General features: G+C 61.8%; 91 protein-coding genes, 1 tRNA gene, 1 rRNA gene and 3 pseudogenes (1 of these 96 running past the window's edge). 44 read left to right on the top strand and 52 right to left on the bottom strand.

The features are described from left to right. On the top strand, window positions 1-261 hold the 3' portion of the coding sequence (locus HHL24_RS20410; RefSeq protein ID WP_169487228.1) for a nuclear transport factor 2 family protein. The gene continues 189 nt to the left of window position 1, outside the view; the window shows 261 of its 450 coding nt (coding positions 190-450); its start codon lies off the left edge, out of view; it ends in the stop codon at window positions 259-261. An 82-nt stretch (window positions 262-343) separates the two neighbouring features. Here the strand turns inward: HHL24_RS20410 and treY are convergent, their stop codons facing one another. The 8 genes from treY to HHL24_RS20370 form a co-directional block, all read right to left on the bottom strand. Beyond that, a complete protein-coding gene (gene treY / locus HHL24_RS20405) occupies window positions 344-3,205 on the bottom strand; it encodes a malto-oligosyltrehalose synthase (RefSeq protein ID WP_169487227.1) in 2,862 nt (953 codons plus the stop codon). Beyond that, window positions 3,202-5,400, bottom strand: coding sequence for a 4-alpha-glucanotransferase (gene malQ, locus HHL24_RS20400; protein WP_169487226.1), 2,199 nt, complete (start codon window positions 5,398-5,400; stop codon window positions 3,202-3,204). Before malQ ends, treY begins: the two co-directional genes overlap by 4 nt. Beyond that, window positions 5,397-7,316, bottom strand: a complete 1,920-nt coding sequence (gene treZ / locus HHL24_RS20395; RefSeq protein WP_169487225.1) for a malto-oligosyltrehalose trehalohydrolase — start codon at window positions 7,314-7,316, stop codon at window positions 5,397-5,399. Before treZ ends, malQ begins: the two co-directional genes overlap by 4 nt. Window positions 7,317-7,346: 30 nt before the next feature. Beyond that, window positions 7,347-9,566, bottom strand: a complete 2,220-nt coding sequence (glgX, locus tag HHL24_RS20390) for a glycogen debranching protein GlgX (protein WP_169487224.1) — start codon at window positions 9,564-9,566, stop codon at window positions 7,347-7,349. Between the two features lie 98 nt (window positions 9,567-9,664). After that, window positions 9,665-11,875 (bottom strand): 1,4-alpha-glucan branching protein GlgB, encoded by a 2,211-nt coding sequence (gene glgB / locus HHL24_RS20385; protein WP_169487223.1) that lies wholly within the window; start codon window positions 11,873-11,875, stop codon window positions 9,665-9,667. Next, complete coding sequence (gene treS / locus HHL24_RS20380) at window positions 11,868-15,329, bottom strand: maltose alpha-D-glucosyltransferase (RefSeq protein ID WP_169487222.1); 3,462 nt, start codon at window positions 15,327-15,329, stop codon at window positions 11,868-11,870. The genes glgB and treS overlap by 8 nt, the downstream gene beginning before the upstream one ends. Beyond that, on the bottom strand, window positions 15,326-18,778 hold the full coding sequence (locus tag HHL24_RS20375) for a maltotransferase domain-containing protein (RefSeq protein ID WP_169487221.1): 3,453 nt from the start codon (window positions 18,776-18,778) through the stop codon (window positions 15,326-15,328). Before HHL24_RS20375 ends, treS begins: the two co-directional genes overlap by 4 nt. A gap of 476 nt (window positions 18,779-19,254) precedes the next feature. Continuing rightward, entirely contained in the window at window positions 19,255-19,917 is a 663-nt protein-coding gene (locus HHL24_RS20370) for a DUF1345 domain-containing protein (protein WP_169487220.1), read from the bottom strand. 366 nt (window positions 19,918-20,283) lie between these two features. Between HHL24_RS20370 and HHL24_RS20365 the strand changes: the two genes are divergently transcribed. From HHL24_RS20365 to HHL24_RS20350, 4 genes are all read left to right on the top strand, one after another. After that, window positions 20,284-20,943 (top strand): sugar dehydrogenase complex small subunit, encoded by a 660-nt coding sequence (locus HHL24_RS20365; RefSeq protein WP_169487219.1) that lies wholly within the window; start codon window positions 20,284-20,286, stop codon window positions 20,941-20,943. Window positions 20,944-21,063: 120 nt separating this feature from the next. Then, window positions 21,064-22,665 carry a GMC family oxidoreductase gene (locus HHL24_RS20360; RefSeq protein WP_169487218.1) on the top strand — a complete coding sequence of 534 codons (1,602 nt, stop codon included), beginning with the start codon at window positions 21,064-21,066 and terminating at the stop codon, window positions 22,663-22,665. A gap of 20 nt (window positions 22,666-22,685) precedes the next feature. Next, window positions 22,686-24,113, top strand: coding sequence for a cytochrome c (locus tag HHL24_RS20355; protein WP_169487217.1), 1,428 nt, complete (start codon window positions 22,686-22,688; stop codon window positions 24,111-24,113). Between the two features lie 149 nt (window positions 24,114-24,262). Next, a complete protein-coding gene (locus HHL24_RS20350; protein WP_206002948.1) occupies window positions 24,263-25,000 on the top strand; it encodes a metallophosphoesterase in 738 nt (245 codons plus the stop codon). Between the two features lie 14 nt (window positions 25,001-25,014). Here HHL24_RS20350 and HHL24_RS20345 read toward each other — a convergent pair whose 3' ends face one another. Continuing rightward, window positions 25,015-25,716, bottom strand: a complete 702-nt coding sequence (locus HHL24_RS20345) for an RES family NAD+ phosphorylase (protein ID WP_169487215.1) — start codon at window positions 25,714-25,716, stop codon at window positions 25,015-25,017. Further along, window positions 25,713-26,150, bottom strand: coding sequence for an MbcA/ParS/Xre antitoxin family protein (locus HHL24_RS20340; protein ID WP_169487214.1), 438 nt, complete (start codon window positions 26,148-26,150; stop codon window positions 25,713-25,715). Before HHL24_RS20340 ends, HHL24_RS20345 begins: the two co-directional genes overlap by 4 nt. A gap of 133 nt (window positions 26,151-26,283) precedes the next feature. Here HHL24_RS20340 and HHL24_RS20335 point away from each other — a divergent pair, with 133 nt between their 5' ends. After that, the gene (locus tag HHL24_RS20335; protein ID WP_230417517.1) at window positions 26,284-26,868 is read left to right on the top strand and encodes a hypothetical protein; all 585 of its coding nucleotides are present in this window, start codon (window positions 26,284-26,286) and stop codon (window positions 26,866-26,868) included. A gap of 73 nt (window positions 26,869-26,941) precedes the next feature. On the opposite strand, the gene HHL24_RS20330 is transcribed toward HHL24_RS20335, so the two are convergent. Next, complete coding sequence (locus HHL24_RS20330) at window positions 26,942-27,343, bottom strand: DUF2442 domain-containing protein (RefSeq protein WP_169487212.1); 402 nt, start codon at window positions 27,341-27,343, stop codon at window positions 26,942-26,944. Window positions 27,344-27,638: 295 nt separating this feature from the next. Next, window positions 27,639-28,490, bottom strand: coding sequence for a LysR substrate-binding domain-containing protein (locus tag HHL24_RS20320; protein WP_169487210.1), 852 nt, complete (start codon window positions 28,488-28,490; stop codon window positions 27,639-27,641). Window positions 28,491-28,590: 100 nt separating this feature from the next. Between HHL24_RS20320 and HHL24_RS20315 the strand changes: the two genes are divergently transcribed. Further along, window positions 28,591-28,974, top strand: a complete 384-nt coding sequence (locus HHL24_RS20315) for a tautomerase family protein (protein WP_169487209.1) — start codon at window positions 28,591-28,593, stop codon at window positions 28,972-28,974. A gap of 245 nt (window positions 28,975-29,219) precedes the next feature. After that, a complete protein-coding gene (locus HHL24_RS20310) occupies window positions 29,220-30,056 on the top strand; it encodes a TOBE domain-containing protein (RefSeq protein WP_169487208.1) in 837 nt (278 codons plus the stop codon). Window positions 30,057-30,078: 22 nt separating this feature from the next. On the opposite strand, the pseudogene HHL24_RS20305 reads toward HHL24_RS20310, so the two are convergent. Beyond that, window positions 30,079-30,312: pseudogene (locus HHL24_RS20305) on the bottom strand (substrate-binding domain-containing protein); the annotation flags it as partial. Window positions 30,313-30,340: 28 nt separating this feature from the next. Beyond that, window positions 30,341-31,042, bottom strand: a complete 702-nt coding sequence (locus HHL24_RS20300) for a phosphatase PAP2 family protein (RefSeq protein WP_169487207.1) — start codon at window positions 31,040-31,042, stop codon at window positions 30,341-30,343. Between the two features lie 359 nt (window positions 31,043-31,401). Between HHL24_RS20300 and HHL24_RS20295 the strand changes: the two genes are divergently transcribed. Both HHL24_RS20295 and HHL24_RS20290 read left to right on the top strand, forming a co-directional pair. Continuing rightward, window positions 31,402-32,598, top strand: coding sequence for an extracellular catalytic domain type 1 short-chain-length polyhydroxyalkanoate depolymerase (locus HHL24_RS20295; protein ID WP_169487206.1), 1,197 nt, complete (start codon window positions 31,402-31,404; stop codon window positions 32,596-32,598). Window positions 32,599-32,705: 107 nt separating this feature from the next. After that, complete coding sequence (locus tag HHL24_RS20290) at window positions 32,706-32,882, top strand: DUF3563 family protein (RefSeq protein WP_120306126.1); 177 nt, start codon at window positions 32,706-32,708, stop codon at window positions 32,880-32,882. Window positions 32,883-32,979: 97 nt separating this feature from the next. On the opposite strand, the pseudogene HHL24_RS20285 reads toward HHL24_RS20290, so the two are convergent. From HHL24_RS20285 to HHL24_RS20255, 7 genes and pseudogenes are all read right to left on the bottom strand, one after another. Next, window positions 32,980-33,129 (bottom strand): annotated as a pseudogene (locus tag HHL24_RS20285) (tryptophan-rich sensory protein); the annotation flags it as partial. Window positions 33,130-33,196: 67 nt separating this feature from the next. Next, window positions 33,197-34,696, bottom strand: a complete 1,500-nt coding sequence (locus HHL24_RS20280) for a cryptochrome/photolyase family protein (RefSeq protein ID WP_169487205.1) — start codon at window positions 34,694-34,696, stop codon at window positions 33,197-33,199. Between the two features lie 302 nt (window positions 34,697-34,998). Next, window positions 34,999-35,418 (bottom strand): organic hydroperoxide resistance protein, encoded by a 420-nt coding sequence (locus HHL24_RS20275; protein WP_169487204.1) that lies wholly within the window; start codon window positions 35,416-35,418, stop codon window positions 34,999-35,001. A gap of 173 nt (window positions 35,419-35,591) precedes the next feature. Beyond that, window positions 35,592-36,044 carry a MarR family winged helix-turn-helix transcriptional regulator gene (locus HHL24_RS20270; protein ID WP_169487203.1) on the bottom strand — a complete coding sequence of 151 codons (453 nt, stop codon included), beginning with the start codon at window positions 36,042-36,044 and terminating at the stop codon, window positions 35,592-35,594. Window positions 36,045-36,384: 340 nt separating this feature from the next. Next, window positions 36,385-37,191, bottom strand: a complete 807-nt coding sequence (locus tag HHL24_RS20265) for a BPSS1780 family membrane protein (RefSeq protein ID WP_169487202.1) — start codon at window positions 37,189-37,191, stop codon at window positions 36,385-36,387. Then, window positions 37,182-38,177 carry a homoserine kinase gene (locus tag HHL24_RS20260; protein WP_169487201.1) on the bottom strand — a complete coding sequence of 332 codons (996 nt, stop codon included), beginning with the start codon at window positions 38,175-38,177 and terminating at the stop codon, window positions 37,182-37,184. Before HHL24_RS20260 ends, HHL24_RS20265 begins: the two co-directional genes overlap by 10 nt. A gap of 284 nt (window positions 38,178-38,461) precedes the next feature. Beyond that, window positions 38,462-38,857, bottom strand: a complete 396-nt coding sequence (locus HHL24_RS20255) for a hypothetical protein (RefSeq protein ID WP_169487200.1) — start codon at window positions 38,855-38,857, stop codon at window positions 38,462-38,464. A 199-nt stretch (window positions 38,858-39,056) separates the two neighbouring features. On the opposite strand from HHL24_RS20255, the gene HHL24_RS20250 reads away from it, so the two are divergent. Beyond that, the gene (locus tag HHL24_RS20250; protein WP_169487199.1) at window positions 39,057-40,583 is read left to right on the top strand and encodes an AMP nucleosidase; all 1,527 of its coding nucleotides are present in this window, start codon (window positions 39,057-39,059) and stop codon (window positions 40,581-40,583) included. Between the two features lie 129 nt (window positions 40,584-40,712). Here HHL24_RS20250 and HHL24_RS20245 read toward each other — a convergent pair whose 3' ends face one another. Further along, entirely contained in the window at window positions 40,713-41,243 is a 531-nt protein-coding gene (locus tag HHL24_RS20245) for a chromate transporter (RefSeq protein WP_169487198.1), read from the bottom strand. Further along, complete coding sequence (locus HHL24_RS20240; RefSeq protein WP_169487197.1) at window positions 41,240-41,809, bottom strand: chromate transporter; 570 nt, start codon at window positions 41,807-41,809, stop codon at window positions 41,240-41,242. Before HHL24_RS20240 ends, HHL24_RS20245 begins: the two co-directional genes overlap by 4 nt. Before the next feature lie 97 nt (window positions 41,810-41,906). On the opposite strand from HHL24_RS20240, the gene HHL24_RS20235 reads away from it, so the two are divergent. Continuing rightward, the gene (locus tag HHL24_RS20235; RefSeq protein ID WP_169487196.1) at window positions 41,907-42,824 is read left to right on the top strand and encodes a transcriptional regulator GcvA; all 918 of its coding nucleotides are present in this window, start codon (window positions 41,907-41,909) and stop codon (window positions 42,822-42,824) included. 54 nt (window positions 42,825-42,878) lie between these two features. Here the strand turns inward: HHL24_RS20235 and HHL24_RS20230 are convergent, their stop codons facing one another. Next, window positions 42,879-43,622: an LOG family protein gene (locus HHL24_RS20230; protein WP_097394787.1), complete on the bottom strand. Its 744-nt coding sequence runs from the start codon at window positions 43,620-43,622 to the stop codon at window positions 42,879-42,881. Window position 43,623: 1 nt separating this feature from the next. Here HHL24_RS20230 and polA point away from each other — a divergent pair, with 1 nt between their 5' ends. The 3 genes from polA to HHL24_RS20215 all read left to right on the top strand — a co-directional run bounded on the left by polA (window position 43,624) and on the right by HHL24_RS20215 (window position 48,855). Then, window positions 43,624-46,365 (top strand): DNA polymerase I, encoded by a 2,742-nt coding sequence (polA, locus tag HHL24_RS20225; protein WP_169487195.1) that lies wholly within the window; start codon window positions 43,624-43,626, stop codon window positions 46,363-46,365. Window positions 46,366-46,542: 177 nt separating this feature from the next. Then, entirely contained in the window at window positions 46,543-47,892 is a 1,350-nt protein-coding gene (locus tag HHL24_RS20220; RefSeq protein ID WP_169487194.1) for an NAD(P)/FAD-dependent oxidoreductase, read from the top strand. Window positions 47,893-47,982: 90 nt separating this feature from the next. Then, window positions 47,983-48,855, top strand: a complete 873-nt coding sequence (locus HHL24_RS20215; RefSeq protein WP_169487193.1) for a dienelactone hydrolase family protein — start codon at window positions 47,983-47,985, stop codon at window positions 48,853-48,855. Between the two features lie 151 nt (window positions 48,856-49,006). Here HHL24_RS20215 and HHL24_RS20210 read toward each other — a convergent pair whose 3' ends face one another. Beyond that, on the bottom strand, window positions 49,007-49,876 hold the full coding sequence (locus HHL24_RS20210; protein WP_169487192.1) for a sulfurtransferase: 870 nt from the start codon (window positions 49,874-49,876) through the stop codon (window positions 49,007-49,009). Between the two features lie 179 nt (window positions 49,877-50,055). Further along, window positions 50,056-51,162 (bottom strand): aromatic ring-hydroxylating oxygenase subunit alpha, encoded by a 1,107-nt coding sequence (locus HHL24_RS20205; protein ID WP_169487191.1) that lies wholly within the window; start codon window positions 51,160-51,162, stop codon window positions 50,056-50,058. A gap of 286 nt (window positions 51,163-51,448) precedes the next feature. Here HHL24_RS20205 and HHL24_RS20200 point away from each other — a divergent pair, with 286 nt between their 5' ends. The 4 genes from HHL24_RS20200 to folE2 all read left to right on the top strand — a co-directional run bounded on the left by HHL24_RS20200 (window position 51,449) and on the right by folE2 (window position 55,752). Then, window positions 51,449-51,757 carry an exodeoxyribonuclease VII small subunit gene (locus tag HHL24_RS20200; protein ID WP_169487190.1) on the top strand — a complete coding sequence of 103 codons (309 nt, stop codon included), beginning with the start codon at window positions 51,449-51,451 and terminating at the stop codon, window positions 51,755-51,757. Further along, window positions 51,754-52,635 carry a polyprenyl synthetase family protein gene (locus HHL24_RS20195; RefSeq protein WP_169487189.1) on the top strand — a complete coding sequence of 294 codons (882 nt, stop codon included), beginning with the start codon at window positions 51,754-51,756 and terminating at the stop codon, window positions 52,633-52,635. Before HHL24_RS20200 ends, HHL24_RS20195 begins: the two co-directional genes overlap by 4 nt. Before the next feature lie 84 nt (window positions 52,636-52,719). Next, entirely contained in the window at window positions 52,720-54,627 is a 1,908-nt protein-coding gene (gene dxs, locus HHL24_RS20190; protein ID WP_169487188.1) for a 1-deoxy-D-xylulose-5-phosphate synthase, read from the top strand. 318 nt (window positions 54,628-54,945) lie between these two features. Then, on the top strand, window positions 54,946-55,752 hold the full coding sequence (folE2, locus tag HHL24_RS20185; RefSeq protein ID WP_169487187.1) for a GTP cyclohydrolase FolE2: 807 nt from the start codon (window positions 54,946-54,948) through the stop codon (window positions 55,750-55,752). A gap of 77 nt (window positions 55,753-55,829) precedes the next feature. On the opposite strand, the gene tsaD is transcribed toward folE2, so the two are convergent. Beyond that, complete coding sequence (gene tsaD / locus HHL24_RS20180) at window positions 55,830-56,858, bottom strand: tRNA (adenosine(37)-N6)-threonylcarbamoyltransferase complex transferase subunit TsaD (RefSeq protein ID WP_097394777.1); 1,029 nt, start codon at window positions 56,856-56,858, stop codon at window positions 55,830-55,832. A gap of 132 nt (window positions 56,859-56,990) precedes the next feature. Between tsaD and HHL24_RS20175 the strand changes: the two genes are divergently transcribed. From HHL24_RS20175 to HHL24_RS20150, 6 genes are all read left to right on the top strand, one after another. Then, window positions 56,991-58,208 carry a BaiN/RdsA family NAD(P)/FAD-dependent oxidoreductase gene (locus HHL24_RS20175; protein ID WP_169487186.1) on the top strand — a complete coding sequence of 406 codons (1,218 nt, stop codon included), beginning with the start codon at window positions 56,991-56,993 and terminating at the stop codon, window positions 58,206-58,208. Between the two features lie 68 nt (window positions 58,209-58,276). Next, window positions 58,277-58,489 carry a 30S ribosomal protein S21 gene (rpsU, locus tag HHL24_RS20170; protein ID WP_169487185.1) on the top strand — a complete coding sequence of 71 codons (213 nt, stop codon included), beginning with the start codon at window positions 58,277-58,279 and terminating at the stop codon, window positions 58,487-58,489. A gap of 250 nt (window positions 58,490-58,739) precedes the next feature. Next, a complete protein-coding gene (locus HHL24_RS20165; RefSeq protein ID WP_028196181.1) occupies window positions 58,740-59,186 on the top strand; it encodes a GatB/YqeY domain-containing protein in 447 nt (148 codons plus the stop codon). Window positions 59,187-59,264: 78 nt separating this feature from the next. After that, on the top strand, window positions 59,265-61,133 hold the full coding sequence (gene dnaG, locus HHL24_RS20160) for a DNA primase (RefSeq protein WP_169487184.1): 1,869 nt from the start codon (window positions 59,265-59,267) through the stop codon (window positions 61,131-61,133). An 85-nt stretch (window positions 61,134-61,218) separates the two neighbouring features. Then, the gene (rpoD, locus tag HHL24_RS20155) at window positions 61,219-63,609 is read left to right on the top strand and encodes an RNA polymerase sigma factor RpoD (RefSeq protein ID WP_169487183.1); all 2,391 of its coding nucleotides are present in this window, start codon (window positions 61,219-61,221) and stop codon (window positions 63,607-63,609) included. A gap of 168 nt (window positions 63,610-63,777) precedes the next feature. Further along, window positions 63,778-63,865: transfer RNA gene (locus HHL24_RS20150), tRNA-Ile, on the top strand. 14 nt (window positions 63,866-63,879) lie between these two features. On the opposite strand, the gene HHL24_RS20145 is transcribed toward HHL24_RS20150, so the two are convergent. From HHL24_RS20145 to HHL24_RS20130, 4 genes are all read right to left on the bottom strand, one after another. Next, window positions 63,880-65,565, bottom strand: coding sequence for a cation acetate symporter (locus tag HHL24_RS20145; RefSeq protein ID WP_169487182.1), 1,686 nt, complete (start codon window positions 65,563-65,565; stop codon window positions 63,880-63,882). Window positions 65,566-65,568: 3 nt separating this feature from the next. Then, the gene (locus HHL24_RS20140) at window positions 65,569-65,886 is read right to left on the bottom strand and encodes a DUF485 domain-containing protein (protein WP_120306113.1); all 318 of its coding nucleotides are present in this window, start codon (window positions 65,884-65,886) and stop codon (window positions 65,569-65,571) included. A 310-nt stretch (window positions 65,887-66,196) separates the two neighbouring features. After that, on the bottom strand, window positions 66,197-67,405 hold the full coding sequence (locus HHL24_RS20135; RefSeq protein WP_169487181.1) for a CaiB/BaiF CoA transferase family protein: 1,209 nt from the start codon (window positions 67,403-67,405) through the stop codon (window positions 66,197-66,199). A gap of 279 nt (window positions 67,406-67,684) precedes the next feature. Next, window positions 67,685-68,596, bottom strand: a complete 912-nt coding sequence (locus tag HHL24_RS20130; protein WP_169487180.1) for a LysR family transcriptional regulator — start codon at window positions 68,594-68,596, stop codon at window positions 67,685-67,687. 1,122 nt (window positions 68,597-69,718) lie between these two features. Between HHL24_RS20130 and HHL24_RS20125 the strand changes: the two genes are divergently transcribed. Then, the gene (locus HHL24_RS20125) at window positions 69,719-70,882 is read left to right on the top strand and encodes a porin (RefSeq protein WP_169487179.1); all 1,164 of its coding nucleotides are present in this window, start codon (window positions 69,719-69,721) and stop codon (window positions 70,880-70,882) included. Window positions 70,883-71,022: 140 nt separating this feature from the next. Here HHL24_RS20125 and HHL24_RS20120 read toward each other — a convergent pair whose 3' ends face one another. Further along, window positions 71,023-72,126, bottom strand: a complete 1,104-nt coding sequence (locus HHL24_RS20120) for a porin (protein WP_169487266.1) — start codon at window positions 72,124-72,126, stop codon at window positions 71,023-71,025. Window positions 72,127-72,440: 314 nt separating this feature from the next. On the opposite strand from HHL24_RS20120, the gene HHL24_RS20115 reads away from it, so the two are divergent. After that, window positions 72,441-72,794, top strand: coding sequence for a transposase (locus tag HHL24_RS20115; RefSeq protein ID WP_169487178.1), 354 nt, complete (start codon window positions 72,441-72,443; stop codon window positions 72,792-72,794). A 121-nt stretch (window positions 72,795-72,915) separates the two neighbouring features. On the opposite strand, the gene HHL24_RS20110 is transcribed toward HHL24_RS20115, so the two are convergent. Together HHL24_RS20110 and HHL24_RS20105 are read right to left on the bottom strand one after the other, a co-directional pair. Further along, complete coding sequence (locus HHL24_RS20110) at window positions 72,916-74,475, bottom strand: methyl-accepting chemotaxis protein (protein WP_169487177.1); 1,560 nt, start codon at window positions 74,473-74,475, stop codon at window positions 72,916-72,918. A gap of 257 nt (window positions 74,476-74,732) precedes the next feature. After that, entirely contained in the window at window positions 74,733-75,479 is a 747-nt protein-coding gene (locus tag HHL24_RS20105; protein WP_169487176.1) for a Crp/Fnr family transcriptional regulator, read from the bottom strand. A 158-nt stretch (window positions 75,480-75,637) separates the two neighbouring features. Between HHL24_RS20105 and HHL24_RS20100 the strand changes: the two genes are divergently transcribed. Then, window positions 75,638-77,269, top strand: a complete 1,632-nt coding sequence (locus HHL24_RS20100) for an acyl-CoA synthetase (protein ID WP_169487175.1) — start codon at window positions 75,638-75,640, stop codon at window positions 77,267-77,269. Window positions 77,270-77,363: 94 nt separating this feature from the next. On the opposite strand, the gene HHL24_RS20095 is transcribed toward HHL24_RS20100, so the two are convergent. The 3 genes from HHL24_RS20095 to HHL24_RS20085 form a co-directional block, all read right to left on the bottom strand. Then, entirely contained in the window at window positions 77,364-77,588 is a 225-nt protein-coding gene (locus HHL24_RS20095) for a hypothetical protein (protein ID WP_169487174.1), read from the bottom strand. A gap of 288 nt (window positions 77,589-77,876) precedes the next feature. Further along, window positions 77,877-78,080: a cold-shock protein gene (locus tag HHL24_RS20090; protein WP_007178877.1), complete on the bottom strand. Its 204-nt coding sequence runs from the start codon at window positions 78,078-78,080 to the stop codon at window positions 77,877-77,879. 293 nt (window positions 78,081-78,373) lie between these two features. After that, a complete protein-coding gene (locus tag HHL24_RS20085; protein WP_169487265.1) occupies window positions 78,374-79,009 on the bottom strand; it encodes a LysE family translocator in 636 nt (211 codons plus the stop codon). 464 nt (window positions 79,010-79,473) lie between these two features. Here HHL24_RS20085 and HHL24_RS20080 point away from each other — a divergent pair, with 464 nt between their 5' ends. Beyond that, window positions 79,474-79,737, top strand: a complete 264-nt coding sequence (locus HHL24_RS20080) for an H-NS family nucleoid-associated regulatory protein (RefSeq protein ID WP_169487173.1) — start codon at window positions 79,474-79,476, stop codon at window positions 79,735-79,737. Window positions 79,738-80,061: 324 nt separating this feature from the next. Here HHL24_RS20080 and pcaG read toward each other — a convergent pair whose 3' ends face one another. Together pcaG and pcaH are read right to left on the bottom strand one after the other, a co-directional pair. Then, window positions 80,062-80,649, bottom strand: a complete 588-nt coding sequence (gene pcaG / locus HHL24_RS20075; RefSeq protein WP_169487172.1) for a protocatechuate 3,4-dioxygenase subunit alpha — start codon at window positions 80,647-80,649, stop codon at window positions 80,062-80,064. 3 nt (window positions 80,650-80,652) lie between these two features. Next, on the bottom strand, window positions 80,653-81,357 hold the full coding sequence (gene pcaH / locus HHL24_RS20070; protein ID WP_169487171.1) for a protocatechuate 3,4-dioxygenase subunit beta: 705 nt from the start codon (window positions 81,355-81,357) through the stop codon (window positions 80,653-80,655). A 107-nt stretch (window positions 81,358-81,464) separates the two neighbouring features. Here pcaH and pcaQ point away from each other — a divergent pair, with 107 nt between their 5' ends. Next, window positions 81,465-82,463: a pca operon transcription factor PcaQ gene (pcaQ, locus tag HHL24_RS20065; RefSeq protein WP_169487170.1), complete on the top strand. Its 999-nt coding sequence runs from the start codon at window positions 81,465-81,467 to the stop codon at window positions 82,461-82,463. A 429-nt stretch (window positions 82,464-82,892) separates the two neighbouring features. Further along, window positions 82,893-84,026: a 4-hydroxyphenylpyruvate dioxygenase family protein gene (locus tag HHL24_RS20060; protein ID WP_169487169.1), complete on the top strand. Its 1,134-nt coding sequence runs from the start codon at window positions 82,893-82,895 to the stop codon at window positions 84,024-84,026. Between the two features lie 28 nt (window positions 84,027-84,054). Here the strand turns inward: HHL24_RS20060 and HHL24_RS20055 are convergent, their stop codons facing one another. Next, entirely contained in the window at window positions 84,055-84,987 is a 933-nt protein-coding gene (locus HHL24_RS20055) for a LysR substrate-binding domain-containing protein (protein WP_329606714.1), read from the bottom strand. A gap of 168 nt (window positions 84,988-85,155) precedes the next feature. Between HHL24_RS20055 and HHL24_RS20050 the strand changes: the two genes are divergently transcribed. Then, window positions 85,156-86,193, top strand: coding sequence for a DUF1338 domain-containing protein (locus tag HHL24_RS20050; protein ID WP_169487168.1), 1,038 nt, complete (start codon window positions 85,156-85,158; stop codon window positions 86,191-86,193). Window positions 86,194-86,245: 52 nt separating this feature from the next. Next, window positions 86,246-89,269, top strand: a complete 3,024-nt coding sequence (locus tag HHL24_RS20045) for an FAD-binding and (Fe-S)-binding domain-containing protein (RefSeq protein ID WP_169487167.1) — start codon at window positions 86,246-86,248, stop codon at window positions 89,267-89,269. Between the two features lie 149 nt (window positions 89,270-89,418). On the opposite strand, the gene HHL24_RS20040 is transcribed toward HHL24_RS20045, so the two are convergent. Then, on the bottom strand, window positions 89,419-90,051 hold the full coding sequence (locus tag HHL24_RS20040) for a helix-turn-helix domain-containing protein (RefSeq protein ID WP_169487263.1): 633 nt from the start codon (window positions 90,049-90,051) through the stop codon (window positions 89,419-89,421). Between the two features lie 1,147 nt (window positions 90,052-91,198). Between HHL24_RS20040 and HHL24_RS20035 the strand changes: the two genes are divergently transcribed. Beyond that, on the top strand, window positions 91,199-92,416 hold the full coding sequence (locus HHL24_RS20035) for a hypothetical protein (protein ID WP_169487166.1): 1,218 nt from the start codon (window positions 91,199-91,201) through the stop codon (window positions 92,414-92,416). A 635-nt stretch (window positions 92,417-93,051) separates the two neighbouring features. On the opposite strand, the gene acnB is transcribed toward HHL24_RS20035, so the two are convergent. Further along, window positions 93,052-95,637 (bottom strand): bifunctional aconitate hydratase 2/2-methylisocitrate dehydratase, encoded by a 2,586-nt coding sequence (gene acnB / locus HHL24_RS20030; RefSeq protein ID WP_169487165.1) that lies wholly within the window; start codon window positions 95,635-95,637, stop codon window positions 93,052-93,054. Between the two features lie 257 nt (window positions 95,638-95,894). Between acnB and HHL24_RS20025 the strand changes: the two genes are divergently transcribed. The 3 genes from HHL24_RS20025 (at window position 95,895) to HHL24_RS20020 (ending at window position 98,514) form a co-directional block, all read left to right on the top strand. Next, window positions 95,895-96,344 carry a ribonuclease gene (locus HHL24_RS20025; protein WP_169487164.1) on the top strand — a complete coding sequence of 150 codons (450 nt, stop codon included), beginning with the start codon at window positions 95,895-95,897 and terminating at the stop codon, window positions 96,342-96,344. A gap of 262 nt (window positions 96,345-96,606) precedes the next feature. After that, on the top strand, window positions 96,607-96,789 hold the full coding sequence (locus HHL24_RS43640; protein WP_206002946.1) for a hypothetical protein: 183 nt from the start codon (window positions 96,607-96,609) through the stop codon (window positions 96,787-96,789). Window positions 96,790-96,933: 144 nt separating this feature from the next. Continuing rightward, window positions 96,934-98,514, top strand: coding sequence for an isocitrate lyase (locus HHL24_RS20020; RefSeq protein WP_169487163.1), 1,581 nt, complete (start codon window positions 96,934-96,936; stop codon window positions 98,512-98,514). 488 nt (window positions 98,515-99,002) lie between these two features. Here the strand turns inward: HHL24_RS20020 and HHL24_RS20015 are convergent. Continuing rightward, window positions 99,003-99,408 (bottom strand): annotated as a pseudogene (locus HHL24_RS20015) (SET domain-containing protein). A gap of 262 nt (window positions 99,409-99,670) precedes the next feature. On the opposite strand from HHL24_RS20015, the gene HHL24_RS20010 reads away from it, so the two are divergent. Together HHL24_RS20010 and HHL24_RS20005 are read left to right on the top strand one after the other, a co-directional pair. Then, a complete protein-coding gene (locus HHL24_RS20010) occupies window positions 99,671-100,012 on the top strand; it encodes a hypothetical protein (protein ID WP_169487162.1) in 342 nt (113 codons plus the stop codon). 1,080 nt (window positions 100,013-101,092) lie between these two features. After that, the gene (locus HHL24_RS20005; protein WP_169487161.1) at window positions 101,093-102,037 is read left to right on the top strand and encodes a cupin domain-containing protein; all 945 of its coding nucleotides are present in this window, start codon (window positions 101,093-101,095) and stop codon (window positions 102,035-102,037) included. Here HHL24_RS20005 and HHL24_RS20000 read toward each other — a convergent pair. Next, window positions 102,034-102,987, bottom strand: a complete 954-nt coding sequence (locus tag HHL24_RS20000) for a LysR family transcriptional regulator (RefSeq protein WP_169487160.1) — start codon at window positions 102,985-102,987, stop codon at window positions 102,034-102,036. The two genes, HHL24_RS20005 and HHL24_RS20000, sit on opposite strands and share 4 nt — an antisense overlap. Before the next feature lie 596 nt (window positions 102,988-103,583). On the opposite strand from HHL24_RS20000, the gene HHL24_RS19995 reads away from it, so the two are divergent. Continuing rightward, entirely contained in the window at window positions 103,584-104,081 is a 498-nt protein-coding gene (locus tag HHL24_RS19995) for a RidA family protein (RefSeq protein ID WP_169487159.1), read from the top strand. Window positions 104,082-104,409: 328 nt separating this feature from the next. Here the strand turns inward: HHL24_RS19995 and HHL24_RS19990 are convergent, their stop codons facing one another. After that, window positions 104,410-105,537 carry an aminotransferase class V-fold PLP-dependent enzyme gene (locus tag HHL24_RS19990; RefSeq protein ID WP_169487158.1) on the bottom strand — a complete coding sequence of 376 codons (1,128 nt, stop codon included), beginning with the start codon at window positions 105,535-105,537 and terminating at the stop codon, window positions 104,410-104,412. Between the two features lie 278 nt (window positions 105,538-105,815). On the opposite strand from HHL24_RS19990, the gene HHL24_RS19985 reads away from it, so the two are divergent. Further along, the gene (locus HHL24_RS19985; protein WP_169487149.1) at window positions 105,816-106,085 is read left to right on the top strand and encodes a hypothetical protein; all 270 of its coding nucleotides are present in this window, start codon (window positions 105,816-105,818) and stop codon (window positions 106,083-106,085) included. Window positions 106,086-106,213: 128 nt separating this feature from the next. Here HHL24_RS19985 and HHL24_RS19980 read toward each other — a convergent pair whose 3' ends face one another. From HHL24_RS19980 to HHL24_RS19950, 7 genes are all read right to left on the bottom strand, one after another. Next, a complete protein-coding gene (locus tag HHL24_RS19980) occupies window positions 106,214-106,984 on the bottom strand; it encodes an ATP-binding cassette domain-containing protein (RefSeq protein WP_169487157.1) in 771 nt (256 codons plus the stop codon). After that, window positions 106,984-107,985, bottom strand: coding sequence for an ABC transporter permease (locus HHL24_RS19975; RefSeq protein WP_169487156.1), 1,002 nt, complete (start codon window positions 107,983-107,985; stop codon window positions 106,984-106,986). The genes HHL24_RS19980 and HHL24_RS19975 overlap by 1 nt, the downstream gene beginning before the upstream one ends. Then, a complete protein-coding gene (locus tag HHL24_RS19970; RefSeq protein ID WP_169487155.1) occupies window positions 107,982-109,061 on the bottom strand; it encodes a sugar ABC transporter substrate-binding protein in 1,080 nt (359 codons plus the stop codon). The genes HHL24_RS19975 and HHL24_RS19970 overlap by 4 nt, the downstream gene beginning before the upstream one ends. A 428-nt stretch (window positions 109,062-109,489) precedes the next feature. Next, the gene (locus HHL24_RS19965) at window positions 109,490-110,224 is read right to left on the bottom strand and encodes a FadR/GntR family transcriptional regulator (protein WP_169487154.1); all 735 of its coding nucleotides are present in this window, start codon (window positions 110,222-110,224) and stop codon (window positions 109,490-109,492) included. Window positions 110,225-110,472: 248 nt separating this feature from the next. Further along, window positions 110,473-111,177 carry a hypothetical protein gene (locus HHL24_RS19960; protein ID WP_169487153.1) on the bottom strand — a complete coding sequence of 235 codons (705 nt, stop codon included), beginning with the start codon at window positions 111,175-111,177 and terminating at the stop codon, window positions 110,473-110,475. A 26-nt stretch (window positions 111,178-111,203) separates the two neighbouring features. After that, complete coding sequence (ppnP, locus tag HHL24_RS19955) at window positions 111,204-111,524, bottom strand: pyrimidine/purine nucleoside phosphorylase (protein WP_169487152.1); 321 nt, start codon at window positions 111,522-111,524, stop codon at window positions 111,204-111,206. Window positions 111,525-111,893: 369 nt separating this feature from the next. Further along, entirely contained in the window at window positions 111,894-112,676 is a 783-nt protein-coding gene (locus HHL24_RS19950; protein WP_169487151.1) for an IclR family transcriptional regulator, read from the bottom strand. Window positions 112,677-112,905: 229 nt separating this feature from the next. Here HHL24_RS19950 and HHL24_RS19945 point away from each other — a divergent pair, with 229 nt between their 5' ends. The 3 genes from HHL24_RS19945 to HHL24_RS19935 all read left to right on the top strand — a co-directional run. Then, window positions 112,906-114,273, top strand: coding sequence for an MFS transporter (locus tag HHL24_RS19945; RefSeq protein WP_169487150.1), 1,368 nt, complete (start codon window positions 112,906-112,908; stop codon window positions 114,271-114,273). A 16-nt stretch (window positions 114,274-114,289) separates the two neighbouring features. Further along, entirely contained in the window at window positions 114,290-114,739 is a 450-nt protein-coding gene (locus HHL24_RS19940) for a type II 3-dehydroquinate dehydratase (protein WP_169487262.1), read from the top strand. Between the two features lie 521 nt (window positions 114,740-115,260). Beyond that, window positions 115,261-115,343, top strand: a 16S ribosomal RNA gene (locus HHL24_RS19935); the annotation flags it as partial.

Raw genomic sequence — 115,343 nt, 5'->3', positions numbered from 1 at the left:
CACTTCCGTCAGGTCCTAACGCAACTCCCGGACTTGAAAGTAGACGTCCTTCAATGGGCGCCCACCGGTGACGCCGTCATGATCGAGTGGCAGGCCTCAGCCACCGTGGCCGGGCAGGCGCTCAACTGGCAGGGCGTGGACCGCTTCAACCTGCGCGGTGACCGGATGTACAAAGGGCAGGTGTATTGGGACACGCGGCGGGTGGCGGAACAGGTGGCCGAAGCAGTCAAACGCGCACAGCAAGGCGGCGCAGCGGGATGATGCATCGCCTTGAATGAGTGAATAAAAAAGGCGGTGAAAGCCCATGTGCTTTCACCGCCAACAAGCGTCTAAAAATCGCGGATCAACTGCGTGGTACGCCGTCCTCCACCAACACTGCGATCGGCATCGCGCCCAACGCATCGCGCAGATACAGCAAGCCGTTTTCATCGACCTTAGGCGCCGCTGGACTCAACCAGTCGAACAGCGCTCGCGCGGCCAGATCCGTAGGCATTTCGATTGCCGTATCGCCCCATTTATCCGGATCGACCATCGGCAAATCGCCGTCTGCACCGAGCAACCCGGCAGCAAGCCGGCTCGCCACCACCACAGCCCACGCATTGCCATGCCGCCGTGCAAACGCGATCACATTCGACGCATACGCACCGCGCACCGCGAGCGGCAGATACGTGCTCTGACTCAGCAACTCCGGCAAATGCGCGCGCAACGCCAGCACGCGTTGCACCACCGCGAGTTTCACCCGGCTATCGTGCCAACTCGCCAGGAACTCCGAAGGCGGTGTCTGTGCCAGCCACGCCTCACGTTTGGCGAAATCGACGGGCCGGCGATTGTCCGGATCGACCAGACTGAAGTCCCACAACTCAGTGCCCTGATAAAGATCGGGAATCCCAGGCGACGCCAGCCGCAACACCGTCTGCTGCAAACTATTGAGCGCACCGGCGCGCCCAATCCGCGCCACGAACGCGGACAACTCGCGCAGGAAACCATCGCGCCGCTGCGGCGCCAGGATATCGAACAGGAAATCGCGGCAGCCGGCCTCGTAGGCTTCGTCAGGTGCGAGCCAGTTGGTCTGCAGCTTCGCTTCCCGCAGCGCCTTCAATTGCCATTGCGCGACCCGCTCGGCCAATTCCTTGACGCCCGCTTCATCGTCTGGCTTTAAATCCGGTGGCCAGCAGCCCACCAGCGTCTGATACAGCATCGCTTCGGCGGCGGGGCCGGGCGCCCAGTCGTAGCTTGTGTCTTCACCGACGCTGCTGATCGGCTTACCGTCGACGCCGCGGCGAAGCGGCGCGTTCAGTGTCGACCATGCGCGCAACCTGGCGCTCCATTCATCCGGGATTTCGCTCAACACGGCAAGCCGCGCGCGCACGTCTTCGCCACGCTTGTGGTCATGCGTCGCCGTGGCCAGCATCGCATGAGGAAAGCGCTGCGAACGCCCGAGATTCGCCGCATGGAATTGCTCGACCGACAAAGCGAACTCGCCGGGGTCCGAGCCGACCTCGTTGCGCGACAGCAAACGGCCATAGCGATAGCACGCTGTATCTTCAACCGCCTTCGCGGCGACCGGCGCGGTCAGTTGCGAAAAGAGCGTCTGCGCGGTGCGCCGCGCCGAACCTGCATGACTCGGCGGCGCACCATTCGGACCCTGCTGCTGCGATTGCGCGTTACCGCGTACATTCGGCACCTCTTCGGCGCTGCCGCCAAGCCACGCGTTCACGCGGTCGAGCACCACATAGTCCGCGCGCGAAAGCGTTTGTCTCGCGCCGGCCAGCGCCTGCTCGAAATACACGTTGTCGGCGGCGCTGCGCAGCCCGTTCTGTGGATAGATCCGATACACCGGAAAATGCACGACCAGTTCGGTCAGCACACGGTGAAGCGCGGTGAAAGTGAAATCGCGCGTCGTCAGCGAATCGCGGGCGATGCGATGCAATGCACGCGCCGCGCGGTCCAGTTCCGCCGAAAGGTTCTCCGCGAGAATCTTGCGCCGCGCGGCCAAGGCTTCATCGGCGAAGCGCGGGCTGCGGCCGGTGAGTTCGGTCCACGTCTGCGCGAGCGGTTCGGCGCCGGCCGGATCGTGCAGCAGCGCGCCCACGTCGTTCATGAAATCGTAGCCGGTCGTGCCGTCCACGGGCCAGTCGTCGCGCAGCGGCTCGCCGCGGCCGAGAATTTTTTCGACGACCACATACGGCGCGGTGTCACGCAATTCGGTGAGGCGCTGCCGCAGACGCTGACAGTACTCTCGCGGTTCAGCGAGACCGTCCACGTGGTCGATCCGCAAACCATCCACCACGCCTTCCTGATACAGACGGAAAATCAGCGCATGCACGGCCTCGAATACTTCGGGCCGCTCCACACGCACACCGGCCAGCGTCGAGATGTCGAAGAAACGCCGCCAGTTCACTTCGTCCGAAGCGGTGCGCCACCATGCAAGACGGAAGTGCTGCCGTTCGATCAGCCGATGCAGGCGGTCACGTGTCACTGGATCCGCGGGCGCATACGCTTCCAGCACCAATTCGATCGCCGAGGCGCCGTTTTGCGCGACGAACTCGCGCAGCATGTCGCGTCCCTCGGCGGCGCGCGGTTGATCGGCCGGCTGTGTCGTCAGGCCCTGGAAACGCTCGCCCAGTGCGGTGAGATCGGCGCGATCGGCGCTTTGCAGAATCGACGCGTAATCGGTTGGGCACACCGGAAACACATGCGGCCCGTAACCGATATAAAAGCGCCCACTGTCGGCCGCAAAATGCAGCGCAATCCGGCCTGCTGCGAGTTCCTCGCCGTACGGCGCGCCGAGTGCGGGCACCAGCACCTTGCCGCGCAGAGCCGGATCGGGCGAATGCCAGTCGACATCGAAATGGCGTGCGTACGCGCTGTGCCGGCCCCATTCGAGGATATCGAGCCACCACGCGTTGCTCGAGCCGCCGACGCCCATATGGTTCGGCACGAGGTCGACGATCAGCCCCATGTTGTGCGCGCGCAGCTTATCGACGAGGCGTTTCAAGCCCGCCTCGCCGCCGCATTCGGCGCTGACCTGGGTGTAGTCGACGGTATCGTAGCCGTGCATCGAGCCCGGCTCGGCGGTGGTGATGGGCGACGCGTACACGTGGCTGATGCCGAGCGCGGCGAAGTAGTCGACATGCCTGGCGGCATCGTCGAAGGTAAAGCCTCGATGGAATTGGAGGCGAAGCGTGGAGCGCGGGACGGTCATGGCGTATCAGGCTCCGAAGAAGCGGGGGAAGAGGCAGGAACGGTTGCGCCGCGGCGCGCGCGGTCGACGGCCAGCAGGCGATCGCTGAAGGTGTCGTCCTCGAACAATTCGTCGATGGGCAAGGTCACACGGCGGCGCCAGTTCGGATGCTCGTCGATCGAGCCGGGCAGATTCGGCTGCTCGACGAGCGCGAGCAAATCATCGAGCGGGAAAGTGACGAGCGGCCCGGGCGTCGCGGCGACGAAGGCGAGCGCTTCATCCACGGGCGCCTCGTCGGGCGGCGGCGCTTCCACGTCCGGCACGGCGACGCCGGCTTGCTGGAACGCGCGCCATAACAGCGCGCGATCGGCGGCGCGTTCTTCCTGCGCCACTTCCTCCGCGTCGCGGCCATCGGCGCGCGCCATCGTCTGACCGATCCGGTTGCGCCACGTGATGTCGCTGCCGCGCCACCAGCCGGCCACGGTCGGCAGATCATGGGTCGTGGTGGTGCCGACCGCGTTGCGGTCCCACGCGTGCGGCGGCTTGAAGCCGTTGCCACCTTCCGCGCCTTCGAACCACAGCACGCGAATGCCGGCGAGACCGTGCTCGTCGAGCCGCTCGCGAAAGCCGGGCGGCACGGTGCCGAGATCTTCACCGATCACGATCGCGCGATGCCGCCACGATTCGAGCGCGATCAGCCGCAACAGGTCTTCGAGCGGATAGCGCAGATAGGCGCCGTTACGCGCGCTCTCGCCTTCGGGCACGAGCCATAGGCGCCGCAAGCCGAGAATGTGGTCGATGCGGATGCCGCCCGCATGCGCGAACGCCGCGCGCAGCATGTCGATGAACGCGGAGAAGCCCTGCGTACGCATGGCGCGCGGCGAGAATGTAGTGAGCCCCCATGCCTGGCCGGCCTGGTTGAACAGATCGGGCGGCGCGCCCACTGAAACGCCTTGCAGCATGTCGTCGCGGTACGACCATGCATGGCTGCCGGCACTATCGCACCCAACGGCTAAGTCAGCGATCAGGCCGACGGCCATCCCGGCATCGGTCGCTGCATGCTGCGCGTGCGACAGACCCTTGGCGGCGAGCCATTGCAGAAACAGATGAAAATCGACTTCATGCCGATGCGCTTCGGCAAAGGCTTCAACCTCCGGGCTGCGCGGATCGCGCAACGCCTCAGGCCAGTTGCGCCAGTGGCCATTGCCGCCCTCCTGAGCCAACTGCACTGCCTGCAGCGCTTCGAAACGCGCGTGATCTTCGAGCGCACGGCCGGCACGTTCGCAGAAGCCATGAAATTCGAGCGCGTGCGGCGTGTCGTGTGCGCGTTCCTGCTTGCAGAAGTTTTCATACAGCACGCGTAAAACCTTCAGCTTCAGCACGACCGCGTTCGGCCAGTCGATCAGCGGCAAGTCTTCGAGTGTCGACCAGGCGTCGGTGGCTTGCGCGGCCTCGAGCGCGGCGCGTGCGGCGTCCGTGCCGAACACCGCGGCGGGGTCAATATGCGTGACGTTCAGCCACAAACGTGACGACGGTGAATACGGACTGAAACGATTCGGCTCGGCGCTGAACATCGCGTGCGTCGGACTGACGGCTAGCGCATGCGCGCCACGCTTCGCGCTTTCAATCGCCAACTGCGCGAGGGCCGTATAGTCGCCGATGCCGCCATCCCCCTTGCGGCGCAAGCCGTATAACTGCGCGGCAATGCCCCACAGCGGCGGCGTGTGCGCCGTGGCGCCGTCGTGCAGCGTGCGCCATGCATCCGCGACGGTATAGCAGCGTGACGGCGCCACGGCCAATGTCACGCGTTGCTCGTTGATCACCAGCGTGTGATAGCCGGGCTCGTCGATCGGTGCGAGCAACGCTTCCTCGCCCTTAGGCGCCGTGAAGCGGCCGTCGATGATCGAGCCGCTTTCGAGTTCGATCCGGTAGTGACTGCCGGATTTGATCGCCGCGGCAGGCAGCGCGATACCGCGCTCGACCTCCGCGGTCATCAGCGGCGGCAGTTTGCGGCCGGACAGTTCGGCTTCGAGCGCGGCTGCGCTGTGCCGGATTTGCGTGGCGTTACCGCAGGGCAAGCCCATCCGTTCGAGCAGCACGGCGAGCGTGCTCTCCGGTACGTGCTGCGTAGTATGGTGCGCATCCCGCCACTCGACCTCAAAGCCGGCGCGAGTGGCAAGGGTAACGATCGTATCGGTCGGGCGTCGGGTGCTCACGCGTGGCGCTCCTGTTGGCTCGCGATGCGAGCATCGTGGCCGATGGCATAGTGGCTGACGTCGCCGGTCACCCATGCGACAAACGCGTATGACGGCAACACCTTGGCGTCGACCTGCTCGCGCACGCGCGGCGGCGTTTCGAAAATCACTTTGCCGGCGGGCAGATCGGGGAACGCCACGTTCTCCTTCGAGAGATTCAACGCGATCGACAAGGTTTCGCCGTCGCAAAGTTTCCAGCGGCCGATCAGCGCATTGGCATCGCCGCCGTTTGCGGCGGTCAGCACAGTCGAGCCGAGCGCTCTGGAATGTTTGAGGCGCGGCGTGATCAGCTTCGCCCGCACGGCGAGCGCGGATTTGTAGAAGTGCATCCAGTCGAGGCGGTCTTTCGCGGTGTCATCCGCGGCGGAGCCTTGAACGGGCTCAGGCGGTGACGAGGCCGTAAAGGTCCTCACGTCGTTCGGATCGGGAATCTGCGCGCGACGCTTTTCGTCGCTGAACGACGAAAAGCGCGCGAATTCGCGGCGCCGTCCTTCGCGCACGGCGTCGGCGAGCTCGCCGGTGTAGTCGGTGAAAAACAGGAACGGCTGGGTCGACCCGTATTCCTCGTCCATGAACAGCAGGGGAATTTGCGGCGAGAGCAGCAGCAAGCCGGTGGCGGCGCGCAAGGCGTCGTCCGACGTCAGTTTGCGCAGGCGCTCGCCGAATGCGCGATTGCCGATCTGATCGTGATTCTGCAAGAACATCACGAATGAAGTGGTCGGCAGATGCCCGCTCGATTCGCCACGCGGCGCGCCGTCGTGAATCGGCGACGGCTCACCCTGATACGCGAAGCCCTCCGACAACACGCGCGCGAGGCGGCGGATCGGCTGATCTTCATAGGCGTGGTAATAGCCTTCGGTTTCGCCCGTCAGCAGAACATGCAGTGTGTTGTGCGCGTCGTCGTTCCATTGCGCGTCGAAATGCGTTTCCAGCAGGCTCGCACTGTTGTGCTCGTTTTCCAGCACCAGATGCACATGCCGCCCGTGCTGTACTTTCGCGCGGATATGGTCGGACAATTCGCGCAGCCACGCATGATTGCCGATGGCATGCACCGCATCGAACCGCAGGCCGTCGAGGCGATATTCGTTGATCCAGTAGACGGCGTTGTCGGTGAAAAAGTCGCTCACTTCACAGCGGTCGAAATCGATCGCGGGGCCCCAGGGCGTATGCGTACCTTCGCGGAAAAACGAGCGCGCGTATTCGTGCAGATAATTGCCGTCCGGGCCGAAGTGGTTGTAGACCACGTCGAGAAACACCATCAGGCCGAGGCCGTGGGCGGCGTCGATCAGCGCTTTTAGTTCTTCGGGGCGGCCGTACGCGGAATCGGGCGCATATGGCAGCACACCGTCGTAGCCCCAATTGTGCTTGCCGGGAAAGTCGTTCAACGGCATCAATTCGATCGCCGTCACGCCGAGTGCGGCGAGCGCGGGCAACCGTTTCTGCACGCCCGCATAGCCGCCCATCGCGCCGACGTGCAACTCGTACAACACCGTTTCTTCCCACGGGCGGCCATGCCAGTTGGTGTGTTCCCAGTGGTACGCCCGCGGGTCGATCACTTCGCTCGGGCCGTGCACGTCTTGCGGCTGGAAGCGCGACGCAGGATCGGGAACCGCATGCTCGCCATCGAGCCGGAAGCGATACAGCGTGCCCGCGCCGCTGTCCACGGTCGTTTCGAACCAGCCGTTGCCGGTGGACGTCATGTCATGCGTGCCTTGGGCTGGTCCATTTTCAATTGCCACCTGCACCGTCTTGCACGACGGCGCCCAGAAACGGAACCGGGTGCGCGGCTTCGCGCCCGTAGCGCCCAGCAACTGTGCGCCGAACGGCAGGCAATGCGCGTGATGATGCGCGTGAGGATCAATCGGACTTTCGGACATGATTCATCACCATTCGTTTTTGCTGCTCGCCTACGTGGTCGGCGACGCATCGCTGCTCGGCGGATGCTCACCCGGATCGGGCGGCAGGGCGGTCAGCAGCCGCGGCCCGTGCTGCGCGCCGGCCTTCCAGCCCGCCTGCCAATCCGCTTCGCCCACCGGTTGCGCCGCCAGCATCACAAGGCTATGCCCGGCCACTTCGACCTCTGCCACCGCCAACCGATGCGGCGCGCTTTCCGGCTCAGCAGTGTCTAACAGCACATGCCATTCCAGATGTGGTGCAGGAGGCGTAAAGCGCTGCGTTTCGTCCGCTGCGTTGAGCATCATCAACAATACTTCCGTTTCGCCATTCAAGCCTGGACCCGCGCGACGCAGCGTGAACGCGCGGCCTTCAGGGTCCTGCCAGGCTTCGATGGTAAGTGGATCGCCGTGTTCATCGAACCAGCCGACATCGAACAGACCCGGCAACACTTCGCGGTCGCCGAACAAAAAACGCGTTTCGCGTAGCAACGGATGCTGTTTGCGCAGCGCGATCACGCGCGCGATGAACGCAGTCATCTGGCGGCCGTCGAGCGACTCCGCGCGCTCCCAGTCGAGCCATGATAGTTCGTTATCCTGGCAGTACGCATTGTTGTTACCGTTCTGCGTACGCAGCGTTTCGTCGCCTGCCAGCATCATGGGCGTGCCGAGCGCCATCAGCAGCGTCGCGATCAGCGAGCGGGCCACGCGCTTGCGGGTTTCGAGGATGACCGGAGCGTCGGTCGCGCCTTCTACGCCCCAATTGCGACTGCAGTTTTCATTGTGGCCGTCGTTGTTGTCTTCGCGATTCGCCTCGTTGTGCTTGTGCTCGTACGCGGTGACATCGGCGAGCGTAAAGCCGTCATGTGACGTGACAAAGTTGACGGATGCCCACGGCTTCCTGAAGCGCCGGTTGAACAGATCGGCTGAACCGGTTAGACGCGCGGCAAGATCGGGCCGCAGTCCCGCATCGCCGCGCCAGAAACGGCGCACCGTGTCGCGGAAACGGTCGTTCCATTCGGCGAACCCCGGCGGATGATTGCCGAGTTGGTAACCGCCAGGCCCAATGTCCCATGGCTCGGAAATCAGCTTGCGTTGCGACAGGATCGGGTCCTGGCGCAATGCGTCGAAGAAACCGGAGCCGGGATCGAAGCCGTGTTGTTCGCGGCCGAGCGTCACGCCGAGATCGAAACGGAAGCCGTCGATATTGAACTTCGTCGACCAGTAGCGCAGCGAATCCATCACCATCTGCAGTACACGCGGATGCGGCAGGTTCACGGTATTGCCGCAGCCGGTGTCGTTGATATGGTGGCGTTCGTCGCCGGGAATCAGGCGGTAGTAGCTCGCATTGTCGAGGCCGCGCCACGAGACGGTCGGCCCCATCTCGTTGCCTTCGCAGGTGTGGTTGTAGACCACGTCGAGAATCACTTCGATGCCGGCCGCGTGCAACTGACGCACGGCGATGCGCATTTCATCGAGCCGGTGCGTGCTCAGATACGACGGCTCCGGTGCAAAAAATGCCGCGGTGTTGTAACCCCAGTAATTGCGCAGCCCGCGCTCCACCAGAAAGCGGTCGTTCAGAAACGCATGCACGGGCAGCAATTCGACGGCGGTCACGCCGAGCTTCAGCAAATGCTCAATGAACTCCGGCGAAGCCAGCGCGGCGAATGTGCCGCGTTCGTGCTGCCGCAAATCGGGGCGCAACATCGACACGCCGCGCACATGCGCCTCGTAGAGGATGGTTTCGCCCCACGGCACATTCGGACGCTTGTCGTGCGACCAGTCGAAGGCTTCGTCGATCACGACGCACTTCGGCATGGCCGGCGCCGAATCGCGGCGGTCGATTGAAAGATCGGCGCGATTCGAATGCACGCGATAGCCGAACAGCGCGTCAGACCAGCGAAACTGCCCGACCAGTTTGCGTGCATACGGATCGAGCAATAGCTTGTGCGGATTGAAGCGATGCCCATGCTGCGGCTGATACGCCCCATGTGCGCGAAAACCGTATGCAGTGCCGGGATGTGCGTTGGGCAAATAGCCGTGCCAGACTTCGTCAGTGCACTCGGGCAGCGTGAAACGCCTGAGTTCCTTGCGACCGGTGGGATCGAACAGGCAAAGCTCGATTTTCTGCGCATTCGCCGAGAACACCGCAAAGTTGACGCCGAGGCCATCCCAGCTGGCGCCGAGCGGATAGGGCGAGCCGGGCAGAAGCCGGTCGGGCATTGCATGCGACATGATTCCCCTTCCTTGTTCTGTTTTATGAACGCTATCGTGGGACTTCATGCAACGAGCGCGCGGCCTGGCCGCCGCGCGCTCGCCTTACAACCCTTCCATCAATCCGCCCGCAAAACGATCGTCGCCAAAGGCGGTAACGTCAGTGCAGCGGAATGCGGCCAGCCGTGGCTCGAGATTTCGTCGGTGTGAATCAGGCCGCCGTTGCCCATGTTCGAGCCGCCGTACACGCCGGCATCCGTATTCAGCACTTCTGCCCAGCGGCCGCCGCGCGGCATCCCCATCCGGTAACCGACCCGCGGCACCGGCGTCATATTGCAGATCACCACGAGTTCGCGGCCCGCGCCGTCGGTACGGCGATAGGCGTACACGCTGTTGGCGCTGTCGTCGCCGATCAGCCATTCGAAGCCGCCCGGCTCGCTGTCGAGCAAATGCAGCGCGGGCTCCTGGAGGTACAGATGGTTCAGGTCGCGCACCAATTTCTGCACGCCGTGATGGTTCGGATCGTCGAGCAGATGCCAGTGCGGCGACGTGTCGTGATCGAATTCCGCCATCTGGCCGAATTCGCCGCCCATGAACAACAGCTTCTTGCCCGGATGCGTCCACATGAAGCCAAAGTACGCGCGCAGGTTGGCGAACTTCTGCCACCGGTCGCCGGGCATCTTGCCGAGCAGGGAGCCTTTGCCGTGCACCACTTCGTCGTGCGAGAGCGGCAGCACGAAGCGCTCGGAATATGCGTACACCATCCCGAACGTCATCATGTGGTGATGGTATTGGCGGTAGACCGGGTCCTCCTCCATGAAGTGCAGCGTGTCGTGCATCCAGCCCATGTTCCACTTGAACTGGAAGCCGAGGCCGCCGTCTTCGACGCGCGCCGTCACGCCTGGCCACGCAGTCGATTCTTCGGCGATCGTGATTGCGCCCGGTACGCCGGGCACATAGCCGACTTCATGATTCAGCCGCTTCAGGAACGCGATCGATTCGAGATTTTCACGCCCGCCGTAGATATTCGGCACCCACTCATCGGCGGCGCGCGAATAGTCGCGATACAGCATCGAGGCGACCGCATCCACGCGCAGGCCGTCGACGTGATAGCGCTTCAACCAAGCGAGACCCGACGCCACCAGGAACGCGCTCACCTCGTTGCGGCCGAGGTTGTAGATCATCGTGTTCCAGTCCTGGTGATAGCCTTCGCGCGGATCGGCGTGCTCGTAGAGCGGCGTGCCGTCGAAGTCGATCAAACCATGCGCGTCGTTCGGAAAGTGCGCCGGCACCCAGTCGAGAAACACGCCGAGTCCAGCCGCGTGCGCTTTGTCAACGAACAGGGCGAACTGCTCAGGCTTGCCGAAGCGAGCGGATGGCGCGAACTGTCCGAGTGGCTGATAGCCCCACGAACCGCCGAACGGATGCTCGGCAATCGGCATGAACTCGACGTGCGTGAAGCCCATGCTTTTCACGTAAGGAATCAGCCGCTCGGCGAGTTCTTCCCAGGTGAGGCCGCGTTGACCTTCTTCGGCGACGCGCAGCCACGATTCGGCATGCACTTCGTAGATCGAGATCGGTGCGCGCGGGGTCTGTTTGGCGGCGCGCGACTGAATCCAGTCCTGGTCGGTCCACGCAAACTGCTCGATCTCGTCGACATGCGCGACCACCGAGGCGGTGCCCGGCGGCCTTTCCGTTTGCATGGCGCACGGATCGGCTTTTAGGGGCAGCGGATGGCCATCACGAGCGAGCAATTCGTACTTGTAGCGCGTGCCCGCGCCGACGCGCGGCACAAACAATTCCCATACACCGGCCTGATGACGCAGCCGCATCGGATGACGGCGCCCATCCCACGAATTGAAGTCGCCGACCACCGATACGCGTCGCGCATTCGGCGCCCATACGGCAAAGCGCACGCCCGGCACGCCGTCCACTTCCATCGGGCGTGAGCCGAGGCATTCGAGCACGGCGTACGGGTCGCCGCCGGCGAGACGGCCCAACGGCTCGTCGCCGAGAACGGGGCCGAACGAATACGTGTCCTCGATTTCCTGCACGGTGCCGTGCCAGTCGATGCGCAGCCGATAGGGCGCCGCCGACGTGACGCGACCGGCAAACAGCCCCGGCCTGAGTTGCTCGAGCGCGCCGAGCGTTGTGCCGTCGGCGCGTGAAATCACGGTAACGTGCGTGGCGTTCGGCAACAGCGCGCGCACCACCGGACCTGCGTCCGTCTGATGCATGCCGAGCTGCGAGAAAGGATCGGGGTGACGCGCTTCAACGAGCGCGTCGATATCCAGCGGTTGGAGGCCTGCGGCCGGGTCATGCTCACTCATAGTCGCCCTCAGCCGGATTAGGCGGTGCGGCGGCGCCTGGCGCCTGGGTTGATGGGTCGTGCTGCGGGCTGCCGGTGTCGCCGAGCAACCGGCTGGTGAGCGCGGCGAGGCCGCGTACCGGCAAACTGAGCCACGTCGGACGGTTGGCCGCTTCGTAACGGATTTCGTACGCGGCTTTCTCGATCAGGAACAGATCGAGCAGGGCCTGTTCGGCTTCGGGCGCCACCAGCGGCGTCGGCGAATCGGCGATGGCGGCGCGGTATTCCTTCAGGAACGTTTCGGTCGCGTGGGCGCGGAAACGCTCGAAGAGCGTGCGCTTGCGATCGGCGGTCTGCTGCGGCGCGCTTTCCATCGTGGACTGCGCCGCGGCGCTCGCATAGGACAGTGAGCGCATCAAGCCGGCCACGTCGCGCAACGGGCTCGACTTCTGGCGCCGCTCCTCTAACGTACGGGCGGGCTCGCCTTCGAAATCGATCAGATACGCGTCGCCCTGCGCGACCAGCACCTGGCCCAGATGGAAGTCGCCGTGAATGCGCAAGCGCAACGCCCCCGCATTGCCCGAGACCAGCTTGTTGACGGCCTGAACGAGCGCAGCGCGGCGGTCGATCAGGCTTTGCGCCAATGCTTTGGTGTCCGGATCGCTCATCTGCGCGATGCGCGGTGCGAGCAGATCGAGTGCGCTGGCGAGCATGGCTTGCGTGCCGTCGACCCACGCCTTCACCTGTTCGGCGCTGGCGGGTTCCGGCGCGAACGCCGGGTCGTCGGAAGGCGAAGCAAGGACCACGTGCAATTCGCCCAGCCGCTTGCCGATGATGCCCGCCAGCGCACTGTAGCCTTCCATGAGAATCGCTTCGTTATCGCGATCCTGCGGTTGCGCATCCGTGTCGACGGTGATGGCGAGTTCGTCCACCGAGCGGCGCAGGTAGTCGAGCGACCAGTTCCACGCGTCGCCCTGATTGTCGATATAGCCTTGCAAAATCGCGAGTGTATGCGGCACGCCCTCGGGATCGACGCGTACCACCTCACCATACAGCGGCGCGGTGTTCGCGTAGCCGAGCTGGGTCAGATAACGGCTGATTTCCGCTTCCGGATGAATGCCGCTTACCAGACGCCGCACGAGTTTGAGCACCGCGGCATCGGCGATGATCAGCGAGCTGTTGCTTTGCTCAGCCGCCAGCCAACGGATTTCCGGACGCTCGCCGAGTTCGCTGAGTTCGTCGAAGCGCTCGGTCGGGATGAACTTGATCTCGCTCTTCTGCACGGTCGGCACGACTGCGCGTTCGCGTAGTTTGCGCAGCACACCATGGGCGAAGATCGGCAGCGCGAACGCGTCCGTCAGATGGCCGACGTTGCGGCCGCGGCGCACGCGCGCGAGCGCCAGTTGCATGAACAGTGGCGTCGTGGTTTCGCCGCCCCACGTGATGGCGATCGGCACGACGTAGCGTTCGGTATGGTCGCCCACGTCCGCTTCGATTTCGGTGAAGGCGAAGCCGCCGTTGGGGATCGTCGTCAACGCGGCGAGGCGTACCGCATGCATCTTCTGATCCTTCGAGGCAAACCAGCGGCGCCGGCTCAGCCACGACGGCAGCACTTCGGATTCGAGCAGGCGCACGTTCTCCGGTGTCGGGCCGACCTGGCCCTCGCGGATCACGATCGTGACGAATTCGGGCAGTGGTTCGGAATGCGCTTGCGCCCATGTCGGACGCTGGCCGCCCGAGCACAGCATGAACCACAGGAAGCCGTACGGCGGGAAGGTCAGCAGATAGGTGAGTTGGCCGATCGCGGGGAACACGGAGTCGGCGGTCATTTCGACCGGCACCGAGCCGTTGAACTCGGATAGATCGAGTTCCACCGCCTGCGGAGCGCGCGACAGATTCGCCACGCACAGGATCGGCGGCTCGCCCGGCAGTTCGCGCAGATACGCGAGAATCTTGCGGTTTTCCGGCTTCAGGAAACGGATCGTGCCGCGCCCGAAGGTTTGTTTCGCGCGACGCGTCGCGAGCATGCGCCGGGTCCAGTTCAGCAGCGAATGCGGGTCGCGGCTTTGCGCCTCGACGTTGACGGCGTCGAAGCCGTACAACGAACCCATCACCGGCGGCAGCACCAGTTGTTCAGGATCGGCGCGCGAGAACCCGCCGTTGCGATCCGACGACCATTGCATCGGCGTGCGCACGCCGTCGCGGTCGCCGAGGTGGATGTTGTCGCCCATGCCGAGTTCGTCGCCGTAATAGATCACGGGCGTGCCGGGCATCGACAGGAGCAGCGAATTGATCAGTTCAATGCGCCGGCGGTCGCGTTCCATTAGCGGCGCGAGGCGGCGGCGAATGCCGAGGTTCAGGCGCGCGCGGCGATCGCTCGCATACGTGTTCCAGAGGTAGTCGCGCTCGGAATCCGTCACCATTTCGAGCGTCAGTTCGTCGTGATTGCGCAGGAAAATCGCCCACTGGTTCGTTTCCGCGAGATCCGGCGTCTGCCGCATGATGTCGGTGATCGGGAAGCGGTCTTCGCTCGCAATCGACATATAGATGCGCGGCATCAGCGGGAAGTGGAACGCCATATGGCATTCGTCTTCGTCGCCGAAATATTCCTTCACGTCTTCCGGCCACTGGTTCGCTTCAGCGAGCAGCATCCGGTTTGGATACTCGGCGTCGATGGTCGCGCGGATCTTCTTCAGCACCGCGTGCGTTTCGGGCAGGTTCTCGTTGTTGGTGCCTTCGCGTTCGACCAGATACGGCACCGCGTCGAGCCGTAGCCCGTCGATGCCCATGTCGAGCCAGAATCGCATCACTTGCAGCACTTCCTTCAGCACGGCCGGATTGTCGAAGTTCAGATCGGGCTGGTGCGAATAGAAGCGGTGCCAATAGTAAGCACCCGCGACCGGATCATGCGTCCAGTTTGACGGCTCCGAATCGATGAAGATGATCCGTGTTTCCTGGTACTTCTGATCGGTATCGGACCACACATAGTAGTTGCGATGATTGGACCCCGGCTTCGCGCGGCGGGCGCGCTGAAACCACGGGTGCTGATCCGAGGTGTGGTTGATCACCAGCTCCGTAATCACGCGGATGCCGCGTGCGTGCGCTTCCTGAATGAAGCGCTTCACGTCGGAAAGCTGGCCGTAGTCCGGATGCACATTGCGGTAGTCGGCGATGTCGTAGCCGTCGTCGCGGCGCGGCGACGGATAGAACGGCAGCAGCCAGATCGCATTCACACCGAGCTCGGCGATGTAATCGAGCTTCGCGATCAAGCCGGGAAAATCGCCCACGCCGTCGTTGTTCGCGTCGAAGAACGACTTGATATGCACCTGATAAATGATCGCGTCTTTGTACCAGAGCGGATCGTCGCTCAAGGCCGCGGGCTTGCCGCGCCGCTGCGAGCGTGCTTTGGCAGCGCTGCCGGTGGCGGCGCTCGCATGGGTCTGCGACGTAGGTTGGGCTGGATCGTCACGCTTCATGTCGCACCTTCCGTAGGGGTTGGGTTGCCAGCGTCGTCTGCGTGATAGTCGCTGTCGGCATCATCTGGGCGTTCAGCGGGCAAGCCGCCGAGCGGCGCGATGCGCCAGATCGAAAACGGCTGGCCCGAACCGAGCCGGATGTGCTGCCAGCGGCCGTGCCATTCGAAACGCGCACCGGTCATCTGATCGGTCACTTCCAGCGCGCCATGGTCGTGCAGATTCCAGTGCTTGAAAGTGTCCCACGACAATTCGATATCCGCGCCCTGTTCGTTGAACGGGTCAAGATTGATTGCCACCAGGATGACGTTGTCGCGCGCTTCGGTGGCTTTTTCGAAGAATAGGATGTTGTCGTTGTGCGCGGTGAGGAACGTGAGACCGAGATGCGTTTGCAGCGCCGGGTTCGCGCGGCGAATCCGGTTCAACGCACTGATCTCGCCGACGATATTGCCGGGCCGGTTCCAGTCCCACGCGCGCAACTGATACTTCTCGGAGTCGAGATATTCCTCGCTGTTCGGCAGCGCGGCGGCCTCGCACAATTCGAAACCGCTATACACGCCCCATAAACCGGCCAGCGTGGAGGCCAACGCGGCCCGAATCAGAAAGCCCGAACGCCCCGACGACTGCAAATGCCGCGGGTTGATATCCGGCGTATTGACAAAGAAATTCGGCCGGTAGAAATCACGCGCGCTGCTTTGCGTGAGTTCGGTCATGTACTCGATGAAGTCGCGCTTCGACTCGCGCCACGTGAAATACGTGTACGACTGCGAGAAGCCGATCTTGCCGAGGCGGTTCATCATGCGTGGCCGCGTGAAGGCTTCGGCGAGGAAGATCGTGTCGGGATAGCGCGAGCGCACATCGTCGATCACCCATTCCCAGAACGGCAGCGGTTTGGTATGCGGATTGTCCACGCGGAAAATGTGCACGCCGGCTTCGATCCAGAACAGGAAGACGTCGCGCAGCGCGAGCCACAAATCAGGCTTGGCGTCGTGCGCATAGAAGTCGGGATTGACGATGTCCTGATACTTCTTCGGCGGATTTTCCGCATAACGCAGCGTGCCGTCCGGGCGCCAGGCGAACCACGTCGGATGTTCTTTCAGCCACGGGTGGTCCGGCGAGCACTGGATCGCGAAGTCGAGCGCGATTTCGAGGCCGTGCGCGTGGGCGGCGGCCAGCATCTGCTTGAAGTCGTCGAGCGTGCCGAGTTCGGGATGCACGGCGGTGTGGCCGCCTTCGACCCCGCCGATCGCGTACGGGCTGCCAACATCTCCCGGTTGCGCATTCAGCGTGTTGTTGCGGCCTTTGCGGTTCGCGATGCCGATCGGGTGGATCGGCGGGAAGTACAGCACGTCGAAGCCCATGTCGCGGATGCGCGGCAGTTTCGTGACGACGTCAGCGAAGGTGCCGTGACGCGATTCGTCGTCGCTCATCGAACGCGGGAAGATTTCGTACCAGCTGGCGAAATGCGCGGCGGTCCGATCGGCGTCGATCTTGTAGACGATTGGATCGCGGCTCAGGAACGGGCGGTGGCGCGCGGCGGTCATCGCCTTCGCGGTGGTCGGCGCGAGGATCAATGCGAGCTTCGTTTCGGCGTCGGCCTTGGTGAAGACCTTGACGATATGGTCGAGCGGCTTGCTTGTCGTACCGTCCGCGCCTTCTGCGGTTTCCACTTCGGCGAGCACCAGGGCGAACAGATGCGCGGCTTCGTCGAGTTCGAGCTCGACGGTTTGGCCCGCTTTCAGCTTCTTCTGGATATGCTCGACCAGCGACGCGAAGTCGTCGCGCCATGCGATTACTGTGAATTCGTGGCGGCCGAGGCGTTCCAGCGGAATGCGCGCTTTCCAGATATCGAGGCCGGCCGGCTGTGCCGGGCTCATGGGTACTTCGTGCCAGGCGGTTTCGTCGGCGGCGCGCCAGACCACGGCGGCGGCGATCTTGTCGTGACCCTCCGCGAAGATCGCGGCGGTGATTTCAACTTGCTCGCCCACCGTGCGCTTGGCGGGAAAGCGCCCGTGGTCGACCGAGGGCGTCACGCTCTCGATCGCCACGCGCGGCGCGTTGATCGCTTCGAGCACGATCTTGCGACCGCTGCGCTTGCTGTTCGCCTTGTCGATCGGCGGCGCGAGACGGATCGGTTTATCGGCGACCCCGCGGAACAAACGGACTGCGCCGGGTGCGAGCGTGAACGGCGTCAGCCCGGCGGGCGTGGCATGCCCGGGCGCGTCGAGCGGGACGAAGCGCGTGAAGTTGCCCGGTACGCCCGTGAGGAAGCGGGCGGGATCGACGCGCACAGGCGCGCCGAGTTCGGGATTGATAGCGATCAGGACGGCTTCGCCGGCGTTGCGCAGATCGGGCGTGTCGGCCCGCAGCAACACCGCTGCGGGCGCGCCGGGCCCGCTTAGCGGGCGCAATTCGCCGTTGGCATGCAGCGTCTTCGTATTGCGCACCACCTCGTTCGCATGGCTGATCCGTTCCGAGAGATCGAAGGGCTTCGACTGGCAGGCGAGGGCGAACTGCGCCGCATCGCCGCGTGTCTGCGACATCGGCTCGGCGATGCCGTATTCGAAGCCCATCGGCATCATCCAGCCGGTGCCGGTCGAGGCCGAAGCGAACAGCGCGCGCCGGTAGGCCCGCTCCACGATGGCGGCGTCGTGCGCATCGCTGAGATCGGCGGCGAGGCGGGTGCCGTAAGGCGCCTCGGGAAAGGCGATGGGTGAGGCGATGCGGGCGAGGGCGGCATGCTCTTCCACCATCCAGCTGGCGCGGAAGTCCCACCAGCGCACCGACGAGAACACGCTGTCGAAGCCCGCGCCTTCGAGGCTAAGTAGATCGCCGCGGGCGAGACCCGGCGTCGCGGCGAGGAAACGCACCTCAGGATGCTTCGCGCGAACCGCACCGCCGAGTTGCCGCCAAACGGCGGCCGGCACGCGATGCGGCGAATCGAACCGGAAGCCGCTGACCCCGGCATCGGCCAGCGCCAGCAGTGGCTGCGTCCACCAGTCGACTATCGCCGCGCGGCTGGCGGCGTCGTCGAAGTTGGCATACGCGACGTTGTCCTCGCGATGCACGTGGCGCGGATCGAGCCGTGCCTCTTCAGACTCGAATGGGTGGAACCAGCCGGCATGTTCGGCGTACAGCGCACCATCGGCGGCCATCCGGTCGATCACCAGATCCACCAGCAAGGCCAGACCAGTTTGGCGGGCGGTGTGCGCGAGCGTGCGGATCGCGTCCGTGGCAGGTTGCTGGGTCTCGAACACGGGATGCAGCCGGCCATGGTTGCCGACCACCTGCCCGTGACCCGCCCGGCCCGGCTCGAAGACGCCGCCGATCAGCGCGTGATCGAAGCCCAGTCCGGCTGCATGAGCGAACTGCGCGGGCCATGCATCGAGCGGTCCAACGAGAAGTGAATGAAAAAAGTAAATCCGCGGCGCGTACCCGTTTTGGGATTCCATCGGTCGTTTCCAGATTCGTCCTGCTGCGGTGTGGATGCAATTGACATGCGATCACAGCGCTCATTGGGCTTCCAGAGCCGGATACCGCGCGATGCCTGAAGCGAGGGCGCGTACTGGTCAATGTAGTGCAAAGATCGTCACGCCGCTGGCCAGTAGGCGGTACTTTGACGCCAGGCGTCGATGGCACGGGTCCGGCCAGAACTATTCGCAAGACGCAGCAAACGTTGTGCCAGTGCGTTTTTGGACTGAAGCGAAGGGGTGGGGAAGCCTGTGCCCTGCGCGCCCTACTGGGAGGCGCGAACGGCGGCCAGAAGAGGCGAGGGCGCGTTGGCGGACAGCCTGCGTGTAAAACGGACGGGCATCGTCCGGGTTTTACACGGGGCGGAGTGCGCCGCCTGCCGGGGCCGCAAAAGGCGAAGCGGCGGCCGGCGGGGCAAGCGTTGCGAGGGAAAAGACTTTCAGTGAAGAAGGGCGGGTCAAGAGCCGACCAGGCCCGCTGCGATGTTCACGCACAAGCCCAGCACGGCGACGTTGAAGTAGAACGACAGAATCGATTGCGCGAGCGCCGCGCGGCGAATCGTGCGGGAGCGCAGTACGACATCCGAGGTTTGCGAGGCCACGGCGATGGTGAACGAGAAGTACAGGAAGTCCCAGTAGTCCGGCTGGAGCGCGTGGTCGGGAAACAGCAGGGCGGTCTCCGTTGCATCCGCGTCGTAGTAAATCCTCGCATAGTGCGACGTGAAAATGGTCGGGATCATGAACCATGCGCCGATCATCGTGAGGCCGGTCAACACGTAGTGCCATGCAGTCGAGGCGCCGGCCGTGCCTTTCGCCGAAGCGAGTTCGAGCACGATTGCGGCAATACTGGCGATCGTTGCGATGCAGATCACGACCAGCACCACGCCTGCGTTTTCATCGTCGCGCCGTGCGAATTCGCGGACACGGCCTTCGTCGGCGAAGGCCATGTGCACCCAGATCAGCACGAGATAGATCCACACCGCAGCATCCCAGGCGGCCAGAACACGCACCATGGGGCGTGTGTGTTCGGGGAGCACCAGCGCGGCCACGAGACCGACGGCGAGGCCGATCAGCATGCGTGGTCGATTGCGAAGAACCTGCGGATAATATTTTGTGAGCATGAGGTCGAGAGTGGAAGAACGTCCGTGTCGCGGATTCTACTCGCGCTTCGGGCACCATTTGTCGAATGGGTGAGTCACACGCTATAGTCTTTCGCAACGGCCTTGCGCGCCGCTTTCAGTTGAAAGCCGATTGGCAGGCAATACGCTTTTCGCCTTGCACGCCGCGCAGTGAAGCTGTTTCACAAGGCTGTCATCAGCACAACGTAATGCGGCTCGCATCGGCATCATGCAGCCGCACAAGACCGCTTAAGCGGCGCCAGACCAGGTTTGGGGTAGAGAAATCAACGTAACGCGCGAGCGGTATCACGCCACGGCCGCGTTGCCCGTTGAGAATGACTCACGATCGACTCACCATCTGGAGCCCCCATGACAGATGTTTCTAAGAACAAAGATGCGCACCACGCAGTGACGCATTCAGCCGGGTTTTCGGCGCCAACTTCGTCTTCGTTGCCTTCTTCGCTGAGGCCTTCGCAGTCGCCTTCGCTTCAAGCCTCGCGTTCGTTTTCGTTCTCGGCCTCGCGCAGAGTATGGGTGCTGGGCGCATGCGCCACTGCCGCCGCGCTCGCGTTCGCCGGTGCGGGCCGCTCGCTCTCGTGGATCGCCCCTGCGTTCGCCGATGCGCCCGCCGGCGGCGGACTCGATGCCTTCCTTGCGCTCTCAGAGCGTCTTACCGGTCGCACGGGCTTCGACGCCGTGCTCGGCAAACGTGTCTACGACGCCCTCGGCAAATCCGACAGCCAGTTTTCCCAGAACGTCGCCGCCCTCAACACGTGGCTGCAAGGTCATGGCGGTGTGCCGTCCGATACCGTCACGCAGGCATTGCAGGCCGATCAGCCGGCGCTCGCCAAGTCCGTAAGCGCGATCATGCGCGCGTGGTATCTCGGTCTCGTGGGCGACATGCCGCATGTGGACGTGGTCGCTTATGAAAAAGCGCTGATGTTCGAGCCGGTCAAGGACGTGCTGACGATTCCGTCCTATTGCCGCGACGTGCCGTTCTACTGGACGCAGAAGCCGTTGAGCGCCTGAACGACGTTCCTCTCGCGCGTGCCATATCGTCGTGGCGCCGTATCGTTTGATCAAGTCGTTCGACGAAACGCCGGCACGCGGGACCAGCAAGCAACGATAAGCCAGAAGAAGAGGGCAACAATGGCAAACTCAAATTCCGCCGACATCGTCGTAGTCGGGTCGGGCGTGGCAGGCGGGCTGGTTGCACATCAGATGGCGTTGGCCGGTGCGTCGGTGATTTTGCTCGAAGCCGGGCCGCGCGTTCCGCGCTGGCAGATCGTCGAGAACTTCCGCAACTCACCTGCCAAGTCCGACTTCGCGACGCCATATCCATCCACGCCGTACGCGCCGCATCCCGAGTACGCGCCCGCCAACAATTACCTGATCCAGAAGGGCGACTATCCGTACAACTCACAGTATGTGCGGCTGGTCGGCGGCACGACGTGGCACTGGGCGGCCGCTGCGTGGCGGCTGTTGCCGTCGGACTTCCAGTTGCACAAGCTGTATGGCGTAGGGCGTGATTGGCCTTATCCGTATGAAACACTGGAGCCGTGGTATTCGGCGGCTGAAATGCAATTGGGCGTTTCCGGGCCGGACAACACGGTCGATCTCGGTTCGCCGCGCTCGAAGCCTTATCCGATGAGCCAACTGCCGCTCTCGTACATGGATCAGCGCTTTAGCGACGTGCTCAACGCGCGGGGCTTCAAGGTGGTGCCCGAACCGGTGGCGCGCAACAGCCGTCCGTACGATGCGCGGCCCACTTGCTGCGGCAACAACAACTGCATGCCGATCTGCCCGATCGCGGCGATGTACAACGGCGTGGTGCATGCGGAGAAGGCCGAGCAGGCCGGCGCGAAGCTGATCCCCGAGGCGGTCGTGTACCGCGTCGAAGCGGACAACAAAGGGCTCATCACGGCCGTCCACTACAAGGACCCGAACGGCAACAGCACACGCGTGACGGGCAAGCTGTTCGTGCTCGCCGCAAACGGCATCGAAACGCCGAAGCTGATGCTGATGTCGACCACCGACAAATTCCCGCACGGTATTGGCAACAGCTCCGACCAGGTGGGCCGTAACCTGATGGACCATCCGGGCACAGGCGTCACCTTCCTCGCCAACGAACCGCTGTGGCCCGGACGCGGGCCGATGGAGATGACCTCGATTGTCAACTTCCGCGACGGCGCCTTCCGCTCCGATTACGCTGCGAAAAAGCTGCATCTGTCGAACGGTGTGCCAACTATGGGCGTGACCGCCGACCTGCTGAAAAAAGGCCTCACCGGCGCCGAGCTCGACCGGCAGATCCGCGACCGCGCAGCACGCACGCTGAACATCAACAGCTTTCACGAGCATCTGCCGGAGCCGCAGAACCGCGTGGTGCCTTCGGCGGATCACAAGGACGCACTCGGTATTTCGCAGCCCGAGATCTACTACTCGATCAACGACTACGTGAAGAAGAGCGCGGCGAACACGCATGAACTGTATGCGCAGATCGCCTCGCTGTTCGGCGGCGCCGAGGTCTCGTTCGACGATACGTTCGCGCCGAACAATCACATCATGGGTACCACCATCATGGGCAGCGATCCCGGGGATTCGGTCGTCGACGCGGATTGCCGCACGCACGATCACTCCAATCTGTTCATCGCCAGCAGCGGCGTGATGCCGACTGCTGCCTCCGTCAATTGCACGCTGACGATCGCGGCCTTGTCGCTGAAACTGGCCGACAAGCTCAAGCGTGAAATCTGAGCCCTGAACGGAGAGCCACAATGACGAAGAACACCGCTCGCGTCCAGCCGGCCAATGCGCTTGTTCAGAACACGCGTCGTCGCCGCTTTCGGGTGGCGACGCTAGCGGCCATCTTTTCGCTGTTTGCGCTGTATGTCGCCTGGCACGAAGCGTACGGGCCATCTGCGCGACATAACGACGAACTGCCGATCACGCAGGCTCGCGCGGACGATGCCTCGCAACCGGCCAATGCGGCGGCCACACCGACGGTGGCGGTCAGCGGGGATCTCGTGAAACGCGGTGAATACCTTGCGCGCGCCGGCGACTGCGTCGCCTGCCACACGGCTGACAAAACCCGCCCGTTCGCGGGTGGCCTGCCGATCAACACGCCGTTCGGCACGATCGTGACGCCGAACATCACGCCCGACCCGGACACCGGCATCGGCCAATGGAGTGACGCCGATTTTCTGCGCGCGATGCATGAAGGTATCGGCAAGAGTGGCGAGCGGTTGTATCCGGCCTTCCCGTACGCGGAATACACCAAAGTCACCGATCAGGACGTGCTGGCGATTCGCGCGTATCTGAACACGCTGACGCCGATCCACTACGCACCGCCGAGCAATAGCCTGAAATTTCCGTTCAACCAGCGCTGGATGATGGTGTTCTGGAATCTGTTCAATTTCGACGAAGGCCGTTTCGTCCCCGATCCGAAGCAAAGCGCCGAGTGGAACCGCGGCGCGTATCTGGTCCAAGGTCTCGCGCATTGCGAGGAATGCCATACGCCGCGCAATTTCACACAGGGTTTGAAGACGAGTTCGCGCTTCTCCGGTGCGGTCCAGGCCGGCTGGCATGCGCACAACATCACATCGGACAAGAACAGCGGCGTGGGCAATTGGAGCGATGACGAACTGGCGGCGTATCTGTCGACCGGCACAGCGCCGGGCCGCGCCAATGCGGCGGGCCCAATGGCCGAGGTGGTGACAGACAGCACGCAGTATCTGACGCACGAGGACATCGGCTCGATCGTCACGTATTTGCGCTCGGTGCCGCCGATCAACGGCGGAGAATCGCGTCCGCGCGACCAGTGGGGCAATCCCGCCGTCGACGACGTCACCTCGTTGCGCGGCACCACGATTCATGCGGTGAACGGTGCGCAGCTGTTCATCGCCAATTGCGCGACGTGCCATAACTGGACCGGTCAGGGCGTCGGTGCAAGCGCGCCGGGTGCGTATCCGTCGCTAATCCACAACTCGGCGGTCGGCGCAAGCGACGCCAACAATCTGGCGATGGTGATCCTGCACGGCGTCAGTCGTACGACGAAACAGGCTGACGTGCTGATGCCCGCGTTCGGCACCCAGCTCACCGACGATCAAGTGGCGGCTATCACGAACTATGTGACCAAACAGTTCGGTAATCCGCAGTCTACGGTGACGGTGGATCAGGTGGCCAAGCTGCGCGGACAGCAATAACAGCGTCGCGGGCGGCGCATTTTTCGGTAATTCATGCCGGGAATGTGTCGTTTTTGCGTCATTTCTACGCCATTTGAGCGAAGCGGGGACGCCGGGAAAAGATGGGCAACGCGCATACGCACTTGCGGATGCCGCATTATCATGAGCGAATGGCTTCCGTACTCGTCAACTCCGTCCAGCATCATCCGGCCAATCAGAGCGGCCGCGACTTTGTCGTCGGCGATTTGCATGGCTGTGTCGATGCGCTGCGCTATTTGCTGCGCGACATCGCGTTCGACCCGGCGCGCGACCGGCTCTTTTCGGTCGGCGATCTGGTGGACCGCGGCGAACATTCCGAGCAGGCGTTGGCACTGCTCGACAAGCCGTGGTTTCACGCGGTGCTCGGCAATCACGAAGACACCTTGTGCGCCGTCGCCGATGGGCGTGTGCGGCGTCAGTGGTGGTATGGAATCGGTGGCATATGGGCGGCGAATTTGTCCGACGAACGTTTGCAGCAATACGCCGAACCTCTGCGGGCGCTACCGCTCGTGCGTGTGGTCGGCAGCGGTAAGGAGCGCTTCAATATTCTGCATGCCGAATTCTTCGGCACGGACGCCGAACTCGACGCCGGGAATTTTTCCGACGAAACCCGCCAGCAATTACTGTGGGGTCGCGATCTGGCCTTGGGCAATGGCGATCCGCAGCGGCAGCGCGGCCTTTCGCTGACCTATTGCGGCCATACGCCGATGCGCGACATCCAGCAGATCGGCTCACAGGTTTTCATCGACACCGGCGCATTCGGGCCCGGCGGCAAGCTGACAATCGTGGAGCCTCAGGCGTTGCGGCGCTGGTCGATCTCGGTTGAGGCAGCGCGAGAGAGCGGGGCGGCAGCGTTGGCGTTGCCGTGATTGTTGCGAGTCGCTTAGCCCACCTGATTGAGCTCGAACACGATATCGATGCTCGTGCCGTTCCAGTTGTATTCCAGATACGCCGCGTGATGGCAGTCGCGCAGCAGCGTGGTTCTGAACGCGGCGAGGCACTCGCCTTCGTCATCCCGCACCGACGGATACACAATGCCCGGCGCGCCGGCCTCGCGCACGGCACGGCCGAGCGATTGTCCGGCGACATAGTCGTCGGGCGAGAGCACCGCCACATCGAGCGATTCGTCGGCGCGGATATCGACCACGTTGCCTCGCGCCGCCACCGTGTAGAGCCGCATCTGCTGCCGCATGGGCGGCTCGGCGGTCGCCTGCAGAAATTTTCCGGTGTGATAGCGCGTCTCGGCGATCGCCGTGGCACGCGAACGGGCGCAATAGAACACGCCATACGTGCCGTCCGAGAAGCGGCTGCCGAGCGGATTCAGGTGCGTTAACGCCGCCATGATCGGTCCGTATCCCGGGCCGAAACGGCGCTCTTCGCGTGGCACCAGATCGAGTTCGCCGACTTCGGTGCGCAAGCGGTCGTTGGTCATCGCTTCGAGCGCGTAGAGGGCGTCGAAATCTTCGGGCGATGCGACCCGGTCGAAAAGATTGACGGCCGGAAAGCGCGTCGGAATCACGCGATACGCGGGCGACCAGTCGAGCGGCGCGCTGCGCCAGCGGTGCTGCCAATGCGGTTCTGTCACGCCCAGCCGCCTCGCATCGCGTCGAGATACTGGCGCACGGCCACGAGATCGCTGATGTTGCCGGCCAGCATGCGGTCCAGCGCGCGGCGGCCGCCGAACGGCGGCGCGCTGTTGGGGCGCTTGATCCAGGTGTCGGCGGCGCTGGGCTGCGGCAGCAGGATTTGCAGCGCCTTATAGATGCCAAGCAGCAGCGACAGGCGTTCCAGCGTGTCGCGTCCCAGACGTGCTGTCGCCGGTGCGGATTTCCATTTGAAGTAGGTGGAGCGGCCCGGCGAGCCCAGCAACACGATCTGCTCTTCGGCGCTCAAGTCCCAGTCTCGTGCGATGTTGAAGAACGCGCGCAGGCCTGCCGCCGACATTTCGGTGAGCGTGGGTTCCGAAACCGGCCGGCGGATCGGCGGTTCGGGCTGGGTGGCGCGGGCAGCGTGAGCCATGAGTGGGTGAGTCCTTATATGTACTTAAAATTTATATTAGTCTAAAAGTGGATTTTTGCAAGAGAATATAATCCCGGCTCGTTATGAAGCCGAAGATCAGGAGAAGCAGGAGATGTGGGTTCGAGCAGTAGCAATGGCAATTGCAGTGTGGTGTGTGTCCGGCGCGGCAATCGCTGCGGGTTATGCGGAAGTGTGGAATCCGCCCGAGTCGACCGGGCATCTGGCGAAGCACGCAAAGAAAACGACGGGTGCCGCAAAGATTAAATCTACCGCTGCCGCGAAGGCGGGTTCGAAGCACGCGGCGAGCGCTCAACATAGCACTCAGCGGGTTGCGTCGGCGTCGAAGAACGGCGCCAAGGCGGCGGCTCATGGCGGCGTGAAGAAGGTCACGGCCAAGAATGTTACCCACGGCGGCGTGGTCAAGGGCGCGGGCAAGCAAAAGTCGAAGGCAGTCGTGGTGGCACAGGGTAAAAAGCCGCACGCGCACATTGCTCAGGCTAAACCGGGTCAAGGCAGGATCATGCGCGCCAACCTGGTTCAAGGCCATACAGCGCATGCTCACATGGTCGAGGTTGCGGCGAAAACCGGCGCGGCCAAACCGGCTGGCGTCCCCACGAACGCGCCTGCCAAGGCCGCGAACGTAACGGCGAGCCCCGCGGCCGCAACCGCTAATCCTGCTACGGCAAGCAGCGGCTCGTTGCCGCCGATTCTCCACTGAGCTCTGGTTCAGGCGCCGCGTTTGCGTTTGGCCTTAGTCCCCGGCGAACCTAGGGCACCGCCGCCTCGCCGCTTCATGCCGCTTTACGCGGACGGCCACCTTTCTTGCCATTCTCGCGGGCTGCAGCCGATTTCGCCTCGGATTTCACGCTGCCGCCGCTGCGGCCGATATCGCGCATCCATGCTTTCGAGCCGAATACACCGTCGATAAGGCCATGCACCGACACGACGACGTCGAGCGCCGGAAAAACGAGCGCCGAACCGAGACCGAAAATCTCAATCGAGCGCAAATCCGCTGCCGACGCGTTGTGCAAACCCTCGATATAGGCGACTGGCACCAACAGCGAAATGTCATTGGTCAGCGTGATTTCGAGCCGTTTGGTGCGCGGCTTATAGCATGCGCTGCGCGCGGCAGGACGCTTGGCAGTTTCGGCGCCGCGTTCCCGCGCAAGCCGCCATTCTTCACTGCTGTTCATGCGTGGATTCCTTTCCATGCGGAGCACAGGAACGGCACCATTTCGTTAATGCGTTTTGCCAGCCGGCGCGCTTCGCGTTCTGAATACCCTCGAGCCATCGCGGATGGAAACCGGGCCGTCGGGACAATTCAAGATAAAGATAATCTCACCATCCGGACCGAGAACATGAACATGAGGCGGAGCGTGATCATGAGGGTAGATAACCACGATCAGCCCCTCGATCCGGGCGATGATGGGCATAGCTGCCATTATATACCCTAGCCGCTTGGGTTTTCATGATAAAGCGCCGAATGCTTCAAGCGCTTGCCAACCCATTCGTCACCAACCGCAACGTCTCCATCGACCGCTTATCCCTCACTCGCGAATGCAAGGTCACGCGCGATTCGGGCAGCTGAGGCAAACCCAGCCGGGCACCGACATCGACCAACCCTCGCGGCGCTACTCTGCGCGCCAGCGGCGACACGGCTAGACCGGCCGCGACAGCGGCGCCGACCGCCGCCACGCCGCCGCCGACGAACACTTCCTGCCATGCAAGCCCCGCCTCATTCAGCGTGTGCAACGCGACGTCGCGCACGTTGCACGGCGGACTCAGCAGCGCCAATGCCAACGGTTCGCCGACGCGCGGCAGCCATTCCGGCATAGCGAGCCAGCCAAGCGGCTCGCTGAACAGTACCTGTGCGTCGTCACGCGGCGGCTCGTCGGCACCATAGCGAATGATCACCGCGTCGAGGCGCCGTTCGTCGAATTGCGCGAGCAGCGCTGCCGACCTGCCCAGATGCAATTCGACCACCAGACCCGGATCGTGCGCGTTGAGCCGCGCAAGCAACTGCGGCAGATTGGTTCCCGCGACATGCTCACTCAGCCCCAGCGTGAGCCGCCGACGCTCCACCGACAGCGAACCCAGCGCCCGCTCATGCGCGTTCAGCAGATCGCGGGCTGCGCCAAGGAACGCGTTGCCGTCTGCGGAAAGACGCACGACGCGCGGCGTGCGCTCCACTAACTGCTTGCCGAGATGCGCCTCCAGCCGCTTGAGTTTCAAGCTGACGGCCGATTGCGTGGTGTCGAGCGCGTCGGCAGCCCGCGTGAAGCTGTGCAGATCGGCGACCAGCACGAAGGCGCGCACTGCATCGAGATCGAGAACTTTCATTTCGGTTGAATATGGATGAAATAGCCAATGATGGCTGTTCATTATGACTGAGCGCGCCTAAGCTGTGTTTACCCAATCACTGCAACCAAGGAGTTTCACCATGCCGCTCACACGAATCGCATTGCGCGCCGGCAAGCCGGCGGAATACCGGAAGGCGCTGACGGACAGCATTCAGCGTTCGCTGGTGGACACGTTCAATGTGCCGAAAGACGACATCTTCATGCTCATCACCGAGCACGAGGCGAGCAATTTTGTGTACGACAAGCAGTATCTGAACATCGAACGCAGCGACGATCTCGTGGTGATTCAGATCACGTTGAACAACACGCGCACCCTCGAACAAAAGAAGGCGCTGTACAAGCGCATGGCGGATGAACTGGCGGAGTCGCCGGGACTGCGACGAGAGGATGTGTTCATCAATCTCGTCGAGGTGCTGAAGGAGAACTGGTCGTTCGGGAACGGGATCGCGCAGTACGCGGTTTGAGTGGCTGACGAATGCAATGGGCGGCGGGTATTTGAGGCAGGCGGCCATGCGCCGCACGTCACGCAAAACGGGCGGCGAAGCCAGTCGGCCCGGCCGCCCGCTCGTGGTTTAGATACACGGCGTTCATCACGCAATCGTATCGATCACCCCAACGGCCACGCGCAGCGCCGCGCTATGCGGGTGGCCGTTAAAGGGGCGCTGCGTCGCTATAATGATTCGCTGTCCTTTCCTGACCCACCGCCGCCATGACATCCGACCGCGTCGATCCGTCCCACGAAGCCCTTGAACTTGGCGGCTCCGTCTGGTTTAAGGCGGGCGCGCAAACGCTCGGCGGCGCGTCGCGGATCGCGCTGCTCACGGCGATCGGCGAGACCGGTTCGATCACCAGTGCGGCGAAAGCCGTCGGCATGAGCTACAAAGGCGCGTGGGACGCCGTCGACACGATGAATAACCTCGCCGGCGAGCCGCTCGTCGTACGCTCGACCGGCGGCAAAGGCGGTGGCGGCACGACGCTCACACCTCGCGCGGTGAAGCTGATCGATACGTTTCGGGCGGTCGAGCGCGAGCATCGGCGTTTTCTCGAACGCGCGGGCGCGGCGATCGATGGCTTTGCGACGGATTGGGATCTGATCGGCCGCATCGGCGTGAAAACGAGCGCGCGCAATCAGCTTTATGGAACGGTGTCGGCGATCACGCGCGGCACCGTCAATGACGAAGTGTCGCTGGCATTGACCGGCGGCCACGCGATTGTCGCGGTAGTCACGCATGAAAGTACCGAGACGCTGGGGCTCGCGGTGGGCTCGGCGGCGTTCGCGTTGATCAAGGCGTCGTGGGTGGTGCTGCTCGTGGAGAACGAAAGCGGCGCGCCGCTGCAACTGTCCGCGCGCAATCAGTTGCGCGGCACTGTGCAGAGCGTAAAGCGCGGGGCGGTCAACGCGGAGGTGTCGTTAGTGCTGGACGGCGGCGCGGTGATTACCGCGGTCGTCACGAATGAAAGCGTCGATACGCTCGGCCTTGTGGAAGGCGGGACCGCGGTCGCGGTATTCAAGGCATCGAGCGTGATTCTTGGGGTGAAGGATTGAGGGGCTGCGGTTCTCAAAGTTCTTGCAGCGCGCCTTGCGCATAGCGGCCAATCGGCACCGAGGCCGGATCACCATAAGCCACACGCTTCACATTCGCCGACGCCAGATCGTTCAGCGAGACCGGCGCGAAACGGATGTCGGCCGGCACGATCAGCACCAGCGAATTGGCGGCGAAGTCCTTGCGCGTGGCCGGAACGATCACTATTTCCGCGGCCGCCTTGTCCATCGCTTTCTGGTTCGCGGAGGCGAACACGTCGCCGGACGAGCAATCGCTCGAGCGTGCTTCAGACGTCCGACGAATTCGGCGGCGTAAGCGTGTTGAGCGTTTGCGAAAGCGGCGCCGTGGCGGGGCGTACGTCACGCACGGCCCTCCACTTGGCGCGGATGAACGGCCTGTCGTGACCGGACACCTTCAGCGCGATATGCGTGACCCAGCGTTGCGTCGGCACGTGCACGCCATGCATCAGCACCGCGAGGATCATCAGACTGGCGGTGACGGGCAACGCCGACAACCGGCCCGGCTCAAGATTCCATGCCATGCGCACGAAGACTAGCGCCGCCAGTGCACCGACGAGGCAACCGGTGACGGCTTCAGACGGCGAGTGAGCGCTCAGCACGACGCGCGACAAGCCGACTGCGATGCCCGCTGCCAAGCCAAGTATGACGCCCAGCAGACGAATTGCCGGACGCGCCGGCAGCAGCATCAGGAACAGCGCGACCGGGTAGACGGCGGTAGACAGCATGGCGTGACCGCTGACGCCGGTGAAATCCAGTTCGCGCACGCCGACGCCCCAGCCGAGGAAGGCCAGCTTGGTCACGGTCACAATGCCGATGGCCGCGCCAAGCAGCAGCAACCATCCGGCAGCCATGCGCCACGTATAGCCGACCGCCAGCCAAAGCGCGATGGCGAACGCAAGCGGCAGCGTCATGCCGGCGCCGCCAAGGCTGGTGATCGAGTACCACAGATGGGCAGGTAAATCGGGCATGGCAAAAGCGCGACCAAGGCCGCGTAGAATCGGGTTGGTAATAGGTTTAACGCGCGAACGGCGTGAATCGCCGACGCCGCATAGGCGTGTTCCGAACTTATTTATCCGCCAGTATAGACGGGTGCTTCGGGCCAGACTTGCCACACGCCAGGCTTTTTTGTGACGGGACGTCGGTTGGCGAACAAGCTTTGCAAAGATTTGACGTTGTAGCTGCTGCAGGGTTCGCCGGGCGGAAAATTCGGTGCTCGACAGAGGTTTAGGCCTCCAGCATCGCATGAGGATTGGTGTTATTGTGCATTGCACAACAAAGCGTCGTTCTATCGGGCGACACCTGTCCCTTTTTGCGAGGTTATCCGCCGATGGCAAAAAGTCTATCGAAAATCTGGCTGCGAGGTCTCAAGCGGCTGCTCGCCATTCAAACTGAGCACGCTCACGCAACCACCAAGCGCACCACCACGCGGCCGGCACGCGCTGCCGCCAGCAAGCCTTCGGCCAAGGTTCGTCCGGTCAAGCCGGCGGCCGCGCTGCGCGCATCCGCGAAACGCGAAGCGCCGCGCGCTGCCCCACGGGAGTCTCGGGTTCGTCCGCGTGCTTCGGCATGGGCGAGCGGTTCGTGGACGCGCTCGTTCCATTCGGCGCCTACCGCGCCTGGGCGGCTCGTCAACCACCTTCAATACGGTTTGTATATCCCATCCGGCCATGCGCATGAGGCGATGCCGCTGGTGGTGATGCTGCACGGCTGCACCCAGTCGATTGACGAATTCGCCGAAGGCACGCGGATGAACGTGCTCGCGGACCGGTTCGGCTTCGCCGTGGTCTATCCGGAACAGTCGAAGCACGTCCATTCGCATCGCTGCTGGCATTGGTACGACGCCAGCGACAGCGCGGGCGGCGCTGAGGCGCGTGCGGTCGTCTCGCTGGTCGATTCGCTGGTTGCCCAGCATGGCTTCGACAGCGAGCGTGTGTATGTCGCCGGAATCTCCGCCGGCGCCGGCCTGACAGCGCTTCTGGCCGCCAACTATCCGGAGCATTTCGCGGCGGTCGCGCTGCATTCCGGCCCCGCTTTCGGGGAGGCTCGCTCCGGCATCGCGGCGATGGACGTGATGCGCCGCGGCGCGCGTCGCGAGCCGGCCGAACTGGTCGACGAACTCGTTAATGTGGCTAACTACCCCGGCATGCCGGCCATCATTCTCCACGGCGATATCGACCATGTGGTCGCGCCGGTCAATGCGGACCAGTTGGCGGTGCAGTTTCTCCGCCTGAACCGGATCGTCGACGAGAAAGGCGCGCGCAAATCCGGTGAAATCAAGGAAGAGCGTAAGGGTGGCGTGGTGATGCGCGATTATCTGCGCGGCGGCCGCCGCGTGGTGCGGCTGTGCCGTGTGCAAGGGCTCGCGCACGCCTGGAGCGGTGGCGACGACGCCGTACCATTCCATTCCGCCAAAGGTCCGGACGCGAGCGCCATGGTGTGGGAATTCTTCAGGCATCAGCGCCGCACGGGCGCCGGCCGTATCTCTGAAAGCGCCGCCACAGAAGCCTCGGCGGGCGCACGGTGACGTTGGAACAACACTTCGAAATGAGTATTGGCGTAACCCTAGGGTTTTCCCTATAATACGGGTTATCCCTTAGGCGCTACCGCCTAAATTCATTGTCGAGGTTGACCATGTATCTGCTTAGCCGCCTGTTTCTGTTCCTGACCAAATCGCCCGATCAACTCGCGAAAGAACGCGCTGACGCCTTCCTCGCAGAAGCAACCGATCTGTACGACCTGGAATTTCGTATGCGCAAGCTGGACCGCGAGGCGACCACCCGCCAGCCGTCGTGGATGAGCCAGCACTAAGCTGCACGAGTTTGGAGCATCGGCGCGTATTGAAGAACGCCGATGTTTGGGTGAGGCGCCCAAGCTGTTTTGCGTTGTTGGAAGCGTCTAGACACGCTTAAACAGCCGGATTCAATTGCCACAACGCGTGATTCAACACCGCGGCGAACGCCACCAAGGCAACATAGGGCACTAGTAGTCCTCTTGCCCAGCGGTCCCGTTGCCAGAATGCAAGCGTGAGTGCGACGATCAGCACTAAAACACGTGTAGCTACTGCAAACGGCGCATCTTTCCGTCTCCTTCAGATATTTCGATCACACGATGTGAGCGAGCGCTTACTTGCCGAAACGGGCCAGCGTACGCTGCCGCGCTTCGGTATGGTCGACGATCGGGGCGGGATAATCCTTGCCCAATATCAGGCCAAATTCGGCTAGCCTTTCCGCACCCGCCAGCCACGGCGCGTGAATCCATTTGGCCGGCAGTTTCGCAAGCTGGGGCAGGTAGCGTTTGATAAAGCGCCCTTCGGCGTCGAATTTTTCGGATTGAGTGATCGGGTTGAAAATCCGGAAATACGGTTGCGCGTCGCATCCCGTCGATGCCGCCCATTGCCAGCCGCCGTTGTTCGCCGAGAAATCGAAGTCGTTCAATTGTTCGGCGAAGTAGCGCTCGCCGAGCCGCCAGTCGACCCCCAGATCCTTCACCAGAAAACTCGCCGTCACCATCCGCAGGCGGTTGTGCATGTAGCCGGTGCGGTTCAGTTGCAGCATCGCGGCGTCGACCAGCGGATAACCGGTGCGGCCATCGCACCATGCGGCATACGCCTCGTCCGCTTCCGGGCCTTGCTCCCAGCGCAGCCGGTCGTACTCTTCCTTGAATGACGCGCCGGCCGCCAGTCTCGGATGATGCGAGAGGATCATGAAGTAGAAATCCCGCCAGATCAGCTCCGAAAGCCACGTGCCCGAGCCTTGCCCGTCGGGCTGTAGTGACCTCTCGTGGGCGAACCGCGCGAGCGTGCGGATCGAGATAGTACCGAAGCGCAGATGCATCGATAGATAGCTCGGGCCTTTGACGGCGGGAAAGTCGCGCCGGTCCTTATAGCTGTCAATGCGGCTCATGAAGTCGTCGAGCAGGCGTCGCGCGCCGCTCATGCCGGTGGGCAAGTTGAGCTCCGCGAGATTGCTCGCTGCGAAGCCGAGCTGATCGAGCGTCGGCAACTGGCGGTCCAGCTTGGGTGGCAGTACTGCCAGATGCTTCGCGTAGCTCTCAACCGGATACGGCTTCAGATCGAAGGCCGTCAGCTGCTTGAGCCATGCGTTCCTATATGGCGTGAACACCGTGAACGGTTTGTTCTGGCCTGTCAGCACCTCATCACGTTCAAAAATCACCTGATCTTTAAACGTCAGCCATTGGCGGCCGGCAACGGCCAGCCGCTCCCGCACCGTCTCGTCACGCTCGATCGCGACCGGTTCGTAATCGTGATTCGTGAATATCGCATCGACGCCGAGTTCGTCGGCGAGCCTTGGCACGAGATCGGCGGGATCGCCGTGCAGCACGACGAGGCCGCCGCCCTTGGCGCGCAATGCCTCGTCCAACTCGCCCAATGCAGCAAGAATGAACTCGATGCGGCGGTCTTGCGGTTGCGTATCCGGATGGCGGGTTTGCCAGCCGTCGATCAGTGGTTGCAGGATCGTCGTGTCGAATACGAAAACGCACCAGACGCGCTCGCAATGCTTGAGCGCGTAGTAGAGCGCGGCGTTGTCCGTGCTGCGCAGGTCGCGGCGAAACCAGACCAGACCGGTATCGAAGGTGTCGTTCAGGCGTCGGACGCGTGTCATCGGAATCGCGGGTCAGGGTGAATGGCTGCGCGGCGCAGCATCGACCGTCGCAATGATGAACTGCCAGGCGACGATATTACTGAACTGCGCGTTTATTCACAAAGCGACGGGCGGAGTCGCGTGACGGCAGGTGATGGTCGGACTGATGGTGCACATTGCGTGCCGCGTCCGCGAATGCCTATCGCGCCGCAAAACGGCACAACGCCCGCGCCTGGTTTGCAGGGTACGGGCGGTGTTCCTGGTGGCGCGGTTGTGCCCTGCGCGTCAACGATCCATTGGCAATTCGTTGAAGCCGCTGCAGCTTACGCGATTTGCAGACGCACCGCGACGTTGTTGCGCGTGGCGTTCGAGTACGGGCAGCCCTGATGCGCTGCGTCGACCAGTTCCTTGGCTGCGTCAGCAGCGACGCCCGGCAAGGAGACGCGCAGATCGATGTCGAGCGCGAAGCCGCCGTTGTCGTTCGGGCCGATACCCACTTCTGCCGTAACGTGCGTGTCAGACGGCAAAGCCTGCTTGCGCTGGCCGGCGACGAATTTCATCGCGCTCAGGAAACACGCCGAGTAGCCGGCTGCAAAGAGTTGTTCCGGATTGGTGCCCGCTGCGCCCGTGCCGCCTAGTTCACGCGGTGCCGCCAGCTTCACGTCCAACGCATTGTCCGACGATACAGCACGGCCGTCACGGCCACCGGTGCTGGTTGCGCTTGCCTTGTAGAGGATGTTCATTGTGCTGCTCCTTTGTCTGGGTTATCAGGATCTGCATGCTTGCCGCTGTTTGCTTGCCCGCCGTTCTGGCGGAGCCTTATCGAAGCGGCATGTGATAAAGATAGTGCACAAATCATTTGTGTGCAAATGAATTTTTGCATCGTGCCGATAGCGTGCTTTTTGAAGCAGGCCGGCTAGTGGTCCATGTAATCGTTGAGTGTGCTGCGCAGGCGCGTCAGATCGTCGCGCAGACGGAGCAGGAATTCGGGCGTCTGCTGGGTCGCGCAGAAGATTTCTGCCGGCACTTCGCGTGCCTGGCGTTTCAGCGCGGTGCCGGCTTTCGTGAGCCGGATATAGACGAGCCGCTCATCTTCAACGCCGCGCACCCTTTCCAGGTAGCCCTGCGCTTCGAGACGCTTGAGAAGCGGCGTGACCGTCGCCGAGTCGAGATTCAGCCGTGCGGCGAGGTCTTTGACCGTGACGTCGTCGGCTTCCCAGAGCACCAGCATCGCCAGATATTGCGGATAGGTGAGGCCGAGCTTGTCGAGCAGCGGCTTGTATGCTTTCGTCATCGCAAGCGAGGTCGAATAGAGCGCGAAGCAGAGTTGCTCGTCGAGCGTGAAGGGCAAGGCGGGGCGCTGGGTCATGTTGCATCTCGTGTAAAAAGAGCGTGCAAATCGATTGCGCGCAAACCATTGTGCCGCAAGTCGGGGCAAGTTGACGAGTGCGGCGGGGATTCGGCGCAGCTGTGGAGGCGGGCGGCGCCCTGTGGCGCGAGTGCCGGGCGCGCTATGGCTTGGAGTGCATGGCCACTAAGGCGGGCGTGCGAGCCGGCTGTGGCGGGACTGCGGAGGGTACTAAGGCAGGCGTGCAAGCGGCTGTGACGAGACTGCGGAGAATACTAAGTTGGAACCGGACAATGTCCCGAACCAGGACCGCGCGGGCGTCGAAAAAGCGCCCGCGCCTGAACCACAGTCTCGCGGGTGCTCAAGCCGCCGGTGTGGTCGGCAAATCCGGCGCTTCAGGTGTTTGCACGCCGAAGCAGCCGCGATAGGTCGCGTAGAACGAGCAATACAGCATGGTCGTGACGATCATCGTGGCGGGCATCAGGATCGCGAACGCGAAGTCGCCCGCGCCCAGCGCTTGCATCAGCGCGGACAAGCCGAACGAGACGGTCGTCGCCACTGCGAACCACAATGCGCCGAACACAATGAACGCGCCACGATTGCGCCAGCAACTGACGATGCTGAAGAACATCGCCTTGACGGGCGGCACGTCGTGCCACGCGGTAAGAATCGGCGAGAACCAGAAAATCATCGCGACCGGGATGTAGAACGCGAATGCGGTGATCACCGCCAGCGGGATATTGCTGTTGGCGATCGCATCCTGATCCATCGTAGCGACGCCGAGCATGACCTTCAGCAACATGCCGCCGTCGGCGAGTGCCGAGCCGGCCAGCACCAGCGCCATCGCGACGACGTACAGCACGCCCAGCAGCAGCAGACGTTTGGCAACCGCAGGACCGTATGAGTGAAAGCCGTCCACCAGAATGGTCGGGAACACCGGCTTGCCCGCGATGGTATTGCGGCATGCCGCCATGAAGCCGACCGCAACGCCCGGAATAAAGACCAGCGGCAGCACGCCGCCGATAACCGGAATCTGCGACGCCAGCGTCATGACCAGCAGATAGGTGAAGAACAGCGTCAGAAACGCGAGCGGGTTCTTGCGGAACAGCCAGATACCCTGCCGGAACCAGACATAGCCGGTTTTCGCGGGGACTTCGATCAGTTGCATGAGGTATGAATGCCTGGAAGTGCAACGCCGGTCAGGCGTTCGCGCAGGATGCGCTCGAAATGGCCGGGGTCGTGCGGTTTGAGCAGTTCGGCCGCGCGCGGCAAATGAAAATCATACAGGCGCGAGACCCAGAAGCGGTACGCGCCCGCACGCAGCATGTCGCCCCAGTGGCGGTTTTCTTCGACGGTGAAAGGGCGTACGGTCTGGTACGCGCGCAGCATGGCTTCGGTGCGGGCTTCGTCCAGTATTCCGGTGGCGAGGTCGACGCACCAGTCGTTGACCGTTACCGCGACGTCGAACAGCCACTTGTCGCAGCCGGCGAAATAGAAGTCGAAGAAGCCGCCCAGGCGCACCTCGTGGCCGGTTTCCGGCGCAGCATGCGCGAACAGTGCGTTGTCGCGGAACAGGTCAGCGTGGCACGGGCCTTCGGGCAGCGCGGCGTAATCCGCCGAGGCGAAGAACGCCTCCTGATGCGCCAGTTCGGACGACAGCAAGTCGCGCTGCGCGCCTTCCAGGAACGGCAGGACGGTCGGCACGGTTTCTTTCCACCACGGCAGGCTGCGCAGATTCGGCTGATAGCGCGGGTAATCGCGCCCCGCCAGATGCATGCGCGCGAGCATTTGCCCGACCTCGATGCAGTGCTCGACTTGCGGCGCCAACTCCGGCGCGCCTTCGAGCTTGGTCACGATGGCGGCGGGCTTGCCATGCAGCGTGCCGAACAGCGCGCCGTCTTCGCGTGGCATGGGATCCGGCACCGGCACGCGGTGCGCGGCCAGATGTTGCATCAGATCGAGATAGAACGGCAGTTGCTCGGCCGTCAGCTTTTCGAAAATCGTGAGGACGTACTCGCCGCGCGTCGTCGTCAGAAAGAAGTTGCTGTTCTCAATACCGGACGGGATGCCGCGAAACTCGACGACGTCGCCGAGATCGTAATGACGCATCCATTCTGCTAGTTGGGGTTCGGTGACAGCGGTGAAGACAGCCATGCGGGAAACGTCGGATCAGGTTAGTCGGGCTGGCGCGATGCGACCAGTGCGAGGTGTGGCAAATGCGTTGCAGAAAGCGCGATCAAGGTCCATCAGGCAGCGAATGTTGCCTGCCATCCTGATCACCCGACAGGGCCGTAAAGCGCTGCGGCAATTCAACGCGGTATCGCCGTGCTGCAGGCGGTGCTGTAAACGGCCACGCAGGCTGAAAACCCGAGGCGACACCCGCGGGCCGCGTTAGATCCAGGGGAGCGGCTTACGCCGCGCCGCCGCCCCGGCATGCATCAATAAGTCAGATTCACCGACGGCAAACGCGTGCTCGCGCGGCCGTTGTCGCGCACGGTGGGCGAGGTGTCGAGCGGCGCGCTCATCTGATAGCGCGTGCCGAGATTCGAATGCACGTTGATTTCAACGGGCTTGCCTTTGTCGCGGTATTCGGTGATTTCGGTGCCGTTAGCGCTGCGTTCGTAGAAGCTCGGCGTGCGCGGGACGTTGATTTCGACCTTCGAGCTGACCTCGGCGGCCGGACGATTGATCTTCTCCAGGTCAGGCAGACCGGCCCGTTCATTGGCGGACTGGGGTACGCCGGGGGGCGGAGTGTCATCGACAGGCTGGGCAGCCATCGCGGCGTTGCCAAAGGCGAGGGCCAGTGCAACGGCGACGGGAAGGAGCGGCTTCATGGTGATTCTCCAATATGGTGCCCCGATTCTAGCAAATCCAGCCTTGCCTACGGGCGCGACCGCCTTATTTTGCGCCGCTTTCGCGCGCCGTGCGCGCAATCTTGCGGCCGCTGTTGCGGCAGTTGCGTACGCGCCGCGAGGTCATTTGGCGATCACGGGTTCCGTGGTAATGTCATCTCATCAATAGGGGCGAATGAAGATGAACAACGATACTAATCAACGCGCGGTGCAGACTCCCGCCAACAGCTTCCCAACCGAATCCTTCGACGACGCGACCGAGGCTGTCACGCGTCTGTCGGCGATCTACGAAGCGAACACCTCGTTCCTGCGCGACGCCTTCGCGCGCTATCGCCGCAACGAACTGTTCGAACGCCGGGTGCGCGCCTGCTACCCGTTCGTCAGAGTGCGCACCGAAGTCAACACGCATATCGATTCGCGCCGCTCGTACGGTTTCGTTGCGGGCCCGGGCGTGTTCGAGACGACCGTCACGCGACCCGATCTGTTCGGCAACTACTATCGTGAACAATTGCGCCTGCTGGCGAAGAACCATCACGTGAAGATCGAAGTCGGTGTGTCCGATCAGCCGATTCCGATTCACTTTGCCTTCGCCGAAGGCATCCATCTCGAAGGCGATCTGGATCGCGAGCGCCTGTTCCTGATGCGCGACGTGTTTGATACGCCGGACCTGGCGCTGCTCGACGACCGCATCGTCAACGGCACGTATGAGCCGCTGCCGGGCGAGCCGCATCCGCTCGCGCTGTTCACGGCGGCACGGGTGGATTTCTCGTTGCATCGGCTGAAGCACTACACGGCGACCTCGCCCACGCATTGCCAGAACTACGTGCTGTACACGAACTATCAGTTCTATATCGACGAGTTCGTCAAACTCGGCCGCGCGATGATGGCGCATACCGACGACGAAGCACTGCGCGCGTATCGCAGCGAATACACATCGTTTGTCGAACCGGGCGACGTGATCACGTACAACGAGAATCTTGGCGAGCAGGCGCAGGAAGGCACGGCGCCGCCGCGTCTGCCGCAGATGCCTGCGTATCACCTGAAGCGTGCCGATGGCAGCGGCATCACGATGATCAACATCGGTGTCGGGCCGTCGAACGCGAAGACGATTACCGATCACGTCGCCGTGCTGCGTCCGCATGCGTGGATCATGCTCGGCCACTGCGCGGGCCTGCGTAACACGCAGCGCTTGGGCGATTACGTGCTGGCGCACGGCTATGTGCGCGAAGACCACGTGCTCGACGACGATTTGCCGCTGTGGGTGCCGATTCCTGCACTTGCCGAAGTGCAGGTGGCGTTGGAACGCGCGGTCGCGCAGGTCACGCAACTGGATGGCGTCGAGTTGAAGCGCGTGATGCGCACGGGCACGGTGGCGAGTGTGGATAACCGCAACTGGGAATTGCGGGATCACCGTGAGCCGGTGCAGCGCTTGTCGCAAAGCCGTGCGGTCGCGCTCGATATGGAAAGCGCGACGATCGCCGCGAACGGGTTCCGCTTCCGTGTGCCTTACGGCACCTTGCTATGCGTGTCGGACAAGCCCTTGCATGGCGAATTGAAACTGCCCGGCATGGCGGATCAGTTCTATCGCGCGCAAGTCGATCAGCATCTGCAGATCGGTGTGAAGGCGATGGAGTTGTTGCGGATGAATGGGCTGCATCGTTTGCATAGCCGCAAGCTGCGCAGCTTCGCGGAAGTGGCGTTTCAGTAAAACGATTCTTCGGGCAACGCGTGCGCTGGTTCCGCTCGCCTTGCCCGCGGTTCGATAAACTGAAGCCTGATGGGAATTGACAGCCCTCAGCACCTGAGACCCCCGCAAGGCTCATGTAATGGGCGACGGCTAGAACTGCCCGAAGCCCGTCAGCCCGATCAAACTCCCAGCCGCCAGTAGCCACAACGGATGAATGCGTGTCTTCAACGCGAGCACAGCGGTAGAAGCGGCGATCGCCCATGCAATCGCCGTCGGGTTCGACGCTTCGGCGATCAGGGCCGCGCTCGCCGCGACGATGCCGGCAGTCACGGGCACCAGCCCCATTTGTGCGTAACGCCGCCACGGACGGTCCTTGAACCGATCCCACGCATGCAGCGCCAGAATCGTCACGAGCGAAGACGGTCCGAACTTCGCCACTGAAGTCACCAGCATGCCCGCCCAACCCGCCACGTGCCAGCCGACCAGCGTGACGATCATCAGATTCGGCCCTGGCGCCGCTTGCGCGAGCGCGAACAGCGCGCTGAATTCGCTGGCCGGCATCCAGTGATGCACGTCCACCACCTGGCGTTGCATCTCCGGAAGAATGGTGTTGCCGCCGCCGAATGCCAGTAGCGAAAGCTGACTGAAAATGATGGCAAGAGAAATGAGCGTGTCGTTCATCGTGCGGCCCTCGACGCGATGTAGATGCTGAGCGGCGTGAGTACCAGCATCGTAGGCAGAAGCGGCAGGCGCATGATGGCGATCGCGATGAAGCCGAGCGCCGCGATGAGCGCGGCCATCGGCTTATTTCGCAATGGGAGCAGGATCTTCACGGCCATCGAGATCAGCAGACCGGACGCCGCCGCAGCGAGACCGGCAAAGAGATGGCGGACGTGCGGGTCGTTTTGCGTGTGTTCATACAGCACGCCAAGGCCGATCACGATTAGTGATGGCCCCGCGATCAATCCGAGCAAACCCGCCAGCGCACCCGGCACGCCGCGAAAGCGCATCCCGATCGCCACAGAAAGATTGATCACATTGCCGCCCGGCAAGAATTGGCACAGGCCGAGCAAGTCGGTGAATTCCGCGCCGGTCAGCCAGCGCCGTTGCTCAACCAGGGCACGCCGTGCCAGCGGCAGTGCGCCGCCGAACGAAATCAGCCCGAGGCCGAGAAAACCGCCAAAAATTTCCCGCAAGGTGGGCGTGGGCGCCAGGGCGGCCTCGGTTGAGGTGAGATCGTGATCCATATCGCTAAGCTTCCAGTTCAAGCTCAGGAGGTTAGCGCCGAACCGGCTTTGGGCAAAACGATTTTTGAGCGCGCCTTTGTGATCTAGAATCACAAGCATGGCTCGTAATCTTCCCCCTTTTCCTGCGCTGCGTGCCTTCGAGGCTGCCGCACGGCATGAGAGCTTCACTGCCGCGGCGAACGAATTGCATGTGACTCACGGTGCAATCAGTCGGCAAGTCGCGGCTTTTGAAGCATGGCTCGGCGTGCAGGTATTCCATCGCCGCGGGAAACGCGTGCGCCTGACTGACGACGGCCGCCGTTATCTGGGCACCGTGCAGGCCGCGTTCGACAGCATTGCGCTCGCCACGGACCAACTGCGCGATACGGGCGTCGTTCACGTTTTAAGGGTGAATGCTCTGCCCACCTTCGCGATGAAGTGGCTGCTGCCGCGGCTCCATCAGTTCCAGCGCAAGGTGCCGAATGCGGAGCTGCGCTTATCGACTTCAAACGCCCCGGTCGAAACACTTGACAGCTTCGACGTCGCGGTGCGGCGCGGTCCAGCGCATTGGCCGAACTGCGTGAGCGGCCATTTCCTTGGTGAGAGCGAGATTCCAGTGTGCAGTCCCACGCTCCTGCAACGCTCGCCGATCAACGCGGCCGACGATCTCGCGAAGCATGTGCTGCTGCATTCGGACACGCGGCCCGATGCGTGGGGTAACTGGTTATCGGCAGCAGGAGTAACGGCGAAATGCCGGAAGAAGCAGTCGTTCGATCACTTCTATCTGGCCTTGCAGGCTGCGGTGGATGGTCTCGGTGTGGCGCTGGGTCCGTTGCCTTTGCTGGCGGATGAGCTGGCATCGGGGCGGCTCGTGGTGCCGCTGGCCGGTCCGCGGATAGATGCGCGCGGCTATTGGTGGGTGGCGCGGCGGGAGGTCGCGCAGGCGCCGCTAGTGGCGCAGTTCTGCGAATGGTTGCAAGCGCAGGGTGATCAGACCGATGAAACGGAAGCGGGCAGCCTGAAGGCTGCCCGCTAGATCCCGCGTGCTCATTCTATCGTCACTTCGCGCACGGGGCGCGAACATCCAGCATCATAGATAGAACATCCGGTCCTCATCCGACTTGGCCGGATGCGGTTCGGCTTCTTCGCGGTCTTCGTAGAACTTCAGCACCGCTTCGAGCACCTGGTCCGGATCGTCGATCACCTGCATCAGGTCCATATCCGCCGGATTGATCAGGCCCATCGGCGTGAGCGAGTTCTTGAACCACGCAAGCAGGCCTTCCCAGAACTCGGCGCCCACCAGAATGATCGGCACGTGGCGTGACTTCTTGGTTTGAATCAGCGTGAGGACTTCGGCGAGTTCGTCCAGCGTGCCGAAGCCGCCCGGCATCACGATCACCGCGTCCGAGTTCTTCACGAACGTGACCTTGCGCGTGAAGAAATGGCGGAAACGCAGCGAGATGTCCTGCCACTGATTGCCCGATTGCTCGTGGGGCAGCTCGATGTTCAGGCCGACCGAAGGGGCTTTGCCCGCATGGGCGCCCTTGTTGGCCGCCTCCATGATGCCGGGGCCGCCGCCCGAGATGACCGCGAAGCCTGCGTCCGACAGCTTACGTGCGATCTGCGTGGCGAGTTTGTAGTAAGGCGAGTTCGGTTTCAGGCGCGCTGAACCATAGATGCTGACAGCCGGGCGAATCTCCGAGAGGTACTCGGTCGCCTCGATAAACTCTGCCATAATCGTGAACATCTGCCACGATGCGCGGGCCTTCTTAGCCGTTGCGCGCTCTTGATCTGCGAGTGATCGCAGACTCGGAATCACTTTTCTCTTAGTCATAATGCCTGAAGAACGAAGCCTTGAAGGTAAGACCCTGCTATTGGTCGACGGTTCGAGTTATCTGTACCGGGCCTACCATGCGATGCCTGATCTGCGCGGACCCGAAGGTGGCCCGACGGGTGCGCTCTACGGAATGATCAACATGCTGCGCCGCATGCGCAAGGAAGTCACTGCAGAGTATAGCGCTTGCGTGTTCGACGCCAAGGGCAAAACGTTTCGCGACGACTGGTATGCCGACTATAAGGCGAACCGCCCGTCGATGCCGGACGATCTCTCGCGTCAGATCGAGCCGATTCACGTCGCCGTGCGCGCGCTCGGCTGGCCCCTCCTGATGATCGAAGGCGTCGAAGCTGACGACGTGATCGGCACGCTCAGCACCGAGGCGGAAAAACGCGGCATGAATGTGATCGTGTCGACTGGGGACAAGGATCTGGCGCAGCTCGTGTCGGATCATGTCACCCTCATCAATACGATGACTAATGAGAAGCTCGACCGCGCCGGCGTGATCGCCAAATTCGGCGTGCCGCCGGAGCGCATCATCGACTACCTGTCGTTGATCGGCGATACCGTCGACAACGTGCCAGGCGTCGAGAAATGCGGGCCGAAAACGGCAATCAAATGGCTGACGCAGTACGAGACACTCGATGGCATCGTCGCACATGCGGACGAAATCAAAGGTGCGGTAGGAGACAATCTGCGACGTGCGCTCGATTTTCTGCCGATGGCGAAGAAACTCGTCACCGTCGAGCGCCAATGCGATCTGACCGGCCATATCGTGTCGATCGAGGAAAGCCTGCAAAGCCGGCCGGAATCGCGCGAGGAACTGCGCGACGTGTTCACGCGCAACGGTTTCAAGACCTGGCTGCGCGAAGTGGAAATCGCGGACGCCGTGGAAGGTCCCGAGACCGATGTGCCGCCGGCGCTCACCGTGGATCACGAACGTCACTACGACACGGTGCAGACTTGGGAACAGTTCGACGCGTGGCTTGAGAAAATCAACGCCGCCGAGTTGACTGCGTTCGATACCGAAACCACCTCGCTCGATCCGATGACCGCGCAAATCGTTGGGTTGTCTTTCTCGGTCGAGCCTGGCTATGCCGCTTATGTGCCGGTCGCGCATCGCGGCCCGGACGCACCCGTGCAACTGCCGCGCGACGAAGTGCTGGCAAAGCTCAAGCCGTGGCTGGAAAGCGCCGAACGCAAGAAGGTCGGCCAGCACATGAAGTACGACGAACAGGTGCTGGCGAACTACGGCATCGAAATGCGCGGCGTCGAACACGACACGCTGCTGGAATCGTACGTGCTCGAATCGCACCGTACGCACGACATGGACAGCCTCGCGCTGCGCCATCTCGGCATCAAGACGATCAAGTACGAAGAGGTCGCGGGCAAGGGCGCGTCGCAAATCGGTTTCGACGAAGTCGCGTTGGAAACGGCCGCCGAATACGCGGCAGAAGACGCCGACATCACCTTGCGCTTGCATCAGGCCTTGTACCCGCAAGTCGCCGCGGAGAAGACGCTCGAGCACATTTACCGCGACATCGAAGTACCCACCTCGCGCGTATTGCGCAAGATGGAGCGCACGGGTGTACTGATCGACGCGGAAAAGCTGCGCGCGCAAAGCAGCGAAATCGCCACGCGTCTGATTCAACTGGAGAGCGAAGCGTACGTGCTGGCCGGCGGCGAATTCAATCTCGGTTCGCCGAAGCAGATTGGTCAGATATTCTTTGAGAAGCTCGAATTGCCGGTGGTCAAGAAGACCCCGAGCGGCGCGCCGTCCACCGACGAAGAAGTGCTGCAAAAGCTCGCCGAAGACTATCCGCTGCCGAAAATCCTGCTCGAACACCGTGGCTTGTCGAAGCTGAAATCGACCTATACGGACAAGCTGCCGCGCATGGTCAACGCCACCACCGGCCGTGTGCATACGAACTATGCGCAGGCAGTGGCGGTGACGGGCCGGCTGGCGTCGAACGATCCGAACCTGCAGAACATTCCCGTGCGCACCGGCGAAGGCCGCCGCATTCGCGAGGCGTTTATCGCCCCGCCGGGCCACAAGCTCGTCTCCGCCGACTACTCGCAGATCGAACTGCGCATCATGGCGCACATCTCCGGCGACGAATCGTTGCTGCGTGCGTTCTCGCAAGGCGAAGACATTCACCGCGCCACTGCCGCGGAAATTTTCAGCGTGACGCCGCTCGAAGTGTCGAACGATCAACGGCGTGTGGCGAAGGTCATCAACTTCGGGCTGATCTACGGCATGAGCGCGTTCGGTCTTGCCGCGAACCTCGGCATTACGCGCGACGCGGCCAAGCTGTATATCGACCGCTACTTCACGCGTTATCCCGGCGTCGCGCGTTATATGGACGAAACGCGTCTGAGCGCGAAGGCCAAGGGCTACGTGGAAACGGCGTTCGGCCGCCGCCTGTGGCTGCCGGAGATCAACGGCGGTAACGGTCCGCGCCGTCAGGCAGCAGAGCGCGCGGCCATTAACGCGCCGATGCAGGGCACGGCCGCCGACCTCATCAAGCTGTCGATGATCGCGGTGCAGAAGTGGATCGAAGAGTCGAAGGTCGGTACGCGCATGATCATGCAGGTGCACGACGAACTGATTCTCGAAGTGCCGGACGCGGAATTGTCCGACGTACGCAAGCGCTTGCCGGAGCTGATGTGCGGTGTCGCCGCGCTGAAAGTGCCGCTGGTCGCTGAAGTGGGCGCTGGCCTGAACTGGGAAGAAGCACATTGACGTGCATGTGACGGGGCGCTTGACAGGCGATAACGTCGTGCGCATGTCACATATGCGTATTGATAGCTTGTGACAACCCGTGCCGCTCGCGGACAATCGCTAGGACAGACGGCGCGCGCTTCATGTTTCATGCGCGCCGGCGCGACGCATAACCCATCGGCAAATACGGAGAGTTCAATGCATCGTTTTATCGTCGTTGGCGGGGGCGCGGGGGGACTGGAACTGGCGACGCGCTTAGGCGACCGCTATGCACCCCACAAGAACAAAGGCGGTGTGCGCGCGCAAGTGACGCTCGTCGACCGTAATCCAACCCATATCTGGAAGCCGCTGTTGCATGAAGTGGCAGCCGGCAGCATGGACCCGTTCACCCAGGAACTCGAATATGCGGCGCAAGCGCGCTGGCACGGCTTTGAGTTTCAGCAGGGCGACCTGACCGGTCTGGACCGCGCGAACAAACGTCTGACGCTCGGCACCGTGCTCGACGACGATGGCGCAGAACTGTTGCCCGAACGCCAACTCGAATACGACACGCTGATCATCGCGATTGGCAGCACCACGGCATTCTTCGGCGTGAAGGGCGCGCCCGAGTTTTCCCTGGCGCTCGACACGGTCAGCCAGGCGGAGCGTTTCCGCAAGCGCCTGATCGCGGCCTGTATGCGCGCGGAGCATCAGGTGCATGAACCTGTCGAATCGGGCCTGGGCACATCGCCTTCCTCTGAGCCGCGCATCCAGGTGGCGATCGTCGGCGGCGGTGCGACGGGCGTCGAACTCTCGGCTGAGTTGCGCAATACGGCTCAGGTGTTGTCCGCGTACGGCTTGCATAAGCTCGATCCGCGGCACGACGTCGGCATCGTGCTGATCGAGGCGGGGCCGCGCATTTTGCCCGCCTTGCAGGAACGTGTGTCGACGGCCACCGCCGAATTGCTCACCAAGCTCGGTGTGAAGCTGATGATCGGCGAGACCGTGGCCGAGGTCGCGCCCGGCATGATCCGCACGGCGAGCGGTAAAACCGTGCGCGCCGATCTGACAGTGTGGGCAGCGGGCATCAAGGCGCCCGCCATCCTGAGTGAGCTCGACGGCCTGCCGGTCAACCGTCTGGGGCAACTCATCGTGCGCCGCACGCTGCAAACCGAAATTGATGACAACGTCTTTGCGCTCGGCGATTGCGCGGCTTGCCCATGGCCGGGCAATGAGCGCAACGTGCCGCCGCGCGCGCAAGCGGCTCACCAGCAGGCGAGCTTCCTGATGAAAGCGCTAGCGGCCCGGCTCGAGAACAAGCCGCTGCCCGAATTTACCTATCGCGACTTCGGCTCGCTGGTGTCGCTCGGGCACTTCAGCGCGGTCGGCAATCTGATGGGCGGTGTGATCGGCGGCAATATGCTGATCGAAGGGCTGTTCGCGCGCTTCATGTACATGTCGCTGTACCGGCTGCATATCGCGGCGCTGCACGGCTACGCGCGGATGGTGCTCGATACCTTTGCGCACTGGTTGCGGCGCACCACGCTGCCGCGGGTCAAGCTGCACTGAGGGCTGACCGCGCTTGAGAAGGTTGCATGTGCAACAGGACGCGGGTGAAGCGTATCCTGTTGCATCCAACCTTCACCCGAGGAGCGCCGCATGCTGAAACCCGACATCGACAGCCTGGTCCCGCACGTTCCCTTCAATCGCCGTACCTTCATCAAAGCCGCGCTCGGCACCGGTTTCGCCGCGGCCGTGCTGCCGGTGTCGGCGCAAACCATCCATACCGATAGCGACGGTCTTGAAGCCGGCGAGATTGGCGTGCGTTCTGGCGATACGCTCGTGCCTGCCTATCGAGCGCAGCCGAAGGGCAAGACGCATCTGCCGGTGATCATCGTGATCCACGAGGCGTTCGGCGTGCACGAGCATATTGCCGACGTGTGCCGGCGCTTTGCCAAGCTCGGTTATCTGGCGATCGCGCCGGATCTGTTCGTCCGCGAGGGCGACCCGTCGGTGCTGCCGACCATCCAGCAGATCAGCGATCAGATTCTCAGCAAGGTGCCGGACGAGCAGGCGCTGGGCGACCTCGACGCTACCGTCGCATGGGCGGGCGAACACGGCGGCGATCTGAACCGGCTCGGCGTGAACGGATTTTGCTGGGGAGGACGGATTGCGTGGTTGTATGCGGAGCACAATCCGCGGCTCAAGGCTGCGGTAGCGTGGTACGGGCGCGTGAGCGGAGATCACAGCGCGACCACGCCCGCGAACCCGCTCGATCGCGTTGGCGATCTGCAGGCACCGGTACTGGGCCTATACGGGCTGCAGGATCAAAGCATTCCGCAAGCCACGCTCGCGCAGATGAAGCAGGCCATCGCTCAGGGTCCGCAGGCGGCCCGCGGTTCGCAATTCGTCGTGTATGACGACGCGGGCCACGCGTTTTTTGCGGATTATCGGCCGAGCTACAAAAAAGCCGATGCTGAAGATGGCTGGCGACGTGCGCTGGTGTGGTTCAAGCAGCACGGAGTCGCATAAAGGTGCGCGCTGGCTTGGCATGGCGCGTTCGATACCTTCGTTGACTCGCCGAAACGACGTGCCGATGCGCCCGGCTTAAAGAATGAAGAAGGCCGTGGCCGCTGGAAAGCGGCCACGGCCTTTTCGCTATTCGTCCCGCTTGATGGGACGCTTAGGGATTCGGACCCGTAGCAACCGGACGCTTCGGATCAGAACTCCATTCGCTCCACGATCCCGCATACAGCGCCGCGCCATGCATGCCCGCGATCTCCATCGCGAGTGCGTTCACGCATGCCGTCACACCTGAGCCACATTGCAGCACGACGTGTTCCGGCGGCGTGTCGGCCAGCAACGCATGGAATTCCTCACGCAGCGTGTGTGCCGGCTTGTAGCGGCCGTCGGCGGTGAGGTTGTCCTTGAAGAACCGGTTGAGCGCGCCGGGAATATGGCCGCCGACGCGATCCAGCGTCTCGTTCTCGCCGCGATAGCGATCGTTCGCGCGCGCGTCGACCACGACGCGTTCTTTCGTGCCGAGATTGCGCTCGACGGTCTGCGCGTCGACGGTAACCGAAAGCGGCGCGCCCGCTTTGAAGTCACCGGTATTCTGCGCCGGCGCGTCTTGCGTCAGCGGCTGGCCGGCGGCCTCCCAGGCTTGCAGTCCACCGTCGAGCAGTGCAACCGCATCGTGTCCCAGCCAGCGCAGCAGCCACCATGCGCGCGCGGCGTACATGCCACCTTGCGCGTCATACGCGACGACCTGCTGACCCTGCTTCAGGCCGCGCGACTCCAGTGTCTCCACGAGCCGCGCGCGATCTGGCAGCGGATGGCGGCCATTGTGGCCGTTCTTCGGCCCCGACAGATCGCGATCAAGATTCAGATAGTGCGCGCCCGGCAAATGCCCGGCCAAATAGGCTTTCTCGCCCGCCTCGGTGTCGGCCAGATCGAAGCGGCAATCGATGACGAACACACTGCCCGGCGCGGCGGCAAGCCGTTCCGCGAGATTCGACGCGGAGATCAGAGTGGTGTAGTGAGTGTGGGGCATGACGTCTCCTCAAACGGGCGATTGCGGCGCTTGGCCGGCGGCTTGGCGCCGTTAGCGAATGGCCGAACGATAGTGATAGTCTAAACAAAAAAAGACGGGCCGAAGCCCGTCTTTCCATGCTTTGATGCGACTCGCGCAAGGATCGGCTCAAACTCCCTTGCATGCGGAGCACGCGCGGATCAGATCGCGCCGAGCTCGCGCCGCAAGAACTCATGGAAGTGCTGCATGCCGTCTTCCATCGGGCTCTGATACGGGCCGACCTGCGATTCGCCGCGTTCCATCAGCGCGCGGCGGCCTGCGTCCATGCGCTCGGCGATCTCGTCGTCTTCGCGGGCCGTTTCCATGTAGGCGGCGCGCTCGGCTTCGACGAACTCGCGTTCGAACAGCGCGATTTCCTCAGGGTAATAGAACTCCACCACATTGGTGGTTTTCTGCGGACCGCGCGGAATCAACCACGACACGACCAGCACGTGCGGATACCACTCGATCATGATGCCGGGGTAGTACACCATCCAGATCGCGCCGAAATCGGGCGGATTGCCGCCGCGGAAGCGCAGCACTTCGTCGTGCCATTTACGGTACGTCGGGCTGCCCGGCTGCTCCAGATCCTTGTGGACGCCGACCGTCTGCACGCTGTACCACTCGCCGAACTCCCACGTCAGGTCGTCGCAATTGACGAAGCTGCCGAGGCCCGGATGGAACGGCGCGACGTGGTAGTCCTCCAGATAGACCTCGATAAAAGTCTTCCAGTTGTAATTGCACTCGTGCACTTCGACGTGATCGAACATGAAGCCCGAGAAATCGAAGTGTTGCTTGGTGCCGAGGCGCGCCAGGTCCCGCGCGACGTCGCGCCCCTGCGCTTCGAACAGCAGGCCTTGCCAGTTCTGCAGCGGCGTGGCGCCGAGATTCAGGCAGGGGTTGTCCGCAAAATGAGGGGCACCGAGGAGCTGGCCGTTCAGATCGTACGTCCAGCGATGCAGGGGGCAGACGATGTTCTCCGTCTGGCCGCGGCCATTGAGCATGATGGCTTGCCGGTGGCGGCACACGTTCGACAGCAGTTCGACTTGCGACTGCTGGTTACGGACGAGCACACGCCCTTCGCCCTCGCTGGGCAAAGCAAAATAATTCCCCGCTTCGGGCACCATGAGATCGTGGCCGATGTAGCGAGGACCTTTCTTGAAAAGGGTGTCGATTTCGCGCGTTAGAAGCGCTTCGTCAAAGTAAGCCGTGACTGGCAGCTGGCTGTGGACAGACCGCAACTGCAATGCATTGCTCAGATTGGACATTCCCACTCCCGTGAAGACGTGAAAGCAGTGAACAACCCAACCATCGAAGATTCGATTTAGGGAGCCCGAGATTATACCTGTTTCCCCCACCGTGGGGCGCTTAAGTGACTGATTTGGGTCAAAAATGTCAAGTAAGTTCGCGTTTTTCGCCACGGACCAATCGATTTTTTTCTGCGAGACTGAGGGTCGGACACGGAGGGCGAAGGCGGGGCGCGGGCTGGCGAGCGGATCGGAAATGTCGCTTTTGCCGTAGAATGTCCGACTTGTTTTAATTTTGCGACTATTCATGGCGAAGACCGCGTCGAAAGATACTGCTGCCGCGCCTGCTGAAGGCGTCGATACCACGCCGTTGCCCGAGAACTACGAGGCGGCCCAGGCCGAGCTGGAAGGGCTGGTCGCGCGCATGGAAAGCGGCAATCTCAGCCTCGAGGAGTCGCTCACCGCCTACCGGCGCGGTGCGGCCCTCGTAGCGTTTTGCCAGCAGCAGCTCGAGAAGGTCGAGCAGCAGGTGCGCGTGCTCGATGGCGAGACGCTCAAGCCGCTGCCCGTGAATACCGCAGGCACAGCCGCTACTGAAAGCGGGGACGACCTATGACATTCGAACAATGGACACGCTCGGTACTCGAACGCGTCGAATCGGCACTAGAACACTATCTGCCCACGGAAGCGACCGAGCCGGCCAAACTGCATGAAGCCATGCGCTACGCGGTGCTGGGCGGCGGCAAGCGGGTGCGCCCGCTGCTGTGCCACGCGGCCGGCGAGCTGACCGGCGCGCGCGCCGAGTGTCTGGACGCGGCAGCGGCGGCGCTGGAAATGATCCACGTGTACTCGCTGGTGCACGACGACATGCCCTGCATGGACGACGACGCGCTGCGTCGCGGCAAACCCACGGTACACGTCAAATATGACGAGGCCACGGCGCTGCTGGTCGGCGACGCGCTGCAAGCGCAGGCATTCGTCGCACTGACGTCGGACGTGCTGGCGCCGGCGCAGCAGGCATCGCTCGTGCGCGAACTGGCCTTGGCGAGCGGCTCGATCGGTATGTGCGGCGGCCAGGCCATCGACCTGGCGAGCGTTGGCCATACGCTGACGCGCGCGCAATTGGAAACCATGCACCGGATGAAAACCGGCGCCTTGCTGCGTGCTGCGGTGCGCATGGGCGCGCTGGCGGGCGAAACGCCGAATGCGGACGCAATGCGTTCGCTCGACGCGTATGCGGCCGCTGTCGGCCTCGCGTTTCAGGTCGTCGACGATATTCTCGACGTCACGACCGATTCCGCGACGCTTGGCAAGACGGCAGGTAAAGACGCAAAGGACGGCAAGCCGACCTACGTGTCGATTATTGGGCTAGATGCGTCGCGTGCGCTCGCAGCGCAACTGCGCAGCGACGCTCACGCTGCGATTGCGCCATTTGGCGCGCGCGCGCAGCGTCTTGCCGAATTGGCCGACCTGGTGGTGAACCGGGTTAGCTGAACGCGAAAGCCCGCCGCCGAGCACCTTTGCTACGGGTGCATGTATGAAGTGCGGGCGCGTAAGTTTTCCTACAATGGAACGACGATGTACGACTTGCTGAAAACCATTGACGACCCGGCAGCCCTGCGCCGCCTTGATCGCCGCCAATTGCAACCGCTTGCCGACGAGTTGCGTGCTTTTGTGCTCGACAGCGTATCGCAGACGGGCGGCCATCTTTCGTCCAACCTCGGCACGGTCGAGTTGACCATTGCTCTGCACTATGTGTTCGACACGCCGCGTGACCGGATCGTGTGGGACGTCGGCCATCAAACCTATCCGCACAAGATCCTGACGGGCCGCCGCGACCAGATGCACACGCTGCGTCAGCTCGGCGGCATCTCGGGCTTTCCGAAGCGCGACGAGTCGGAATACGACACCTTCGGCACTGCGCACTCCAGCACCTCGATCTCGGCCGCGCTCGGCATGGCGGTCGCCAGCAAGCTGCAGGGCGAGAACCGCACGGGCATCGCCGTCATCGGCGACGGCGCGATGACGGCCGGCATGGCCTTTGAGGCGATGAACAACGCCGGCGTCGAAGACGACGTGCCGCTGCTGGTCATCCTGAACGATAACGACATGTCGATTTCGCCGCCGGTCGGCGCGTTGAATCGCCATCTGGCGCGCCTGATGTCGGGCCGTTTCTACGCCGCCGCGCGTGCGGGCGTCGAACGTGTGCTGCGCGTCGCGCCGCCTATGCTCGATCTGGCGCGCAAGCTCGAAGAACACGCGAAGGGCATGATCGTGCCGGCCACGCTCTTCGAAGAGTTCGGCTTCAACTACATTGGGCCGATCGACGGTCACGACCTCGATTCGCTGATCCCGACGCTGCAGAACATCAAGGAACTGCGCGGTCCGCAATTCCTGCACGTGGTGACAAAGAAGGGCCAGGGCTACAAACTGGCCGAAGCCGATCCGGTGCTGTACCACGGCCCGGGCAAGTTCAACCCCGCCGAGGGCATCAAGCCGGCCACCACACCGTCGAAGAAAACCTACACGCAGGTGTTCGGCGAATGGTTGTGCGACGCGGCCGAGCTGGACGCGCGCGTGGTCGGCATTACGCCGGCCATGCGTGAAGGCTCGGGCATGGTCGAGTTCGAGAAGCGCTTCCCGGATCGCTACTTCGACGTCGGCATCGCCGAGCAGCACGCGGTGACGTTCGCCGGCGGTCTGGCTGCCGAGGGCATGAAGCCGGTGGTCGCGATCTACTCGACCTTCCTGCAACGTGCTTACGACCAGTTGATCCACGACGTCGCGCTGCAAAACCTGCCGGTGGTGTTCGCCATCGACCGCGCGGGTCTGGTCGGTGCGGACGGCGCCACCCACGCGGGTGCTTATGATCTGGCGTTCCTGCGCTGCATCCCGAACATGACGGTGATGGCGGCATCGGACGAAAACGAATGCCGTCAGATGCTGTACACGGCGTTGCAGCAGCCGAACCCGACGGCGGTGCGCTATCCGCGCGGCGCTGGCACGGGCGTGGCAACCGTCAAGCAGATGACGGCGCTGCCGCTTGGCAAGGGCGAGGTCCGTCGCGAAACGTCGCAACCGGCCGGCAAGCGGATTGCGATTCTGGCATTCGGCACGATGGTTGCGCCGTCGCTGGCGGCGGCCGAGCAACTGGACGCCACGGTGGCGAACATGCGCTTCGTGAAGCCGTTGGACGCCGAGCTGGTCCGCCATCTGGCCGAAACGCACGACGCCATCGTCACGGTCGAAGAAGGCTGCGTGATGGGCGGCGCGGGTTCGGCTTGCGTTGAAGCCCTGCTTGAGAGTGGGGTTATGCGGCCCGTACTACAATTGGGCCTTCCGGATCGCTTCATCGATCATGGGGATCCGGCCAAGCTGCTCGCCGCGTGCGGTCTCGACGCTGCGGGCATCGCCAAGTCGATTCGCGAACGCTTTCTTTCCAGCGGCGCGGTCGGCGGTCAATCCTCGGTGAAGCGCGTCGCTTAATTGCGTCGCTTATTTGCGTCGATTGGCTGAGTCGTTCAGCTGCTTTGCCGTGCGCTGTGCCGCGGCTATGGTGGCCATAGCAATCTCCTACTTGAGTCGATGGACCTTCGGGTCCATCATCCAACGCCGGCAGGGGCCGGCGTTCGCCGTTGCGTGCCCTGATCCGTACGGCCGCTGAGTGCCCTCAAACCTGTCGCTTCGCGACGGCCCCGACGAGGCAATCCCCCAATTCCCCAACGGGACTTCCTTCGGGGCGGGGGACTTCCCGCGGAGCGAAAAATTTGGGGCGGCCCGGCGGTTTCTTGAAAGGACAAGAATATGAACCAGATGAATCCCGCCTTTGTGATGCCCGACGTGCAGAGCACGCCCGATACGCGTCAGATTCCGATTCAACGCGTCGGCGTCAAGGCAGTGCGCCATCCATTGACGGTGCGCACGCAAGGCGGTGAAGTGCAGCCCACGGTCGGCACGTGGAATCTCGACGTGCATCTGCCAGCCGATCAGAAGGGCACGCACATGTCGCGCTTCGTCGCGCTGCTTGAAGAGAACAAGGCACCGCTCGAGGCGGCCACGTTCCGCACCATGCTCGCCGCAATGCTCGAAAAGCTCGAGGCCGAGGCGGGTCGTATCGAAGTGTCGTTCCCGTACTTCGTGAACAAGACCGCGCCGGTATCGGGTGTGCAAAGTCTGCTCGACTACGAAGTAACGCTGGCAGGCGAGACTCGCAACGGCGCGACGCGTCTGTTCCTGAAGGTACTGGTGCCGGTCACGAGCCTGTGCCCGTGCTCGAAGAAGATTTCGCAGTACGGCGCCCACAACCAGCGTTCGCACGTCACGATCAACGCCGAGCTGGCGGGCGACGTGGCAGTGGAAGAGCTGGTTCGTATCGCTGAAGAAGAAGCCTCGTGCGAACTGTGGGGCATGCTCAAGCGTCCGGACGAGAAGTTCGTCACCGAACGTGCGTATGAAAATCCGAAGTTCGTCGAAGACCTGGTGCGTGATGTCGCGCAGCGTTTAAATGCGGACGAGCGCATCGTCGCTTATGTGCTTGAGGCTGAGAACTTCGAATCGATTCACAATCACAGCGCGTATGCAGTGATTGAGCGGGATAAGCGGGTGGGTTGATCACGCTTGCGCTTGCTTGCTGAAAATGAAAAAGCCGCTTCGCAAAGCGGCTTTTTTGCGTCATCGCGTCGCGAAGTTCAGCGTGCGAGTGAGGTCAGATCCCAGCGCGGCTTCACCGTGAACGCGTAGTCTTTGCCCGATTGATCGGGCCAGCGTTGCAATCGCAATGCGCCGGCCAACGCGATCATCGCGCCATTGTCGGTACACAGCGACAGGTCCGGGTAGTGCACGAAAAAATTGCGTTTCTTCGCCGCAGCTGAAAGGGCTTCGCGCAGTTGCCGGTTCGCGCCGACGCCGCCCGCGACTACCAGTCGATTGAGCTTGGTCCGCTTGAGTGCGGCCAGCGATTTAGCCGCCAGCACTTCCACGGCCGCGTCGACAAAACCGCGCGCCAGATCCGCTTTCGCCTGCTCGCAGATGTTCGCGCCGCCGAGCTTCTTGGCATGCGTGAGAACAGCGGTCTTCAGGCCGCTGAAGCTGAAATCGAGGTCGCCGGAATGCAGCATGGGGCGCGGCAGGACGACTGCGCCGGGCGTGCCGAATTCAGCCATCCGGGACACTTCTGGCCCGCCCGGATAACCGAGGCCCAGCAGCTTGGCGGTTTTATCGAAGGCTTCGCCGGCGGCGTCGTCGAGCGTTTCGCCGAGCGTCTCGTAGACGCCCACGTCCGTCACGCGCATCAATTGCGTATGGCCGCCTGACACCAGCAGCGCCACGAACGGAAACGGCGGCGGCTCGTCCACCAGCAGCGGCGACAGCAAGTGCCCTTCAAGATGGTGGATGCCGATGGTTGGCTTGTCCCACGCCATGGCCAGCGAATTGGCGACGCTCGCGCCGACTAGCAGCGCGCCCGCGAGGCCCGGGCCTTGCGTATAGGCGATTGCGTCGATGTCGCTGCGCACGGTGCCGGCGCGTTCCATCACCTCTTCGAGCAGCGGCAGCGCACGCCGAATATGGTCGCGCGACGCCAGTTCCGGCACCACGCCGCCGTACTCCCGGTGCATCGCAATTTGCGAATGCAGCGCGTGCGCGAGCAGGCCGCGCTCTGTGTCGTAGAGCGCGAGACCAGTTTCGTCGCAGGAGCTTTCGATGCCGAGAACGAGCATGATGGGTCGCTTGAACGGGCGCGTGAGTGAAGCGTGAATAAAGCCACTCCGGCGCCCAAAAGTGAAAAGGCAAGCCTGAAAGTATAGCAGCGCGGGCAGGGGGCCGCAGACGCGCAGGTACAATGCGGCCCCATGGAATCCTTCGATATCGCAGTGATCGGCGCAGGCGCGGCCGGCATGATGTGCGCGGCTGTGGCCGGGCAACTCGGCCGTCGCGTGGTGCTGATCGACCACTCGCAGCGTCTCGCGGAGAAAATCCGCATTTCCGGCGGCGGCCGGTGCAACTTCACGAATCTGTATGCCGGACCGGCCAATTACCTGTCGGCCAACCCGCATTTCTGCCGTTCGGCGCTGGCGCGCTACACGCCGCGTGACTTTATGGCGCTGCTCAAGCGCCATCACGTGACGTGGCACGAGAAGCACAAGGGGCAGTTGTTTTGCGATCAGTCGAGTGACGCGGTCATCAATGTGCTGAAGAACGAGTGCGACGCGGGCCGCATTGCGTGGCGCACGCCGCTCGCAGTCGAGCAGGTGCGGCATGACGCCGAAGGGCGGTTCACGCTGGACACCCACTCGGGCCCGATCACGGCCCGCGCGCTCGTGGTGGCGACCGGCGGCCTGTCGATTCCCAAGATTGGCGCCACCGATTTCGCCTACCGTCTCGCCAAGCAATTCGGCCACAAGCTGATCGACACCCGTCCCGCGCTGGTTCCGCTGACCTTTGCCCCCGCCGACTGGGAGCCGTTCTCTGCACTCTCCGGCGTGTCGCTCGAGGTGCAACTGGCGACCGGCAACAAAAAGACCGGTGCCGAGTTCAACGAAGACCTGTTGCTTACCCACCGCGGCCTGTCGGGCCCGGGAGTTCTACAGATTTCGAGTTACTGGCAGCCCGGCGAGGCGATTCACATCAATCTACTGCCCGAGCGGGACGCCACGACCGCATTGCTGGAAGCCAAAACCGGCACGAAGCGCCAGATCGCCAATCTGCTCTCAGAATGGGTGCCGCAACGGCTCGCCCACGTCTGGCTGGAAACCCACCAGATCCCCGCCGAAGCGCGCGTGGCCGATCTGCCGGACAAGACGCTGCGCCGCATCGGTGAGGCCTTGTCGCGCTGGACGCTCACCCCGAACGGCACTGAAGGCTACCGCAAGGCCGAAGTCACGCGCGGTGGTATCGACACGCGCGACCTGTCGTCGGCAACGATGATGAGCGCCCGCACGCCGGGTTTGTACTTCATCGGCGAGGCGGTCGACGTGACCGGCTGGCTCGGTGGCTACAACTTTCAATGGGCGTGGGCCTCCGGCGTGGCGGCCGGGCAGGCGGCTGCAGAGTACGTTCTGGGGGCTTGACGGCGCATTAGCTTTGTGAGAAAGCTCTGATATACTCCTGAACCGTTACAAAGTTTCGTTATTGAAAAATGACGAGCGTCCACGTAAAAGACAACGAGCGGTTTGAAGTTGCGATGCGCCGCTTCAAGCGCACGATGGATAAAAGCGGGCTGCTGGCGGACCTTCGCGTCCGCGAGTTTTACGAAAAGCCTACGGCTGAGCGCAAGCGCAAGAAGGCGGCTGCGGTTAAGCGTCATTTCAAGCGTCTGCGTGGCCAGATGCTGCCAAAGAAGTTCTACTGATTCTGGCGTTGCCGCGGTTCCTGTCGAACGGAGCGGCGACATCCAACGGTGACGGCACAGCAGGCGCCGTCGCGGAAAACACGGCCCCTTCGGGCCAGCCGGCAGGGTCGCATTCACTACGCAAAATCGCGCCAACCCGCTTGAGGAAGCAGTCCCAAGCGGGCGTTTGTGTTGGATGCGGCGTGGGGTTGCAGGGTATTGATGCGGTTAGCCGGCCGGTTTTTAAATTTTCAACGCATTCAGGTGAGTGATGAGTCTCAAGGACCAGATCAACGACGATATGAAAGCTGCCATGCGGGCGCGTGAGACCGAGCGTCTCGGCACGATCCGCTTGCTGCTCGCCGCGGTCAAGCAGCGCGAAGTTGACGAACGCGTCACCCTTGACGACGCGGCGATCACAGCCGTCATCGACAAGATGATCAAGCAGCGCAAAGACTCGATCAGCCAGTTCGAGGCTGCTGGCCGCACGGATCTCGCCGACAAGGAAAAGGCCGAGCTGGCCATCCTGTCCGCCTATATGCCGGCGCAGATGTCCGAGGCGGAGATCGTTGCCGAAGTTCAGGCCGCGGTCGCGCAAACTGGCGCTGCCGGCCCGCAGGACATGGGCAAGGTGATGGGCGTGCTCAAGCCGAAGCTGGCCGGCCGCGCCGACATGACCGCTGTCTCGGCACAAGTCAAAGCCGCGCTCGCGAAGTAATTCCTGTATTTCCGGTCTGCGCGCGCTGTTGGTCGACGGCGCGCGCAGCCTTGAGCTTTTTAGGTAGCGTCATTCACTGTGATTCCACCGTCATTCCTGCAGGACCTGCTCAACCGCGTCGATATCGTCGACGTGGTCGGCCGGTACGTGCAGTTGAAAAAGGGCGGCGCGAACTTCATGGGGCTGTGTCCGTTTCACAACGAGAAAAGCCCTTCGTTTACGGTTAGTCCGACTAAGCAGTTCTATCACTGCTTCGGCTGCGGCGCGCATGGTACGGCTATCGGCTTCCTGATGGAGCACGTCGGCTCGACGTTTCCAGAGGCGGTCAACGAACTCGCGCAATCGGTCGGGTTGACCGTGCCGAACGAGCCTTCGCCCGGATATGGCGGCGGCGGTTCCGGCGGGTATTCGCCGGCTGCGTCCAAGGCGGTCACCACGGCGCTGTCCGATGTCATGCAGACCGCCTGCGACTTCTACCGCAAACAGCTGCGCGGCGCGCCGGTCGCGATCCAGTATCTGAAGAAGCGCGGCCTGACCGGCGAGATCGCCGCTCGCTTCGGCCTTGGCTATGCACCGGACGGCTGGCAGAACCTCGAGTCCGCGTTCCCCAACTATCGGGACGATTCATTGGTCGAATCGGGTCTTGTGATCGTCAGCGAAAAGTCGGATGCGCAAGGTCAGAACCGCCGATACGACCGCTTTCGCGAGCGGATCATGTTCCCGATACGTAATGTGAAGGGGCAGGTGATCGGCTTCGGCGGACGTGTGCTGGACGGCGGCGAGCCGAAATATTTGAATTCGCCGGAAACGCCTCTATTTAACAAAGGCAGCGAGCTGTATGGGCTGTTCGAGGCACGTCTGGCGATTCGCGAACAGCGTTACGTATTAGTGGTCGAAGGCTACATGGACGTGGTCGCGCTGGCCCAATTGGGGTTCCAGAACGCGGTGGCCACGCTCGGCACGGCCTGCACACCGATTCATGTGCAGAAACTGATGCGTCAGACCGATACGGTCATCTTCAGCTTCGACGGCGATTCGGCAGGGCGCCGCGCCGCGCGCCGTGCGCTGGATGCCTGCCTGCCGCATGCGGCGGACAACCGGACCATCCGGTTCCTGTTTCTGCCGTCCGAGCACGATCCGGACAGCTACGTGCGCGAATTCGGCACGGAGGCGTTCGCCGAGCAGGTCGAGCGCGCCATGCCGCTGTCGCAGTTCATGCTGAACGAGGTGCTGACGGGCAAGGAGCTGGACCAGCCGGAAGGCCGGGCCCGCGCGCTGTTCGACGCGAAACCTCTGCTGCAGCAGCTGCCGGCCAATGCGCTGCGCGCGCAGATCATGCATATGTTCGCCGACCGGCTCGACGTGCCGTTCGACGAAGTGGCCGCTTTATGCGAAGTCGATGCCCGGATTGCGGTGGCCGCCCGCTTGGCGCCGGCCCGCAAAGACCGGCGGAGTGTGACCGGGATCGAAGAAAAAACGCTGCGCAATCTGGTGATGTATCCGCGGACGGTGGCGGTGCTCGACGAGGAAGCCGAGCAGGCGCTTCTGAGCGTCACGCGGCACGGCGAGCTGTTCGAAGAAGTGACGACGCATGCGCGCGCGCTGGGCGATTCGGCGGAGTTTCAGTTGCTGTCCGACCTATTGCGAAATGGCGCGAATGCCCCAACTTTCGAGGAAATCTTTCGCAAAATTCTAGACTATGATGAAAATGTCCGGGATTTGCTGCTGAAGGACCCGGAGGATGCGACCGTCATCGAGGAACGGCGCGAGCAGGAACGGATCGTCGGAGAGGAACTGAAAGCGGCGATTCTGAAGATGCGATACGACGCTTACTGCGACCGTCTCGAGCAGCTTTCGCGGCAATCCCGGCACACACCGGAGGAGTTTGCGGAGCTGACGGGCCTGAATCAGAAGCGCGCTGAGATGAAGCGCCAGCTTGGGCTGTAAGCGGGATGGCAGAAACCTGGGTGCTATAATAAAAGGTTTCCAGCGGTTTGTTTTTTCAATGGTTTTCCTAGCAAAGGCGATTGCGATGGCAAAGACACCAGGCGGGAAAAAAGCGACAGGCACGGGCTCGAACGAGCCGACCAGAAAGGTCACTGAGGCCAAGTTAGCTTCTTCCCCCAGAAAAACGTCTGCCGCAAGCGTCACACCTGCTGCCGGGAAGAAATCCTTGGCCACTTCCGCTGCGCGTGCGGAGCCGGTCGGGGCGGCGAAAGCTGTACCACCACCGGCCACAGAACGGCCGGATGTCAGAAGCGCAAGGGAAGCGCCTGCCGCGCAGGATGATGCGGTAGAGCGCGAGACTCCAGTATCCACGGTTCAACCGGCTGTTGTCCAACAGCCGCGAGTCGAGACTACAGCCGGTACGACGAACTCCATGACGAAAAAGCTGAACGAAACACCCGTTGATGACGACGCAACCCAAAGCGAAGAAACCCCTGCGGCCGTTCCCGGCAAGGTGGAAAAGGTCAAGGCTCGCGATCGTCGTGCAAAGGAAAAGGCGCTGCTGAAAGACGCGTTCGCGTCGTCGCAGCCGGGCACCGTCGAGGAACTCGAAGAGCGCCGCTCCAAACTGCGCGCGCTGATCAAGCTCGGCAAGGAGCGCGGCTTCCTCACGTACGCGGAAATCAACGACCACCTCCCGGACAACTTCACCGAGACCGAGGCGATCGAAGGCATCATCAGCACGTTCAACGACATGGGCGTGGCTGTGTACGAGCAGGCGCCGGACGCTGAAACGCTGCTGTTGAACGACAACGCACCCGCCGCTTCGTCGGACGACGAAGTGGAAGAGGAAGCAGAAGTCGCGCTTTCCACCGTCGACTCCGAATTCGGCCGCACCACCGACCCGGTCCGCATGTACATGCGTGAAATGGGTACGGTCGAGCTGCTCACGCGCGAAGGCGAAATCGAAATCGCCAAGCGGATCGAAGACGGCCTCAAGCACATGGTGATGGCTATCTCCGCGTGCCCGACCACGATCGCCGACATTCTGGCCATGGCCGAGCGCGTTGCGAACGAGGAAATCCGTATCGACGAACTGGTCGACGGCCTGATCGACGCCAACGCGGATGATGCGGACGGCTTCTCGGCGCAGGAAGCGGAAGCGATCGAAAGCGAAGACGAGGAAGCCGAGGAAGAGGACGCGGAAGACGAGGAAGAAGACGACGGTACGGCGCAAGCCACGGCCAACGCAGCGCAGATGGAAGCGCTCAAGCGTGCGTCCCTCGAGAAGTTCGCCATGATCAGCGAATGGTTCGACAAGATGCGTCGCGCGTTCGAAAAGGAAGGCTACAAGTCCAAGTCGTATCTGAAGGCGCAGGAAACGATCCAGAACGAACTGATGACGATCCGCTTTACCGCGCGTACCGTCGAGCGTCTGTGCGACACGTTGCGTGCGCAAGTAGACGAAGTGCGTCAGGTCGAGCGTCAGATCCTGCATACGGTGGTCGACAAGTGCGGCATGCCGCGTGCGGAATTCATCGCGCGTTTCCCGGGCAGCGAAACGGATCTGGAATGGGCCGACAAGATCGTCGGCGAAGGTCACGCGTATAGCGCCATCCTCACGCGTAACATTCCGGCCATTCGCGAACAGCAGCAACGCCTGCTCGACTTGCAGGCGCGCGTCGTATTGCCGCTGAAAGACCTGAAGGAAACCAACCGTCAGATGGCGGCAGGCGAACTGAAGGCGCGTCAGGCGAAGCGCGAAATGACCGAGGCGAACTTGCGTCTCGTGATCTCGATCGCGAAGAAGTACACGAACCGTGGTCTGCAGTTCCTCGACCTGATTCAGGAAGGCAACATCGGCCTGATGAAGGCGGTGGACAAGTTCGAATATCGTCGTGGCTACAAGTTCTCCACGTATGCAACGTGGTGGATCCGTCAGGCCATTACGCGTTCGATTGCTGACCAGGCGCGTACGATCCGGATTCCGGTTCACATGATCGAAACGATCAACAAGATGAACCGCATCTCGCGTCAGATCTTGCAGGAAACCGGTCTCGAGCCGGATCCGGCAACGCTGGCCGAGAAGATGGAAATGCCGGAAGACAAGATCCGCAAGATCATGAAGATCGCGAAGGAGCCGATCTCGATGGAAACGCCGATCGGTGACGACGACGATTCGCATCTGGGCGACTTCATCGAAGATAACAACACGGTCGCGCCGGCCGACGCCGCGTTGCATGCCAGCATGCGCGATGTCGTGAAAGACGTGCTCGACTCGCTGACGCCGCGTGAAGCGAAGGTGCTGCGCATGCGTTTCGGTATCGAGATGAGCACCGATCACACGCTCGAAGAAGTCGGTAAGCAGTTCGACGTGACGCGTGAGCGGATCCGTCAGATCGAGGCGAAGGCTTTACGCAAACTGCGTCACCCGAGCCGCTCGGACAAGCTGAAGTCGTTCCTCGAAGGGAATTGATCGAAGTTGGCGGGATGTAGAGAATCTAGGGGCTTCCTGATTGTTTCGCGAGAGCGAAGCGGTCACGGAAGCCCCTTTTTCGTGTAGTATGTCGGCCAAACAGTGACTAGGCCCGGCCTTCAAGACCGGGTCTTTTTCTTAGTTGTCTTAGTCGTCTTAGTTTTCTCAGGGCCGGACGCCGTGCTGGTTGCAGGCAGCGGACTCATAATCCGCCTCCGAAAGGACACCGTCGGTTCGACTCCGACCCGGCCCACCAAACATCAAATCAACTCAATGATCGACGGCCCTGATCGACAGGATGCCCGTTTGTCCATAGAACTCCTGCAGCGCAAAAGCTTCCCGCTCCCGTTGTGCACGCGCACTCCGATCCAGCATCGAAACTACCCAGATTCCGACGAACGCAAGCGGCACCGAAACGAGCGCGGGGTTATCGAGGAACACCGGCGCGTGCGCGTGATGCAGGACGTCGACCCATACCGACTTTGAGAACAGCGTCAGCAGCACGGCGGAAATCAACCCTAGGCTTCCGCCGACCACCGCGCCGCGCGTTGTCATGCCACGCCAGAAAATCGACGACACTAGCACCGGGAAGTTCGCACTAGCCGCGACCGCCGCGACGAGACCGACCAGAAATGCCACGTTGATGTGCTCGAAGAGAATGCCGAGCCCGATCGCGACCACGCTCAGCACCAACGTCGAGACGCGGGAGATGCGCATTTCCCTGACTTCGTCGGTTTTGCCGCGCGCGAGCCAGCAGGCGTACAGGTCGTGCGACACCGTGGTCGCCCCGGAGAGGGTGAGGCCCGCCACGACCGCCAGGATCGTCGCGAATGTCACGGCGGCGATGAAGCCGTAGAACAGGTTGCCGCCCACCGCCTGGGCCAGCTTGACGGCGACCATGTTCGATCCGCCGAGCAGGTCGCGCGTGAGGTTGAAATGCCCGTCGGCGGCGATCTTGAAGAACTCGGGATGCTGGGCGAGCAACGCGATCGCGGAGAAGCCGATGATGAAGGTCAACAGATAGAAATACCCGATAAACCCCGTGGCGACGAACGCGGACTTGCGTGCCTCCTTCGCGTTGGGCACCGTGAAGAAGCGCATCAGGATATGCGGGAACCCTGCGGTGCCAAACATCAACGCGATGCCGAGCGAGAGCGCGTTCAGCGGGTCCTTCAGCAGCTTGCCGGGGCCCATGATGCTCAGCGCGCCGGGATGGACGTCGACGGCGCGTCGAAACATCTCCTCGGGGCTGAAGCCGAATTGCGCGAGCGCGGTGACGGCCATGAAGGTCGCGCCGCAGAGCAGCAGCACGGCCTTGATGATCTGCACCCAGGTGGTCGCCGTCATGCCGCCGAAGAACACGTAGATCACCATCAGCGCGCCGACGATGACCTCGGCCATCCAGTACTGCAATCCGAACAGCAACTGGATCAGCTTGCCCGCGCCGACCATCTGCACGACCAGATAGAAGATCACGACGACGAGCGACGTGCTAGCCGTCAGAAGGCGAATAGGCGCCTGCTCGAAACGATAGGCGACGACATCGACGAACGTGAACTTGCCGAGATTGCGCAGCGGTTCGGCGAGCAGGAACATCACGAACGGCCAGCCGACGAGAAAGCCGATCGAATAGATCAGGCCATCGAAGCCGAAAACGAAAACCATGCCGGAAAGGCCGAGAAACGAAGCGGCGGACATATAGTCCCCCGCGATGGCGAGCCCGTTCTGGAAGCCGGTGATGCCGCCGCCTGCGCTGTAGAAGTCCTTCGTCGTGCGGGTCTTGCGCGATGCCCAGCGCGTGATGCCAAGCGTGACGAGCACGAAGAGCAGAAACATCCCGATCGCGACGGGACTCAGTTCAACATGCTCCGGCACCGGGCCGGTGATGGAGGTGGCATGAGCGAGCGCGGCGATCGATGCGAGGCCCGCGCAAAGGAAGGCGCGAATGAGTTTCATCGTTCAGTCTCCTTGCCGGGCTTTGGCGAGCAGCGCACTCATCAAAGGATCGAACGTGCGATTCGCTCGCAGCACATATCCGCCCGTCAGGCCGACCGCGATCAGGATGATGCCGATACCCACGACGATCCCCACGCTCGTCGTGGCGCCGGCATACAGTGGATGTGCGAGCACTTTCGGGGCGAGGGCGACGAACAGGATGAAGCCGTAGTAAGTGAAGATCATCAACGCCGTCAGCGTGAAGCTGAAGCGGCGACGTGAAGTGACGAGCTGCCGGTAGGCGGGGCTCGCTTTGATTGAATCGATGAGGGCCTGCTGCATGGATGTCTCCAACCTGTGACTTGCTGATTTCGTTGTGGTGGTGAATCGAATGAGCCCGGCAGGCTCGATGAGACTGCTTTACCGGCTGCCTTCGGGCGGCACGTGTTGTTGTGATTGCGTGTCAGGTGAGGCGGGGGCGGCTGTTTGGGTGCAGCCGTTACGCACCTGGTTCGCTGCGTCTGTGATGCCTGGCCCAGTTCGCTCACCCGTTGCGGCACGAGCGTGAACAGATCACCGATGAGGCCGTAATGGGTGACGCCGAAAATCGGCGCCAAGCAACAGTGCCGTTGCAACGAGGCGCAATGCGACGTTAAACGACGCCGTCTGTCTTCAACCGCGACAGTCGTTCGTCCGACAGGCCGAGCAGCGACTGCAGAACATCCTTCGTGCCTTCCCCGAGTTGCGGCGGCGCGCTTCGTACCGGCAAGCGCGCACCGTCGAAGCGATAGGGCGGAGCGAGGACATGTGTGCTGCCGGCTTCCGGATGCGGTTGCGTCGTCACGAGCCCGGCGTCCGTCGCGCGCTTCGAGGTGAGCGCCTCGTGAAGACCGAGCACTTCGCCGCATGGAATGCCGGCCTGAGTCAGGCGTTGCAGCAGCACCTGACGCTTTCTTCGACCGATCTCGCGGTTGAGTTCGGGCACGAGAACCTCGCGGTTCGCCGCACGCTTGATGTTTGTCTGGAACCGGTCGTCGTCGGCAAGATCCGGGCGTTCGATCACCTCGCGGCAGAAGCGCGCGAATTGACTGTTGTTGCCGACCGTGATGACGAGCGGTCCATCGGCCGCATCGAACACGCCGTAGGGGACGATCGAAGGATGCGCGTTGCCGTAGCGCGGCGGGTCCTCGCCCATGATCAGCGCTTCCAGGCCGTAATACGACGTGATCATCAGGCCGCAATCGAACAGCGCCATTTCGATGTGACGTCCCTTGCCGGTCTGCTGACGCTCGAAAAGCGCCGCGAGCACCGCCTGGGCCGAATACATCCCGGTGAACAGGTCGACAGCGGCCACACCGAACTTCAGCGGCGGCTGATCGGCTTCGCCGTTGAGCGCCATCAGTCCAGCCTCGCCCTGAACCACCAGATCGTAGCCGGGACGCGCGGCTTCCGGTCCTGTGCGGTCATAGCCGGAGATCGAGCAGTAGATCAGGTCCTCATGCTCCTGCTTCAGTTGCTCGTATCCGAGGCCCAGCTTTTCCGCGCCACCGAACTTGAAGTTCTGGATCACGACGTCACTTTTCTGCGCCAGTTCCCGCGCGATCTGCTGGCCCTCGGCGGTTTGCAGATCGAGACTCACCGAGCGCTTGTTGCGGTTGACGCTGTTGAAATAGGCCGTCTCGGTTGAGCCGACTCGCAAGCCCCAATCGCGGGTGTCGTCGCCGCGCTTCGGGTGCTCGACCTTGATGACTTCGGCGCCGAGATCGCCCAGCACCATGCCGCACCACGGTCCGGCAAGCACGCGGGAGAGATCGAGGACGCGAACGCCGGCTAGCGGCAGAGAGGAAGTCAGGTTCGACATGGCAAATCCAGATTGACAAGGGTTCGTGACGAGGACGCCGCTCCTACTTTGAAAGCGCGGCAGGGCTGTTGAGGGTCACGATGAGAATCTGGCCGCGCAGTTCGGGCGTGGCGACGTCGTCAGACAATTGGGGTTCATTGTCCCAGTCTCCGTGTATTGGCTTTTCGTATGGCCCATTGTGGAATGGGCCGATCCTGTTGACAATTCCACTGGAGGTTGACGGACTGTTAACTGCAGCTTGACGTGGAGCGCGGTGGCTGATCGTCCGGGCGTACTCCCTCAGACCCATGTCTGCGCGAGCGAAAGGATTTCGTCGCGCAGATAGTCGATCAGGGCTTGCGTCGATGGCGATGGATAGCGATTGGGCAGCGTGACGATATACAGGGTGTTCTGCTGACCGGCGACACGGTATTGCGGCAGGATCGGCAGCAGTCCGCGGCTCATCGGCGCATGCGGCACGTAGACCGGCAACAGCCCGATACCCATGCCCTGACACACGGCCTCAGCCAGGAATGGGTAGTCGGACGACTGCAATGCGGGCTGCATCGTGATCGTGTGGACGTCGGCTTCATTTTCCCGGTGCGTGAGCGTCATTGTCACGCGCCGGCCAGGGTAGGGCGATGCGACCAGCGTCTGCCGTTCGAGGTCGGCAGGACAATCGATCGGACCATGCTTCTCAACATAGTCGGCCGATGCATACAGGTTCCAGTCGATCGAGCATATGTTGCGCGCCACGTAGTCCAGCGGCGGCGTCGACGTGATTCGCACCGCCACGTCGACTTCCGCGGCGATCAGGTCCTCGATCCGGTTGTTGAACGTGACATTCAGTGTGATGCCCGGATGCGTACGCGTGAATTCAAGCAGCTTCGCGCCGATGAACATCCGGCCGAAGCCGGTCGGCACGCTGATCCGCACCCGACCGCGCAGTGTCTGCCCGAGGCTGTCGATCGATGCGCGCGCCGTACCCAGATCCTCGAGCATCCGCTGGCCGCAGTCGTACAGCATGTGTCCGGCTTGCGTCAGTTCGAGACTTCGTGTCGAGCGACGCAGCAGTTGCGCGCCGGTTTCGCGTTCCAACAGCTTCAGCCGCTGGCTGATGTTGGAGCGCGTCATCCCGAGCTTGCGCGCCGCGGCGCTGAGGCTGCGCGATTCCACAATCTCGACGAACAGGCCGATCAGATTCAAATCCATAGGGTGTTTGTCAATTCAGCCTGAACAAGTGCCGCTATATTAGGCCTATTGTCTCCGCCTGGAGAGCGGTCGTCCCAAAAGGCGCTGTCGCGCGTGGAAGTCGCTTAGGAGCAGATTCTCGACCGCGTGTGGGAACGGGTGTAGCGACGGTGTTTGTCGGTGTCAATGTCCGTTCGGGTTCCTGTTCGGTTCCGAGGAATGTGGTGAGTGCGGCCAGTCGCCAGGCGACCATAAGCGCGGACCGCCGGAAAGTAGGGAAACTACGCGTAAAAAAGCTGACGGCTGCACCGTTAATCAAATACGGAAGGCTAATCGATGTATGCCTTCCGCTTTCAGCACGGGTTTCTTGTCACGCGGCGGCCGGCGCCGCAATTCACTCCCGGGCAATACCCGTGCTGAAGGCTTCATTCTTCGGCGGTAATCGTTTTTTGAAGCGTTGGCGCTTTGAGTGCATAGCCGCCGATCTGACTACATGTGACCGCCGCACGGCGCTTTTCATCAGCGCGTGCTCGCACAAGGCTGTGCTGCGGTGGCGACATGGAAGGCGAGTCGGAATTCAATCCGGTTTGTTATTCGCGCATTTTTTAATCGACTAATCGATTGAACAGCGCATCACCGCTACGTCCGAATAATCCGATTGCAAAATAAACGACCAGATTGATCGAATTAAGTTCCCGGTTTTCTGAAATAAATTTACTCCGTGCCGCATTCCTCTTGAGCATTTGCCTGATTTTCAGGCAATCAGCCGTTTCTCACTTTTCAAACGTTCCGACCCGATTACGTCACGCATATTAAATGCTGTTGCATACGCACAACTTTAATATTGAAATGTTGCAAATAACTTCTGTCCAGAGCAGGCACGCCACAGCCCTGATTTTGCGATAAACGTATGAAAAATAACGACTAAATGCTTATCTCGATTTGATTGTTGCGGATTCTGAAAAATCATGTTGCGCAAATTGCGGGCGTAGCTACTAGGGTCTCCACCTACACTCACGCTTCGTTTAAAGGGTGCCCGGCTGATCTGAAACGGTTCGGCCAACAGGGCGGCAGCGAGCGATCGTTGCGCTGCTGAGGCAGGTCCCGCTCCCCGCGTAAATTTATCGAACAGGAGTCCCACGCATGAAAAAGAGTCTCATCGTTGTTGCGGTTGCCGCATCGTTCGCATCCGTCGCTCACGCACAAAGCAGCGTGACCCTGTATGGTCTGCTGGACGCAGGCCTGACGTACACCAGCAACGTCGCCCCCGCCAACGGCGTCGGCCACGGCAACGCAAAGTGGGCAGCGGGTAGCGGCGGCATCAACCAAAGCATGTTCGGTCTGCGTGGCTCGGAAGATCTGGGCGGCGGTCTGAAGGCAGTCTTCACGTTGGAAAGCGGCTTCAACATCAACAACGGCAAGTTCGCTAACAACAACGGCATGTTCAACCGTCAAGCGTTTGTCGGTCTGTCGAGCGCACAATTCGGTACGGTCACGCTGGGTCGTCAATACGACGCAGCACAAGACTACCTGGCACCGCTGACCGCAACGGGCAGCTGGGGCGGTACGTACTTCGCTCACCCGTTTAACAACGACAACCTGAGCACGAACGGCGGCTACGCAGTCAACAACTCGATCAAGTACTCGAGCGCTAACTACGCTGGCTTCACGTTCGGCGGCACGTACGGCTTCTCGAACCAGGCTGGCGCATTCGCAAACAACCGCGAATACAGCGTTGGTGCGGCATACCAGTACCAAGGTCTGCGTTTGGGCGCTGCTTACGCACAGCAGAACAACCCGGGTGCAACGAACGCAGCAGGCACGGCAAGCAACGGCGGTGCTTCGGACGGCTCGATCCTGGGCCTGGCAGGCAACTTCCGTCAACGTGAATTCGGCGCAGCTGCTTCGTACTCGTTCGGCCCGGCAACCGTCGGTGCTGCATGGACGCAGTCGCGTATCGACAACGTCGTTGGCACGCAACAATCGCTGCGCGCTAACAACTACGAAGTCAACGGCAAGTACAACCTGACCCCGGCTCTGGGCCTGGGCGTTGCTTACACGTTCACGGACGGCAAGGGCTACGGCGTTGCTGCAGACGGCGGTTCGGCGTCGGTCCGCTACCACCAGATCGGCCTGCAAGCTGACTACTCGCTGTCGCGTCGTACGGACGTCTACGCTCAAGCCGTGTACCAGCACGCAATGGGCGACGGCGGTGTCGCTTCGATCTACAGCGGCGACAACACGCAACTGCCGTCGTCGTCGAAGAACCAGACGGCTGCTACGGTCGGTCTGCGTCACCGCTTCTAAGCTTCAGCAGAAGCTAGTTGTTGTAGAAAAGGTGCCGTTCGCGGCACCTTTTTTTATGGGCGCGCCACTTGGGCGGCCGGCACCCGGCCTGAGTGCCGGATGCCGCGCACCTTGCTGGGCGTTGCCGTACCGTGCGGTGCTTAGAAAATCGTACGCAGACCGAGTGCAACGCCGGTCTGATTGTTTTTGCCCGGCAATTCGACCGAGGCAGCTCCCGACACTTTGTCGAAGTCGACCGTACCGTACACCTCGGTGCGCTTCGACAACGCATACTCCGCCAGCGCGACGAACGTATAGCGATTGCCGCTGCCCAACTGACCGTTGCCGATCGCCGCATTGGACATGTGGTCGTAATATGCCGCGCCGGTCAGCGTGAGGGTGCGCGTGGCCTGCCACGTCACGCCGGCAAACGGGCCGTTGTCGACGCGACCCGAACCCTTGAGGATATCGACGCCCGGCACGAGCGTTTGCTGCGCCAGTGCGCTATCCACGAAACCCGTGTCGTCCTTCGAATGCAGATAGCCGACGTACACCTTCGCCGAATTGAACGCATAGACCGCGTTCGCGTTGAAGACGGTCTGCTTGTGATTGCTGTTGTCGCTGTTCTGTTGCACGCCGGCCGCGACGCTCAGCGGGCCGGCCACGTACGACAGCGTGAAGCCATACATACTGCCCGCGCCGAGATGACCCGGCACCTGTCCCGAGAAACCGCCGACGCCCGTCGATTCCGCGTTGGTGCCGAACGAATACATCGCGGCCATGGTCAGGCCTTTGTACGTGCCGGTGTATTTAACGGCGTTGTCCGCGTAAAGCCCGGCGCCGAGCGCGCCCGGCAGCCATGAATTCTCCGCGTAATTGCCGACCGTGAGCGGATCGTAGGTGTCGCCCAACAGATCGAATAAAGGCGTCTTCTGACGGCCGAACGTCACCGTGCCGTACCGGCTGCTCAGGCCGACATAGGCATTGCGGTTGAAGATCCGCTGGCTGTCCGAGGCCGAACCGTCCTGCAGGTTGATACCGCTTTCCAGATCGAAGATCGCCTTCAGACCACCGCCCAGATCCTCCGAGCCGCGCAGGCCCCAGCGGCTGTTGGTGACCGCGCCGTTGGTCATATACAGGCGTCCGTCGTTCTTTGCATTGGAGTTCGTCAGATAGCGCACGCTCACATCGGCGACGCCGTACAACGTGATCGAACTCTGTGCCGAGGCCTGCTCGGATGTCATCGCGAGGGCGGCGCTGCCCATAAGTGCGGCGGTCTTAAGGAGTCTTATTTGTCTCACTGGAATTCCTACCTATGCGGTTATGGATTTTTCATTCAAGGCGCGGGGCGCGCAGGCTTGCTACGCGCCGGGCGCGCCGATGATAGACCACGACCCTCGCTGCGCCACTAATCCATTGGCGCAATAGCGTATTGCGATTTCTGACAATTGCGCACACGAGTCTGACAATCATTGACTTTCTCCAAAGCGTGCTTGGGGTAGTCTGAAACGATTGATTTATAGACACTATTTTTCGCGGCGACGCTAGCACGTGTGCTGCAGGTGCGCGTTCTTACTGCATGGATAATCCCACTTCAAACCTGCCGGCTCGCTCGCCAGCCATTCAGGATCTCACTGACGAGCAATGGCATCGCATCGTGCCGCTCCTGCCTGAAATGAAAGACCATGGGCCTCGGCGTGGCCGTCCCAGCATCGACATCCGTTGCGTGGTGAACAGCGTGCTGTGGGTGCTGCACACGGGCAAGCCGTGGCACGCGATGCCCGACCGGTATGCGCCTTATCAGACTGCGCATCGCTACTATCTGCGCTGGAAGAATTCAGGTGTGCTGGCAAACATCGCCTTTGCGCTGTTCGACACCGATGCCATGCTGGCGAGGCCTGTCACACGCAGGAGCGACCCGCGCACTGCGTAGCAGGCTTAGGACTGTTTGGGCATGGCAAACAGCAAGGCCGTCACCCGGGAACCGGATGACGGCCTTTTTTAATCGGTTGCTTTAGCCGGCTGCTCGCCGGCTGCCTGAGTGCGCCGCTCAATCACGCATGCTGTTCGACCTTGAACACGGCGACCGCATTTCGCAGACGTTCGGTCTGCTCATCAAGTGAGCCTGCCGCAGCCGCGGCCTGCTCGACTAGCGCGGCATTGCGCTGCGTCACATCGTCCATCTGGCGGATCGCGAGATTGACTTCGCCGATGCCCGAACTCTGCTCCTTCGAAGCCGCCGAGATCTCGTTCATGATCGCCGTCACGCGGCGCACGGCGTCGACCACCTCGCCGATCGTGCGGCCGGCGTTGTCGGCAAGCGTCGAGCCTTCGCCGACCTGCGCGACGGACTGATGGATCAGCACCTTGATCTCTTTGGCCGCCGTCGCGCTGCGCTGGGCGAGATTGCGCACTTCGCCCGCGACGACCGCGAAGCCGCGGCCTTCTTCACCGGCGCGCGCCGCTTCCACCGCTGCGTTCAGCGCCAGGATATTGGTCTGGAACGCGATGCCTTCGATTACGCTGATGATCTCGCCGATCTTGCGTGAACTATCGGTGATGCCGGCCATTTTCTCGACCACGTCGTTGACGACCTGGCCGCCGCGCGCGGCAATATTCGACGCATCAGTCGCGAGTTCCGACGCGGTCGCCGCGTTGTCGGCGTTTTGCGTGACGGTCTTGGTGAGCTCATCCATACTGGCGGCAGTTTGCTGCAATGAAGCCGCCTGCTCTTCGGTGCGGCTCGACAGATCCAGGTTGCCTGCGGCAATCTCTTTCGACGCGACCGTGATCGTCTCGGCGGACGTCTTGATCCGCGCGACGGTTGCCGCCAGTTGATTGCGCATCTCGCGCAGCGAGAACAGCAGGCTCGACGTGTCATCGCGACGCAGGTCAATGTGAGTGGCGAGATCGCCGCGTGCGATTTGCATTGCAATCGCCGCCGCCGCGGAAGGCTCGCCGCCAATCGAACGCGATACGTTGCGCACCACGCGCGAGGCCACGAACGACACCAGCACGCCCAGCAGCACCAGCATGCCGGCCGAGCGTGCGAGGGTGGCGTAGAACTGCGCCTGGATGTCGTCCATATAGGCACCGGCGATAAAGTCCCAGTTCCATGGGCCGAAGCGCTTCACATAGCCGATCTTCTCGCTCGGCTCTGTTTCGCCGGGTTTTGGCCACCAATAGCGAAGATAGCCTGCCCCGCTCACCGAGCTACCTGCCTGCGCGATGTCGTGATACAGCGCATTGCCTTTGGCGTCGCGGAAGCCGCTCATATCCTTACCGTTCAGCTTCGGACTCATCGGGTGAGCGACCATCGCCGAATCGCTGCGCACGATCGTCACGTAGCCGGATGCGCCGTAACGCTGCGCGGTGATACGGGCAATGGCCTGCTGTTTGGCCTCATCGACCGGGAGCTTGCCCGTGTCGGCCTGCTTCGCATAGTCCGAGGCGATCGACACCGCCATGTCGGTGACATCGGCCAGATCCGCGCGCCGTGCGTCCATTTGGGCGTTTCGTGCGTCGAACGCGTTCACAACGGTAACGATCAGGAGCGCCGCCCAGCAAAGCAGTATCGGCACCCACAATTTCTGTTTCAGTGTCAGACGGTTCATTATCGGCTTCGACAATACGTTGAACTCGGAATAGGGAGAGGCTGCAATCTGCGTTGCATAGTCGGCATAACGGCAGTTGCAGTGGATTCTTTATTCCGGCGTCCGAAATTCCAGCCCGGGACGCAAACTCCGGCCTGAGGCGGCCGATGAAAAGTGGGAAACGTCGAGGAAAATCGGGGAAAGTGGAACCAAACTCGTAGAACTTCGCAGGAAGCCGCGGACGGACTGCAGCAGGCCGTCGGGGGCACGCGCTTGCCCTAGATCTGCTCCTGACCAAACCCACACAGGCGTTCCAGGTCCAGCACGTCGATCTGGTTATAGGAGAGGCGCAAAATCTGCAGCCTTTCGAGGTTTTGCAGTGCCTGATTGATTCGTTGCCGCGACACGCCTGCCAGCAGGCCGACTTCTTCCTGCGAAATGGCCAGCGTGCGTCCGGTGTCGGGATAGAGATCGGGATTGAACAGTTGCGCAAGCGACTGGGCGACGCGCGCGTCGACGTCCAGCAGCCGGCTATTCTGGATCGCCGCGATGAATTCGCCCATGCGGTTGTTCAGCTGCCGGATCACGAAGCCAGTGAACGGCAGACTCGACTCCAGGAGTGCATGGAACGTCTCGGACGGCACGAACATGACGAGCGAAGGCTGAATCGCGGCCACTTCGTATTTGCGCAATTCACGCTTGATCACGCTGCCTTCGCCGAACCAGCCGCCGGGCGGCACGCCGGAGAGCGTGCAACTGCGTCCTGAGGCGTTGTAGATGGCGAGTTTGATGAGACCGGAATGGACGCCGATCCAGTAGTCCGACGGCTCCTGGCGGCGCGCGACCCATGCGCCCCCTTCCAGATGCTCCGCGTATGCGCTGGCAAGGACCATGGCCCGATGCTCGGCGGCGAGCGCCCTGAACCAGGCGCAGGTGCCGAACAACCGCGGCAGATCGGCGCGCGGGACCCGTTCGGGGCGGTGTGAGCGGGTGTCTGTGAGGGCGGTGAACGAAGCGTCATCCATAAGCGGCTAGCGGGGCGTGGGCGGGCACAGTCGGTTGAGTAGAGCCAGGGCGCGCTACTCTGTCATTTGAATGACAGACAGTTCACCATGACAGTTGCTAGGCTAGTTCATCAATCAGAAAAAGCGACGGCGCGGCCAGCGCCTCAGGAGACAACGCGATGAAGCACATGTTCGAAGAAGGCCTCCAGCGGCGCGAGGCCAATTATGTCCCGCTGACGCCCATCGATTTCATCGTACGCGCAGCGGAAGTCTACAGTGAGCGGCTGGCGGTCGTCCATGGGGAGATTCGCCGTAACTGGCGCGAAACCTACGAGCGCGCGCGGCGACTGGCCAGCGCGTTGCAGCAGGCCGGTATCGAACGCGGCGACACGGTTGCTGCGTTGCTGCCGAATATTCCTCCGATGATAGAAGCGCATTTCGGCGTGCCGATGGCCGGGGCCGTGCTCAATACGCTGAATACGCGGCTCGACGTGTCGTCGCTGCTGTTCATGCTGCGCCATGGCGAGGCGAAGGCGCTGATCGTCGATACGGAGTACAGCGAATTCGCGCACCGCGCGGCGCTGGAATTCCCCGAGTTGCGCGTGATCAGCGTGGCCGATGCGATGCCCGCCGATGCCGACAAGTTCATCCGCGCGACCGACTACGAAGCCTTCCTGCAAACCGGCGACCCTGAGTTTTCCTGGACCCTGCCTGCTGACGAGTGGGACGCTATCGCGTTGAACTACACCTCGGGCACGACCGGGGACCCGAAGGGCGTCGTCTACCACCATCGCGGTGCTTATCTGAATGCGCTCAGCAATATCCTCGAATGGGATATGCCCAAGCATGCGGTCTACCTATGGACCTTGCCGCTCTTTCACTGCAACGGCTGGTGTTTTCCGTGGACTGTGGCCGCGCGTGCCGGCGTCAACGTCTGTCTACGCAAATTTGACGCGAAGACCGTGTTCGATCTGATTCGCCGCGAGGGCATCACGCATTATTGCGGCGCACCGATCGTGCAAAGCGCGCTTGCGAATGCGCCCGCCGAATGGCGCGAAGGCATCACGCATCGCGTGTCGACGATGGTGGCGGGCGCGGCGCCCGCGCCGGCTGTGATCGCCAAGATGAAGGAGATCGGATTCGATCTGACGCACGTGTACGGGCTCACCGAGACCTACGGCCCGGCCGCCGTCTGTGCGAAACAGGAGGAATGGGAAACGCTCGACGACAACGCGCGCGCCGAAATGAACGCGCGGCAGGGCGTGCGCTACCACCTGCAGGCAGCCGTCACGGTGCTCGACCCGGACACGCTCGCGCCCGTCACTGACGACGGCGAAACGCTCGGCGAGATCATGTTCCGCGGCAACATCTGCATGAAGGGGTATCTGAAGAACGAGCGTGCTACGGAAGCGACCTTCCGCGGCGGCTGGTTCCACACCGGGGACCTCGGCGTGCGAATGCCTGACGGCTATATCCGCATCCGCGATCGCAGCAAGGACATCATCATTTCGGGCGGCGAGAACATCTCGAGCATCGAGGTCGAAGACACGCTGTACCGTCACCCTGCGGTGTCGGTTGCCGCCGTGGTGGCAATGGCCGATCCGAAGTGGGGTGAGGTGCCGTGCGCCTTCGTCGAGCTCAAGGAGGGCGCTCAGGTGAGCGCAGAAGAGATCATCGCGCACTGCCGGCTGTTCCTTGCGGGATACAAGTTGCCAAAAGCGGTGCGCTTCGGCGAATTGCCGAAGACATCGACGGGAAAAATTCAGAAGTTCGAACTGCGCGCACGGATCAAGGCGGAAGAAACCGAATAGACCGTGCGCGATTGTCTAGTGCGCCCAATGGCGCGCTACGTGGTGCTGAACGATGCAAGCGCAGGGTCCCACGCGCATCAGGTTTGACTCGCGCTTAACCGCGCGTGTCGACCCAGCGGCGTGCCCAGCGTGCCGAGTGCTGCAGTGCCTGTTCTTCGTTCGGGAAGTAGTCGAGCGAATAGAACTGGTAGCGCGCTTCGGTACGGGCGCTGTCAGCGCGTTCGAGCAGCAGGTTGGATGAAAAGCTACCGTCGGGCAAACGATGCGCCGAGGGTTTGACGGCATAGCCGTTGTAATGATGAATATGTTTGTTTTGCATTTTATATTTTAATAATGTTCGAGTGCGCGCCTGCCGTGCGAGCCGTTGTACGGGTCACGCGGACGAGCTGATTCAAGCCATTGCGAGCCGAATCCAAACGCAGTCGGAAAGCTAAAAAAGGGCGTTAAAGCCAGAGGGGAGAATGAGGTGCAACGAGGCGTTTGGCGCTTGGGCTAGCTGCTGAACAATACGTGCAGCTAAAAGCGATCGCGCCAACTGTGGGAGACAAGCTCCGCGAGGATGTCGCTGCAGCCCGATGTCCGTTGCCGGACACCGAGCCCTTCAAACTTACATCGGCTTGATGTTAGCCGCTTGCAGACCCTTCGGGCCTTGCTTCGTTTCGAAGCTCACCTTCTGATTTTCAGCCAGCGTCTTGAAGCCGTCGCCGCTGATTTCGGAGAAGTGCGCGAACAGGTCGTCGCCGCCCTTGTCCGGGGTGATGAAGCCAAAGCCTTTGCTGTCGTTGAACCACTTAACGGTACCGGTATCCATGAAGAATCCTTGAGGAAAAAATAGAAAAATTTGCTCTGTTGAGGAGCGCGTGAAGGGTCAAGGAGGGAGAGGACAACGAATACCGCTGAGGAGCGAGACATTGATGAACAGCAATCGAACTTCTTGAACTTCGGATGCCACAGTAACCGCCGGGCACGTCGGCGTCAACATTTATCTTGTAACTGTTTTGTTATGGGCCCTGCTTGAGTACGCTGGACGCGCGGCGATGCGGCCCTCGCTACCGGCTTGTCGCATCGCGCGGCACGACAAGCCACTCACGCGGAGTTTCTGTTTCAGATACCCACTTTATGCGCTGTCAGGATCAGGCGTAATCCGAGCGCGGCAACTGCGCTTGCGGCGACGCGATCGATCCACGCCTTCCACTGCAAATAGATTTCACGCGGCCGTTTGCTCGAAAAGCACAACGCGACCACGGTGTACCAACCGGCTTCAATGGCGAAGATCGCAGGGGGCAATGCAAAGTAGCACCACAGCGGCGGATGTTGCGGGAGCAAGGCCGCGAAAATACTACCGTAGTAGACCGCAGTTTTCGGATTGCTGAGTTGTGTGCTCAAACCGATCCAGAAGGATTTGCGCACATTGGTGGCGGCGGCCTGCGTGGCATCGAACGCGAGTGGTTTGGCCGCACCGCGCCAGATCTTCGACGCAAGGTAGATCAGATAAAGTCCACCGGCCACTTTCAAACCGACATACAGCCACTCTACCGTCGCCAGCAGGGTGTACAGGCCGAGCAAGGCGATACCGCTGAAGAACACGCCGCCGATGCCCATGCCGGCGGCTGTTGCGAGGCCGTCGCCGCGCGAGAGTCCGATTGCATTGCGGGCAACGATGACGAAGCTCGGTCCAGGGCTCATGGCACCGAGCAGCAGTGCGGCCAGGATTGTGACGATGGCTGTCGAGGCGGGCATTTTTGTGTGTCTCCTACGGGCGGCGATGCGGGTCAGTGAAACATAGCATGAGAGGGCGAGCTTTTGTTTTTGCTCGGCGCGAATGGACCCAATAAGGAACCGATAAGAATCGAATAGGCCAGTGCCGAGTGCAAACAAAAATGACAAAGAAAGCCCATCGCCGCAGGCAAACAATCAGTTGCTGCAAGCAGCGGAAATTGGATGCTAGAATCACCGTCCATACGCTAAAGCAGCCTTGGAACACCGAGGCCGATCGGGCGCGATTCGAGCCGTTTGCCGACCAGTTCCGCTAAATCCAGCATTTATTGGGCATGATTTCCGATGCGAGATGTCCCGCATCGAGAGCGGCATCGTGAGTTCGATTTGCACTCAACCCATTTGATTCACGCATAGGCTTCGCGTTGTTTAGCGAAGCTTTTTTGTTTTTCGAACGCGAGCACTATCAGCCGCGAAACCGGTACGTTATGAAAGAGCGAGAAGAACAACGGCTGTTCGACCTCGACGGGAATGCGCGTGAGCGCCTGATCGTGTGGATCCGCCGACGCATGGACGAATACGGCATTACGATGGAAGCGCTCGCCGATTCGATCGAAGCCGACAAAACCGCAGTCCGGGCCGTGATGTATCGCGACGCCTTCGGCAATACGTGGGACGGCCATGGCGATAAGCCGGATTGGCTCGCACGCGCGATCTACGCCGGACAGAGCATCGACCATTTCCGCTGCTAATAGTGTGGCCTCAGTTTCCTCTGCTAATCGTTTTCCTGCGTGGCTGCGCTATATCGCGTTGTTCGGCTTGCTGTGGCTGAATATCGGCGGGTCGTTCGGCGTTCACTGAAAAGCGGGCTGGCCGAGTCATGCCAATTGCTTCGGTATCCAAACGGATGACCGCGGTGGTGTCACTCGACTGCATGGCAGGCCGGTCCGCGCAGACGCAAAGCAAAAAAAAGCCCGCACGGGGCGGGCTTAACTACTCGGAGTTTCGCGATCCAGTCGCTAGACGGATCATCTCCAGTTTATGCGAAAGCTATATGAAAGTATAGAAAATCCGCGTCACAGGTCGAAAAACACGGTTTCCTTGTCGCCCTGCATATAGATATCGAACCGGTACACGTTGGCCGTATTCGGCTCGCGACGCGCGATCAGCGTGCTCCGCCGGTCCGCAGGAACCGCTGCCAGCACGGCATCCCGTTCGTTTGCCTCGGCTTCGTCCTCGAAATAGACGCGCGTGAACGTGTGCAGCAGCATGCCGCGCATCGTCACGATCACATTCAGATGCGGCGCTTCGTCCGGGCTGGCGCGGCCGGGTTTCACCGTTTCAACGACAAAGCGCTTCTGCGGATCGGTACCCGTACCGACGCGGGCAAAGCCACGGAAGCCAGTCTTCAGGATTTCCTCGCGTGATTCCGGGTAGTGGCCTTGCGCGTCCACCTGCGACACTTCCAGCATGGCATCGCCGATCACCTTGCCGTCGCCGTCAAACACCTGGCCGACGATCGTGATGTGCTCGCCGGCCGCTTCACGGTCGGCCAGAACTGGCGTAAACAGGCTCTTGAAGTCGAAATCGTACTGCTGCGGGCACAGACCGTAGGCGAAGTACGGTCCAACCGTTTGCGAAGGCGTTTGCTTGAGGGTCGTCATGGCTTAGCGCTCCATCGGGGTTTCGTTGCGGCCGCGCAGCACGATGTCGAAGTCGTAGCCGAGCGCATAGGCCTCTTGCGTCGTATCGAGCGAGAAGTTTGCGATCAGGCGGTCGCGTGCGTGCTCGGGCGTGCCCTGGAAAATCGGGTCGAAGGCCAGCAGCGGGTCGCCGGGGAAGTACATCTGCGTGACGAGGCGCGAGCCGAAATGGTCGCCGAACAACGAGAAGTGGATATGGTTCGGACGCCAGGCGTTCGGGTGATTACCCCAAGGGTAAGCGCCCGGTTTGATCGTCAGAAAGCGATAGCGGCCGTCGTTGTCGGTGATGCAGCGGCCGGCGCCGAGGAAATTCGGGTCGAGCGGCGCATCGTGCTGGTCGTTCTTGTGCACATAGCGGCCGGCGGCATTGGCTTGCCAGATTTCAACCAGCGTATTGCGTACCGGACGGCCGCCTTCGTCGAGCACACGGCCCGTCACGATGATGCGCTCGCCGAGCGGCTCGCCGTTACGCACCGCGTTGCGCGTCAGATCGTGATCGAGCGCGCCGAGGTCTTCGGTGCCGTAGACCGGCACGCGCTGGTCGCGCAGCTTTTCCTTCAGCGGAATCAGCGGGCGCGTCGGGCCGCGTTTGACCGAAGAACCGTAGCCGGGATAGACGTAGGCGGGGTGGGACGCGAAGTCGCGCGCGGTGAGAAAGGACTCGTCCATCAGTGTCTCCTTCGAGGAATTGTGGGATACAGCGTATGAAGGGACTTTATCCAACCTGAGAGGTTATGCAAAATGACGTTTTCGTCCATTTCGTATAACCTGCCGTTATGCAACGCAGCCTCGCGGACAGCCGCGTCAAATTCCGTCATCTCCAGTGCTTTCTGGCCGTCGCCCAGTTCGGCGGCGTGCAGCGGGCCGCCGAAAGCCTGTCCATTACGCAGCCCGCGGTCTCCAAGACGGTTGCTGAACTGGAAGCGATTCTCGGCGTGAAGCTGTTCGAGCGCGGCCGCCACGGCGCCGTGCCGACCCGCGAGGGGCAGCTTTTCATGCCGCATGCGAGCGCCTGTGTCAGTGCGTTGCGACAGGGCGTCGATTTGCTGGCGCGCGCGGAAGGCGCGGCCGCGGCCACGCTGGAAATCGGCATTCTGCCGACCGTCGCGGCTGCGCTGGTGCCGCCGGTGCTGAAGCTGTTCGCCGCGCTTTGGCCGCGTGTGATCGTGCGCCTTGCCACCGGCGCCAACCCCGAATTGCTAGAACGCCTGAAGGCCGGCACGATCGAATTCGCGATCGGGCGTCTGGCGGATCCGGAAAGGATGGTCGGACTCAGTTTCGAGCAGCTTTTCAGCGAGCCGTTGATTGCGGTGGTGCGCGCCGGGCATCCGTTGGCGCTGGGGGCCGGCTTGCCGGCCACGTCGCTGGAGAATTTTCCGGTGGTGCTGCCGCCGTTCGGCACACTGATCCGGCAATCTGCTGAAAGCCTGCTGAGCGCGTGGGGCGTGCCGCCGTTGTCAGGGTTTGTCGAAGTGCTGTCAGTGTCGACGGGGCGTGCGTTGACGCTCGAGAACGACGCCGTGTGGTTCGTGCCGTTGAGCGCAGTCGAATATGAACTGGCGCACGGGATGCTGGTGCGTTTGCACTTGCCGTTCGCGGGCACCGGCGAGCCCGTGGGGCTGATCCGGCGCTCGGACACGCAGCCGTCGCCGGTGGGGCGGGCGTTTATCGATGCCGTGCGCGAGGTCGCGCAGCAGCGCATGGCCGCTGCCACCGGCAAGCCTGCGGCGAAGCGCGCGCCCAAACGCGGCCGCGGCGGCATGCCGAAGGTCTGACGCATGCTGCAGCAGCGCTGCAGCTGTGCTGGAGCCGCGAGAGACGCAGTAGATTCAGCAGATTCAGCAGATTCAGCAGATTCAGCAGATTCAGCAGATTCAGCAGATTCAGCAGATTCAGCAGATTCAGCAGATTCAGCAGATTCAGCAGATTCAGCAGATGCGGTAGATGCGGAGCAGAAGGCAGAAGGCACAGAAGGCGCACGCCACGTCCGATTCACCGCGCGTGAACCATCCAGTACAAAATGAAGGTTGCGAACGCCCTGGTACCCGGTGTACAAACACGGTGCGAAAGCCGTTGCCAGTCGCGTTGTTGCGGCACACCACGTCTCCGGTGTCACACTGCAGGTGGATGACGGCTTGCACCAGACAGCAGAAACATCACGAACACGCGCAACAGCGTACGAAAGACTGTACAAGGAGATTGCCATGCCCAGCGACTTGCCCACTCCAGACGCCGCGCTGCGCGCCGTGTCGGCGCCTGAGCACAATCCGCTCGGCACCGCCGGCCTCGAATTCGTGGAGTTCGCCTCGCGCGAGCCGAAGGCGCTCGGCGAGACCTTCACGAAACTCGGCTTCAAGGCGATTGCGCGCCATATCAGCAAGGACGTCACGCTGTATCGCCAGGGCGAGATGCATTTCCTGATCAACGCCGAGCCGGATTCGTTTGCCGAGCGCTACGCCGAGGAGTACGGCGCGGGTATCTGCGCCATCGGCATTCGCGTGGCCAACGCGCAGCGCGCCTTCGACCGCGCGATCGAACTCGGCGCATGGGCGTTCGAAGGCGAACGCCTCGGCGCGGGCGAACTGCTGATTCCGGCGATCCAGGGCATTGGCGATTCGCATATCTATTTCGTCGACCGTTGGCGCGGGCGAGGTGGCCAGCGCGGCGGCCTTGGCGACATCTCGATCTTCGACATCGATTTCCGTCCGATCGAGATCGATACCGCGCAGGCCGATCTGAATCATGCTGGCACCGGCCTCGTCGCGGTCGATCATCTGACGCAAACGGTTGGTGAGGGTCGGATGCAGGAGTGGCTCGATTTTTATCGCGACCTGCTCAACTTCCGTGAGATTCACGAGCTCCATGCGAACTGGCATGTCTCGGCGGAATCGCGCGTCATGGTGTCGCCTTGCGGCGCGATCCGCGTGCCTTTGTATGAAGAAGGCACGCGCCGCACGAATCTGATGCATGAGTATCTGCCGGATCATCCGGGCCAAGGCGTGCAACACATCGCGCTGGCTACCGACGATATCTTTGCGTGCGTCGAGCAGCTACTGGCGAACGGCGTCGAATTCGTCGAGCCGCCGCCGCGTTATTACGACCAACTCGACGCGCGTCTGCCGGGGCATGGGCTCGATGTTGAGCGGCTCAAGCGCACGCATGTTCTGGTGGATGGCGAGATCGGCGCCGACGGCGTGCCGTCGCTGTTCTTTCAGACCTTTGTGCGACGCGGCGCGGGCGAGATCTTCTTTGAGATCGTGCAGCGCCAAGGGCACCACGGTTTTGGCGAAGGCAATCTAAGTGCGTTGGCGCAGGCACGCGAGCAAGCGGGCGCCTAGCGCTCACCGATTAGCGCTTAGCGCTGAATCAATCGGTATCGGGATTGCCGGCCAGCTCAGGATTCACCGCACTATACGCGGCTGCTTCCCGCAACAGCCACTCGCGAAAGCTTGTGAGTGGCTTGCCGTGGCTCAACTCGGTCGGATAGACGAGGTAATACGCCGAGTCGGCGACCGCGGGCGCGTCGAGTGGCATCACGAGTCCGAGCTGTTCGAGCTGTGCATCGACGAAAAAACGCGGCACTAGCGCGATGCCGAGACCGGCCGCAGCGGCGCTGATCAGCATCGTGTGGAGTTCGTAGCGGACTCCTTGCATCGTCCGGTTATCGTCAACACCGAGACTGGCGAACCACGACGCCCAGCCGTCCGGCCGGGTGGTGGAATGCAGCAGGGGGTAGTCCAGTAGATCGGCCGCTGTCTCAACAGGCCGCGTCAGCAGACTCGCCGCGCACACCGGCACGACTTCCTCACTGAACAGAAAATCCGCCGACGTGCCCGGCCATGTCGGTTTGCCGTAGTGAATCGCGGCTTCGAAATGCGTATCGGCGAACGGGAAGGTGCCGGTCCGCACGCCCATATTGACCCGCACGTCCGGATATTGCGCGTTGAATGCCGCCAGCCGCGGAATCAGCCATTGCGATGCGAAAGTCGGCAATACCGCCAGTTCCAGATACCCGCCGCCGCTGCCATGCGCAATGATCGACAGCGTGTCGCGGTCCAGTTGTTCCAGCGAGCGCCGCACCTGCGCGCTATAGACCTTGCCCGCCTTGGTCAGTACCACGCGCTGTTTGACGCGCACGAACAGCCGCACGCCTAGATTGTTCTCCAGCGTATTGATCTGCCGGGACACTGCGCTTTCGGTGAGGAAGAGCTCGCGTGCTGCGTGCGTGAAGCTCTCGTGCCGCGCGGCGGCTTCGAAAGCGAGCAGCGCGCCCATGTTGGGGATCTTGAACTTTCGCACATTGATTCCAAAAACGCATCAAGTGGCGATTTTATCTCGCTTTACGGCGGCGCTGCGAATTTGAATAATCTCGCATCCAACGATGCCGTGCTTGCGCCTTGAAGCCACGCCGGCAGGCCATCTTCGAATACACGAACGCTTGCTCGCCGCACCTTCCCCGGAACCGATATGCGAAACATCAAGAATGCGAATGTCGAACAACTGCTGCTGAAACTGCTCGGCGCCGAGAAAACCGCAAGGCTGTTTGCCACGCTGAACCATCCGCAGATTCTCAACGAATGGGAAGACGGCACCGTCACGCGCGCCGAAATGGCGCAGGCGATGAACATGGCGTTGTTCGAAGACCTGCTGGCGCGCTCGGTAAATGGCCGCCAGTACACCGAGGAGACGATCGCCGCCGGCGGCAGCGTCTACTTCGATCACGGTGCATTGCGGACGGTACGCTGGGCAGAGAGCGGCGCGCTGCCGCCGGGCGAAGCGGCCTTCGCGCGCATCCTGCGGCCGCTCGGCTTCAGCATCAACGGCCGCTATCCGCTCGACCGTCTCGGCATGACCGGCCGCGCCTGGGCGCATGACGACGCGCCCGATGAGATCGCGCAGTTTTTCGTCAGCGAATTGCATCCCGAGCGGTTTTCGACGGAATTCCAGCAGGCGGTGACGAACGTGATCGGCGCCTCGCGTGATCCGTTGACGCCGCAAGCCGTCGGCCAGTTGTGGGAGCTCGAACGCGAAGGCGTGCTGCCGCTCGAGGCGGCTCATGCGTTGCTGCCGGTGGTCGTCGGCGCGTTCGCGCGCCAGCACGAGACGCCACGCGAAGCCGATTACGAAGTATTGTTGAAGGAGTCGGCGGAAATGGCATGGATCGCGACCGAAGGCAACGCCTTCAATCACGCCACCGATCGCGTCGCGGACGTGTTCAAGCTTTCCGACGACGAAAAGGCGAAGGGTCGTCCGATGAAGCCGGAAGTGGAGCGTTCGCGTTCGGGCCGCGTGTTTCAGACCGCGTACCGCGCGGATATCGTGCGGCGCGAGTTCCGTGCGGCTGACGGCAGCATTGTGACGCGCGAGGTGCCGGGCTCGTTCTACGAGTTCATCACGCGCAAGCGGACCTTCGATCAGGACGCGCGCCGCTGGGAAACGGACCTGCGTTTCGACGCGGGCAACGCACAGGGCATCTTCAAGATGACCGCGAGCCAGGCTGCGTGATGCGTAGTTCAGGCCATAGCGCGGGCGTTGGATACGAGACGTGAGGGACGCGGTGGGAACGTCATTGGATGAAGAGCAGGGCGCGGGCGTGAATGCTTCGTTGAGCGACGTGGTTCGTGACACGTTGAAAGCGCCGCGGGTTGCTAAGCCCTTTCAAGGGACTGCCGCCGTGCTGCAGGCACTCGAAGCCGACTTGCGTCGCAACGTGCGCGGCGAAGTGCGTTTCGATCAGGGCTCGAAAGCGCTGTATGCCGCGGATGCGTCGAATTATCGGCAGGTCCCGCTCGCCGTGGTGCTGCCGTCGGATGTCGACGACCTGCTCGAAACGCTCGCCGCCTGCCGCCGCAATGGCGTGCCCTTTCTCCCGCGCGGCGGTGGCACCTCGCAGAACGGCCAATGCGTGAACGTCGCGGTGGTGGCCGACGCGAGCAAGTATGTGAACCGCGTCGTGTCGGTCGATCCTGTAGCGGGCATGGCGATCGTCGAACCGGGCGTAGTCTGCGACACCTTGCGCGATGCGGCCGAAGAACACGGCCTCACGTTCGCACCCGATCCCGCGACGCACAGCCGCTGCACGCTCGGCGGCATGATCGCCAACAACTCGTGCGGCGCGCATTCGGTGATGGCCGGTAAGACGGTGGAGAACGTCGAGGCGCTGGAAATCGCGACCTTCGATGGCGCGCGTTTCTGGGTCGGGCCTACTTCGGACGACGAACTCGAGCGCATCATCGCAGCCGGCGGCCGTCAGGGCGAAATCTACGCCGCGCTCAAGCGACTGCGCGACACCTACGCCGATCAGATCCGCGCGAAATTCCCGCAGATCAAGCGGCGCGTGTCGGGCTTCAACCTCGATCAGTTGCTGCCGGAAAACGGCTTTAACGTCGCGCGTGCGCTGGTCGGCACCGAGGGCACGTGCGCCGTGACCCTGCAGGCGAAAGTGCGGCTCGTGAAGAGTCCGGCGAAACGCGTGATCGTCGTGGTCGGCTTCACCGATATCTACACCGCTGCGGACGCCGTGCCGCATTTCATGCGCTGTGGGCCGATCGCGATTGAGGGACTCGACCGCGCGATCATCCGTGGCCTGCAGGCGCGCGGTTTGAAGAAGGACGAGATCGCCTTGCTGCCGGAGGGTGATGCATGGGTCGTGCTCGAATTCGGCGCGGATGCGCAAGACGATGCCGTGCGCCAGGCGCAAATCGCTGCGGCGTATTTTTCGTCGGGCGAAGCAGGGCCGAATGTGTCGGCGATGCTCGTTGAAGATCGAGCGTTGCAGGCGAAGGTGTGGTCGATCCGCGAGACGGGGGCGTCGGCGGTGGCGTTGTCGGTGGATGCGGGCACGCCTGATCCGGTGGTCGGTTGGGAAGATGCGGCGGTTGACCCGCTGCGTCTCGGCGATTATCTGCGTGCGTTTCAGGCGCTGGTGGATCGTTACGGCTACGAGACGAGTCTGTACGGCCATTTCGGCGATGGCTGCGTGCACGCGCGCATTACCTTCGATCTGCGCAGCGCCGAAGGCGTCGCGACGTGGCGCAAGTTTCTGCGCGAAGCGGCGGAACTGGTGGTCGAATTCGGTGGTTCGCTCTCGGGCGAACACGGCGACGGCCAGGCCAAAGCTGAGTTCCTGCCGATCATGTACGGCCCTGAACTGATGCAGGCGATGGAGCAGTTCAAGGCGATCTGGGACCCGGCCAATCGATTGAATCCCGGCAAGGTCGTGCATGCGTATCGCGCCGATGAAAATTTGCGCATGGGTCCGGCCTACAAGCCGGTGACCCTGCAAACCAAGCTCACGTTCGCGAGCCAGGAGGGTGACGGCTTTCAGCGCGAGATCGAACGATGTATCGGCATGGGCAAGTGCCGCTCGCTCGAGGGCGGCACGATGTGCCCGAGCTATCGCGCAACACGTGAGGAGAAATACTCGACGCGTGGCCGCGCGCATCTGTTTTGGGAAATGCTGCAAGGTGACGTGATCGCCGATGGCTGGCAAAGCCGCGAAGTGAAAGAGGCGCTCGATACCTGCCTCGCGTGCAAGGGCTGCAAATCCGATTGCCCGACGCATACGGATATGGCGTCGTACAAAGCGGAATTTCTTTCGCATTACTACGAGACGAATCGTCGGCCGCGCCAGGCGCTGTTTATGGGGCGGATCGGAGAGTGGGCGCCGTGGGCGGCAAGGTTTCCGCGGCTGACGAATTTCATGACGTCGGCGCCCGGGTTGGCTACCGTTGGGAAGTGGGCTGCTGGGGTGGCGCAAGCGCGGGAATTGCCGAAGTTTGCCGCGCAGACTTACCGGCAGATTGCGCGGCGCTCGCTTAAGACTGAGGGTGACGCCCGTGCTCGTGCTCGTGGTGAGGTGAAGAAGGTCATTCTGTGGGTCGATACCTTCAACGACCACTTCACGCCCGAGATCGCGCAGGCCGCTGCCGATGTGCTGACGCAAATGGGCTGGCACGTCGTGCTGCCGAAGAACCGTTTGTGTTGTGGACGTCCGCTGTACGACTTCGGTTTGCTCGACCGTGCGCGTGAGTTGCTGACCACGATTCTTGATGACCTCGGGGACGATATTGCTGCGGGTGTGCCACTGGTCGGTCTCGAGCCCGGTTGCTTGTCGGTGTTCAAAGATGAATTGCTGAAGCAGCTTCCCGGTCATGCGTTAGCGAAACAGCTGTCGGCGCAAACTTTTCTGTTCTCCGATTTCGTCGCGCGTCAGCCGTTCGAGTGGCCGACGCTTGCGGCGGACGTGATCGTGCACGGGCATTGTCATCAGAAGGCGCTGTTCGGTATGCAAGGCGATACCGCGCTGTTGAACAAGCTTGGCGTGAAATGGAAATTGCTCGATACAGGATGCTGCGGGATGGCGGGATCGTTCGGCTTTAACGTTGAGCATCACGCGCTTTCGGAGAAGATCGGTGAGGACAAGCTGTTTCCCGCTGTGCGTACTGCTACCGCTGCGAACGCGGAAACGATTGTGCTGACCAACGGCTTCAGCTGTCGTGAGCAGATCGAGCAGGGGACTGGGCAACACGCGATGCATATCGCGCAACTGGCGCAGCGGGCGTTGGCGGCGCGTCGTTAAGGCGTGGTGGTGGCACTCGCATTGGCGTTGCCATCAGCACCGGCTTTCGCTTTCGGCGTTTAGACGCGCTGTGACGCGGTTCGGGACTGCACCTCAAAAGTCGGACACCCGTCCATGCTTTTGGGATGTGGTTTATTCAGGCGCCTCAGCTATTTTTTCGTCGGTTCTGCGGTAGCCGATGTCTGCGGGATGTCGGCGCTGGTCGCCATCCACAACACTTCGGCGTCTTCTTCGCTGGTGGAAACCGCGGCGTGGCCGGTGCGGCTGTCGAAGTAAAGGCTGTCGCCGGCGTTCAGATGCGTTGGCGCGTACAACTCGGAATACAGGCATACGCTGCCGCTGATCACGTACAGGAATTCTTCACCTTCGTGACGGCCCCAGTCATCGAACGCGTCCAACGTGTGCGCCGAGATGCGGATGCGGAACGGCAACATCGCCTTGTGCGCCAGATCCGTGGCGAGTAACTCCATCTGATAGCCGCGGTAGGCGTGGCGCTGGCCTTCGTCTTTGCGGGTCAACGCGCGGCGGCCGCTGGCGCTGACTCTGGGTGTCGAGCCAAAAAGCTCGCCGATCTCGATCTTCAGGCCGTGGACGATTTTCTGCAGCACGTCGAAGGTGGGCGACATCAGGCCGTTTTCGACCTTGGACAGTGTCGAGCGGGAGACGCCGCAGAGGCGGCTCGCGGTTTCGAGCGTCAAATCCTGCGCCTGGCGGGCGGCGCGGACGCGGCGGCCGAGGTCGGTGGTGGATTGGTCGGCGGATTTGGTGAGATGGGTGTCCATGGGGGCTGGCTTAAATGCTCGCCTTGCGCGGCGTTCGATGTTTCCGATAATAACATTTGGATTAGCGGAGACGTTCGCTGGCAGCGTTAGACCTCGTATCGGGGACGTGCTGGTGATGGCCATGAAGTGATGCATTCCCTTTGCATGCCAATCATTGAGCGCTTGTACGCGCTGCCTCCTTGACGTGGGTGCTCATCGAAGCCTGTCGCGCCTGGATTCGTGTGCGGGATCGAATGGCCTTTCGCATCGGAAACGTTGCGCTTTGAAAATAGACCCGCGCCGCCGTTCGAGAAGCTGTCAGGGTCTTAGTAGCAGCCGCGTCCGATTGAACCCGGTCAGCCTCTCTGGCGAGACGCACGTATTAGGTCCCCGAAAGTCTCGATTGGGAGGGGTTATGCGCCCGCACGGTTGTGCCCGTCGTTCGCGGTGATGGCGTAGGTTGGACTTGAGGGCAGTTTATCGGCGAAGCCGACATTGACGTGATGGCGTCGGTGAGGCGGCTATAGGTCGCTTTCCTGTCGTTCGCACACCGATGGCCGCGAATGTCAGGTCTCACTGTCAGCGAATGAGGGCTCCTGTTAAGCGTTGTCCAACGCCTGCCCGCACGCGTCGTCGTGCACTCATGGGGCAGCGGACAAGGGCAGGCATCGAACAACGCTTAACAGATCGCGTCCGAAGCTTAACTTCCGTAACCATGACCGGATCGTGCTCGCGATCGAGTCGACTCACACGCCAGATGTTGCCGGCGGAAACACACGCCTCACCGCCGCTGCCAACGATGACATGCTCGTCGGTTTCGAGCATGAACAGGCTGCCCGCTGCGCGCGCTGTCACGGGGTGGGCGATTTTCGATACTTTGGCGAACGGTCTTACGGGCGTTCTCGAGGTCGAACTTTTCCACCGACGGCGGCGCGAACTGATGCGTGCTATGGCCGCTCGAGCAGGCAAGAATTTCCGGATCGACAACGTCAGTATTGCTATGGTTGTTCGGTATATAGGCTTTCGCCTGGGTTATACCCGGAAACACTACCCTGGGCCCTTAAGGACGTGCTAAAAATAGTCGATATCCCGTAAGCGCGAGTGAAGGTCCGGTCCGGAGATTGGAGAATCCCACGCGGTCTGTCGCACGGAATTCCGAGGTGAAGGTATGGAAAAAAAAGTGCTCGTCGCGGTAGCCGCTGCGCTTATGTCTTCTGTGGGCGTGCTGCATCCCGAATCCGCCCGTGCCGCTGATGCTGCAGCCTCGGCCTTCGAAGATTCGACCGTTGACGCATCTCTCGACCCCGGCGAAAAACGCGTCTCCGCCGAAGCCGACATTCAGGCGCGCCTGGCAGACCTGCGCTATGCGTATTTCATCGGCTATAACGCGCGCGCCAGGGAAGACTCGAAATCCTATGCGACCTTGGGCGACGAGGTGAAGCATCGGCAAAAACCGCTTGCTGCGCCGGCCATGCCCGCATCGCCGAAGCCGGTTGCCGAGCGGGTTGCACCCCCAAGGCGGGTCGTAGTGCAAGCCGCGCCTCTGAGGCAAGTATCTGCACCGGTCACATCGCCGAAGCGGGATGCTGCTGCGCGAGCCACGCCGTCCAGGCAGGTCGTCGCGCAGGCCGGCCTTGTGCCGCTGAAGCACGGTCCCGCGCAAGTCGCGTCTGCGCCGCCGAGGCGGGTCTCTGCACCGGTCGCTTCGTTGAAGCAGGCTTCACTGCGGGTTACGCCGCCTAAGCGGGCTGAAATGCAGCCTGTGCCTCTGAAGCAGGTTTCTACTCGGACTGCGTCGCCGAAGCTGTTTGCCACCGAGTCCGAGCCTCCCATACTGATTCCGACACAAGCCGTGACGGCATTGCCGGAAGCAAAATCGGACGACGATGACGACGCGCAGTTGACGCAGAGGCGCGATTTCCAGAACGCTCAGCGGGCGGTGCCGCAATATCGGCAGGCCGATGAAGAACCGCAATACGCGGTGGAGCAAGGAACTCAAGCGGCCCACAACCGGCAAGCTCGGCAATATCAGAATCAGCAGCCCCAGCAATACGCGGCGGCGCCGGCCTATAACCAGATGTCAACAGAGTCTCAGGAGTCAGGTGGGTACGCCAGGCGGGAATACGCGCCGCCGCCTCGAACTGTTCAGGCTAACCAATACGCGCCAGCTCCGTATCCGCCTGCTCGGTACCAACCGGCTGACGCGCAGTCCGCCTATGTACCTCGGCCGCCCACTCAAGCGGCGGCGCAGCAGGTGATCATAGTGGGCCGCCCGCCTGCCTATCCGGCATATAACGAGATGTACACGCCGCCTGAACTGCGGCGGCCATATCCTGCCGGTTACGGCAATCCGGCGCAGCCTGTCGGATATCAGGGATGGGAGTAGGCGCACTCACTCGCATGGGCCGCTGGGCGCACTGACGCATGTATGCAACGGGCCGTTACAGGCGTCCCGTTTCCATGATGGAAGCAACATGCGCATGCCGGACACGTGCGATGGCACTGCCGTGACTCCGATCCCTCATCAGGGCGGCTTGGACAAACTGCATGACGTGGAAGGTGCGGTGGCTAGGCTCGCGGAGGCGCTGGACAGTATTCTTAGGGCGTTTTTTCTTCTTGCGGAGGATGTGCGTATTGCTCGTCATCGCAACCGCCTCGCCAGGAGGAACCCGAAGCCTGGCGGATAGGCTATGCGCACTATTCGGCCTTCGGACTGAGTTCACGCGGCATGGCTATCGATGCGCGGCCTCTTTCCCGCACCCTCCTCCATCGCTTGACGAGACTGATGCGCAGACGTCGACTCCGGCAACTCACGGGCAGTCGGCACAAAGTCACCACATTCGCCACCCAGCCTGCGGATACTGGAGAGCATAGGAAGTGATTCGGTGACGTCCCATTTCGAAATGGCTGCTAGTGGTCCCACTCTGGCGCCGCAAAAAAAATGGCGCCGCAGGCATTCAGCCTGCAGCGCCATTCTGTAGTGCTACGACCAGAACAACACGCCGTAGCCCGACAGCACACTTACATCTCTACGGTGTCGGCCACTTCCTTGAAGTCTTCGATCTGATCGAAGTTCATGTATTGGTAGATCTTGTCGCTGTTGGCGGTGAGCACGCCCATGTCGGCCATGTACTCTTCCTTGCTCGGAATCTTGCCCAGACGCGAGCAGATTGCGGCGAGTTCCGCCGAGCCGAGGTACACGTTCGTGTTCTTGCCCAGGCGGTTCGGGAAGTTACGGGTCGAGGTCGACATAACCGTCGCGCCTTCACGCACCTGTGCCTGATTGCCCATGCACAGCGAGCAGCCCGGCATTTCGGTACGGGCACCGGCTGTGCCGAAGACGCCGTAGTGGCCCTCCTCGGTTAGCTGCTTCTGGTCCATCTTGGTCGGCGGGGCCACCCACAGCTTGACCGGGATGTCACGCTTACCTTCCAGCAGCTTCGACGCGGCACGGAAGTGCCCGATGTTGGTCATGCACGAGCCGATGAACACTTCGTCGATCTTGGCACCGGCCACGTCCGACAGCGTCTTCACATCGTCCGGATCATTTGGGCAGGCCACGATCGGCTCGTGGATGTCGGCCAGGTCGATTTCGATGACGGCTGCGTACTCGGCATCGGCATCCGGCGACAGCAGTTGCGGGTCGGCCAGCCACTGCTCCATCGCCTTGACGCGGCGCTGCAGGCTGCGCGGGTCTTGGTAGCCCTCGGCGATCATCCACTTCAGCAGCGTGATGTTGCTGTTGAGGTACTCGATGATCGGCTCCTTGTTAAGGTGGACCGTGCAACCGGCGGCCGAGCGCTCGGCGGAAGCATCCGACAATTCGAATGCTTGCTCGACCTTCAGTTCGGGCAAGCCTTCGATTTCGAGAATCCGGCCCGAGAAAATGTTCTTCTTGCCCTGTTTGGCAACCGTCAGCATGCCTTGCTTGATGGCGTACAGCGGAATCGCGTTGACCAGGTCGCGCAGGGTCACACCGGGCTGCATCTTTCCTTTGAAGCGGACCAGCACCGATTCCGGCATGTCCAGCGGCATCGTGCCGGTGGCGGCCGCAAAGGCGACCAGGCCCGAACCAGCCGGGAAGCTGATGCCGATCGGGAAGCGAGTGTGCGAGTCGCCGCCGGTGCCCACGGTGTCGGGCAGCAGCATGCGGTTCAGCCACGAGTGGATCACGCCGTCGCCCGGGCGCAGCGCGATGCCGCCACGGGTGCTGATGAAGTTCGGCAGGGTTTGGTGGGTCTTCACGTCCACCGGCTTCGGATAGGCAGCAGTGTGGCAGAACGACTGCATGACGAGGTCGGCCGAAAAGCCGAGGCACGCCAGGTCCTTGAGTTCGTCGCGGGTCATGGGGCCCGTGGTGTCCTGCGAGCCGACCGAGGTCATTTTCGGTTCACAGTACGCGCCCGGCCGGACGCCCTGGCCTTCCGGCAGCCCGCAGGCGCGGCCGACCATCTTCTGGGCCAGCGAGAAACCTTTGCCGCTGCTGGCCGGCTGCTGTGGCAGGCGGAACAGGGTCGACGGGGCCAAGCCCAGCGCTTCACGTGCCTTGGCAGTCAATCCGCGACCGATGATCAGGGGAATGCGGCCGCCGGCGCGCACTTCATCGAACAGCACGTCGGACTTGACCTGAAACTCGGCGATCACTTCGCCGTTCTTCAAGGCTTTGCCTTCGTATGGGCGCAGTTCGACCACGTCGCCCATATCCATCTTCGACACATCGAGTTCGATTGGCAGGGCGCCGGCGTCTTCCATTGTGTTGTAGAAGATCGGGGCGATCTTGCCGCCGAGGCACACGCCGCCAAAGCGCTTGTTGGGGATGAAGGGGATGTCTTCACCCGTGAACCACAGCACCGAGTTGGTAGCCGACTTGCGCGAGGAGCCCGTGCCGACCACGTCGCCCACGTACGCGACCAGGTGGCCCTTTTCCTTAAGCGACTCGATGAACTTGACCGGGCCACGCTTGCCGTCTTCTTCCGGCGTGATACCGGGACGGGCGTTCTTCAGCATTGCCAGCGCGTGCAGCGGGATGTCCGGACGGGTGGTGGCATCCGGGGCCGGCGACAGGTCGTCGGTGTTGGTTTCGCCCGTCACCTTGAAGACGGTGATGGTCAGGCTTTCCGGCACTTCCGGACGGCTGGTGAACCATTCGGCGTCGGCCCAGCTTTGCAGCACGGCCTTTGCGTGGGCGTTGCCCTTGTCGGCCAGATCCTTGACGTCGTGGAACTGATCGAACATCAGCAGAGTTTTCTTCAGCGCGTCGGCGGCCACGACGGCCACTTCGGCGTCGGACAGCAGCTCGATCAGCGGCTGGATGTTGTAGCCGCCCAGCATCGTACCGAGCAGTTCGGTGGCGCGGGCGCGCGAGATCAGCGCGCAGGCGGTCTGGCCCTTGGCCACGGAGGCCAGGAAACCTGCCTTCACGCGGGCCGCCTCGTCCACGCCGGCCGGCACGCGGTTGGTGATCAGGTCGAGCAGGGTCTGCTCTTCGCCAGCAGGCGGATTCGTCAGGAGTTCCACCAGTTCGGCGGTCTGCTGAGCCGTCAGCGGCAGGGAAGGGATGCCGAGTGCGGCGCGTGCGGCCGCGTGAACACGAAAGTTTTCAAGCATGGGAGACCTGCTGGTATTGGCGTTTCAGGGACAGCTTGCCGGGCACTCCAAGGCTGTGCCGGGCACTGTTTTCATCGCGATTCTAATTGCAATACCGTTGATAGGTCAAATGTCTTATGTCTTATATAAGAGTCAAAATACAAATAGGATCGATTGTTGCTCCAGACGCGGCCGAACGTTGATTCACTCTGCCATTAGCGATACCCTTGAATCGTTCGTCATCGTCGAATGCTGGTCAACCCGGAGACAACCGTTTCGTGAAGCGAGCGTGGGCTTTCTCCTGCATCGTCGCCATGAGCGCGATCCTCGGCGGATGCGGCAAGGACGGATCGCGAAATGCTACTCAGGAATCGGGCGCATCCGCGAGTCAGGCGCAACTTGGGCGGGCCGCGAGCGGCGTACCCGCCGCATCGGGCGCGCAGGCCGCCGTCACTAAGGCTCAGTTGCCGGGGGAAGCAGCCGAAACACTGCGTCTGATCAAAGCGGGCGGCCCTTTCCCTTTTGCCGAGGACGGTGTCTTGTTCCGCAACAGCGCGGCATTGCTGCCGCAGCATCCGCGCGGCTATTACCACGCATATACAGTTCGCACGCCTGGATCGGCGGATCGCGGGCAGCGCCGCATCGTATGTGGTGGACCGCGCAAGCAGACCGGCGACTGCTATTACACCGACGATTACTACGCCAGTTTCAAACGCATTGCAGAATAACTTGAGCCAATTAAAACGCCCCGGGCCTCCTATATAGCAGACGCCGGGGCGTTGTGTTTTCAGTGAGCGTGCCGCGATGGCACGATCAGTGGCAGGGGTAACGCAGACCGTCTTCTGCCGCCTCTTCCCACTAGTAGTCGGTCGACCCACTACATCATTGCCGACGTAGAACCCCGCTCGCCCCAATGTCGGCTTAGGCCGATGACCGACCTGACTACATCAGACCGCAGAAATCTGCTGACTGAGCGAGGCAGCCGTTCAAATGGCCAAGCACCGCCGCTGTCGAACCGCTGCAAGTGGCCCATCCGTGCTTGTCCCGCCTCCAGCAACCGAAAGCGCATTTCATATTGTGGGATTTGCTTTAAATTTCCGCAGCGTCATTTTCCCGCCGCTTGAAAACATGTTTTACATCGCGAAAATTGCTACGTATCTCATTGAAAAATAATAATAAATTAAGTCATGTGTCTTATATAAGACCTTGGTGCAACGCGTCAAAACGGCCCTACAATTCAGTCATGCAGTTCGCTTCGACATACGTAGCGGCACACCCAACTATTTTTCAAATGCGCTTTGCTCTTAGGAGATACACATGACTCAATATCAAGACGACATCAAGGCAGTTGCTGGTTTGAAGGAGCAACAAGGCAGCGCGTGGAATGCCATCAGTCCCGAGTCTGCCGCACGCATGCGTGCTCAGAACAAGTTCAAAACGGGCCTGGACATCGCCAGGTACACCGCCAGGATCATGCGCGCCGACATGGACGCCTACGATGCCGACTCGTCCAAGTACACCCAGTCGTTGGGCTGCTGGCACGGCTTCATCGGCCAGCAGAAGATGATCTCCATCAAGAAGCACTTCAACAGCACCGACCGCCGCTACCTTTACCTCTCCGGCTGGATGGTGGCCGCGCTGCGCTCCGAGTTCGGTCCGCTGCCGGACCAGTCGATGCACGAAAAAACCTCCGTTAGCGCGCTGATCCGCGAGCTGTACACCTTCCTGCGCCAGGCCGACGCGCGTGAACTGGGCGGCCTGTTCCGTCAGTTGGACGCTGCCGAAGGTGCTGCCAAGGCCGCCATCCAGGAAAAAATAGACAACCACGTCACCCACGTCGTGCCTATCATCGCCGACATCGACGCGGGTTTCGGCAACGCCGAAGCAACCTACCTGCTGGCCAAGCAGTTCATCGAAGCAGGCGCGTGCTGCATTCAGATCGAAAACCAGGTGTCCGACGAGAAGCAGTGCGGCCACCAGGATGGCAAAGTCACCGTGCCTCACGAGGACTTCCTCGCCAAGATCCGCGCCATCCGCTATGCCTTCCTGGAACTGGGTGTGGACGACGGCATCATCGTGGCCCGTACCGACTCGCTGGGCGCCGGCTTGACCAAGCAGATCGCCGTGACCAACACACCAGGCGACTTGGGCGACCAATACAATTCCTTCCTCGATTGCGAAGAATTGTCGATCGACGAACTGGGCAATGGTGACGTCGTCATCAAGCGCGACGGCAAGCTGTTGCGTCCCAAGCGCCTGCCTAGCAACCTGTTCCAGTTCCGCGCCGGCACGGGCGAAGCGCGCTGCGTGCTGGATTGCGTCACCGCGCTGCAAAACGGCGCTGACCTGCTGTGGATCGAAACCGAAAAACCGCATATCGCCCAGATCGGCGGCATGGTCAGCGAGATTCGCAAAGTCATCCCGAACGCCAAGCTGGTGTACAACAACAGCCCGTCGTTCAACTGGACCCTGAACTTCCGCCAGCAGGTGTATGACGCGATGAAGGCCGCAGGCAAGGATGTGTCAGCATACGACCGCGCCCAGCTGATGAGCGTGGAATACGATCAGACCGAACTGGCGATCACCGCCGACGAAAAGATCCGTACCTTCCAGGCCGACGCGGCGCGCGAAGCAGGTATCTTCCACCACCTGATTACGCTGCCGACCTACCACACCGCCGCACTGTCGACCGACAACTTGGCCCGCGAATACTTCGGCGACCAGGGCATGCTGGGTTATGTGGCTGGCGTGCAGCGCAAGGAAATCCGTCAGGGCATCGCCTGCGTCAAGCACCAGAACATGTCCGGCTCGGACATCGGCGACGACCACAAGGAGTATTTCAGCGGCGAAGCGGCCCTGAAAGCGGCGGGTAAAGACAACACCATGAACCAGTTCTGATACCGGTAACACCCCGAGCAAAACGCCAACCCATACAGGTTGGCGTTTTTTTTATCCAGCGAGATAGCTCGTGGGCTTCTCATCAAACATTTTCTTGTGCGCTTCCATGCAGAAGCTGTACGTGTGGCTCGGTAGACCGAGGATGGCGCGGTTACCTTGGCCACGTTCATCTCGCAGCCGCTGTCGTCAGCAATCCTCCACATTGCTGACGTAGACCCTGCCTGTCCCAATGGCAGCTTTGGCCGAACTACTGTCCTTAAGTTGGCGGTTTTGCTGACCGCACCGCGCAGTTAGCAGCCCCTTGAGGGCGCGACCGCACGACTCGCGGCAGTGGGTGGGCTCCTGCCTGCCGATCGGCGACGCGCCAAACGACCGCAATCGGGTCTACAGCCGTGTTGCGAGGAGGCTGTGCTCAGATATAGACAGCGCGCTGTGGCCGTAGAGACGCCGGAAGCATCGCTCATTGGATTCTCTGCACGGCAGCAGGCTTACGCTGACTCGGCATTGTTGCCCAGCATGGTTCGGCGACATGCTGACGTGCCGCAATGACACGTGTACCGGACACGAATGTCGTCGGTGATCGCACCGTCGACTGACAGACCGTAGTCGATAAAAAGCTCATCGCCGGCTGCGATAGGGACGAGCGCATGAATGAAGACCCGGTCGCCCGTCTCGATGGTCTCGCAGTTAGGGGTGCAGGCGTGGTTCAGAAAGCGGGCGCTGTTGCCACCACGGCTGCCGTCGACCACACGTCCGTCAGACAGGCCGAATACGAACGTGCGGCCAGCGCTTGGAGCGCTGGCGGACGGCGGCGTGCCGCCCGATGGTCAGTTCTCCCTTGTACTCGATGACCCGCTCGCCTGCGGCGATCGGCTGTACCGCGAACAATCCCATGCCATTGGCCGCTGTCGCGGTCGAAAGCGCCGACCCGAGTAATTTTGCTGCTTACCGACGGGGCGTCGCGAGCACTCTTTCGTGCGGCCGCTGCCAGCTGAAGCACGAATTGAATATCTGGGCATGAGTCGGACGGAAATCGTAGTCACACGAGGCGGCTTTTTGGTTTGAAGGCGGACGTAAACGCTAGAATCGCGGTTCGCCAGACCCAGGGTGGGAGTCTGGAACCAATGCAGAACTGGGAAGTAGTGAGGAATATGATATGGAGAAAGGTAGGCTTATTACAATTGCTTTCACCATCGTTGCGGCGTCCTTAGCTGGTTGCGCGAGCGTGGCCGAAAAAAACGCGGACCAGTGCGAACATATGATGCAAAGCAAAGCAGAACCCGCGCTAGTTTCGGTGAGCGAAAAGCAGTCGTCGCCTGACGGCCGCACCGTGCTCGTAACTGGCGTGGTCGAAGACCAGCGCTTAAATACTGTCGTACCGGCAAAAGTGGAGTGCCGGTTCGACGGCAAGTCGCTTGCAACCTTTCATTGGCTAGCTCCCGCCACGTTGGCGGATTCAGATGACACGCATGCCAACGCCCGAAACATCGCGCATTAGACAAAGCGAAGGTGCAACGACTCGTGGCACTGGCACCAATACCAAATAAATCGCTCCCCAGTTTCTGCACGTTCTCCGTCACGCGTAATGGCCGGGTGCCGCGCGTCGACCAAGATGAGGTCTCTCATCGAGACTGTCGCGCCACAGTCCGGCAGCGCGCTGCCGACGAACCGCGCAACCCGCGCGCTCGGCCGGGCAGGGGAGCACACGTTTTGAGATCCCAGCACCGGCGGTGAGTTGGTTCTCATGTCTGGCGCTTTATTCCTGTAGGGAGGCAAATCTCCCTCTTGTACTCATGACCAGCTCGCCCGCGGAGATCGGCTGCAGTGCGAACAGTCCCATGCCATAGACCGGTGAATGGCGTGCCGTGATGCGTCGCAATCGCGTGATGTCGGTTCCTTCGGGTGCGTCAGTCAATGAAGGTAGTTGATTGGTAATCCGAATCATATCGTCATGATCGAGGGCAGGCAACGAATGACCCTTGACGAGAGCACTCATCCACAGACAGTGAGACCTGACATTCACGGCTCACAACGGGTGAACGTCAGGAAAGCGACTGGTAGCCGCGTTACGGGCGTCGTTGCCTGAAAGTCCGCAAAGGCCGACGAGCGGGCCAGTGGCAGTTGCACAGACAACGACTCAAGTTCGGCTTGAGCCGTCATTGGGATGGGCTGGGTTCTACGTCAGCAATGTGGCGGATTGCTGACGATGGCGGCATCGAGCGACCCGACGGCAGCATCCAGCATCTGTGAACTCACACTCCCGACCCCGAGCGGACGATTAATGCCGGACGACAAGCGTCTTCTGTCACTGAGATTGCGGCCCTTCAACACGCCATTGTTGACGTCGCCTCCTAGGCGAACCGGGGTCGACGACGAACTGCCGCACCGGCCCCGTCCCGAACAACCCACGACGCCCCCGAAGCGGACGCACGGTGTGCCCCTTTGCGCAAAGGTGATTTCGATTCCCGGCACTTCTGAGGCCAGCTACCCGCGCCTATAGTCGGATCAGCTTTCTGACGCTAACCCCAGCTTCATGAGGGGACCCGCACGAAGCTTCCCTAACCTGAAGGAGCAGACCATGTTGACCAAGACGTCCCCGGCGCTTCTCGCCGAACCCGCTGTCGCAACCAAGGACGCGCAATACTTCGAGTACACGTCGTCCGCCAATCCTATCGGCGCGAAGCTCATCTCGCGCGTGCCTTTCCGCAATTTCCCGCCTTCCCTTTACGCGGACGGCGCAACCCGAGTCGTGCCGCTCGACCTCTCAGCGGAGTTGGGTTGCCCCGGCCCCGCGACCGGTCCCGGCTTGAGCGCAAGTTTCCTGCGCATCAACGCGGGGGACGCATTGACGCTCGCGCCGAACGCGACCTCGCAGGTTTGCTATGTCATCAGCGGGACCGGCAGCGTGACGCAGGCCGAGACCCGCTTCCCGTTCGCGCAAGGCGATTTCTTCACCCTACCAGGCGGCGAAACCGCTGTGCTGTCTGCCGACGCGGCGGCGACGCTCTATTACGTCAACGACGCGCCGCTGCTCACCTATCTCGGCACGACCGGCGTCCGGGCGCGTTTTGCGCCGACGCTCTATCCGGCCGCCCAGGCGCAGGCGGAATTGCGCAAGGTCTCGGAAGAAGTCAATGCAGGCCGCCGAAACCGCATCAGCGTGTTGATGGGCAACGCCAACTTCCCGCAGACGCGGACGGTCACGCATGTGTTATGGGCCATGTTCGGCATTGTGCCGCCCAACTCAATGCAGAAGCCGCACCGCCATCAGTCGATTGCACTCGACTTCATCGCCGGGGGCATGCCGGGCGTCTATACGCTAGTCGGTACCGAACTGGACGAGAATGGCAATATCGCGAATCCGACACGCGTCGATTGGGAGGCTGGGATGGCGTTTGTTACACCGCCGGGATACTGGCATGCGCATTTCAATGAAACGAATGAGAACGCCTATGTAATTCCGATCCAGGATGCCGGCTTGCAGACCTGGTTGCGCACGCTCGACATCCGCTTCGCCCACTAAGGCAGAAGCTCCTTTGCGAGTCCGTCGTCCCAGTACGGCGGCTCGCCAATCACCTCGGCGTAGAAATCCACGAACGCGCGCACCTTCGACGATACGATTTTCTTCGGCGGGTAGACCGCCCAGACCGCCGGTTCGGCTCGCCCCGTGCGCGCCTCCCATTCAGGCAGCACGTGCTGCAGGCGCCCTTCGCGCAGGGCCGTAGCCGCGAGCCATGTCGGCAGGAGAGCAAGGCCGCAGCCGGCCACAGCGAGTTCCAGCACGGCTTCGGAGTCGTCGGCGCGCAAGCGCCCTTGCAATTCCACCAGCACCTGATCCGGCGACCGCTGTGGCTCCGCGACGCAGGTGAAAGACCATTTGTCGTCCGGCAGCAGGGACAAGCGAAGCACATCGTGCGCGGCCAGATCTTCAGGGACACGAGGCATCCCGCTCCGCTCGAAATACGCCGGGCTGCCGCAAACGATACGACGATGCGGCGCAATGCGTTTGGCCATCAATGACGAATCTGGCAGCACGCCGATACGGATCGCCACGTCAATGCCGGCTTCGATCATGTTGAGCTTTTCGTCGGTCGACACGATATCGAGGTCAATGTCAGGGTAGCGCCTCATAAACGCCGGCAGATGCGGCACGATATGCCGGCGGCCGAACGCCGACGGCATCGTGACGCGCAGCACGCCTTGCGGTGTGCGATTCAGTGACGACGTAGCCTGGCGCGCGTCATCGAGCGCCTGCAGGGCAACCAGGGCGTGTTCACGAAATAGCTTACCGCCCTCCGTCAGGACGAGCCCCCGCGTCGACCGGTTAAACAGGGCAATGCCCAGATCCTTTTCCAGCTCACTCACGTAGCGCGAGATGGTCGAGGTCTTGACTGCCATCTCATGGGCCGTCTTGCTGAAACTCTGCAGTTCCGCTGCGCGAACGAAGGCCCGTACCGCGGCAAAATAATCCATGGCATTTCTGACGCGAATCGAGCGTTGTGCAAGGAGTTCACGAAGTGAGGACCGGAACCCGCGAAACACTATGTCTGCGGGACCTCGGCGCATGCTGCGAACCGGATAATCCGAATTTGCTTTGACGGGTAGTGTACTGGTACGGCGCTGCTAACGTGAAGAGGAGCCGATCGCAAAGTCGAAGCCATAGCGTTGAAATGCGAAAGTCCGCTTCACGGGAACGTTCGGCCGCTGCTTACAGGTCCGCGAGTGTCGCTTTTTGGCCGGCAGTACGCGTTCGCACAAACCGCCGGAAAGCTGCCATTGAGAATTCCAAGATCCTCACGGCGGCACGTTCATCGAACTGGTGCTATCGGCCAACTACGGCCGGTGGTTCATCGTGCTCGGACGACCGCTCGCATAGCAGCTTCGGACCGTGACGATCAGTTCGGAACCCCACTGATGCGTTCTTTGCACCAGCGAGATTGCCCGCAGCCTGTTCCTCGGGGCCGCCTTATTGTGGGGATCGCCCCCCGGTTTTCGCGATCAGCGCAGCACGACTTGAAAAGCCGACCGCCAGCATCTAACGTTCTTCGCAGGCTCCCGAGGAGACGGCCATGGCAAGAATCGAAGCAAAGCTGGTGGAGATGGGACTGACGTTGCCGCAGACGCTACAGATGCCTGCAACCGTAAATATGCCACTACCATTTGCATGGGTGCGCGTGAGCGGCACACGAGCTTTTGTCTCAGGACACGTGCCGCTCAACCTCGATGGGACGATTGCGCAACCGGTCGGTAAGGTCGGAGCCGAAGTTTCTTCAGACGAAGGCTACGCAGCAGCACGCCTTGTGGCGCTTGCACAGTTGGCGAGTCTTCAGAAGGCGCTCGGGGATCTGGATCGCATTACGGCCTGGGTACGCGTCTTTGCAATGATCAACACAGCGCCCGGTTTCGACCAGATGCCACGGATCGCAAATGGCTTCTCGGATTTGATCCTTGAACTGTTCGGGCCGGACATCGGTATGCATGCTCGGTCAGCCGTCGGCGTCGCGCTCCCTCTAAACGTGCCCGTCGAATGCGAAGCGGAAGTTGAGATTGACGGACTGCGCCTGTAATTCAGGATTGCCGCCGAGAGCCGGTCTCATAAGCACGTGTAGGAACCATCGTCTCGGGTCGATCCAAGAACAGACGGTCAGGGACAGCATCTGGGTGACTCAGAAGGGTCGGGAGCACGCGTTCGCTGACATTGAGACCTGACATTGGAAACCACCGGCGCACGAATGACACGAGTGCGACCTGTTGCTGCCGTACGCTCGTCGTCGCCTGAACGTCAGCAATGGCCGAATAGTGCGCATAGCCCGTCCGCCAGGCCTCGGATTCCTCCTGCCGAGGCGGTTGCGATGACGAGCAATACGCACATCCTCCGCAAAAACAAAAAACGCCCTAAAGAATACTGTCCAGTGCTTTCGCGAGCCTGGCCACCGCACCTTCAACGTCATGCAGTTTGTCCAAGCCGAATAATCCAATGCGGAAGGACTTGAAATCTTCAGGCTCGTCGCATTGAAGGGGAACGCCAGGCGCGATCTGCAAGCCGGCATCAGCGAACTTCTTGCCGGATCGTATTCCGTCATCGTCCGTGTAGCTGACGACGACGCCCGGAGCCTCAAAACCTTCGGCCGCCACGCTTTTGAAACCGTTGTCCACGAGGAGTGAGCGAACGCGTTTGCCGAGTTCAAGCTGCTCCGCTCTCACTTTATCGAAGCCATATGCCTTGGTCTCCTTCATGACGTCACGCAACGTCGCGAGACCATCCGTGGGCATCGTTGCGTGGTACGCGAACCCACCGTTCTCGTAGGCTTCCATGATCTGCAGCCATTTGCGAAGATCGCATGCGAAACTGGTGCTAGTTGTTTGGTCGATTCTTTCGCGGGCAAGCGTGCTAAGCATGACCAGCCCACAGCACGGTGACGCGCTCCATCCCTTTTGCGGCGCGCTGATCAGGACGTCAACACCAATCGCTTTCATGTCGACCCAGACCGTGCCGGAGGCAATGCAATCCAGTACAAACATGCCGCCGACGGCATGCACAGCGTCGGCCACCGCGCGCAAATAAGCGTCCGGCAACATGATCCCGGATGCGGTTTCGACATGCGGCGCAAAGACCAGATCCGGCTTGTTTTCCCTGATCGTAGCGACCACGTCTTCGATCGGCGGCGGTGCATAGGCAGCCTGTCTCCCTTGTTCGACCGGGCGCGCCTTCAGCACGATCGATTCAGACGGAATGCCGCCCATGTCGAAAATCTGCGACCAGCGAAAACTGAACCAGCCATTCCGGATGACAAGACACTTCCTGTTCGTTGCGAACTGCCGTGCAACGGCTTCCATGCCGAAAGTCCCGCTGCCCGGGACGACAACGGCCGACTTCGCGTTGTAGACTTTTTTCAGAGAATCGGAAATATCGCGCATGACTCCTTGGAAGAGCTGCGACATATGATTGATTGATCGGTCGGTGTAAACGACGGAATATTCGAGGAGTCCCTCGCGGTCGACATCGGGAAGTAAGCCTGGCACGTTTGTCTCCGGTTATAGACGAATATAATGTTTGAAAACAGATTCTAACGAAAGCCACCTGTGGCTGAGGAAAAAAGCATTTTGGCATTGTTGCAGCTGTACCAGATCACGAATGCTGCTCGATTGGGGCATCGTTTTATTCGTTGGTTTGCGCCCGCACGAAGTTGAGAGACCGCCGAACACAGCAGCGGGTCGGCGGCAAACTAGTCATGTTACGCCGACACGGCGTTGCCCGCCGGCCATCGCGTTGCGCTTCGGAACGTCGGAACCATCGAACGTTGCTTGAGTTGCTTGTGCACACCGCAGAGCAATATCAGCAGGAGTTAAAAAGCGACCGCGAACTGTTTCAGGTGATCGCGCTGGATGCTAAGGGCGTGGCTCAAAGCCGCATCACCGCCAGCCGTGCGTCGCGTCTGCTTGAAGAGTCCGCGCAGATAGCAAATGAAACCCCAGCTCCCGCGAAGACCGCCGAACGCAAACGAGCGACCGCAAAAGTCTCGGCGACTGTGAACACAGACGCGCAGCAACCGATCGCCGTCCAACACTAGACCATCACTAGTGTTCAACACGCCGCGTCAACAAGAGGCGGCGCAATAGCAAAACTGCACCCCGAAAATTGGACACTCGTCGTCCAAGCGGTTGGGGTGCAGTTGATAGCGTGACGCGGGTCGGTGCGTCAGTTCGTCGTTGCCCGCATTGCCCGATATTCGCGTCGCACGATATCCATCAGTTCCTCGACCGACGTGCTGGCCGCCTCCCGCTGATACGTGACACGTCCGCGCTGCATCAGCATCACACGATCCGCGATATCGAGCGTCTGCGCATAGTTGTGCATGATCATGACGATAGACAGACCGCCTTTCTCCTTGAGTCGAAGGATCAGGTCGATGATCAGTCCAGCCTCGCGGGCGCCCATCGCGGCGAGCGGTTCGTCGAGCAGCAATATCTTTGCATTCGAATTGACCGCGCGAGCAACCGCGATAGCCTGTCGCTGTCCGCCGGAAAGCTGCTCGACCGGCAGGTCGACCGATGGCACGTGCACGCCAATTTCTTCAAGACATTCGGCGGCGCGCTCACGCATTGCGCGATTGTTCAACAGGCGAAACGGCCCTCGATACGTGATTTCCCGGTTCAGAAACATGTTGTGGTAGATGCTCAGCGAATTGGCAAGCGCCAGATCCTGGTAGACGCATTCAATGCCGAGTGATCGGGCGTGATCAACGGAGCGAAGCAGCGTTTCTTCGCCACCGACAAAAAGCTTGCCACTTGTCTGCTGATGAAAGCCCGTCAGAATCTTGATCAACGTCGATTTGCCCGCGCCATTGTCGCCAAGGACGCCGAGGATTTCGCCCTGTCTGAGTGCCAGCGACACGCCGTCGAGCGCGGTGACCGCGCCGAAACGTTTGACAATATCTTCGCCGCGCAACGCCTCCACCACCTCGGACATCACAACTCCCCTTTGCGCGCGAGACGAACCACGTGGATGTTGAAAATCATGGCCCCGAGGATCGCCGCGCCGAGAATCATGTTGAAGGTGAAGGCGTTGATGCCGATCAGCGTGAAGCCGTCGTTGAGAATGCCCAGCACCGCCGCGCCGATCAGCCCACCGATGATCGTGCCCGATCCACCGGCGAGGGGTGTGCCGCCAATCACGGCTGCGGCAACGGCAAGAAACATGATCTGGTTGCCGCCCGCTTGCGGGTCAATCGACGTGATACGAAAGCCTTCCAGTATCCCGGTAAGGCCGGCAAGCAGCGCGGCAAGAATGAAGTTGCCGAGCTTCAGACGCCTGACCTGTATACCCGCTTCGCTCGCGCCAAGCGGATTCGCACCCGACGCGATCGTATGCAAACCCCAGCGTGTATGACGGAGCAACACGTGCATGACGGCGGCGATGACAAGCGTCCAGATGATCTCGCTGTAGCCCCATTCCCCCATGAACGCTGCTAAAGCTGAATCCCCCGGTGGTGAAACGGGTGTACCCCGTGAGATCGTCAGCGTGAGCCCGTTCACGAAGAACAACGTACCGAGCGTCGTCACGAAGGATGGGATGCGCAGGTACACCGTCACCGCGCCATTAACCAGCCCGACGAGGCCCGCTGCAATGACGCCCGTGAATATCGCAAGCCATGCCGGCAAGCCAGCCTCGAGGGCAAAATGCATGATGAAAGGCGCAAACGCAAAGACCATCCCGGCGGAGAGATCGATTTCCCCACCGATCATCAGCATGATTTCGCCAAAGGCAATGATCGCCACCGGGGCGATGAACTGCGAAAGATTCTGAAGACTCGCGCTGGTCAGCAGGAAGTCATGGTTGACCGTCTCGAAGTAGATGCTGAGGATGAGTGCAACCGCAAAGATGCGAATCTCGCTGGAACGCCCGAGCGCGCCTGACCAGCGCCTCGGACGTCTGGCAGGTTTTTGAGCGTCCGCCACGGGAGATGTCACCCTTTGATCGCACCTGTGCGTGGCACGATCTGGGCTTTCGTGCTCTTGCCTTCATAGCGTGTCGACGTGCTCAGGTACGGATCGACGGTGCCCTTGGTGACGAACTTCAGGCCCGTGTTGACGTTGGCCGGCCCAACGAGCCCACCGGAGGCGAGAAAGATGTACGCCTCCAGTACCGTATAAAAACCCTGCACGTACGGCTGCTGGTCGATCGTGAAGTCGAGGAAGCCCTCGTGAATCAGATCGACCGTGCGTGGCAACAGATCAAAGCCACCGCCGTGGACGCCTTTAGACGGCAGGTTGGATTCTTTCATCACCTCGGCGACGCCCTGAGTGCTGCCCGCGTCCACCGCAAACATGCCTTTGAGATCCTGGTGGCCGAGAAAGAAAGACTTGATCTTGGACAGTTCTTCGTTGACGGTCGCGCCAGTTGCGATGGTCTGCACGTCGATCTTCTTACCCGATTTCTTGATTGCAGCCGCTGCGCCGTCAAGCCGGGGCTGAATGTTGAGCTGGCCTGGCGTTGCGATAAAGAGTGCGACGAGGCCGCTATCGATCAGGCTCACGATTCGCTCGCCCATCTGGTAGCCGGACAGATAAAGATCCTGGCCGATATAGGCGAGGCGCGGATTCGTCGAGCCCGAGGGAGCATCAGCGTTATAGGCGAACACGGGAATGCCGGCGTCGAGCGCGGCCTGGATCGGCTTGTCGAACGCCTTGGGGTCAACGATCGGAACTGCGATTGCGTCGGCTTTCCCGGCTATCGCCGCGTTGACCGCGTTCACCATTTCGCCGATGTCGGCATTCGCCGAGCCGGTCCACTGATAGTCCATTCCCAGCAAACCGGTTGCGTCCTGAATGCCGTATTGCGTCGGGACGAAGAACGGATTTGTTGTGACATGGTTGACGAATACGATCTTCCATCGCTTGTGCGCCGGGAACGAACCGGCTTCTGCCGCCTGGGCCGGCGTGATCATTCCGCCCAATAGGGCGAGTGCGGCAGACAGGCCAGCGCCCTGCAGCAATCCCCGACGCATACCCTGCACTTCGTCCTTGTCTTCCTTCGCTTGCGCCATCTCGATCTCCCGTCTCTCAGTTGTTAAACACTTCACTGTGCATGACGGCGCAGGCAGGAAAAGCCCCAGCAAGAAAAGCACCGGAACCGGGCATCACTCCTTTCATGAAACCCGCGTGCACGCGCGTACGCATGACTAACCCTCAGAAAATCCTATATCACGCCCTTTTACCTATTAATCGATGTATACCCTTAACTAGTCGGACTAATTAATTTTGCGGTGCAGCGCAGCGTTCCGCCCTCGTATCCAACAGTGCAGCGCAACACGATGACAGGACAGGCCTGATTCGTTGGCAGCGGATCATACGTTGTCGAAATGATCTGAACGATCTGTCACTTTAATAGTATTACTATTTAGTTGGCGTTTGACAGGACGCGGAGTGCCGCGCCACTCACATTGAGCGGAGCAGTTTTGCCGCCCCGTTCGGATCAGGGTTGTGTCTGAAATTGGCTCACGGCTTCCAGAACGCTCTCGGCGTCCGCGCGCGCATTGTCGAGTTGGACCAGACTTGCATGCCGCGCGCCGAGCGAGTCACGGCTCTGGATCGCAGTGAGAATTGCCTTGTGACGCGGCAACGAAAGCGCATGTGTGTCGGGATGACGACTCGTCAGCTTGATCGATTCCGACAGGGCGAGCGACAGCATGTTGCCCATATAGGCCAGCAGGTCGTTGTGTGTGGCCGCCATGATTGCGCGGTGAAACTCGAGATCGGGATCCAGTAGCGCACTTGGGGTTTCCGCGCGCTCCATCTGGTCGTAAGCCGATTCAATGCGGGCAAGATCGTCGCTTGTCGCTGCGGTGGCAGCGAGCGCAGCCGCCGCGGGTTCTATAATGCGGCGGACGGTCAGAAGCGAACTGAAGAACTCGCTTTCCGGAACGCTGTTGATTGTCCAGTACAGGACGTCGGGGTCAAGCATATGCCACTCCGCGCGAGGCTTCACGACACTGCCGACACGCGGTTTCGATACAACCAGCCCCTTTGCCACGAGCACGCGGGTGGCCTCGCGCAGTACGGGGCGGCTAACGCCGTAACGCTCGCACAGAACGGCCTCAGCGGGCAACCGCTGACCCGGCTGTACCTTGCCGCTCACGATGTCCATGCCGAGTTCCCGCACGATGCGGCCATGCTGGCTCTTGCGCTGTTGCAGATGACGGTAGTCCATGGTCAGCGATCGAGGTCGTGCCTGGCTCAGTCCTGTGCCGACCGGTGCAGTGTTCTGAACGGCACTTTCCTTGTCGTCGACACGGATACAGGTCTGTTTCGTGGAGGTCCGTTGCCGATTCAAGCATAGCACGCGACATCTGGCGTGGCCCGAGCGCCGATGCCGGCGAATGACGAGGTGCTTGTCCGCAATCGCTACTTCGTGAGCCCGTCCCCTGTCAGGGCAACACCGCGGTGCGACCCTGACGTTTAGTCAGCGCGGCTCCAGCGACCAGAATCCGGGCACACAATGACAGGTTCGCCGTTCAGCCGGACTTGCTCTGCATCCAGTTGCAGCGAGGTCGAAGGGTCGGTGTCGAAGGCAACCTTAAGTGCGTGTCCAACATGGGCATCTTCGATGGGAAGCTCCCAGGTCAGGAATATCTGAATGCAATCCTGGTCGTGCGCGAAGTCAGCCACATCAAAACCGCTGCTGCTGCGCCGAATGACGCCGTGAGGCTGGCCAGTATCGAATATCACGGCCGTTCCCCGGGTCAGAGGAATGCGATGGCCCGTAGAGGGAAAATGCAAGTCCAGACCCTTGTCCTCGCTCAGGAAGAGATTGCAGAAGGCCGCACTGCCATATTGCTCAGCGTCATGGTGGTACCTCGCGCCGCGGCAGGCCATGAGGGCGACGTCACTGGAGGCAAGCACTGCGGGCAGTCCAAGTGCGCCCGTCCAATCGGATATTGCCTGCACGCAGCGCGTGTAGTCCGGCCAACGCGCCCGCGCTCGCGCCAATGGCATTGCCTCGACGTCCCCGGGCTCCAGGACCATGCGCGACGATATCTCCCTTTCCCAATCTGCAAGCAGACGTGCCGGGGGCACAGGCACGTCGACCGTGCCTGATAGCACGATGTCGCTCACGCGTCGGCTGCGGATGGCGTCGCCGCTCCAGAAATAGGAGGTCAGCATGTCTGGCACGAGGCGCCCGTCCGTCCTTACAGATAGCTGCAGATGTAGTCGAGCGTTTCGATCACGTCGATATCGAAGCGACTCTTGCCCGGCACCGAGAACGACTCGCCCGCGCCATACGTCTTCCACTCGTCACTGCCTTCGAGACGGATGCGGCATTGCCCGGCCTGCACTTCCATGAGTTCCGGCGCGTCGGTGCCGAAGTTGAGCGCGCCGGGCAGGATCACGCCGAGCGTCTTGCGCGTGCCGTCGGCGAAGAGAACGGTGTGCGAGACACATTTGCCGTCAAAGTAGACGTTGGCTCGTTTGATAATGGAAACCTGATCGAATTGCGTTGCGGCCGTCATGGCGGTCTTCCTCTGGGTCATTGTGAATGGATACGTTGGCGCCGCGGAGCAGCAGCGGGCGGTGACCGCCTGCGCGGGCTTTCGGCCGGGCGCCAGCCCGCCATCATACAGGCGGTCGTTGGCGCTTTCAGCTACGAGCCATCGCCTTTCCGACATGTTCGGTGAACGCCTTGACCTTGGCCGAATGCCGGCGCTCCAGTGGGCTCACCAGATGGATCGGGATAGGGATCGCTTCTTAGTCCGGGAACGTCCGCTGCACTTCGCCACTGGCCGTTGCACTGGGCGCGAGCCCGAGCGGGCAGGCGGTGCGGCATCAAACCTCGGTCGGTCTGCTTGAGCTCGAGTGCTCCTTCGACCGCGCGCCGGACGCTAACGCAATCGACCAAAAAGCGGAGATGCCAGGCTGGCGGCAGCGAGTTCGTTTGCAGCCGCCACTAGCGCAGGGCCGAGTGCCGCCATGCGCTTCTCCGTCAGTCTGACGGCTGGCCCTGCAATGCTGATAACCCCTATCGCTGGGTAACCCCGTCGTTGGACCGGAGCGGCCATCGCCGTCATCCCCGGCGCGAACACCTCATAAATCGTCGCGTAGCCACGGGCGCGGGCGGCATCGACGAACCCCAGCAGCGCCTTCACGGTGGTCGGTGCGTTGGGTCCGTACTGCTTCGGCTGCCCGAACCCCTGGCGTGTCACCAATTCGAGCGCCCGCTCATCGGTCATGGTCATCATCCATGCGTGGCCGGTTGCACTGCACGACAGAATGGTATCCATGCCCATGTCCGGGTCGTACCGCAGACCCTTCAGCGCGCCCTGCGACTTGGCAACCCACGTCAGCCGGTCTCCGTCGACGATCGCGAGCCGTACGAGTTCGCCGGATGTTTCCGCCAGACGGTCGAGCATGGTTTGCGCAATGTCGATGATGCCGGACGTCGCGAGATAGCTGAGACCCAGCCCGACCAGCTTCGTGGTTAGGACGTAGTCGCCCTGCTCGCGTAACTGACGCACATAGCCGCATTGCTTGAGATCGGCGAGCAGGCGATGGCAGGCGCTACGCGGGATCTCAAGCTGATCCGAGATTAACGCGAGCGGCGTTCCTTCCATCTGCGTCGCCAGAAATTCGAGCACCGCCAGTGTTCTTTCCGTTACGCCTGGCATGGAACCTCCCGTCAACTCAGTAGAGCACGCATGATTGCATAATGCGGGATGGAATTCCAGCCTGGAACAGCGTCCCATTAGCGCTGTTAATCTGTGCAGCATGCCGTCTCGTCAAATGCTTCATCGCACGCACCGCATGAGACGCATAACAAAAGACGGGCCACGCGCGGTCGACATAACAAGGTTCGCCGGGACGTGACGCCGACACAGGTTTGGAACAGGAGACAACATGGATCAGCAATCGCACCTACCCGCGCAGCAGGCGATGCGCACGCGCGCAGTGACCGCGGCAGCCGTTGGGACCGCACTCGAATGGTTTGATTTCACCTTATACGGCGCACTGGCCGCCACCGTGCTGCCCAAGCTGTTTTTCCCGTCGATGGATTCGACCTCCGCGTTGCTGGCATCGCTTGCCACGTTCGGTGTCGGCCTCGCGGCGCGACCGCTTGGCGCCATCACTTGCGGCTACCTTGGCGACAAGCTGGGACGGCGCAATCTGATGCTCGGTACCGTTACCGTGATGGGCATCTGCTCGATGCTGATGGGCGTTCTGCCGACCTATGCGAGCATCGGTGTATGGGCGCCGCTATTGTTAGTCATGCTGCGCATCCTGCAGGGTTTCGCGCTGGGCGGTGAATCGACGGGGGCGCAGTTGATGGCGATCGAACACGCGAGTCCCGATCGTCGCGGCAAATACTCCGGCCTCCTCGGATTGTGTTCGCCGCTCAGCCAGATCATGGCCAATGGCGTATTGCTAGCACTTTCATCGGCGATGTCGGCGCAGGCGTTCGACGCGTATGGCTGGCGCATTCCGTTCGTCCTGAGCTTCATTCTCGTGATCGTCGGTATCTACATCCGGCTGCGAGTCAGTGAGACGCCCGCATTCGTCGCACTCCGTAAAACCGAAGTAGCCCAGGTGGGCAGTCCGCTGCGCGATGCACTGCGCCTTCACTGGCGAACAGTGCTGCGATGGATGTTGTTCTTCTGCGGCCCTGCGGCGATCTTCTATTTGATCGTTGTGTTCTCGTTGAGCTATGTCACGAAAACGCTGGGCGTGCCGAAGCAGACAGGCTTCCTGCTGTTGATGGGCGCGAACGTGTGCGCCATCGTCGGCGCGCTAGCCGGCGGCATGCTGAGTGACCGTATCGGTCGCAAGAAAGCGCTCGCGATCGGCTCGATCGCGACCTTGCTCATGCTGTTCGTGTACTTTCAGATTCTTGATACGAAGAGTTTCGTGCCGATGCTGGCAGCAATGGGCTTCTTCCTCGGCTTCACCCAATTTCAGAGCGGCATCCAGCCGGTTGCATTCGCCGAAGCATTCCCCACTAACGTGCGCTACTCGGGTTCGGCGCTTGCCTATACCGGCGCCAATCTGGTCGCGGGCGGTCCGATGCCGGTCCTTGCCGTGTGGCTCTTCGCCCTTTGCAATGGCTCGCCGTGGGGCGTCGTCACAGTGTGCGTCGTGTTCAACGTCATTTCTCTCATCGCGATCCTCACCGCCCCCGAAACGCTGGGTATCGACATGAACCGGGTCGACTCAGCCGAAGAAGTCATTGGCTCGTCAGGGCACGCGCCCACTCAATCCCATTCTCACTGAAACGCAGGCAATACAGATGAAACCACTTGTTTATGTCCTGAACGGTTCGAACCTCAACATGCTCGGCAAACGCGAACCGCACCTGTACGGTACGACGACCCTTGCTCAGGTGAAAGAGCGTACTGAAGCCCTCGCGGCCGAGCTCGACCTCGAATGCGATTTCCGCCAAACGAACCACGAAGGCGTGATGGTCGACTGGTTGCAGGAAGCCTTCGAGAAGGATGCGGCCGTCGTCATCAATCCAGCGGGGTTTTCGTTTGCGTCGATACCCGTGCTGGATGCAGTCAAGCTGATTCGCCAACCGGTGATCGAGGTGCACATCACCAACATCCATCAGCGGGGTGAACAGTATCGACATTCACTAATATCATTGGCGGCACGCGGCGTGATATGCGGCCTTGGTGTTGATGGATATCTGCTCGCCGTGCGGGCGGTCGCAGGAGCCATCCAGCGCGTACAAGTGTGACGCGGAGCTAAAAGAGGGTTCGCAAACGTTGTCGCGGCCGGCGATAACTTCGGCGGCTTCTATCGTTCTCGCGGGATGACGCAGGACGGAATAGCGTACTTTGAACTCAGCGGTATCAAGCACGAGAACAAGGTAATGGTCGCAAAGGATTGACGCGCGTCCTGCGTCGCTCACCGTCTTCTCGGCGCCCTATCGAGAGGCTGAAAAAATATTTTTCAAATTGGCTTGACCGGGCGGGAATCGCTCTGCATAATTCGCCTCCCGTTAGATGACGGACGCGAAGAAAGCAGAGCTTCTGAGCGAGTGATCTTTAAAAATTAACAGCCGATAAGTGTGGGCGCTTGATGCGCGACGCGCAGTGGACTCTTCGGGGTCTGCTGGAAGCGAAAGTATCAAGTCTCACACTAGTATTAAAGGAAGGTTTTCCTGCTGGGGTGGAAACACGCTGGCAGGATGATCATTCGTCAGTACGTTGAGTGAGCGACCGGTTCGTAACAGAACCGAAAAACAGTAACAGGTTTGAACTGAAGAGTTTGATCCTGGCTCAGATTGAACGCTGGCGGCATGCCTTACACATGCAAGTCGAACGGCAGCACGGGGGCAA

The sequence above is a fragment of the Paraburkholderia polaris genome, assembly GCF_012927345.1.
Lineage (GTDB): Bacteria > Pseudomonadota > Gammaproteobacteria > Burkholderiales > Burkholderiaceae > Paraburkholderia > Paraburkholderia polaris.
The sequence above is the reverse complement of the archived record's forward strand: the minus strand, read 5'-3'. Positions and strand labels throughout refer to the sequence as shown.

Excerpts from the sequence above, each read along its gene's own strand:
- treY (WP_169487227.1), bottom strand. The coding sequence starts at position 3,205 with ATGACCGTCCCGCGCTCCACGCTTCGCCTCCAATTCCATCGAGGCTTT.
- treZ (WP_169487225.1), bottom strand. The coding sequence starts at position 7,316 with ATGTCCGAAAGTCCGATTGATCCTCACGCGCATCATCACGCGCATTGC.
- glgX (WP_169487224.1), bottom strand. The coding sequence starts at position 9,566 with ATGTCGCATGCAATGCCCGACCGGCTTCTGCCCGGCTCGCCCTATCCG.
- glgB (WP_169487223.1), bottom strand. The coding sequence starts at position 11,875 with ATGAGTGAGCATGACCCGGCCGCAGGCCTCCAACCGCTGGATATCGAC.
- treS (WP_169487222.1), bottom strand. The coding sequence starts at position 15,329 with ATGAAGCGTGACGATCCAGCCCAACCTACGTCGCAGACCCATGCGAGC.
- HHL24_RS20375 (WP_169487221.1), bottom strand. The coding sequence starts at position 18,778 with ATGGAATCCCAAAACGGGTACGCGCCGCGGATTTACTTTTTTCATTCA.
- HHL24_RS20370 (WP_169487220.1), bottom strand. The coding sequence starts at position 19,917 with ATGCTCACAAAATATTATCCGCAGGTTCTTCGCAATCGACCACGCATG.
- HHL24_RS20365 (WP_169487219.1), top strand. The coding sequence starts at position 20,284 with ATGACAGATGTTTCTAAGAACAAAGATGCGCACCACGCAGTGACGCAT.
- HHL24_RS20360 (WP_169487218.1), top strand. The coding sequence starts at position 21,064 with ATGGCAAACTCAAATTCCGCCGACATCGTCGTAGTCGGGTCGGGCGTG.
- HHL24_RS20355 (WP_169487217.1), top strand. The coding sequence starts at position 22,686 with ATGACGAAGAACACCGCTCGCGTCCAGCCGGCCAATGCGCTTGTTCAG.
- HHL24_RS20350 (WP_206002948.1), top strand. The coding sequence starts at position 24,263 with ATGGCTTCCGTACTCGTCAACTCCGTCCAGCATCATCCGGCCAATCAG.
- HHL24_RS20340 (WP_169487214.1), bottom strand. The coding sequence starts at position 26,150 with ATGGCTCACGCTGCCCGCGCCACCCAGCCCGAACCGCCGATCCGCCGG.
- HHL24_RS20335 (WP_230417517.1), top strand. The coding sequence starts at position 26,284 with ATGGCAATTGCAGTGTGGTGTGTGTCCGGCGCGGCAATCGCTGCGGGT.
- HHL24_RS20330 (WP_169487212.1), bottom strand. The coding sequence starts at position 27,343 with ATGAACAGCAGTGAAGAATGGCGGCTTGCGCGGGAACGCGGCGCCGAA.
- HHL24_RS20320 (WP_169487210.1), bottom strand. The coding sequence starts at position 28,490 with ATGAAAGTTCTCGATCTCGATGCAGTGCGCGCCTTCGTGCTGGTCGCC.
- HHL24_RS20315 (WP_169487209.1), top strand. The coding sequence starts at position 28,591 with ATGCCGCTCACACGAATCGCATTGCGCGCCGGCAAGCCGGCGGAATAC.
- HHL24_RS20310 (WP_169487208.1), top strand. The coding sequence starts at position 29,220 with ATGACATCCGACCGCGTCGATCCGTCCCACGAAGCCCTTGAACTTGGC.
- HHL24_RS20300 (WP_169487207.1), bottom strand. The coding sequence starts at position 31,042 with ATGCCCGATTTACCTGCCCATCTGTGGTACTCGATCACCAGCCTTGGC.
- HHL24_RS20295 (WP_169487206.1), top strand. The coding sequence starts at position 31,402 with ATGGCAAAAAGTCTATCGAAAATCTGGCTGCGAGGTCTCAAGCGGCTG.
- HHL24_RS20290 (WP_120306126.1), top strand. The coding sequence starts at position 32,706 with ATGTATCTGCTTAGCCGCCTGTTTCTGTTCCTGACCAAATCGCCCGAT.
- HHL24_RS20280 (WP_169487205.1), bottom strand. The coding sequence starts at position 34,696 with ATGACACGCGTCCGACGCCTGAACGACACCTTCGATACCGGTCTGGTC.
- HHL24_RS20275 (WP_169487204.1), bottom strand. The coding sequence starts at position 35,418 with ATGAACATCCTCTACAAGGCAAGCGCAACCAGCACCGGTGGCCGTGAC.
- HHL24_RS20270 (WP_169487203.1), bottom strand. The coding sequence starts at position 36,044 with ATGACCCAGCGCCCCGCCTTGCCCTTCACGCTCGACGAGCAACTCTGC.
- HHL24_RS20265 (WP_169487202.1), bottom strand. The coding sequence starts at position 37,191 with ATGCAACTGATCGAAGTCCCCGCGAAAACCGGCTATGTCTGGTTCCGG.
- HHL24_RS20260 (WP_169487201.1), bottom strand. The coding sequence starts at position 38,177 with ATGGCTGTCTTCACCGCTGTCACCGAACCCCAACTAGCAGAATGGATG.
- HHL24_RS20255 (WP_169487200.1), bottom strand. The coding sequence starts at position 38,857 with ATGAAGCCGCTCCTTCCCGTCGCCGTTGCACTGGCCCTCGCCTTTGGC.
- HHL24_RS20250 (WP_169487199.1), top strand. The coding sequence starts at position 39,057 with ATGAACAACGATACTAATCAACGCGCGGTGCAGACTCCCGCCAACAGC.
- HHL24_RS20245 (WP_169487198.1), bottom strand. The coding sequence starts at position 41,243 with ATGAACGACACGCTCATTTCTCTTGCCATCATTTTCAGTCAGCTTTCG.
- HHL24_RS20240 (WP_169487197.1), bottom strand. The coding sequence starts at position 41,809 with ATGGATCACGATCTCACCTCAACCGAGGCCGCCCTGGCGCCCACGCCC.
- HHL24_RS20235 (WP_169487196.1), top strand. The coding sequence starts at position 41,907 with ATGGCTCGTAATCTTCCCCCTTTTCCTGCGCTGCGTGCCTTCGAGGCT.
- HHL24_RS20230 (WP_097394787.1), bottom strand. The coding sequence starts at position 43,622 with ATGACTAAGAGAAAAGTGATTCCGAGTCTGCGATCACTCGCAGATCAA.
- polA (WP_169487195.1), top strand. The coding sequence starts at position 43,624 with ATGCCTGAAGAACGAAGCCTTGAAGGTAAGACCCTGCTATTGGTCGAC.
- HHL24_RS20220 (WP_169487194.1), top strand. The coding sequence starts at position 46,543 with ATGCATCGTTTTATCGTCGTTGGCGGGGGCGCGGGGGGACTGGAACTG.
- HHL24_RS20215 (WP_169487193.1), top strand. The coding sequence starts at position 47,983 with ATGCTGAAACCCGACATCGACAGCCTGGTCCCGCACGTTCCCTTCAAT.
- HHL24_RS20210 (WP_169487192.1), bottom strand. The coding sequence starts at position 49,876 with ATGCCCCACACTCACTACACCACTCTGATCTCCGCGTCGAATCTCGCG.
- HHL24_RS20205 (WP_169487191.1), bottom strand. The coding sequence starts at position 51,162 with ATGTCCAATCTGAGCAATGCATTGCAGTTGCGGTCTGTCCACAGCCAG.
- HHL24_RS20200 (WP_169487190.1), top strand. The coding sequence starts at position 51,449 with ATGGCGAAGACCGCGTCGAAAGATACTGCTGCCGCGCCTGCTGAAGGC.
- HHL24_RS20195 (WP_169487189.1), top strand. The coding sequence starts at position 51,754 with ATGACATTCGAACAATGGACACGCTCGGTACTCGAACGCGTCGAATCG.
- dxs (WP_169487188.1), top strand. The coding sequence starts at position 52,720 with ATGTACGACTTGCTGAAAACCATTGACGACCCGGCAGCCCTGCGCCGC.
- folE2 (WP_169487187.1), top strand. The coding sequence starts at position 54,946 with ATGAACCAGATGAATCCCGCCTTTGTGATGCCCGACGTGCAGAGCACG.
- tsaD (WP_097394777.1), bottom strand. The coding sequence starts at position 56,858 with ATGCTCGTTCTCGGCATCGAAAGCTCCTGCGACGAAACTGGTCTCGCG.
- HHL24_RS20175 (WP_169487186.1), top strand. The coding sequence starts at position 56,991 with ATGGAATCCTTCGATATCGCAGTGATCGGCGCAGGCGCGGCCGGCATG.
- rpsU (WP_169487185.1), top strand. The coding sequence starts at position 58,277 with ATGACGAGCGTCCACGTAAAAGACAACGAGCGGTTTGAAGTTGCGATG.
- HHL24_RS20165 (WP_028196181.1), top strand. The coding sequence starts at position 58,740 with ATGAGTCTCAAGGACCAGATCAACGACGATATGAAAGCTGCCATGCGG.
- rpoD (WP_169487183.1), top strand. The coding sequence starts at position 61,219 with ATGGCAAAGACACCAGGCGGGAAAAAAGCGACAGGCACGGGCTCGAAC.
- HHL24_RS20145 (WP_169487182.1), bottom strand. The coding sequence starts at position 65,565 with ATGAAACTCATTCGCGCCTTCCTTTGCGCGGGCCTCGCATCGATCGCC.
- HHL24_RS20140 (WP_120306113.1), bottom strand. The coding sequence starts at position 65,886 with ATGCAGCAGGCCCTCATCGATTCAATCAAAGCGAGCCCCGCCTACCGG.
- HHL24_RS20135 (WP_169487181.1), bottom strand. The coding sequence starts at position 67,405 with ATGTCGAACCTGACTTCCTCTCTGCCGCTAGCCGGCGTTCGCGTCCTC.
- HHL24_RS20130 (WP_169487180.1), bottom strand. The coding sequence starts at position 68,596 with ATGGATTTGAATCTGATCGGCCTGTTCGTCGAGATTGTGGAATCGCGC.
- HHL24_RS20125 (WP_169487179.1), top strand. The coding sequence starts at position 69,719 with ATGAAAAAGAGTCTCATCGTTGTTGCGGTTGCCGCATCGTTCGCATCC.
- HHL24_RS20120 (WP_169487266.1), bottom strand. The coding sequence starts at position 72,126 with ATGGGCAGCGCCGCCCTCGCGATGACATCCGAGCAGGCCTCGGCACAG.
- HHL24_RS20115 (WP_169487178.1), top strand. The coding sequence starts at position 72,441 with ATGGATAATCCCACTTCAAACCTGCCGGCTCGCTCGCCAGCCATTCAG.
- HHL24_RS20110 (WP_169487177.1), bottom strand. The coding sequence starts at position 74,475 with ATGAACCGTCTGACACTGAAACAGAAATTGTGGGTGCCGATACTGCTT.
- HHL24_RS20105 (WP_169487176.1), bottom strand. The coding sequence starts at position 75,479 with ATGGATGACGCTTCGTTCACCGCCCTCACAGACACCCGCTCACACCGC.
- HHL24_RS20100 (WP_169487175.1), top strand. The coding sequence starts at position 75,638 with ATGAAGCACATGTTCGAAGAAGGCCTCCAGCGGCGCGAGGCCAATTAT.
- HHL24_RS20095 (WP_169487174.1), bottom strand. The coding sequence starts at position 77,588 with ATGCAAAACAAACATATTCATCATTACAACGGCTATGCCGTCAAACCC.
- HHL24_RS20090 (WP_007178877.1), bottom strand. The coding sequence starts at position 78,080 with ATGGATACCGGTACCGTTAAGTGGTTCAACGACAGCAAAGGCTTTGGC.
- HHL24_RS20085 (WP_169487265.1), bottom strand. The coding sequence starts at position 79,009 with ATGCCCGCCTCGACAGCCATCGTCACAATCCTGGCCGCACTGCTGCTC.
- HHL24_RS20080 (WP_169487173.1), top strand. The coding sequence starts at position 79,474 with ATGAAAGAGCGAGAAGAACAACGGCTGTTCGACCTCGACGGGAATGCG.
- pcaG (WP_169487172.1), bottom strand. The coding sequence starts at position 80,649 with ATGACGACCCTCAAGCAAACGCCTTCGCAAACGGTTGGACCGTACTTC.
- pcaH (WP_169487171.1), bottom strand. The coding sequence starts at position 81,357 with ATGGACGAGTCCTTTCTCACCGCGCGCGACTTCGCGTCCCACCCCGCC.
- pcaQ (WP_169487170.1), top strand. The coding sequence starts at position 81,465 with ATGCAACGCAGCCTCGCGGACAGCCGCGTCAAATTCCGTCATCTCCAG.
- HHL24_RS20060 (WP_169487169.1), top strand. The coding sequence starts at position 82,893 with ATGCCCAGCGACTTGCCCACTCCAGACGCCGCGCTGCGCGCCGTGTCG.
- HHL24_RS20050 (WP_169487168.1), top strand. The coding sequence starts at position 85,156 with ATGCGAAACATCAAGAATGCGAATGTCGAACAACTGCTGCTGAAACTG.
- HHL24_RS20040 (WP_169487263.1), bottom strand. The coding sequence starts at position 90,051 with ATGGACACCCATCTCACCAAATCCGCCGACCAATCCACCACCGACCTC.
- HHL24_RS20035 (WP_169487166.1), top strand. The coding sequence starts at position 91,199 with ATGGAAAAAAAAGTGCTCGTCGCGGTAGCCGCTGCGCTTATGTCTTCT.
- acnB (WP_169487165.1), bottom strand. The coding sequence starts at position 95,637 with ATGCTTGAAAACTTTCGTGTTCACGCGGCCGCACGCGCCGCACTCGGC.
- HHL24_RS43640 (WP_206002946.1), top strand. The coding sequence starts at position 96,607 with ATGGCCAAGCACCGCCGCTGTCGAACCGCTGCAAGTGGCCCATCCGTG.
- HHL24_RS20020 (WP_169487163.1), top strand. The coding sequence starts at position 96,934 with ATGACTCAATATCAAGACGACATCAAGGCAGTTGCTGGTTTGAAGGAG.
- HHL24_RS20010 (WP_169487162.1), top strand. The coding sequence starts at position 99,671 with ATGGAGAAAGGTAGGCTTATTACAATTGCTTTCACCATCGTTGCGGCG.
- HHL24_RS20005 (WP_169487161.1), top strand. The coding sequence starts at position 101,093 with ATGTTGACCAAGACGTCCCCGGCGCTTCTCGCCGAACCCGCTGTCGCA.
- HHL24_RS20000 (WP_169487160.1), bottom strand. The coding sequence starts at position 102,987 with ATGGATTATTTTGCCGCGGTACGGGCCTTCGTTCGCGCAGCGGAACTG.
- HHL24_RS19995 (WP_169487159.1), top strand. The coding sequence starts at position 103,584 with ATGGCAAGAATCGAAGCAAAGCTGGTGGAGATGGGACTGACGTTGCCG.
- HHL24_RS19980 (WP_169487157.1), bottom strand. The coding sequence starts at position 106,984 with ATGTCCGAGGTGGTGGAGGCGTTGCGCGGCGAAGATATTGTCAAACGT.
- HHL24_RS19970 (WP_169487155.1), bottom strand. The coding sequence starts at position 109,061 with ATGGCGCAAGCGAAGGAAGACAAGGACGAAGTGCAGGGTATGCGTCGG.
- HHL24_RS19965 (WP_169487154.1), bottom strand. The coding sequence starts at position 110,224 with ATGGACTACCGTCATCTGCAACAGCGCAAGAGCCAGCATGGCCGCATC.
- HHL24_RS19960 (WP_169487153.1), bottom strand. The coding sequence starts at position 111,177 with ATGCTGACCTCCTATTTCTGGAGCGGCGACGCCATCCGCAGCCGACGC.
- ppnP (WP_169487152.1), bottom strand. The coding sequence starts at position 111,524 with ATGACGGCCGCAACGCAATTCGATCAGGTTTCCATTATCAAACGAGCC.
- HHL24_RS19950 (WP_169487151.1), bottom strand. The coding sequence starts at position 112,676 with ATGCCAGGCGTAACGGAAAGAACACTGGCGGTGCTCGAATTTCTGGCG.
- HHL24_RS19945 (WP_169487150.1), top strand. The coding sequence starts at position 112,906 with ATGGATCAGCAATCGCACCTACCCGCGCAGCAGGCGATGCGCACGCGC.
- HHL24_RS19940 (WP_169487262.1), top strand. The coding sequence starts at position 114,290 with ATGAAACCACTTGTTTATGTCCTGAACGGTTCGAACCTCAACATGCTC.